The organism is Pseudoalteromonas sp. R3, assembly GCF_004014715.1.
GTDB lineage: Bacteria > Pseudomonadota > Gammaproteobacteria > Enterobacterales > Alteromonadaceae > Pseudoalteromonas.
This window is the reverse complement of record NZ_CP034835.1, coordinates 4,205,211-4,320,553: the sequence shown is the minus strand read 5'-3', so window position 1 is coordinate 4,320,553 and position 115,343 is coordinate 4,205,211. Positions and strand designations below refer to the sequence as shown.

At 48.6% G+C, this 115,343-nt stretch carries 99 protein-coding genes, 7 tRNA genes, 3 rRNA genes and 6 pseudogenes (2 of these 115 cut by a window edge); 72 read left to right on the top strand and 43 right to left on the bottom strand.

All coding sequences use genetic code 11. The features are described from left to right. The 3 genes from ELR70_RS24040 to ELR70_RS24030 all read left to right on the top strand — a co-directional run. Window positions 1-1,178, top strand: the 3' portion of a protein-coding gene (locus tag ELR70_RS24040) for a GntP family permease (protein WP_054016094.1). Its footprint begins 124 nt before the window's first position; only the last 1,178 of its 1,302 coding nucleotides appear in the window; the start codon falls outside the window, past its left edge; its stop codon occupies window positions 1,176-1,178. 333 nt (window positions 1,179-1,511) lie between these two features. Continuing rightward, window positions 1,512-3,599, top strand: a complete 2,088-nt coding sequence (gene fusA / locus ELR70_RS24035) for an elongation factor G (protein ID WP_054016093.1) — start codon at window positions 1,512-1,514, stop codon at window positions 3,597-3,599. 300 nt (window positions 3,600-3,899) lie between these two features. Then, window positions 3,900-4,325 (top strand): hypothetical protein, encoded by a 426-nt coding sequence (locus ELR70_RS24030; RefSeq protein WP_054016092.1) that lies wholly within the window; start codon window positions 3,900-3,902, stop codon window positions 4,323-4,325. 141 nt (window positions 4,326-4,466) lie between these two features. Here the strand turns inward: ELR70_RS24030 and ELR70_RS24025 are convergent, their stop codons facing one another. The 12 genes from ELR70_RS24025 to ELR70_RS23970 all read right to left on the bottom strand — a co-directional run bounded on the left by ELR70_RS24025 (window position 4,467) and on the right by ELR70_RS23970 (window position 17,014). After that, the gene (locus tag ELR70_RS24025) at window positions 4,467-7,193 is read right to left on the bottom strand and encodes an ExeM/NucH family extracellular endonuclease (RefSeq protein WP_054016091.1); all 2,727 of its coding nucleotides are present in this window, start codon (window positions 7,191-7,193) and stop codon (window positions 4,467-4,469) included. Between the two features lie 140 nt (window positions 7,194-7,333). Further along, window positions 7,334-8,344 (bottom strand): porphobilinogen synthase, encoded by a 1,011-nt coding sequence (gene hemB, locus ELR70_RS24020; RefSeq protein ID WP_054016090.1) that lies wholly within the window; start codon window positions 8,342-8,344, stop codon window positions 7,334-7,336. Window position 8,345: 1 nt separating this feature from the next. After that, a complete protein-coding gene (locus ELR70_RS24015) occupies window positions 8,346-10,187 on the bottom strand; it encodes a diguanylate cyclase (protein WP_054016089.1) in 1,842 nt (613 codons plus the stop codon). Continuing rightward, window positions 10,187-10,975 carry a TatD family hydrolase gene (locus ELR70_RS24010; RefSeq protein WP_054016088.1) on the bottom strand — a complete coding sequence of 263 codons (789 nt, stop codon included), beginning with the start codon at window positions 10,973-10,975 and terminating at the stop codon, window positions 10,187-10,189. Before ELR70_RS24010 ends, ELR70_RS24015 begins: the two co-directional genes overlap by 1 nt. Then, entirely contained in the window at window positions 10,976-11,425 is a 450-nt protein-coding gene (locus ELR70_RS24005) for a hypothetical protein (protein ID WP_128064743.1), read from the bottom strand. A 9-nt stretch (window positions 11,426-11,434) separates the two neighbouring features. Beyond that, on the bottom strand, window positions 11,435-12,181 hold the full coding sequence (tatC, locus tag ELR70_RS24000) for a twin-arginine translocase subunit TatC (RefSeq protein WP_054016086.1): 747 nt from the start codon (window positions 12,179-12,181) through the stop codon (window positions 11,435-11,437). A gap of 18 nt (window positions 12,182-12,199) precedes the next feature. Further along, window positions 12,200-12,532: a Sec-independent protein translocase protein TatB gene (gene tatB / locus ELR70_RS23995; RefSeq protein ID WP_054016085.1), complete on the bottom strand. Its 333-nt coding sequence runs from the start codon at window positions 12,530-12,532 to the stop codon at window positions 12,200-12,202. Window positions 12,533-12,538: 6 nt separating this feature from the next. Beyond that, the gene (gene tatA, locus ELR70_RS23990) at window positions 12,539-12,784 is read right to left on the bottom strand and encodes a Sec-independent protein translocase subunit TatA (protein ID WP_054016084.1); all 246 of its coding nucleotides are present in this window, start codon (window positions 12,782-12,784) and stop codon (window positions 12,539-12,541) included. A 60-nt stretch (window positions 12,785-12,844) separates the two neighbouring features. Then, complete coding sequence (gene ubiB, locus ELR70_RS23985; protein WP_054016083.1) at window positions 12,845-14,455, bottom strand: ubiquinone biosynthesis regulatory protein kinase UbiB; 1,611 nt, start codon at window positions 14,453-14,455, stop codon at window positions 12,845-12,847. A 13-nt stretch (window positions 14,456-14,468) separates the two neighbouring features. Next, a complete protein-coding gene (locus ELR70_RS23980) occupies window positions 14,469-15,083 on the bottom strand; it encodes an SCP2 sterol-binding domain-containing protein (RefSeq protein ID WP_054016082.1) in 615 nt (204 codons plus the stop codon). Between the two features lie 23 nt (window positions 15,084-15,106). Further along, the gene (gene ubiE / locus ELR70_RS23975) at window positions 15,107-15,862 is read right to left on the bottom strand and encodes a bifunctional demethylmenaquinone methyltransferase/2-methoxy-6-polyprenyl-1,4-benzoquinol methylase UbiE (protein ID WP_054016081.1); all 756 of its coding nucleotides are present in this window, start codon (window positions 15,860-15,862) and stop codon (window positions 15,107-15,109) included. 144 nt (window positions 15,863-16,006) lie between these two features. Continuing rightward, on the bottom strand, window positions 16,007-17,014 hold the full coding sequence (locus tag ELR70_RS23970; RefSeq protein ID WP_054016080.1) for a GGDEF domain-containing protein: 1,008 nt from the start codon (window positions 17,012-17,014) through the stop codon (window positions 16,007-16,009). Between the two features lie 321 nt (window positions 17,015-17,335). On the opposite strand from ELR70_RS23970, the gene ELR70_RS23965 reads away from it, so the two are divergent. Further along, on the top strand, window positions 17,336-19,099 hold the full coding sequence (locus tag ELR70_RS23965; protein ID WP_054016078.1) for a DUF885 domain-containing protein: 1,764 nt from the start codon (window positions 17,336-17,338) through the stop codon (window positions 19,097-19,099). 56 nt (window positions 19,100-19,155) lie between these two features. Here ELR70_RS23965 and mtnK read toward each other — a convergent pair. Continuing rightward, window positions 19,156-20,357 (bottom strand): annotated as a pseudogene (mtnK, locus tag ELR70_RS23960) (S-methyl-5-thioribose kinase). A 180-nt stretch (window positions 20,358-20,537) separates the two neighbouring features. Here mtnK and mtnA point away from each other — a divergent pair. Further along, window positions 20,538-21,559, top strand: a pseudogene (mtnA, locus tag ELR70_RS23955) (S-methyl-5-thioribose-1-phosphate isomerase). Window positions 21,560-21,583: 24 nt separating this feature from the next. Here mtnA and ELR70_RS23950 read toward each other — a convergent pair. The 3 genes from ELR70_RS23950 to ELR70_RS23940 are packed head-to-tail and all read right to left on the bottom strand — an operon-like array spanning window position 21,584 to window position 23,420. Continuing rightward, window positions 21,584-22,126, bottom strand: a complete 543-nt coding sequence (locus ELR70_RS23950; protein WP_054016076.1) for a cupin domain-containing protein — start codon at window positions 22,124-22,126, stop codon at window positions 21,584-21,586. Next, window positions 22,123-22,809 (bottom strand): acireductone synthase, encoded by a 687-nt coding sequence (gene mtnC / locus ELR70_RS23945; RefSeq protein ID WP_054016075.1) that lies wholly within the window; start codon window positions 22,807-22,809, stop codon window positions 22,123-22,125. The genes ELR70_RS23950 and mtnC overlap by 4 nt, the downstream gene beginning before the upstream one ends. Further along, complete coding sequence (locus ELR70_RS23940) at window positions 22,806-23,420, bottom strand: methylthioribulose 1-phosphate dehydratase (RefSeq protein WP_054016074.1); 615 nt, start codon at window positions 23,418-23,420, stop codon at window positions 22,806-22,808. The genes mtnC and ELR70_RS23940 overlap by 4 nt, the downstream gene beginning before the upstream one ends. Window positions 23,421-23,578: 158 nt before the next feature. On the opposite strand from ELR70_RS23940, the gene ELR70_RS23935 reads away from it, so the two are divergent. After that, window positions 23,579-24,673, top strand: coding sequence for a methionine aminotransferase (locus tag ELR70_RS23935; RefSeq protein WP_054016231.1), 1,095 nt, complete (start codon window positions 23,579-23,581; stop codon window positions 24,671-24,673). After that, window positions 24,661-25,446, top strand: a complete 786-nt coding sequence (locus ELR70_RS23930) for an amidohydrolase (protein ID WP_054016073.1) — start codon at window positions 24,661-24,663, stop codon at window positions 25,444-25,446. The genes ELR70_RS23935 and ELR70_RS23930 overlap by 13 nt, the downstream gene beginning before the upstream one ends. Before the next feature lie 67 nt (window positions 25,447-25,513). On the opposite strand, the gene ELR70_RS23925 is transcribed toward ELR70_RS23930, so the two are convergent. The 5 genes from ELR70_RS23925 to ELR70_RS23905 form a co-directional block, all read right to left on the bottom strand. Then, on the bottom strand, window positions 25,514-28,822 hold the full coding sequence (locus tag ELR70_RS23925; RefSeq protein WP_054016072.1) for a methyl-accepting chemotaxis protein: 3,309 nt from the start codon (window positions 28,820-28,822) through the stop codon (window positions 25,514-25,516). A gap of 275 nt (window positions 28,823-29,097) precedes the next feature. Then, the gene (locus ELR70_RS23920) at window positions 29,098-32,427 is read right to left on the bottom strand and encodes an amidohydrolase family protein (RefSeq protein WP_054016071.1); all 3,330 of its coding nucleotides are present in this window, start codon (window positions 32,425-32,427) and stop codon (window positions 29,098-29,100) included. Window positions 32,428-32,559: 132 nt separating this feature from the next. Further along, window positions 32,560-34,716 (bottom strand): ATP-binding protein, encoded by a 2,157-nt coding sequence (locus ELR70_RS23915; RefSeq protein WP_054016070.1) that lies wholly within the window; start codon window positions 34,714-34,716, stop codon window positions 32,560-32,562. A 119-nt stretch (window positions 34,717-34,835) separates the two neighbouring features. Beyond that, window positions 34,836-35,492 (bottom strand): response regulator transcription factor, encoded by a 657-nt coding sequence (locus ELR70_RS23910; protein ID WP_054016069.1) that lies wholly within the window; start codon window positions 35,490-35,492, stop codon window positions 34,836-34,838. A gap of 227 nt (window positions 35,493-35,719) precedes the next feature. Then, a complete protein-coding gene (locus tag ELR70_RS23905) occupies window positions 35,720-36,091 on the bottom strand; it encodes a histidine triad nucleotide-binding protein (RefSeq protein WP_054016068.1) in 372 nt (123 codons plus the stop codon). A 217-nt stretch (window positions 36,092-36,308) separates the two neighbouring features. Between ELR70_RS23905 and ELR70_RS23900 the strand changes: the two genes are divergently transcribed. After that, the gene (locus ELR70_RS23900; RefSeq protein ID WP_054016067.1) at window positions 36,309-36,962 is read left to right on the top strand and encodes a DUF2057 domain-containing protein; all 654 of its coding nucleotides are present in this window, start codon (window positions 36,309-36,311) and stop codon (window positions 36,960-36,962) included. Window positions 36,963-36,985: 23 nt separating this feature from the next. Here the strand turns inward: ELR70_RS23900 and ELR70_RS23895 are convergent, their stop codons facing one another. Further along, entirely contained in the window at window positions 36,986-38,833 is a 1,848-nt protein-coding gene (locus ELR70_RS23895) for a M1 family metallopeptidase (RefSeq protein ID WP_054016066.1), read from the bottom strand. A gap of 130 nt (window positions 38,834-38,963) precedes the next feature. On the opposite strand from ELR70_RS23895, the gene murB reads away from it, so the two are divergent. From murB to ELR70_RS23840, 11 genes and pseudogenes are all read left to right on the top strand, one after another. Continuing rightward, window positions 38,964-39,977 carry a UDP-N-acetylmuramate dehydrogenase gene (gene murB / locus ELR70_RS23890; RefSeq protein WP_054016230.1) on the top strand — a complete coding sequence of 338 codons (1,014 nt, stop codon included), beginning with the start codon at window positions 38,964-38,966 and terminating at the stop codon, window positions 39,975-39,977. Beyond that, window positions 39,970-40,965 carry a bifunctional biotin--[acetyl-CoA-carboxylase] ligase/biotin operon repressor BirA gene (birA, locus tag ELR70_RS23885; RefSeq protein WP_054016065.1) on the top strand — a complete coding sequence of 332 codons (996 nt, stop codon included), beginning with the start codon at window positions 39,970-39,972 and terminating at the stop codon, window positions 40,963-40,965. Before murB ends, birA begins: the two co-directional genes overlap by 8 nt. Then, entirely contained in the window at window positions 40,962-41,660 is a 699-nt protein-coding gene (locus ELR70_RS23880) for a type III pantothenate kinase (protein WP_054016064.1), read from the top strand. The genes birA and ELR70_RS23880 overlap by 4 nt, the downstream gene beginning before the upstream one ends. Window positions 41,661-41,788: 128 nt before the next feature. Further along, window positions 41,789-41,864, top strand: a tRNA-Thr gene (locus ELR70_RS23875). Between the two features lie 41 nt (window positions 41,865-41,905). Further along, window positions 41,906-41,990, top strand: a tRNA-Tyr gene (locus ELR70_RS23870). Window positions 41,991-42,034: 44 nt separating this feature from the next. Continuing rightward, window positions 42,035-42,109 (top strand) — tRNA-Gly (locus ELR70_RS23865). A gap of 12 nt (window positions 42,110-42,121) precedes the next feature. Further along, window positions 42,122-42,197: transfer RNA gene (locus tag ELR70_RS23860), tRNA-Thr, on the top strand. A gap of 142 nt (window positions 42,198-42,339) precedes the next feature. Next, window positions 42,340-43,524 carry an elongation factor Tu gene (tuf, locus tag ELR70_RS23855; RefSeq protein ID WP_054017727.1) on the top strand — a complete coding sequence of 395 codons (1,185 nt, stop codon included), beginning with the start codon at window positions 42,340-42,342 and terminating at the stop codon, window positions 43,522-43,524. A gap of 840 nt (window positions 43,525-44,364) precedes the next feature. After that, window positions 44,365-44,724 (top strand): hypothetical protein, encoded by a 360-nt coding sequence (locus ELR70_RS23850; RefSeq protein WP_054017726.1) that lies wholly within the window; start codon window positions 44,365-44,367, stop codon window positions 44,722-44,724. Window positions 44,725-44,738: 14 nt separating this feature from the next. Next, window positions 44,739-46,520, top strand: coding sequence for a DUF4105 domain-containing protein (locus tag ELR70_RS23845; protein WP_054017725.1), 1,782 nt, complete (start codon window positions 44,739-44,741; stop codon window positions 46,518-46,520). 82 nt (window positions 46,521-46,602) lie between these two features. Further along, window positions 46,603-47,405, top strand: a pseudogene (locus tag ELR70_RS23840) (VOC family protein). A 35-nt stretch (window positions 47,406-47,440) separates the two neighbouring features. Here ELR70_RS23840 and ELR70_RS23835 read toward each other — a convergent pair. Continuing rightward, entirely contained in the window at window positions 47,441-48,166 is a 726-nt protein-coding gene (locus tag ELR70_RS23835) for a transporter substrate-binding domain-containing protein (RefSeq protein WP_128064742.1), read from the bottom strand. Between the two features lie 125 nt (window positions 48,167-48,291). Between ELR70_RS23835 and ELR70_RS23830 the strand changes: the two genes are divergently transcribed. The 3 genes from ELR70_RS23830 to ELR70_RS23820 all read left to right on the top strand — a co-directional run bounded on the left by ELR70_RS23830 (window position 48,292) and on the right by ELR70_RS23820 (window position 51,743). Continuing rightward, complete coding sequence (locus ELR70_RS23830; protein WP_054017722.1) at window positions 48,292-48,957, top strand: SDR family oxidoreductase; 666 nt, start codon at window positions 48,292-48,294, stop codon at window positions 48,955-48,957. 69 nt (window positions 48,958-49,026) lie between these two features. Next, a complete protein-coding gene (locus tag ELR70_RS23825; RefSeq protein WP_054017721.1) occupies window positions 49,027-49,407 on the top strand; it encodes a hypothetical protein in 381 nt (126 codons plus the stop codon). Then, entirely contained in the window at window positions 49,407-51,743 is a 2,337-nt protein-coding gene (locus ELR70_RS23820) for a fatty acid cis/trans isomerase (protein WP_054017720.1), read from the top strand. Before ELR70_RS23825 ends, ELR70_RS23820 begins: the two co-directional genes overlap by 1 nt. A 33-nt stretch (window positions 51,744-51,776) precedes the next feature. Here ELR70_RS23820 and ELR70_RS23815 read toward each other — a convergent pair whose 3' ends face one another. Next, window positions 51,777-52,418: a peroxiredoxin-like family protein gene (locus ELR70_RS23815; RefSeq protein ID WP_054017719.1), complete on the bottom strand. Its 642-nt coding sequence runs from the start codon at window positions 52,416-52,418 to the stop codon at window positions 51,777-51,779. A 131-nt stretch (window positions 52,419-52,549) separates the two neighbouring features. On the opposite strand from ELR70_RS23815, the gene ELR70_RS23810 reads away from it, so the two are divergent. Then, complete coding sequence (locus ELR70_RS23810) at window positions 52,550-53,170, top strand: dUTP diphosphatase (protein WP_054017718.1); 621 nt, start codon at window positions 52,550-52,552, stop codon at window positions 53,168-53,170. Here the strand turns inward: ELR70_RS23810 and yrfG are convergent, their stop codons facing one another. Further along, window positions 53,171-53,827, bottom strand: coding sequence for a GMP/IMP nucleotidase (gene yrfG, locus ELR70_RS23805; RefSeq protein WP_054017717.1), 657 nt, complete (start codon window positions 53,825-53,827; stop codon window positions 53,171-53,173). A gap of 61 nt (window positions 53,828-53,888) precedes the next feature. On the opposite strand from yrfG, the gene nudE reads away from it, so the two are divergent. From nudE to ELR70_RS23770, 7 genes and pseudogenes are all read left to right on the top strand, one after another. Next, entirely contained in the window at window positions 53,889-54,452 is a 564-nt protein-coding gene (gene nudE / locus ELR70_RS23800; RefSeq protein ID WP_054017716.1) for an ADP compounds hydrolase NudE, read from the top strand. Then, window positions 54,452-54,865: pseudogene (locus tag ELR70_RS23795) on the top strand (inositol monophosphatase family protein); the annotation flags it as partial. The gene nudE and the pseudogene ELR70_RS23795, both read left to right, overlap by 1 nt. Window positions 54,866-54,932: 67 nt before the next feature. Further along, window positions 54,933-55,916, top strand: a complete 984-nt coding sequence (locus ELR70_RS23790) for an IS30 family transposase (protein WP_054016738.1) — start codon at window positions 54,933-54,935, stop codon at window positions 55,914-55,916. A gap of 15 nt (window positions 55,917-55,931) precedes the next feature. After that, window positions 55,932-56,303, top strand: a pseudogene (locus ELR70_RS23785) (inositol monophosphatase family protein); the annotation flags it as partial. Between the two features lie 227 nt (window positions 56,304-56,530). Then, window positions 56,531-56,607 (top strand) — tRNA-Met (locus tag ELR70_RS23780). Window positions 56,608-56,692: 85 nt separating this feature from the next. After that, window positions 56,693-56,769: transfer RNA gene (locus ELR70_RS23775), tRNA-Met, on the top strand. Between the two features lie 215 nt (window positions 56,770-56,984). Next, window positions 56,985-57,061, top strand: a tRNA-Met gene (locus ELR70_RS23770). Window positions 57,062-57,522: 461 nt separating this feature from the next. Here ELR70_RS23770 and ELR70_RS25785 read toward each other — a convergent pair. The 7 genes from ELR70_RS25785 to ELR70_RS23740 form a co-directional block, all read right to left on the bottom strand. Beyond that, window positions 57,523-57,651: a hypothetical protein gene (locus ELR70_RS25785; protein ID WP_268795184.1), complete on the bottom strand. Its 129-nt coding sequence runs from the start codon at window positions 57,649-57,651 to the stop codon at window positions 57,523-57,525. Window positions 57,652-57,945: 294 nt separating this feature from the next. Beyond that, window positions 57,946-59,130, bottom strand: coding sequence for a dipeptidase (locus ELR70_RS23765; RefSeq protein ID WP_054017643.1), 1,185 nt, complete (start codon window positions 59,128-59,130; stop codon window positions 57,946-57,948). 98 nt (window positions 59,131-59,228) lie between these two features. Then, window positions 59,229-59,474: a YheU family protein gene (locus ELR70_RS23760; RefSeq protein WP_054017642.1), complete on the bottom strand. Its 246-nt coding sequence runs from the start codon at window positions 59,472-59,474 to the stop codon at window positions 59,229-59,231. Between the two features lie 8 nt (window positions 59,475-59,482). Then, entirely contained in the window at window positions 59,483-60,472 is a 990-nt protein-coding gene (locus ELR70_RS23755; protein WP_054017645.1) for a hydrolase, read from the bottom strand. Window positions 60,473-60,980: 508 nt separating this feature from the next. Further along, complete coding sequence (locus tag ELR70_RS23750; RefSeq protein ID WP_010386996.1) at window positions 60,981-61,121, bottom strand: DUF3149 domain-containing protein; 141 nt, start codon at window positions 61,119-61,121, stop codon at window positions 60,981-60,983. A 118-nt stretch (window positions 61,122-61,239) separates the two neighbouring features. Further along, window positions 61,240-61,683, bottom strand: coding sequence for a TIGR02444 family protein (locus ELR70_RS23745; protein ID WP_054017641.1), 444 nt, complete (start codon window positions 61,681-61,683; stop codon window positions 61,240-61,242). Beyond that, window positions 61,677-63,599, bottom strand: a complete 1,923-nt coding sequence (locus ELR70_RS23740) for an ATP-binding cassette domain-containing protein (protein ID WP_054017640.1) — start codon at window positions 63,597-63,599, stop codon at window positions 61,677-61,679. Before ELR70_RS23740 ends, ELR70_RS23745 begins: the two co-directional genes overlap by 7 nt. A 160-nt stretch (window positions 63,600-63,759) precedes the next feature. Between ELR70_RS23740 and ELR70_RS23735 the strand changes: the two genes are divergently transcribed. Then, window positions 63,760-63,960 (top strand): YheV family putative zinc ribbon protein, encoded by a 201-nt coding sequence (locus tag ELR70_RS23735; RefSeq protein WP_010386993.1) that lies wholly within the window; start codon window positions 63,760-63,762, stop codon window positions 63,958-63,960. 28 nt (window positions 63,961-63,988) lie between these two features. Here the strand turns inward: ELR70_RS23735 and ELR70_RS23730 are convergent, their stop codons facing one another. After that, entirely contained in the window at window positions 63,989-64,201 is a 213-nt protein-coding gene (locus ELR70_RS23730) for a SlyX family protein (protein ID WP_054017639.1), read from the bottom strand. A 2-nt stretch (window positions 64,202-64,203) separates the two neighbouring features. Further along, a complete protein-coding gene (locus ELR70_RS23725; RefSeq protein ID WP_054017638.1) occupies window positions 64,204-65,196 on the bottom strand; it encodes a hypothetical protein in 993 nt (330 codons plus the stop codon). 269 nt (window positions 65,197-65,465) lie between these two features. Here ELR70_RS23725 and fkpA point away from each other — a divergent pair, with 269 nt between their 5' ends. Next, complete coding sequence (gene fkpA, locus ELR70_RS23720; protein WP_054017637.1) at window positions 65,466-66,236, top strand: FKBP-type peptidyl-prolyl cis-trans isomerase; 771 nt, start codon at window positions 65,466-65,468, stop codon at window positions 66,234-66,236. 98 nt (window positions 66,237-66,334) lie between these two features. Here the strand turns inward: fkpA and ELR70_RS23715 are convergent, their stop codons facing one another. Continuing rightward, complete coding sequence (locus ELR70_RS23715) at window positions 66,335-66,808, bottom strand: Rsd/AlgQ family anti-sigma factor (RefSeq protein WP_054017636.1); 474 nt, start codon at window positions 66,806-66,808, stop codon at window positions 66,335-66,337. A gap of 642 nt (window positions 66,809-67,450) precedes the next feature. Between ELR70_RS23715 and hemE the strand changes: the two genes are divergently transcribed. Beyond that, the gene (gene hemE / locus ELR70_RS23710; protein ID WP_046006930.1) at window positions 67,451-68,518 is read left to right on the top strand and encodes a uroporphyrinogen decarboxylase; all 1,068 of its coding nucleotides are present in this window, start codon (window positions 67,451-67,453) and stop codon (window positions 68,516-68,518) included. 239 nt (window positions 68,519-68,757) lie between these two features. On the opposite strand, the gene speE is transcribed toward hemE, so the two are convergent. Next, window positions 68,758-69,624, bottom strand: coding sequence for a polyamine aminopropyltransferase (gene speE / locus ELR70_RS23705; protein ID WP_054017635.1), 867 nt, complete (start codon window positions 69,622-69,624; stop codon window positions 68,758-68,760). Window positions 69,625-69,865: 241 nt separating this feature from the next. On the opposite strand from speE, the gene speA reads away from it, so the two are divergent. The 5 genes and pseudogenes from speA (at window position 69,866) to ELR70_RS23680 (ending at window position 75,899) form a co-directional block, all read left to right on the top strand. Further along, complete coding sequence (speA, locus tag ELR70_RS23700; protein WP_054017634.1) at window positions 69,866-71,746, top strand: biosynthetic arginine decarboxylase; 1,881 nt, start codon at window positions 69,866-69,868, stop codon at window positions 71,744-71,746. A 154-nt stretch (window positions 71,747-71,900) separates the two neighbouring features. After that, window positions 71,901-72,823 (top strand): annotated as a pseudogene (locus tag ELR70_RS23695) (acyltransferase). Window positions 72,824-72,848: 25 nt separating this feature from the next. Continuing rightward, entirely contained in the window at window positions 72,849-73,769 is a 921-nt protein-coding gene (locus ELR70_RS23690) for an acetyltransferase (RefSeq protein WP_054017632.1), read from the top strand. Beyond that, on the top strand, window positions 73,766-74,971 hold the full coding sequence (locus tag ELR70_RS23685) for a mechanosensitive ion channel family protein (protein ID WP_054017631.1): 1,206 nt from the start codon (window positions 73,766-73,768) through the stop codon (window positions 74,969-74,971). The genes ELR70_RS23690 and ELR70_RS23685 overlap by 4 nt, the downstream gene beginning before the upstream one ends. Window positions 74,972-75,080: 109 nt before the next feature. Further along, complete coding sequence (locus ELR70_RS23680) at window positions 75,081-75,899, top strand: transporter substrate-binding domain-containing protein (protein WP_054017630.1); 819 nt, start codon at window positions 75,081-75,083, stop codon at window positions 75,897-75,899. On the opposite strand, the gene ELR70_RS23675 is transcribed toward ELR70_RS23680, so the two are convergent. Next, a complete protein-coding gene (locus ELR70_RS23675; protein ID WP_054017629.1) occupies window positions 75,896-78,481 on the bottom strand; it encodes a serine hydrolase in 2,586 nt (861 codons plus the stop codon). The two genes, ELR70_RS23680 and ELR70_RS23675, sit on opposite strands and share 4 nt — an antisense overlap. A 194-nt stretch (window positions 78,482-78,675) precedes the next feature. Here ELR70_RS23675 and ELR70_RS23670 point away from each other — a divergent pair, with 194 nt between their 5' ends. After that, window positions 78,676-79,182 carry a DUF6653 family protein gene (locus tag ELR70_RS23670; RefSeq protein ID WP_054017628.1) on the top strand — a complete coding sequence of 169 codons (507 nt, stop codon included), beginning with the start codon at window positions 78,676-78,678 and terminating at the stop codon, window positions 79,180-79,182. Here ELR70_RS23670 and ELR70_RS23665 read toward each other — a convergent pair. Further along, the gene (locus ELR70_RS23665) at window positions 79,167-79,514 is read right to left on the bottom strand and encodes a rhodanese-like domain-containing protein (protein WP_054017627.1); all 348 of its coding nucleotides are present in this window, start codon (window positions 79,512-79,514) and stop codon (window positions 79,167-79,169) included. The genes ELR70_RS23670 and ELR70_RS23665 overlap by 16 nt on opposite strands. A 3-nt stretch (window positions 79,515-79,517) precedes the next feature. After that, window positions 79,518-79,706 (bottom strand): DUF2892 domain-containing protein, encoded by a 189-nt coding sequence (locus ELR70_RS23660; RefSeq protein ID WP_054017626.1) that lies wholly within the window; start codon window positions 79,704-79,706, stop codon window positions 79,518-79,520. A 116-nt stretch (window positions 79,707-79,822) separates the two neighbouring features. Between ELR70_RS23660 and ELR70_RS23655 the strand changes: the two genes are divergently transcribed. The 3 genes from ELR70_RS23655 to ELR70_RS23645 are packed head-to-tail and all read left to right on the top strand — an operon-like array spanning window position 79,823 to window position 84,547. Then, window positions 79,823-80,131, top strand: coding sequence for a metalloregulator ArsR/SmtB family transcription factor (locus ELR70_RS23655; RefSeq protein ID WP_054017625.1), 309 nt, complete (start codon window positions 79,823-79,825; stop codon window positions 80,129-80,131). Continuing rightward, the gene (locus ELR70_RS23650; protein WP_054017624.1) at window positions 80,128-83,454 is read left to right on the top strand and encodes an efflux RND transporter permease subunit; all 3,327 of its coding nucleotides are present in this window, start codon (window positions 80,128-80,130) and stop codon (window positions 83,452-83,454) included. Before ELR70_RS23655 ends, ELR70_RS23650 begins: the two co-directional genes overlap by 4 nt. After that, window positions 83,447-84,547, top strand: a complete 1,101-nt coding sequence (locus ELR70_RS23645) for an efflux RND transporter periplasmic adaptor subunit (RefSeq protein WP_054017623.1) — start codon at window positions 83,447-83,449, stop codon at window positions 84,545-84,547. The genes ELR70_RS23650 and ELR70_RS23645 overlap by 8 nt, the downstream gene beginning before the upstream one ends. On the opposite strand, the gene ELR70_RS23640 is transcribed toward ELR70_RS23645, so the two are convergent. Beyond that, window positions 84,510-85,187, bottom strand: coding sequence for a nitroreductase family protein (locus ELR70_RS23640; RefSeq protein WP_054017622.1), 678 nt, complete (start codon window positions 85,185-85,187; stop codon window positions 84,510-84,512). The genes ELR70_RS23645 and ELR70_RS23640 overlap by 38 nt on opposite strands. Before the next feature lie 252 nt (window positions 85,188-85,439). Here ELR70_RS23640 and ELR70_RS23635 point away from each other — a divergent pair, with 252 nt between their 5' ends. From ELR70_RS23635 to ELR70_RS23625, 3 genes are all read left to right on the top strand, one after another. Further along, window positions 85,440-86,102 (top strand): fumarylacetoacetate hydrolase family protein, encoded by a 663-nt coding sequence (locus ELR70_RS23635; RefSeq protein ID WP_054017621.1) that lies wholly within the window; start codon window positions 85,440-85,442, stop codon window positions 86,100-86,102. Window positions 86,103-86,190: 88 nt separating this feature from the next. Then, on the top strand, window positions 86,191-87,378 hold the full coding sequence (purT, locus tag ELR70_RS23630; protein WP_054017620.1) for a formate-dependent phosphoribosylglycinamide formyltransferase: 1,188 nt from the start codon (window positions 86,191-86,193) through the stop codon (window positions 87,376-87,378). Continuing rightward, window positions 87,375-88,262, top strand: coding sequence for an aldo/keto reductase (locus ELR70_RS23625; RefSeq protein ID WP_054017619.1), 888 nt, complete (start codon window positions 87,375-87,377; stop codon window positions 88,260-88,262). The genes purT and ELR70_RS23625 overlap by 4 nt, the downstream gene beginning before the upstream one ends. Window positions 88,263-88,280: 18 nt before the next feature. On the opposite strand, the gene ELR70_RS23620 is transcribed toward ELR70_RS23625, so the two are convergent. Next, window positions 88,281-88,967, bottom strand: a complete 687-nt coding sequence (locus tag ELR70_RS23620) for a TorF family putative porin (protein ID WP_082353396.1) — start codon at window positions 88,965-88,967, stop codon at window positions 88,281-88,283. Window positions 88,968-89,210: 243 nt separating this feature from the next. Then, on the bottom strand, window positions 89,211-90,377 hold the full coding sequence (locus ELR70_RS23615) for a hypothetical protein (RefSeq protein ID WP_054017618.1): 1,167 nt from the start codon (window positions 90,375-90,377) through the stop codon (window positions 89,211-89,213). 211 nt (window positions 90,378-90,588) lie between these two features. On the opposite strand from ELR70_RS23615, the gene ELR70_RS23610 reads away from it, so the two are divergent. From ELR70_RS23610 to rplQ, 19 genes are all read left to right on the top strand, one after another. Beyond that, a complete protein-coding gene (locus tag ELR70_RS23610; protein ID WP_054017617.1) occupies window positions 90,589-92,538 on the top strand; it encodes an AsmA family protein in 1,950 nt (649 codons plus the stop codon). Between the two features lie 177 nt (window positions 92,539-92,715). Next, window positions 92,716-93,549 carry a polysaccharide deacetylase family protein gene (locus ELR70_RS23605; RefSeq protein ID WP_054017616.1) on the top strand — a complete coding sequence of 278 codons (834 nt, stop codon included), beginning with the start codon at window positions 92,716-92,718 and terminating at the stop codon, window positions 93,547-93,549. A 309-nt stretch (window positions 93,550-93,858) separates the two neighbouring features. After that, window positions 93,859-94,227: a 50S ribosomal protein L14 gene (rplN, locus tag ELR70_RS23600; protein WP_010378257.1), complete on the top strand. Its 369-nt coding sequence runs from the start codon at window positions 93,859-93,861 to the stop codon at window positions 94,225-94,227. A 10-nt stretch (window positions 94,228-94,237) separates the two neighbouring features. Continuing rightward, on the top strand, window positions 94,238-94,552 hold the full coding sequence (rplX, locus tag ELR70_RS23595; protein ID WP_054017615.1) for a 50S ribosomal protein L24: 315 nt from the start codon (window positions 94,238-94,240) through the stop codon (window positions 94,550-94,552). A 15-nt stretch (window positions 94,553-94,567) separates the two neighbouring features. After that, on the top strand, window positions 94,568-95,107 hold the full coding sequence (gene rplE, locus ELR70_RS23590) for a 50S ribosomal protein L5 (RefSeq protein ID WP_010386945.1): 540 nt from the start codon (window positions 94,568-94,570) through the stop codon (window positions 95,105-95,107). A 10-nt stretch (window positions 95,108-95,117) separates the two neighbouring features. Further along, window positions 95,118-95,423: a 30S ribosomal protein S14 gene (rpsN, locus tag ELR70_RS23585; RefSeq protein ID WP_010386944.1), complete on the top strand. Its 306-nt coding sequence runs from the start codon at window positions 95,118-95,120 to the stop codon at window positions 95,421-95,423. Between the two features lie 20 nt (window positions 95,424-95,443). Then, window positions 95,444-95,836, top strand: a complete 393-nt coding sequence (rpsH, locus tag ELR70_RS23580) for a 30S ribosomal protein S8 (protein WP_046006906.1) — start codon at window positions 95,444-95,446, stop codon at window positions 95,834-95,836. Window positions 95,837-95,849: 13 nt separating this feature from the next. Next, complete coding sequence (gene rplF / locus ELR70_RS23575; protein WP_046006905.1) at window positions 95,850-96,380, top strand: 50S ribosomal protein L6; 531 nt, start codon at window positions 95,850-95,852, stop codon at window positions 96,378-96,380. Window positions 96,381-96,389: 9 nt separating this feature from the next. Next, the gene (gene rplR / locus ELR70_RS23570) at window positions 96,390-96,740 is read left to right on the top strand and encodes a 50S ribosomal protein L18 (protein ID WP_054017614.1); all 351 of its coding nucleotides are present in this window, start codon (window positions 96,390-96,392) and stop codon (window positions 96,738-96,740) included. Between the two features lie 9 nt (window positions 96,741-96,749). Then, window positions 96,750-97,256, top strand: coding sequence for a 30S ribosomal protein S5 (rpsE, locus tag ELR70_RS23565; RefSeq protein WP_054017613.1), 507 nt, complete (start codon window positions 96,750-96,752; stop codon window positions 97,254-97,256). A 6-nt stretch (window positions 97,257-97,262) separates the two neighbouring features. Then, entirely contained in the window at window positions 97,263-97,442 is a 180-nt protein-coding gene (gene rpmD, locus ELR70_RS23560; RefSeq protein WP_010378276.1) for a 50S ribosomal protein L30, read from the top strand. Between the two features lie 4 nt (window positions 97,443-97,446). Further along, window positions 97,447-97,881 (top strand): 50S ribosomal protein L15, encoded by a 435-nt coding sequence (gene rplO / locus ELR70_RS23555; protein WP_054017612.1) that lies wholly within the window; start codon window positions 97,447-97,449, stop codon window positions 97,879-97,881. An 11-nt stretch (window positions 97,882-97,892) separates the two neighbouring features. Then, window positions 97,893-99,221 carry a preprotein translocase subunit SecY gene (secY, locus tag ELR70_RS23550; RefSeq protein ID WP_046006901.1) on the top strand — a complete coding sequence of 443 codons (1,329 nt, stop codon included), beginning with the start codon at window positions 97,893-97,895 and terminating at the stop codon, window positions 99,219-99,221. 22 nt (window positions 99,222-99,243) lie between these two features. Further along, entirely contained in the window at window positions 99,244-99,357 is a 114-nt protein-coding gene (gene rpmJ, locus ELR70_RS23545; RefSeq protein WP_002959476.1) for a 50S ribosomal protein L36, read from the top strand. Window positions 99,358-99,486: 129 nt separating this feature from the next. Continuing rightward, complete coding sequence (gene rpsM, locus ELR70_RS23540; RefSeq protein ID WP_010386936.1) at window positions 99,487-99,843, top strand: 30S ribosomal protein S13; 357 nt, start codon at window positions 99,487-99,489, stop codon at window positions 99,841-99,843. Window positions 99,844-99,856: 13 nt separating this feature from the next. Next, a complete protein-coding gene (gene rpsK / locus ELR70_RS23535; RefSeq protein ID WP_010386935.1) occupies window positions 99,857-100,243 on the top strand; it encodes a 30S ribosomal protein S11 in 387 nt (128 codons plus the stop codon). 22 nt (window positions 100,244-100,265) lie between these two features. Next, window positions 100,266-100,886: a 30S ribosomal protein S4 gene (gene rpsD / locus ELR70_RS23530; RefSeq protein WP_046006900.1), complete on the top strand. Its 621-nt coding sequence runs from the start codon at window positions 100,266-100,268 to the stop codon at window positions 100,884-100,886. Window positions 100,887-100,910: 24 nt separating this feature from the next. Further along, window positions 100,911-101,897, top strand: a complete 987-nt coding sequence (gene rpoA / locus ELR70_RS23525) for a DNA-directed RNA polymerase subunit alpha (RefSeq protein ID WP_010386933.1) — start codon at window positions 100,911-100,913, stop codon at window positions 101,895-101,897. Between the two features lie 39 nt (window positions 101,898-101,936). After that, entirely contained in the window at window positions 101,937-102,338 is a 402-nt protein-coding gene (rplQ, locus tag ELR70_RS23520; RefSeq protein ID WP_010386932.1) for a 50S ribosomal protein L17, read from the top strand. Window positions 102,339-102,427: 89 nt separating this feature from the next. Here the strand turns inward: rplQ and ELR70_RS23515 are convergent, their stop codons facing one another. Continuing rightward, entirely contained in the window at window positions 102,428-103,030 is a 603-nt protein-coding gene (locus ELR70_RS23515) for an outer membrane beta-barrel protein (RefSeq protein WP_054017611.1), read from the bottom strand. A gap of 605 nt (window positions 103,031-103,635) precedes the next feature. Here ELR70_RS23515 and ELR70_RS23510 point away from each other — a divergent pair. From ELR70_RS23510 to leuD, 8 genes are all read left to right on the top strand, one after another. Further along, a 16S ribosomal RNA gene (locus ELR70_RS23510) occupies window positions 103,636-105,168 on the top strand. A 278-nt stretch (window positions 105,169-105,446) separates the two neighbouring features. After that, window positions 105,447-108,328 (top strand): 23S ribosomal RNA (locus ELR70_RS23505). A 182-nt stretch (window positions 108,329-108,510) separates the two neighbouring features. Further along, window positions 108,511-108,625 (top strand): 5S ribosomal RNA (gene rrf / locus ELR70_RS23500). Together the 16S, 23S and 5S rRNA genes form the textbook arrangement of a ribosomal RNA operon. Before the next feature lie 603 nt (window positions 108,626-109,228). Continuing rightward, window positions 109,229-110,258 (top strand): IS630 family transposase gene (locus ELR70_RS23495; protein ID WP_128064741.1). Its coding sequence is split into 2 segments (ribosomal slippage): window positions 109,229-109,678 and window positions 109,680-110,258, totalling 1,029 coding nucleotides; the frame shifts between segments, so codons are not numbered across the junction. A gap of 680 nt (window positions 110,259-110,938) precedes the next feature. After that, on the top strand, window positions 110,939-112,486 hold the full coding sequence (gene leuA, locus ELR70_RS23490; protein WP_054014971.1) for a 2-isopropylmalate synthase: 1,548 nt from the start codon (window positions 110,939-110,941) through the stop codon (window positions 112,484-112,486). Beyond that, window positions 112,483-113,559, top strand: a complete 1,077-nt coding sequence (leuB, locus tag ELR70_RS23485; protein WP_054014970.1) for a 3-isopropylmalate dehydrogenase — start codon at window positions 112,483-112,485, stop codon at window positions 113,557-113,559. Before leuA ends, leuB begins: the two co-directional genes overlap by 4 nt. Before the next feature lie 32 nt (window positions 113,560-113,591). Next, window positions 113,592-114,995: a 3-isopropylmalate dehydratase large subunit gene (gene leuC, locus ELR70_RS23480; protein ID WP_054014969.1), complete on the top strand. Its 1,404-nt coding sequence runs from the start codon at window positions 113,592-113,594 to the stop codon at window positions 114,993-114,995. Continuing rightward, window positions 114,992-115,343, top strand: partial view of a 3-isopropylmalate dehydratase small subunit gene (gene leuD / locus ELR70_RS23475; protein ID WP_054014968.1) — the 5' portion only. 248 nt of this gene lie beyond the right edge of the window; only the first 352 of its 600 coding nucleotides appear in the window; it begins with the start codon at window positions 114,992-114,994; the stop codon falls past the right edge of the window. Before leuC ends, leuD begins: the two co-directional genes overlap by 4 nt.

Here is a 115,343-nt window from a genome sequence, read left to right as displayed (position 1 = left end):
CCATTTTCAATGGCACCTCGGGACAACCCTTTGTGTCTCTTTATATGGCCGGATTTGCCGGATTTTTGCAAGCCTGGTTTTTGATGTTTCTGCTGGGCTCTTTGTTTGGCAAGTTCATGGAAGACACCGGGGCGGCTGATGCCATTGCCCATTACGTGATAGGCAAAATCGGGATGAAATACGCGGTACTTGCTGTGGTACTGGCGTGTGCGCTACTGACTTATGGGGGGGTCAGTGTGTTTATCGTGGCTTTTTCCGTTTATCCCATGGCTTTGAGTTTGTTTAAAGATGCAAATCTGCCCCGGCGCTTTATCCCGGCCGTACTGGCATTTGGTTCCGTGACCTTTACGATGACCTCAGCCGGTTCACCTGAAATCCAAAACTGGATCCCCATTAAGTACCTGGGTACATCGCCCTATGCAGCCTGGCAGGAGAGTCTGGTGGTAGCCATTTTTATGGCGGGATTAGGTTATATGCTGCTGAGCTGGATGATCCGTCGCGCTGTGGCGAATGGTGAGTGTTTTGTGGCCCGCCAGGATGATCCCGAGCAGGTTCAGAGGCGCTTGCCGCATCCAATCACGGGTTTATTGCCTTTACTGGTCGTACTTATATTGTCCTTTACCTTGCATGGTGCACTGCAACAAAACGCGCTGATCGTTGCTCTGCTGGGTGGGGTACTTACTATTTTAGCGATTAATTTTAAGCACTTTCGCAATTTATCTCAGGCGGTCAATCTGGGCACCACTGGCGCTTTGGTGGCAATCGGCAATACTGCTGCGGTAGTGGGTTTTGGTGCTGTTGCCAAAGGCACGCCGGCGTTTAATGAAGCCGTTGCTCTGATGACCAGCATTCCCGGCAATGGATTGCTGGGTGCTGCGATTGCGGTGAGTGTAATCGCGGCACTGACAGGATCGGCGTCGGGCGGGCAGGCTATTGCGTTGCCCTTAGTTGCGCCGCACTATCTAGACTTGGGCGTTGATGCAAATCAGCTGCATCGGGTGGTGGCTATCAGCTCTGGCGCGCTCGATACCTTGCCACACAATGGGTATGTTGTGACGACCGTTCGGGCAATTTGCGGGGAGAAGCATCAGGATGCGTACTGGCCATTAGCGGTACTGACGGTGCTGGTTCCATTATTAGGTGTGGGGCTTATTCTCGGGCTATTTATTTGGTTTTAAATGACTTGCAGGCAGGCGTTTTTGCCTGAACCGTATTGAGTCGTTTAGCCCCTTATTTGGGTAAGCAGAAGCAGAGTAAGCAGGTCATTTAAGTCATGAAAATGGCCGCTTATTTACGCCATTCGCGGGGCTTTTATTATCCACTAAAACAGGGGCAGCCTTTATCTGACGGTGTTTGGGAGCATACAAAAGCCCCATAAGCAAAATACATTCCACGATAAACCACTTTTTTCTCAAATTGATTGCATTTTAGACGACGTGAAGGATGATGTTCGCCTAAAGAGGTGATATACTCCCGCCGAATAATTTTTCTACTTTAAATAGAGTAAAACAATGGCAGATTTATCGAAATACAGAAACATTGGTATTTTCGCGCACGTTGATGCGGGTAAAACTACCACCACTGAGCGTATTCTAAAGCTTACTGGTAAAATCCACAAAACGGGTGAAGTACATGACGGTGAGTCTACTACTGACTTCATGGAGCAGGAAGCTGAGCGTGGTATTACAATCCAATCAGCAGCGGTAACTTGTGAGTGGAAAGGCCACCGTTTAAACGTTATCGATACTCCTGGACACGTTGACTTCACAGTTGAAGTATATCGTTCACTGAAAGTACTTGACGGTGGTATCGGTGTATTCTGTGGATCTGGCGGTGTTGAGCCTCAGTCAGAAACTAACTGGCGTTATGCGAACGAATCAGAAGTTGCACGTGTTATCTTCGTAAACAAGCTTGACCGTATGGGTGCAGACTTCTACCGCGTAGTAGGTCAGGTTGAAAATGTACTTGCTGCTAACCCACTTGTTATGACGCTGCCAATTGGTATCGAAGACGAGTTCTGTGGTGTTGTAGACGTACTTTCTAAGAAAGCATACGTATGGGATGACACTGGTCTTCCAGAAAATTACGAAGTGCAAGACGTTCCAGCAGACATGGTTGACAAAGTTGAAGAATACCATGAAATGCTGATCGAAACTGCGGTTGAGCAAGACGACGACCTGATGGAAGCGTACATGGAAGGTGAAATGCCTTCTGTAGAGCAGATCAAAGCATGTATCCGTAAAGGTACTCGTGAGCTGGCGTTCTTCCCAACTTATTGTGGTTCTGCGTTCAAGAACAAAGGTGTTCAGCTGGTACTAGACGCAGTTGTTGATTACCTGCCTGCACCAACAGAAGTTGATCCTCAGCCTCTGACTGATCCAGAAACAGGTGAGCCTACTGGTGAAGTAGCAACTGTAGATGCTGACGAGCCGCTTAAAGCGCTTGCGTTTAAGATCATGGATGACCGTTTCGGCGCCCTGACCTTTATCCGTATCTACTCTGGTCGAATGAAAAAAGGTGACACTGTACTTAACTCTGCAACTGGTAAAACAGAGCGTATCGGCCGTATGGTTGAGATGCAGGCAGATGACCGTAACGAGATTTCTGAAGCGCAAGCGGGTGACATCATCGCGGTTGTTGGTATGAAGAACGTTCAAACTGGTCACACACTGTGTGATCCTAAGAACGAATGTACACTTGAAGCGATGATCTTCCCTGATCCGGTAATCTCTATCGCGGTAGCACCTAAAGATAAAGGTGGTAACGAGAAGATGGGTATCGCAATTGGTAAGATGGTTGCAGAAGATCCGTCATTCCAGGTTGAAACTGATGAAGATTCAGGCGAAACCATCCTGAAAGGTATGGGTGAGCTTCACCTGGACATCAAAGTTGATATCCTTAAGCGTACTTACGGTGTAGACCTAATCGTTGGTCAGCCTCAGGTTGCTTACCGTGAAACTATCACACAGGAAATCGAAGACAGCTACACGCACAAGAAGCAGTCTGGTGGTTCTGGTCAGTTCGGTAAGATCGACTACCGCATCAAGCCTGGTGAGCCTAACTCTGGCTACACTTTCTCATCTTCAGTTGTTGGTGGTAACGTTCCTAAGGAATTCTGGCCAGCGGTTGAGAAAGGCTTCAAGATGATGATGGACGAAGGTGTTCTGGCTGGCTTCCCAGTACTAGACGTTGAAGTTGAGCTGTTCGACGGTGGTTTCCACGCAGTTGACTCATCAGCAATCGCGTTCGAAATCGCAGCGAAGGGCGCATTCCGTCAGTCAATCCCTAAAGCGGGTCCTCAACTTCTTGAGCCTGTGATGAAGGTTGACGTGTTCACACCAGAAGACAACGTAGGTGACGTAATCGGTGACCTTAACCGTCGTCGTGGTATGATCAAAGACCAAGAAGCTGGCGCAACTGGCGTACGTATCAAGGGTGAAGTACCACTATCTGAAATGTTCGGATACATTGGTCACCTGCGTACTATCACGTCTGGTCGTGGTCAGTTCTCAATGGAATTCTCTCACTATGCACCTTGCCCGGCAAACGTTGCTGACGCAGTAATTGCAGCTGAGAAAGAGAAAAAAGCAGCTAAGTAATTAGTGATTGTTTTTTGAAAAAAGGCCGCATCCGCGGCCTTTTTTATTGCCTGTTACGACAAGAACTGGCGTGTTGAGTCCATTGATTCCAACTTATCCTTTATTACTCATTGAAACACAGCGCCCCTTACTTAGTTAAAAGTATGAATAAAATCACACCGCTTAACTTGCACGTAAATTAGCCGTTAATTATTGCTAAAAACCACACAAATGGACTTGATTTAGGAACTCTGCGACTTTATCATTAGAACTCAGATTCTGTTGATTCTGCCTGTAATTGAGTAAAATTGGGAGGTACTCATGAGAACCATAGATTTGGATATCAGCTGGTTTGCCGTGTTAGCCACTTTGTGTGGTATTTCACTGTGTTATGGGATGATGATTTTGGTCGCCCTTAATGGGCTTGCGTCGTCATTGATGGTTTTAGCGCTATTAGTTGTTGCATTGGTCGTACTGATGACACTAACCAATAAGCGCTTTGTACATATCGATAAAGCAGGAATTTGTTATCGTACATGGATGAAAACACAGTATGTGCACGCAGATGAAATAGTATCACTCGAGCGACAAAAGTTGGGTCCGCTGCGTTGTTTCAAGGTTGTGCTGGGTAACAACCGAAAATTGGCATTTCCCTATTGGTCTATTGATGATGTTGAGCTGCAAAGGGCTGCTCGGCTATTATCTGTGTCCATATCGGGTACTTGCAACAATGAAGTAAAAGCTTGAACATACCAAATCACCACACAAGGTGATTAAGTGTATAAACTGAGAGCAAACAAAAAATGCGCCTTCTGGCGCATTTTTTCTATTTGTATAGTACAGACTTAATCTGATGATTAAGTCTGTCTACTTAGACGCATAGTCGTGTTACTTGGTGCGACGACGTAGCAGTGCCAGAGGCGCTGCAAACAGTGCCAGCCAGCCGAAGCTACCTGAATCATCATCGTCGTCGTTGTCATCGCCTCGTTTGACATCTCTGACATTGACAACCACTTCAACCTGCTCTGACAGGTTACCAGCACTGTCCTGTGCCTGAACCATGAATTCGATACGATTATCGTACTCGTAGTCTAGCTCACCTGCGACAAGCAGCTGTCCTGACGCGTTTACGGTGATGACATTGGTGCCAGTGACAATAAAGCGCTCTACAGGAGTAACTGCTGAGTCTGCATCAGAGAAGTCCAGCATGCCAATAACCGTTTGTAACGGGGTATTCTCATCGACAGTGAAGCGCTGACCTTCAGCAATGACCGGGCGAGGATCAACAGGTGGTTCGCCTGCAACGGTTTTCACTTCGATGATCACTGGGTCGTGATCTGATGCGCGGTAAGCGTGGTCGGCATACAGCTCTGCAATTTGTGCATCTGTACGGTATTCCGTGTTGTAATCCAGCATACGCGGCTCATCGGCATTGATGTGCCAATCTGTTGCATCGGTAACTTTGCTCAGTAACGATTGAGAAGCAACGGCATGATCCAGACTGCCCAGACGACCAGAGTAGTTGTAAGAATAGCCCAGAGTATTGCTATCCACATGCGTAATGACGTTGCTCAGGCCTTTGTCTTCGAACGCGCGCATTGGATCTTCCATTGCGTACGCATTCATGTCACCAACCAGGATTACATCGGCATCGTCGTTACCGGTAGGGTTGGTGGCAAGCCAGTCTGCAAAAGCATTGGCGCCTTCGGTACGGATAGCGTTCCAACAGCCCTGACCGTCGCCCTGATCTGCATTGTCACCTTCTGCACTACCACACCCTTTAGACTTAAGGTGTGCAACCGCAACCGTGAATTCTTCGTTGTTGTCTAACTTACGGAAGCTCTGTGCTGTTGGCGGACGGTTACTGTAGTCAAATGGTGCAGCAGTTGTGAAACTGGCTTTGCCCGCTTCTTCAACTGTGTCTGTACGATAGATAATACCAGTTGTAATGTCGTCTGAGCCAATCTGAGAGGCGTTAAAATCGACATAGGCATAGGTATACTCAGATTCAGCATTAATGGCCTTCACAAGGTCTGCTACTGCGCTGTGCTCACCGAAACCGTCGTTTTCCAGTTCCATCAGACCTATTACGTCTGCGTCCAGTGCCGTAATTGCAGATACCAGCTTCGCTTCCTGACGTACCAGTTCTTCAGCTGTGTCTGCACCGCGAGGGGTTGGGAAGCCACCACCTTGACCGTCACCATTGAAATAATTCAGTACATTGAAGCTGGCAATACGCAGATCGCCTTCGCCTTTGAGCTCAGGTGCTTCTGTACGCGCATTGGTGTTGTTGAAAGTAGGCGCTTTTGTTGGATTTAGGCGGTACTTGCCAAAACTATAGGCAATAACCCCTTCCAGATTAGTGACAGTGTCACCCAGGCGGATTGTTTTGTAGGCATCCAGACCCGTGCTTGGATAAGGGATCACTTCTGGATTCTGAACCGTAGAGCCGTCGTCCATCAGTAGGAATTTCTTAGTATTTTCAGCTTCTAATGCGTTGGCTGCATCGCCAGGCATTGCCACCTGTGTGCCCTGGTAAAGGCGTTCTGTTGCCAGGCCAACTTCACCGTAACGACCCAGGTTGTAAGTATCCGCAACGACCATGTCCTGAGACAGGCTAACCAGCATGCCTTCAACCGCTTCCAGGTCGCTTACTTCTTTCACAGGCAGAGTCAGCATCTGTGCCTGAACATCGGCGCTGCCACACACTTCAAGCTGAGTGACATTGCCTAATTGCGTTGCGTTGTAGAATTCCTGAACGGTACCTTGTACGCGAACCTGATCGCCTACTTTAACATCGACATCTTTGTAGTATACAAACAGACCTTCTGAGGTCATGCTGTCTTCGTCCATATCCGCGGCTAGTGACTGGACAAAGAAGCCTTTAAGTTGGTTATCTTCTTGAAGATCAGCAGTTACAACGGCTTCAATCGTCACAACTTGATCTTTTAGCGGGCTTTCATCTGTGTTGCCCTGAATTTCATTAATTTTTGTACTTGCGTCGCCACATACCAACGGCTCCGGCTTATCATCATCGCCGTCACCACCGCCAGTGTCGCCACTATGGCTACCCAGGCCACTGAAATCGTCTTTTTCGAACTGTACCCACTCGGCGCTAGGATCAAACTCGGCATCAAATGCTGTTCGGCCTGTTGTTACTTCGATATTGCGGCGCAGTGTCTTGTCTTGGGTTGCAACGCCGTTGTTTTCCCATTTGCTGCCCGGGTCAAAGCCAACCTGGCCAAAGCTGTCCACAACAGTATCGCCATTGCGCAGTACAATTGCATCGTCGCCATTGTACCAGCTGCCGCCGATAGTAAGCTGGGCAGCATTGAGCACAGTGTCGACGGCACTGCTGTTAGCAATCACATAGGTACCGCCAGCAGCGATTTCGCCGCTTAGCTCAATAGTGTTAGATGGATCGGTACCACCATTTGAATAATAACTCAGTGTGTAACCATCAAGAGAGATTGCGTTTTCTGAGGTATTGAAAAGCTCAACTGCTTTGTTGTTTGAGCTGCCTTCAATGTACTCTGACATGATGACCTGAGCCTGCACAGGGGCAGTTGCTGCGGCCACAAGGAGTGCCAGTGGAGTGAATTTTGTTTTTATCATGTTTTTTCCCGTGTGTAGTTTAAACCCAAATGGGTACATAAGCTTACGGGGGCTATGTTACACAAAAATGACACAATGTTAATCAAAAAAATGCAAAAAAGGAGCAGTTTATTGCTCCTTTTTAAATTATCAGTGATTATTTATTTATCATTCAACCAGATAGCGGCTTGCTTCGTAAAGTAGGTTAAAATGCCATCTGCGCCGGCACGTTTAAATGCGAGTAATGATTCCATAATGGTTGGTTTTTCTGCCAGCCAACCGTTGTCAATTGCAGCTTTATGCATAGCATATTCGCCACTTACCTGATAAGCAAAGGTGGGTACGCCGAACTCATCTTTAACACGACGTACTACATCCAGGTAGGGCATACCCGGCTTAACCATCACCATGTCAGCACCTTCTTGAAGATCGAGTGCAACTTCGCGCAGTGCTTCATCTGAGTTGGCCGGATCCATCTGATAGGTCTTCTTATCGGCCCCTTTAAGGTTCCCAGCAGAACCGACTGCATCACGGAACGGACCGTAATAGCTGGAGGCATACTTGGCGGAATAAGCCATAATACGCGTATGAATATGTCCGGCTTCTTCCAGAGCATCGCGAATGGCGCCAATGCGTCCATCCATCATGTCTGACGGAGCAACAATATCAGCACCTGCGTCGGCATGAGACAACGCCTGCTTGACCAGTATCTCCGTCGTGATGTCATTGATCACATAGCCTTCATCATCAATGATGCCATCCTGACCATGGGTGGTGAATGGGTCCAGTGCCACGTCGGTGATCACACCTAGCTCAGGACACTCACTTTTAAGTGCGCGCACTGTGCGTTGAGCCAGTCCTTCAGGGTTGTAGGCTTCTTCAGCGTGTAAGGATTTTTTATCGGCCGGGGTAACCGGAAATATTGCAATGGCAGGTACGCCTAACGCTACCAGCTCTTTTGCTTCTTCTACCAATAAATCAATCGACAGGCGCTCAATGCCTGGCATAGAAGGAATGGCTTCTTTGCGGTTCTTGCCTTCCAGAACGAATACCGGATAGATCAGATCATTTACCGTCAGAGTGTTTTCACACATCATACGGCGAGAAAAGTCGTTTTTGCGCATACGGCGCATACGCGTATAAGGAAAAAGATCCAGTCCTGACTGAGCCACGTTAAGTCTCCTGCTTAGGTTGGTAAATACAGATCCGATTGCGGCCTTGCTGTTTGGCCATATACAAGCCCTTGTCAGCCATATCGGTATATAGAGTGGGGTTACTGGTGTCCTGTGCGATGGCGCTGTAAACCCCCGCACTGGTGGTAAATTTAATATGGTGACCAGCCACTTTCAGTTCGTGTGCTTCAGTCGCCTGGCGGATTTGCTCTGCGAGCTCCAGGGCGCCGTCCTGTGAGGTATTAGGCAGCAGCATCACAAACTCTTCGCCACCATAGCGAAAGACTTCATCATGGGGCCTTTTCAGGTGCTTTTCTATCAGGCGTGCAAAGGCACAAATGGTGTGATCCCCTGCCAAATGACCGTAGTTGTCGTTTACTTTCTTGAAGAAGTCGATATCAAGGATGATCAGGCTGAGCGTGGTTTGCTCCCGCCGTGAGCGACGAACTTCCATCATCAGGCGTTTATCAAAATAGCGGCGGTTTTTCACTTTGGTCATGGGATCTTCCATGTTGAGCTTTTCAAGCTCATGGTTCTTTTCTTCGAGTTCCCGAAGTGTGACCTGTAGTTCAAAAGTTCGCTCGTCTATGCTGTTTTCCAGTTCCTGTTGTGCTTGCTCTTGCAGTTTTAGCTTTTCTTTGAGCAGAGCGTCTTCTGCCTGAGTGCGGGCCAGTTTATGTTGTTGGGTCTTAATATGCTTTTCGCGTTCGAGTATGAACTGGCGGGTCAGAACGAAGCTGAGGTAGAGACTCAGGATCAGATAGCAGACATAGGTGACAGGGCGGTCCAGTTGTGCGCCACCAAAGACACCCAACTCAAAGCCAAACTGGTAACTCAGCGTGACCAGCATGATGGTGTACATACATATGGCCGTTATTTTGGTTGTACGACGATAACGACTGCGTACTGTACAAATGATGTAGCCAAATACCAGAGTGAGAGCCAAACCATAAGCTGCAAAGGTGGCCACAGGCAGTGGTAGCAGTTGGCTGAGTAAAGTCAGTATCACGCCCAGCATCAGCAGCTGGGTAAGTTTACGGTCGTGCTTTGCCGGCAGCAGGTTGGGCAAGGCTTTGCTGCGCTGAATGGGGATCAGAGCCAGAGTTGAAAGCATTACCAGCAGGCTTTGTCCGTATTGCTGCAACCAGACATTGTCCCCGTAGAGGTAGCGATAGCTAAATCCATATAGGTGTACAATAAGCAGCCAGAACAGCCCAATAATTACAGTGCCATGTAAAAAGTAACGCCGGCGGGTAAAGCTATACAGAGTGAAGTTAATGGCAATCATGGCGAGAATAAACCCGGCTAAAATGCCGTACAGCAGATTAAACTTACTCTTATACTTCAAATATTCTATTGGATGCCAAAGGCTCAGAGGTGCATTCAGGGTGCCATGATGGGTGATCTGCAAGTACACCTGACTATGGCTGTGGGCCGGCAGCTCTAAAGGGATCAGTTGAGCTTCGTGCTTAATTGGACGCTGCAAGAGCGGGAGTGCATCTCCCAGTGCCAGGGTAAGGAAGGACGCTTCATCATGACGGATGTAAGCCGTGATCTTGTCCAGTAAGTTGTTATCTATACTCAGTAACAGAGGCACCTCTATGGAGCCTGGGTTATGCAAAGCAACTCGGATCCAGGCATGGGTATTGGCTGGCGGTTGTAAAGGCTGGTGTTTGCCTGCCTGCCACTGTGGTTGACTAAGCAGTAAAGCCTGAATATTTTCTGCCTGGCTGTAGGTGTATTGATATGATAGCGATTGGTGTTGCTTGAACTCAGCTGAAACCTCCAGTGCCTGGGTAGCACCTGATAGCAGCATCACGAGTAACACCAACCGCCACAGCATTAGTCAGCTATCTCTTTTGCTAAAAACAAGGTTCTGAAATTGTCACTCGTTTGCTGCGCCAGTTGCGCTACGGAGATGTTCTTGAGTGCGGCAACATGCTGTGCGATTTCAGGCAGGTACGCGGGTTCATTGCGACGTGATTTGGGTTTCGGCTTCAGTGTCCGGGGGAGTAAAAATGGCGCATCGGTTTCCAGCAAGATCCGATCTTCGGGGATGTAACGTACCAGCTCCCGTAAGGTTTCACCCCGGCGTTCGTCACATAACCAGCCAGTCAGGCCAATCATGAGACCATAATCCAGGTAATGACGCAGTGCGCGTTTGTCGCCGGTAAAGCAATGCAATACACCACGCAAAGAAAATTCATCCAGCATCGAGCTGAAAGTGTCAAAAGCGTCGCGTTCGTGCAGATAAACCGGCATATCAAGTGTTTGAGCCAGTTCCAGTTGTACCCCGCAGATTAGTTGCTGAACCGGACGAGGGGAGTAATCGCGGTTAAAGTCGAGCCCGCACTCGCCGATGGCGACAACTCTGTCCTGCGAGACCAGGTTGCGCAATTGCGCGATAAAATCATCTGGTACGCCTTTGGCGTCATGAGGGTGAACGCCTGCTGTGGCATACTGTCCATACTGCTTTGCCAGCGTATGACTGTGCTCACTACTTTGTAAATCGCAGCCAATCAACAGCATAGACTCTACACCCTGGCTGGCGGCCCGAGTCACAATTGCGTCACGCTCGGTATCAAACTGCGTACTGGTCAGGTTGACTCCGGCATCTATTAAAGTATGCATTTAGTCGATTCTTCTCACTTTAACTGTACGGTTTGAGCCCACTTTCTGCATAACAAAGGAGTTGAATGAACCACGGCGGATAATCACAGTATCTCCTTCTTTAGCAAAAAATGCCTGGGTACCAATTTGCTGCCAGCGTTGCTGGTTGTCCAGCGTAAAGCGGCGTTGCCCGTTCGGTGACTTGCTAACATCTGAGAGCGTGGCACGGATCTCCTGCTCACCTTCTTGTTTGTGTTCCAGCCCGAAGGTTGGTTTGCTTTTAGCCTCTGCATGGTGAGGTGCTGAGTGTGACCTGGAGGCAATGTCTGCGGCCAGTTTATCGTAGCAGGCCAGGCGCTGTTTATCTGCTTCGAGCTGGCTACATGCTTTCACTTTATGCAGTAAAGGACCCTTAGCTTGTACGGGAGAGACACTCAATACTGTGGATAGCACACAGGTTATTGCCAGCATGAGTTGGGATTATTCATGGCTTTGTTCCTCTGTTGCTGGCTTTTTACTATAGAGTCTTGCTAACAATAAACCGACCTCAAAAAGCAGTGCCATGGGGACCGCCAGCAGGGTTTGTGATAACACATCCGGTGGTGTTAAGAACATGGCAATCACAAAAACGCCAACAATGATGTACGGGCGCTTTTGTGCCAGGCTGTCGGTGGTTGTGACGCCACTCCAACATAGCAACATGATGGCCACCGGGATCTCAAACGCGACGCCAAACGCAAAAAACAGTTTCAGAATGAAGCCAAGATAACTGCTGATATCCGGGGAGAGAGTCATCATATCCGGGCCGACTGCGGTAAAAAAGCCGAGTATGATGGGCATTACAACGAAATAACAAAAGGCGATACCAGCGTAAAATAGCAAGATGCTGGACAACAAAATAGGCATCAACATACGCTTTTCATGCTGATACAGACCAGGTGCCAGAAACCCCCATATTTGATGCAGTATCATTGGGACCGCCAGAAACAGTGACACAAACAGAGTCAGCTTAAAAGGCGCAAAGAAAGGAGCTGTGACATCCGTCGCAATCATGGTGCTGTTAGCGGGCAAGCTTTCAACCAGCGGCGCCGCCACAAAAGCATAAATATCATTGGCGAAGTAAACCAAAGACACAAATATAATCAGGACACTGAGCAGCGCCTTGATCAGACGATTTCGAAGCTCAATAAGGTGGCCAATAAAGCCACTGTTTGTCATATCTGACATGCAAAAACTCGTAGACAGTTAGTTTGGAGAGGACGGATCTTTATCGTTTTTTGACGCATCCGGAGACTTGCTGTAGCTATGGCGCACCGATTCTGCCGCGCGTTGTAGCTCCTCCACCGATTGCTTCAGGCCCGGCGCTATGTTGTCCAGACCTTGTTCTTCGGCTTTTTTAAGGTTGCTATGCAACTCGTGTACACGCAATTCTTCGTTGACCTCTGCTTTTACAGAGTTGGCGACAGATTTGACGGTGTTGATCCAGCGACTGACTGTTCTGATTGCAACAGGTAAGCGTTCAGGCCCAAGCACTATCAGGCCAACGATCATCACTACAACGAGTTCCCACATCCCCATGTCAGATCACACCTTGTCTTTTTCTTTTTCGCTGGCTGTTTTAGCTTGTGCCGCTTGATCGGTTAGTTGCTCTTTATTTTCAGCTTTATCCGACTTTTTTTCTTCTTCGTCTTCTGCAACTGCGTTTTTAAAGCCCTTTACTGCATTGCCTAAATCACTGCCGATGCCACGTAGTTTTTTAGTGCCGAATAAAAGCACAATAATGGCCAGAATGATAAGCAATTGCCAAATACTGATACCACCAAAACCCATGTTTACTCCGTTTATTGTGTTATTGAATTAATAAAGATTATACGCCGAGTGTGTAAAATATCACCCTGTTTTACGCCAAGCTTTGATAAATATTGCGATTGCCAGTATTGAACAGACACTGCTGGCGAGCTGACGTTCGTCGATAAAGCACAAGCCGGCTACGATAGTGAGTGCGGCCGCAGCGATACCTAACAGTAGTGCGCGCGTGTCACTGCCGCGATTGGGCACAAGAGGTGTACTCTGGCGCTGGCTGCGTTTCAGGTTCTGATAAATAAGGTCCGGCAGCTCCGGCATCTTTTCTGCCCAAAACGGCAAGTTGGTGTAAAGCTTTTTTGCAACAGCCAGAGGACCGACCTGATCCTGCACCCACTTTTCTAAAAAAGGCTTGGCGGTTTTCCAAAGATCCAGCTGTGGGTAAAGCTGACGGCCCAGACCTTCGACGTACAGCAGGGTTTTTTGCAGCAACACCAGCTGTGGCTGGACTTCCATATTAAAGCGTCGCGCTGTATTGAACAGATTGACCAGCACATGACCAAATGAAATTTCGGCCAGAGGCTTATTAAAAATCGGCTCACATACTGTGCGAATGGCAAATTCAAATTCCTCAACACAGGTATCTGCGGGTACCCAGCCAGAATCGACATGTAATTGAGCTACCTGACGATAATCGCGGTTGAAAAACGCAATGAAGTTTTCTGCCAGATAACGTTTGTCTTCGCGGTTCAAAGTACCAACAATGCCACAGTCAATGCCAATATACTTCGGATTATGTGGGTCTTCCCGAGAGACAAAAATGTTGCCCGGGTGCATATCCGCATGGAAAAAGCTGTCACGGAAAACTTGGGTAAAGAATACTTCAACTCCCCGCTCTGCGAGTACCTTCATATTCGTGCCCTGTGCCAGCAGCGACTCAGTATCAGAAACTGGAATGCCGTAAATGCGCTCCATCACCAGCACATTACGTCTGGAGTAGTCGCTGTATACTTCTGGAATATACAAAGAGTCAGACCCTTCAAAGTTGCGGCGTAGCTGAATAGCATTGGCAGCCTCACGCATCAGATCCAATTCATCCAGCAGGGTTTTGCGATATTCTCTGACTACTTCCACGGGTCGCAACCGGCGCCCTGCGCTGATCAGGCTGGCCAGCAAGCGGGCAAAACGTTCCATCAGGGACAAGTCTGCCAGAATTTGTTTTTCAATATTTGGCCGGATCACTTTGACCACCACTTCTCGTAGTTCATCATCAATCAAGAGTTTGGCGCAATGAACCTGTGCAATGGAGGCTGACGCCAGTGGTGTTTGCTCAAACTCCACAAAGCAATCGCTAATCGTATCCAGCCCTAGTGCTTTTTCTATCAGGGCTTGTGCCTGGTCGCCGGGAAATGGGGCAACTTTGTCCTGCAACAGAGCAAGCTCTTCGGCAATATCTGGCGGCAGCAGATCGCGACGTGTGGATAGCATCTGGCCAAATTTGATCCATACCGGGCCCAAAGTTTGTAGTGCCAGCCTCAGTCGTGCGCCGACGGGTTTGTCGCGATGCTGGTTAGGCAGCCAGAACAGACTGCGTCTGATTGCCCGGGCATACCAAGGTTGTTTTTGCCTTGGCAGTAAGTCATCAAGGCCATAATTGAGAAACGTTTTACCGATTTGATACAGACGAGCGATGGACAAATCCAGCTCCTTATTATTCGCTTAAAGCGTTAATGCGTTGTTCCAGTGCCGCGAGCTGTTGCGTCAACTGTCGTGTATGGGTTTTGAACTGACGAACTTCAAGTGGATGAACGGCCACTTTTAGCTCATCCTGACACAATTGCGTAAAGGTTCGTTGCAGTATTTTCAGATGGCCAGCCCCTTTTTCGGTGGCCGCCTTACAGCGTTCGACAAGCAGTTGCGCCGGCGCATCACCAAGGTGAGCGGAGAGATGTTCAGCCCAGTCTATCTGTAATCCTGAAAAGGCTTTGCTATAGCTTTGTGCCAGTTGCAGATCGCCATCCAGATCCAGTTTTTCCTCACGGATCAGGCGTGTAAGCTGACTTGGATCGGAAATTTCAGCTAAGGTCGATAAGGTTGTGGTGATGTGGCAGTTAGCCTGATCCTGATAATGACCATAAACGAAGCAACGTGGTTTACCTTGTTGTTCACCCACATAATGTAGCGCACAACACAGCTCCAGATCCGTTAAGGTAATGGCCAGAGTTTTGTGCTGTGCAGAGGAAAGCTGAACGGCCAGAGACGGCTCTTTGTCCAGCAGTTTTTCCAATGCGCTTTCGGCAACGGCTGTGAGCAGCGTGATCCACATACAGTTTCCTCTGTTCCCCGGAGTTAGAATTTAAAGCCTCGGTGAAGTGCCACGATACCGCCTGTGAGGTTTTGATAGCTTGCCTGTTCAAAGCCGGCTTCTTCCATCATTGACTTAAGCGTTTCCTGATCCGGATGCATACGGATAGATTCAGCCAGGTAGCGATAGCTCTCACTGTCATTGGCAACCAGTTTACCCATGGTGGGCAGAATGTTGAATGAATAGAAGTCGTAGAGCTTGGACAGCGCTTCGTTGTCTGTTTTTGAAAACTCGAGAACAAGCAGCCTGCCTCCGGGCTTTAATACGCGGTACATAGAGCGCAGCGCCTTGTCTTTGTCGGTGACGTTACGCAGTCCAAAGGCAATGGTGATCACATCCAGGCTATTGTCCGGGAAAGGCAGGGCTTCGGCATTCATTTGCACATATTCGATATTGCCTACCCGACCGAGGTCACGTAGTTTGTCTCGTCCAACGCGTAACATTGAGTCGTTGATATCGCCCAGGATCACCTGACCTGATTCACCGACCAATTCACTGAACTTGGCTGTCAGATCTCCGGTGCCACCGGCCAGGTCCAGAACTCGATGGCCCTGTCGAACACCTGAACACGCTATGGTCTGGCGCTTCCATAAGCGATGGATCCCAAATGACATCAGGTCATTCATCACATCATACTTTGCAGCCACGGAATGGAAAACATCAGCCACCATGGAGGCTTTTTCCTGCGTTGCTACTGTTTTATAGCCAAAGTGTGTGGTGTCGCGATTTGCTTCTTTCATGTGCGTTGTTTGTGCCGGATCTGGGTGTCAATAGTGTACTTGATCGCACTCAGTGAGCGCAATCGGTGTCAGCAATTTAACCAGATTAATCAATAGCCCCCGGCGTGGGCACCCGGTTATGAATCAATGGGCGAGAGACCGCCACTAATTGGGCGCAGAAATATAATAATGTTGACCCAGAGACTGGGCTTTTTTGGCTGCAAAAGCGGCGCGCTGTGCGAGGGTGTTGAAGTCATGGTCTGGTTGATGTTGCGCAATCCCGATAGCCAAATCGATATCCGGAAACGACACGTCGCCTTTGGCACTGACAAACTTCAGTCTGGTCACGCCACGACGTATTTTTTCTGCGACCACCACCGCGGTGTCGGCTTCACAGTCAGCCAGTACTATGGTGAATTCTTGTTTACCCGTTCTGCCTGGCAGGCCACTTTGCAGTACGTACTTCTGGATGCGCTTTGCTACACGTTGTAGCACTGTCTCTCCAACTAGTTCACCAAAGTCCTGGCTGAAGGCATCCAGATTCTCGATTAGCACTGAAATGGCACAGATTGATTTATCCTGAGTCAGCCAAAGTTGTGTTTTATGACCCAGATAATGGCGTTTATAAAGGCCGGTTTGCGGGTCTAGAATGCGCTGTTTGCGCAGTTTCAATAGCTGCTGTTGCTGCTTTTCGTGGATTTCACGTGCTCTTCGCAACGCATTTTTAAATTGCTGGTGTTGTTTTAGCAGCAGCTCGGTGTGCCCGCCAAAATCCTTCAGGGCAGCCCGTGTTTTGACGACATTGTGTTCATCCAGATTATGAATGCAGTGATTGATTTGTTTGGCAAAGCCGATGAGGCTTTGCTGGGACTGTTGTGCTGAGTCATTGAGCTGATCGATCATACCACCAACTTGCTGGATTAAATTGGCCTCAGTCTGGTGCTCTTTTTGCAGGTACTCGTAATAGAGCTGTTCTACGTAAATACTGTCGATGGCGACTCGATTGCGGATGTCCCGGTCCAGTCGTTCAGTCAGGTCACGATTGGTCTGGCTGATATAGACATACCCTATGTGGTAATTCAACGGCGTAGGAGGCAGATGATTCTGTTCCAGAAACTGACAAACTTTAGTCATTTTTTCTTGTGCTATTGCCATGGAATCATGGAACATCATTTTACTTACCACAATAATCAGTTGCTGTTGTACGACTCGCCGAAGCGTTTGAAATGGCCCCTCTGGGGTGCCAGCTCCGCTGCGGCTACATTAATCGCTCTCCCGAGTTTTGCAAAGCAAAAATCAGTGTTCAGTGACAAATTTATTGCTTTTCCTCGGGGGCTGATGAATTAGTAAGCACTTTTTCCTTTGTCTTGGAAGCCTTGCATTATTGATACATGGCAGGTGCCTTTCGGCGACTGGTCGCTTTAAGTTGCAAGCCTTTCACTGGCGTGTTTAGGTGTTGCGTAAATTTCACATTATTGTTAAAGGATCACTCGCGTGAATGCTTCACTGAAAACCACTCTATCTCGCACTGTGTGTGCTGTGACTTTGGCACTGGGACTGACGGGATGTGAGCTGACTCAGGTCAGTGCTGACCAGCAATTTACCAGTCTGGCTGAGCAAGTTATGACGTTTCGTAACGACAATCAAGCCTCAATTAAGACTCAGTTACCCGACTTAAGTGCGGCAGCTTTGGCGACTAAAAATGCTGAACGTGAACGCTTTCTTCAGCAATTAGACGCACTGAACACGGGAAATTTAAGTGAAGAAAACCGTATCAATCTGACGATTTTGCGTGCCCAGATCCAGGATCAGGTCGATCGCTACCGTTTCAACGCACATTACATGCCGCTCAAGTCTGAAAGTGGATTTCACAGCAGCCTGCCCTGGTTATTTAATGATGTGGACTTAAGTAAGCCTTCGGGATACGAGGTGTACTTAAACAAGCTTGCTGAGGTGCCGCGTTACTTCCAGCAAAATATTGACTGGATGCGCAAGGGACTGGCTGTGGGGCTGACTCAGCCCAAAGCGGTACTAGCCGGGTATGAATCGTCCATCGAAGCGTTTATTGTCGATGATGTTACACAATCGCAGTTTTTCAGACCTTTTGCTGTCAATCAGCATAACCTGCCTGAACAGGAGTTTGCCGAGATCCAGACACAGGCAAAAATGGTCTTGTCACAGCAGGTTATTCCTGCATATCGTGAGTATTTAAAGTTTTTTGTCGAAGAGTATCGACCGGGTGCTCGGGATGATATCGGTATTTCCAGTACACCCAATGGTGTCGAGTTTTATCGTAATCGCACAGCGCACTTCACTACCACGCAAATGACACCTAAAGAGATCCACGAACTGGGACTGAAAGAGGTTGCCAGGATTAAAGGTGAAATGATGCAAATCATCAGGCAAACCGAATTTGAAGGAAGCTTTGCCGAATTTGTAAAGTTTTTGAGAACTGACCCCCAATTCTATGCCAACAGTGCCGAAGAGCTGCTTAAAGAAGCTGCGTACATTGCGAAACAAATGGACGCTCAGCTACCTAAACTTTTCCATACGCTGCCACGTCGCCCTTATGGAGTGGCCCCGGTACCGGATGCGATCGCACCTAAGTACACCACTGGCCGCTATCTGGGCGCGGACAAGGACACAGATGCAGGTTATTACTGGGTGAATACTTATGCTCTGGATAAACGCCCCTTGTATGTACTAGAAGCGCTGACTTTGCACGAAGCTGTGCCTGGGCACCACTTGCAAATTTCACTGAATCAGGAGTTGGACTATTTACCTGATTACCGTCGCGATTCATATATTTCAGCATTTGGTGAGGGCTGGGGGCTGTACGCGGAGTACCTGGGTTTGGAAGCGGGTTTCTACCAGGATCCGTATAGTAACTTTGGGCGTCTGACTTATGAAATGTGGCGGGCGGCACGTTTGGTTGTGGATACGGGCATGCATATGTATGGCTGGAGCCGCGAACGGGCAATGAATTTTATGCGCGATAATACGGCGTTGTCACTGCATAATGTTAAAACTGAAACCGATCGTTATATTTCATGGCCGGGGCAGGCTCTGTCATACAAGGTTGGAGAGTTAACGATTAAACGCCTACGTGCGAAAGCCGAGACGACATTAGGTGATGCCTTCGATATTCGTGAGTTCCACCATCAGATCTTGCGTCATGGTTCAGTACCATTAAGCGTGCTGGAATCGCAGATCGATAATTATATTGCATCGGCGCAACAAGCGGATCAAACCCGCTAAACCACAAGCAGATCAATCCGAAAGTGTGGGTTGATCTGCCTTACCTCGGTCCTGAATTACTGTAATACACTGATGATCAGCTGGTAGCAGGCATCTTTGTTGTGACAGCTACGAGCGTGCAGGATCAGCTGTTCACCCACTTCCAGAGCCAGGCGCTGGGCGCGAAGACGAGCCTTAACATCCTGAATTTCATCCAGATCGCTGACATGGGCCAGACCTATGGTACGTCGGATCATTTCGCAGCCACAGTAGCCAATGGCATCCTGAAAGACGTCATTTAAAAAATGTTCAGCATATCCAGGTACCAGTAAAGTGCTGTCTTTGCCCTGTTGTGCGCACAAACTGAGCCACTGCTGCTCAAATTCACTCAGACAAATATCGATAGTGCGCAATAAATAAGTATGAATATCACGGCGCTTTGATGGCTCATTGATGCGACCATGCTGGGCGCAGAAGTTCAACAGTAAATTGCCGATGAAAGACCCCAGATCGAACCCTATGGGACCGAAGAAAGCAAATTCCGGGTCGATGAGTTTGGTTGTTGTGTCATCAACAAACAGGCTGCCACTGTGGGCGTCACCATGTAATAGTGCCTGAGGTGAAGACAAAAATCGGGTTTTGAGTTGCGCAATTGCCAGTTTGAGCGCTTTATTGCGATGAAGTTTGCTGACCTCAGGGCTTAGCGCGTCGGGATAGTGGTTACGCTCAGAGTCCTGGTAAGGATCATCAAAAAACAACTCCTCTGTAATGGCGCAAAGTTCCGGATTAGTAAAAGTCTGAACCAGGGATTTTTTTTCGACTGCGCTGAGGTAGAAGTCGCTGTGATAAAAGCTGGTTGTGGCCAGGTATCGGGCAACATCCCGCCCCAGATTTGCAAAAGTGCGTCCGGCATTGAGCTCACCACGCAGTATGCGCAGGTGGCCTAAATCTTCAAGTATAGTGACCGCCTGCACACTGTCATGATGTATCACTTGTACGGTGTGTGTCGGGCAGACCTTACCATGGCGGAGTAATGCGTTGGCTTCAATACGTGCTCTGTCCAGCGTTAACGGCCAGCTTTCACCAACACAACGGGCGTATGGGAGTGCCTGCTTAAGGATCACACTGTGATTGTGCTGATCCGTGACCCTAAACACCAGGTTTAAGTTGCCATCGCCAAACTCATAGCAACTTAGCTGTGCGTCTGGCGGGAAGATCCCCCCAGGTTGTTGATGTATTCAATGGCCATTTCATTGTCAAACGCCTGATAAGCACTCATCCGGATCATCCACATAGAATAAAAATAGATCAGCATTCTATACCTATAAACGTTTAGAAGTCTATACATCTTTAGATCTTGATGTAGAATAGTGCAGGCCATTTCATTATGGGATCACGCGCAGCGAGCAGATCTGGTTGATGATTGGCATTACTCAGGAGCAAGCCGGAGGAAGCAAGGTTGAAAGAGTTAATCGCACGCAGTCTTAAATATCAAAATGGCAAGGTTCAAGTGCTGGACCAGTATCTGCTGCCACACCAGGAAACATGGCATCACTGCGAAAATGTGGAGCAGATGAAGTCGCTGATCTTAGCGCTTAAAGTTCGCGGGGCACCTTTGATTGGCCTGGCGGCCAGCTTGCTGGTGGCTTATCTGGCAGAGCAGGGCAGCAGCAAAGCGCAATTGAACGACGCCATTGATGAATTGACCGCTACGCGTCCGACCGCAGTGAACCTGATGCATTGTATGGCCAGACTGCGTGAAGCGCTGCAACAGCCTGATTATGCGCAGGCCGTGGTTGCTGAGGCGGAGCGTCTGTTTGAGGAAGACTGCGCCTTGTGTGAGCGGATGGCCACATTCGGAGCTGAGCTGGTTGAATCCGGAGACAATATTCTTACTCACTGTAACACCGGGGCCCTGGCTACCGCAGGTGTCGGTACGGCACTAGGTGTTATCCATCATGCTGCCAGGCAGCACTCGAATATTCATATCTGGGTTGATGAAACCCGGCCTTTGTTGCAGGGGGGCGTCTGACGGCCTATGAGTTGGCTCAGTGGCAGATCCCCTATACGCTGATCTGCGACAATATGGCAGCCAGCCTGATGGCAGCGGGCAAAGTCGATAAGATTTTCGTCGGCGCAGATCGCATTGCCGTTAACGGCGATTTTGCTAATAAGGTGGGGACTTATAACCTGGCTGTACTGGCGCATTTTCATCAGATCCCCTTCTATGTTGTCGCACCAGTGACGACGCTGGACAGCAGCTGTGCATCCGGGCAGGACATTCCTATTGAACAGCGTGCAAAGACAGAAGTCACCGGAGTGAGTGGCAGTTTTGGCAGCTGCCAGTGGGCACCGGAGCAGGCAAAAGTATACAACCCTGCCTTTGACGTCACGCCTGCTGCGTTAATCACGGCCTGGGTACTCGATACTGGGGTATTTTACCCGCAACAGGTTGCAGCTGGAGTATTGGGCACGGTATGAGAAAACCCGTGCCATAAAGGCGTTTTAATCCAGTAACGGAAAGCGCTCTGCAATTGGGCTGTCGGTACTTTGTGCCACCCAGCCCTGTTCATTGTTGAATAGCCGGATCGCCGTAAACTCAGGATCGCTGCCCATATCAAACCAGTGAGGTGTATTGGCAGGGACTGAGATCAGGTCGCCCTGCTGACACAGCACCTGGTAAACCCGTTCGCCAATATGCAGGCAGAATAGCCCCTGTCCCTGCACAAAGAAGCGGACTTCATCCTCGCTATGCGTATGTTCAAAGAGAAACTTTTGACGCAGTGAGGCTGCGTCTGGGTGACCTTTGGGTAAGGAGATCACATCTACCGTTTGATATCCATCTTGTGCTATTAGTCGAGCGATATCGGCCTGATAAGCCTCAAGAATATCGTCATGAGAGGCGGCCTGAGTAACATCATAAGCGGCCTGCCATTGTTCAAAGCGTACGCCTACTTCACTAAGCCGGGCAGCTATCTGGTCGTGTGCATCACTCTGGAACTCAAATTTATTCGGGTACTGATCGTGGAAAACGCTCAACTGGCTCATAACGACTCCTGTGCGTGATAGTGGCTGAAATCTTCGATATATTTGTGTTGTTGTGCGCGTGGCTGTGCATCGCGCCACAGCTGCAACGTTTGCATACCGGCTGCTTTGGCGGCATCCAGTTCGGCCACCACATCACTCAGAAAGAGGATTTCGTGCGCCGCAAAAGACATCTGACTGACAATGGTTTGATAGGCTTCGGGCTGTTGTTTGGCGCCCACCCGGGTATCAAAATAGCCACTGAACATAGGTCGCATATCGCCATAGTCTGAATGCGCAAACAGCAGTTGTTGAGCTTGCACTGAACCGGATGAATACACATAGAGGGCTTTTCCTGCGTCATGCTCAGCGCACAAAAACTCGTAGGCATCCGGATATATATGGCCGGTAAAGTCGCCGTTATGATAACCATGCTGCCAGATCATGCCCTGTAATTGCTTCAGCGGGGTGATTTTTTTATCTTCGGCGATCCAGTTAAGTAGCGCCTGAATAACCTGCTCCAGCGAAGCGTGTGGCTCGCCCAGCTCAGCGCGTACGGCATCCAGTTGTGCACTGACTTCGGGTTGTTGCGCATGCTGAGTGACGAAATCTGCCAGATTGTTCGCGGCATAGGGAAACAAGATCTCTTTAACGAAAGAGATACGCGTAATGGTGCCTTCAATGTCGATCAGAATTGCTTTAATCATCCGTTTTTTTCCAGTTGTCGGCGCGTCAGTTCGCAGTTAAACAAAAATTCCAGCGCCTCGATATGGCGGCGGGTTTCGGTGATATCGGCACCCATGGCATACAACCCATGCCCGCGGATCAGCACGCCGTGTTGGATAGGCGTATGGCAATGATAATCGGCCACCCTGGTTGCCAGAGCGGGAATATCCTGATCGTTATCGAATACCGGAATGGCCAGAGTTTCCAGGTGGCTGGTAAAGCCATGCAGGGCTTTTTGCATTTCATACCCTGTGATGTCCAGGCTGTGCCCTGTTGTCAGGCGTGACAACACCGTGGCGGCAACTGAGTGGGTATGCAAGATACAGTGCGTGCGAGGGCTGAGTGCATATAGCGCAAGGTGCAGCTCGGTTTCGGCCGAGGGGTTACCAGTGCCGGTTGTCTGTGTACCCTCGGTGTCGAATTCCAGAAAATGTTCAGGTTGTAATGCGCCCTTGTCATGACCACTGGCCGTGACAACAAAGCCTTGCTCTGTTCTAATGGAGAAATTGCCTCCGGTTGCCGGTACCCAGCCCTGTTCGCTGAGCCAGCGTCCGGCTTCTATCAGGGCATGTTTTGCTTGTGCTGATTGCATACGCTTACCTCTCACGAGTAATATCGTGGATAATTTTAGACGGCTATACTTCTATTTGCAGCAATGATAGCATCGCTTGGGCCGTTACACCACACGCAAACGAGGACTTGGCCGTGGAAAGTAAATTACCTCATGTAGGCACCAGTATTTTTTCAAAAATGACCGCGCTGGCCAATCAGCATGGTGCACTCAATTTGTCTCAGGGTTTTCCTGAATTTGATGCGCCTGAGCGGCTCAAACTCAGACTGGCCCAATATGCTCAGGCTAGTATGAATCAGTATGCGCCTTCGCCTGGTATGCCGGCTTTACAACAGCAAATTGCTGCATTGGTTGAGCGCAAATACGGGGCCAAGGTCCAGGCTGCAGCTCAGGTGACCGTGACCGCTGGCGCCACAGAGGCACTGTTTGTGGCCATTCAGACGCTGGTGCGTCCGGGTGATGAAGTGATAGTGTTCGACCCAGCGTATGATTCTTATCATCCTGCCATTGAGCTGGCAGGCGGTACCAGTGTGCATATCGCGCTACGCTCCCCCGATTATCTGATTGACTGGCAACAGGTTGCAGCCGCTGTGACGACAAAAACGCGCGCGATTATTATCAATACACCGCATAACCCAAGTGCAAAAACGCTCAAGGCTGCGGACATAACAGCGCTAAAGGCGCTGCTGAATGAGCATGACCTGTATCTGATCAGCGATGAAGTGTATGAGCACATTACCTTTGATGCTCAGCCGCATATGAGTGCGCTGCGAGACCCTGACCTTGCAACCAGAGCTATGGTAGTGGCCAGCTTTGGAAAGACCTTTCATTGCACCGGCTGGAAGCTGGGATATTGTATTGCACCTGAGACGCTCAGTGATGAGTTTCGTAAGATCCATCAGTATGTCACCTTCTCTTGTTTTACCCCGGCACAGCTGGCGCTGGCTGATATGCTCAAAGAGGAACCGGAGCATGTCGATGCATTGTCTGATTTCTATCAGCATAAGCGCGATCTGCTGGTTGAGGCACTTCAGCCGGGACGATTTACCATTTTGCCCAGCGAAGGCAGCTACTTCTTGTTACTGGACTACAGCGCCATTTCGACACTGGATGATGTACGCTTTTGTGAATACCTGGTGGAGGAAGTCGGCGTTGCGGCGATCCCCCTCAGTGTATTCTACGCAGGCGGCAGTACCGATAAGGTGATCCGTCTGTGTTTTGCCAAAGAAGACAGTACCTTACAGGAGGCTGCGAAGCGTTTATGTCAACTTTAACCGTGGCGCTGGTGCAGCAGTCGATTGACTGGCTGGCACCTCAGAATAATTTTTCTCAGCTGGAAACTCAGCTGCAAGCTCAACAGGCTCAGTTGCACGGCTGTGATCTGATCATTTTGCCTGAAACCTTCGCAACGGGCTTTGCGTTGGCCGAACCTTGTGCAGAACCACCCCAGGAGGGGACAGCCCTGGCTTTTTTACAACAACAAGCGCAGCGCTGGCAGGCTGTTGTGGCGGGCAGCGTGCTGGTGATGCATGGTGACAAGAAAGCCAATCGTTTTTACTGGTGCTGGCCGGATGGCACTGTGCGCCACTATGATAAACGTCACTTGTTTTGCCTTGGCAAAGAAGGGGATTATGTCATTGCCGGAGAGGAGCGCGTGGTATTCGAGGTAAATGGCTTCAGGATCTTGCCGCAGGTGTGTTATGACCTGCGTTTCCCTGTATTTCAGCGTAATCGCAATGACTATGATGTGATGATCAATGTGGCCAACTGGCCTGCTGCACGACGTCGTATCTGGGACACGTTATTGCAAGCCAGAGCGATTGAAAATCAGTGTTATGTGCTGGGTTGTAACCGGGTTGGTGAGGATGGGTATGGCACAGCACATAATGGCGGGACAGCTGCATATGATTATACCGGCGCCTTATTGGCGGGTGTAGCGGATGATAAAGCCGATGTGCTGGTGGTCAGCCTGGACAAAACGTCGCTGGAGTCCTTTAAGCTGGGCTTTCCTGCGCACCTGGATGCGGACTCATTTTCCCTGCAATAAGAAACCAGGCACAGCGCGGTGAAGCCTAAACCGCGCTGCACATAAACTGGCTTACTTCATAGCGAGTTTAAGAGGCGTTATAGCTGTGGATCAGCAGCTCCTGTTCAGGTGACGCCAGAGCGTTCTGTTGACGCGCATTAACTTCAAAGTAACCAAGTAATTCACGCATCGCATTGGCCTGCTCCGACATTTGTCGTGCTGCCGCCATCGTCTCTTCCGTGATAGCTGAGTTTTCCTGAATTAAGTCCGTCAGGCGTTGTACCACGATATCCACTTCTTTGATTGACTGCTGCTGTGTGGTAGTCGACAGGTTGATTTTCACTATATTTTGGCTCACATCGGCAACGGCTTCGACTATTTGATCCAGCTTCTCGCCTGAATGATTAGCCAGCTGGGTGCCTTGTTCCACTTTCTCGTTACTGTTGGCAATGATCTCTTTGATTTGCTTGGCAGAAGCGGCACTGCGGCCCGCCAGCTCACGCACTTCGTTTGCAACCACTGCAAAACCCCGGCCATTTTCACCTGCCCGCGCTGCTTCTACGGCGGCATTGAGCGCCAGCAAGTTGGTCTGAAAAGCCAGCGCATCGATCACCGACACAATTTCATTAATGTCTTTGCTGGCCCGGTTCACCTCGCCGATCGCTGTTACTGTATCCTGTGACAGAGAGCCGCCTTCTTTGGCTATGGTTTCCGCATTACTTGCCAGTTCCACTGCTGTGCCCGATTGCTTGGCCACTAGAGTCAGTTCTTCAAGCATATGACTGGTACTGGCACTGGCTTCTTCCAGGTTAGCAGCCTGCTCTTCGGTACGCTGGCTGATCTCCGTGTTACTGGCAGCAATTTCGCCGGCACTCTGGGTCACCTGACCCGCCGCATATTGGATCCCTTCTATCACTTCAGTCAGCTTAGCGATGGTGGCATTAACATCACGTTGCAGTGTTTCAAATACGCCCTCATAGTGGCCATTGATCTGTTCATTCAGCTGTCCTTTGGCCAGCGCACCTAACACCCGGGTAACTTCATTGATGGCGTCAGATACTGTGGTTGTGGAGGCGTTAACGTCTTCTTTTAGCTGCAATAGTTGGCCCTGCAAATCGGACTCAATCTGAACGGTAAAGTCTCCCTGACTCATCGCCGACATGACGCTGGCCAGCTCTTCTATGACACGGCTGAGATTATTCACCGAATGGTTAATATCGCCTTTGAGTGTGTCCAGCTGACCACACATAGGTGAGTTGATAGTGCGGTCGAAGCGACCGTGGCTGATTGCCATCATGACCGATGAAATTTCGCTGATGGCCTCATCGACGCTGCATACCGAGACATTAATGTGTTCTTTTAACTCCCCAAGCTGCCCCTGGGCTGGTGTTGATACGGTTTGTTTGAAATCCCCCTCGCTGACGGCAGCCATAGTGTGACCGATGTCTTCTATAATGGCGGCGAGATTTTCCACGCTGGAGTTAGTGTCGTCTTTGAGCTCCTCAAGCTGGCCGCGTAGCGGTAACTCAAGACGTTGACTAAAGTCGCCCTGACGTAGTGCACTCATCATAGCGGCGAGCCCATCAACGGCCCCGGCAACACTGCTTACAGAGTTATTCACGCTCATTTTTAGTTGTTGCAGGCTGCCTTGCGCTTCTACCTGCACTTGCCCACGGAAGTGGCCTTGCTCCATCTCTGACATCACGCTAACAATTTCCGTCATGGTCGCATTGATGGAATGCATAGAAGTGTTGATATGTTGTTTGAGCGTTGCCAGGTCGCCACTCATGTCAGACTGGATCTGCTTGTCAAACTGGCCTTCTGACATTGCATGGATCACTTGCCCCACATCACTCAATGCCGTTTGCAGGCTTTGCGCACAGTCATTCGTGGCACGCTTCAGGGTATCCAGCTCCCCTTTACACGGCGCACTGATCCTGTCGTCAAATCGGCCTGCGGCCATGCGGTTCATTACTCGGTTTGTCTCTGAAATAGACAGCTGTAAAGCGTCCAGCAGGGAGTTAAATGCCTGGCCACAGCGACCAATTTCATCCAAAGTATTTATCTCAGTGCGTAAAGCGAAGTCTCCCTCTTGCTCCACTTTGCGAATGGTATTTACCAGCGCGTGAACCGGGCGAGTCAGAGTACGAGCGAACCAGAAAGCGGCAAGAATAATCATAATAATACAGACCGCAAGCACCATAAGTAGCTGGGTACGCAAAGTATTGATCGGTGCGAAGGCTTCGGCTTCATCGATTTCTGCCAGCAGAGCCCAACGTACGTTAAACACATCAACTGAGGTATAAGCCGACAATACAGGGTTGCCATTATAGTCGAGTACGACTTTCTGTCCTTGTTGTCCCTGCATGGCTAATTTGAATGCTTCGGTATTCACAGTGCCTTTTTCCGGATGGCGAAATGAGGCAGTTACTGAGTGATGAACCGGATCCAGATAAGAGTCTGAGCGCATCAGGCCTTCCGGACCAACCAAATAGGTTTCTCCGCTTTCTCCCAGCCCCTGACGTTCCGTCATTATGATATTCAGGGCGTCAATCGAGAGTTGGAAGATTAATGTGGCTGATACCTGACCATCAAAGACCAAGGGGGCTGCGACAAAACTCGCGGGAGCATTGTAAGAAGGCAAATACTGCTCATAATCAACAAACGCCATGTCACCTTCCTGACTTAATTCGCGGGCAGCGAGAAACGCTTTGGCAATATTGCTCTTTGAGTAAGGGCCGTAGAGCAGTGAGGTGGCAAAGTCGCTCTCTTTATAGACCGAATAGATAACATTGCCATTCAGGTTATCGACAATAAAAATATCATAAAACTCATAAACGTCGGCAATTTTAGTGAAAAACTCATGGTATTGCCTGTGCACTTGATCGTATGTGTCGTCAACAGGACTACTGAGCAGATTAAACTTTTCCCCCAGAGGATGCGGGTTCTCGGCCAGGTAACGGGTTTGCAAAGTGATCCCCTGAGGGGACAAGTCGTCTAGTAATATTGCCGGTGGTGCGGCTTGCTCATTGAGTGACTTAAAGCGTGGCGCAAATTGCTCGCGATAAAAGCGCGTCAGGCTGGCGGGTGTCGCAACGGCATCATCGACTTCGCCATAGGCCTGGATGAAGTCCCTGGCAGCTTGCTTGACATAGGGGTTTACCGCCAGCGATACCAGTTTATCCTGCACGCCATTGAAATGACGCTCAATGGCGCTTTCTTTGATTTCACCGACCGCCCCCAATTGAGCATAGACCTGTCGGGTCATGGCATCGGATGACTGCATCAGGGCCATAGTGATGATGATGGCGGTTGGGATCAGGGCGACCAAGAGAAAGGCCGAGATCAATTTTTGTGTCAGGTTAAGTGACTTAAATAAGTGGCTGAGATCAGACATGCTCCCTGCTCCTTGTATTAGCTGATATACCCGTGAGGCTGTGCTGTTGGCGCCTGTACACGCGGCCTCGCTGCGCCGCCATCATAGCATGAGCCTGACGACAGAGTATCCTATTCAGTGACACAGTTTAGAACAGTTCTCGACAATATCCAGCGTGCGGAGCGGGACAAGTTGAGGCATGTAAAGCGTTGTTGGCAGAAGATAAATGCGCAGATGGAGAGATAGGCGAAAAAAAAGCAGCCTTTCGGCTGCTTTAGCAATGAAATGATCTGGTTTTAATGTTTCCAGTGATATTTATGTGCTTTTTCTTCCATATATACTTCCGTTGCCGGATGCATTGGCGTTTTACTGCCGTTTTCGAAGAACAGCGGCTGACGCTTCACATTATAGTTACCCGTTTCGTTCATTGTCGCAGCATCATAGATACGACCATTCAGAACGGTATAAGCAACTTTTTCTGATTCGCGGATGTCGTTCAGTACGTCACCATCGATGATCACTAAGTCGGCCAGTTTGCCTTTTTCAATGGTACCAATGTCGTGGTCCATAGCCAGATATTTGGCACCATCGATGGTACCACTACGCAGCGCTTCCCATGGCGTAAAGCCACCTTGCGCCATTGACCACAGCTCCCAGTGTGCACCCAGGCCTTCGCGCTGACCGTGTGCACCAATGTGTACCGTTACGCCCTTATCACGCAGTTGTTTCGCGGATTTTGCTGCATTGATATGGTTGTAGTGGTGTTCTGGGGCCTTTTCACGGCGCACTGAACGCGGATTAAGAATGTAGTCTGGAACAAAGCTGGCCAGACGTTCGTTCTTCCATACATCTGTGGTGTCATAGAAGTAATCTTCTCCCTTGATACCACCGTAGGCCACATTAAACGTTGGTGTGAAACCGGCTTTGGTCTGGCTCCACATTTGCGTGACGTCGGAATAGATGTTCGGGATCGGCAGGGCATGCTCAAGACCGGTATGGCCGTCGATGATCATATTCATGTTCTGCTGGAACTTAGAACCGCCTTCCGGTACCACCATAATTTCCATTTGCTTGGCAGCTTCGAGCACTTGCTGACGCGTATCGCGACGCGGGTGGTTATAACTCTTCACTGTGATAGCACCCGCATCTTTGAGACGCTTGACGTGGAATTGCGCATCTTCCAGGTTGCTGATAGGGGTTTTATAACCCGGTGCATTACCTGCGTAAAGAATGCGACCTACGGAGTAAATACGCGGTGCGACGGTCAAACCGGCACGCTGTAATTCAGCCATAGAGAAAACTTCGTTCGAGTCATTGGATGGATCATGAATCGTGGTAACACCAAAACTGACGTTGGATAGCTGATTCCAGTTTTGTTCCGGTTGCAGGTTATGGCTGCCGTAGCTGCCGTGGGCGTGTGCATCTACCAGACCTGGGATCACAGTTTGGCCAGTGATATCGATCACTTTGGCTTTACTTGGGATCTCAATATCGGCACGAGTGCCCACCGCAATAATGCGGTTTTCTTCAATCAGTACCACCCCATCTTCGATGATTTCTTGCTGCTCGTCTGCGTTACGCATAGTCACAACTTTACCACCAACCAGGGCCAATATACCTTCTGGCTTGTCGGCCTTTTTCTCAAAGCTCAGATCAATGCCTTGCGCCGTCAGTTCTGCCGGCTCGGCTGCTGCGCCTTTTAAGAACGCAAAGGTATCTGTGAGCTTACGCTGATACAAAGTAGGACCAAAAGCCCAGGTTAACGCACTGCTGTCTGCTTTCCAGTTCAGGAAGTCACCAGAATATTTTGATACTTGTTGTACCGGGAACGACTTAGTCCCTTTATTAATAGACAGGGTTTTACCTGTGCTGGTAAATGGTGCCACAAAGGTATTGAAGTTTTCGATGAAGGCAACATAGTGACCATCAGGAGAAACGCGGTAGTCAAAAATGTAGTCGCCTTTGAAGTGTGAACGCTCTTTTTCACCACTGAGGTCAACAGATTTCAGTTCACGGTGTGTACCATCGCTCATGACGCTGAAATAGATACGATCTTTTTCTGCGCCGAAGTGTGGGTTGTCACCATGTTTGATGATGCGCTTGGCTTCGCCACCTTTGGCACTGGTCAGGTATATACCCGGTTCCATCGACCAGTCACCGCTGAGCAGGTAGCCCCCAGTCACTTTGCGATACAAGACATGTTTACCATCTGGTGAAAAGCTCGGGTTGATATAGTGACCTGGATCTTGGGTGATCACTCGGCCTGTGCCGCCACTGGCTGACACTATGCGTACAGCACCTAAGTCCTGATCATCCCAGCTGGTGTATACGATGTATTTGCCATCACGTGAGAAGCTTGGGTAGAACTCAAAGTGGTCGTTTTGCTTTGTTACACGGCGTACTTTACCTGAAGCGATGTCTTTGGTGTACAAATGACCCAATGCCTGAAACAGCGCCGTTTTACCATCCGGAGAAATCTGTGACCAGCGCGCCAGCTTGACTTTGAAAGCATCCGGTGCCACGTCGACAGCAAATTTAAGCGCAGGTGTGATTTCTTTCTCAGCAACAACACGAGTTGGGATCACTTTGGCTTGTTTACTGGCAATGTCGACTTTATGGAATACGCCGCCCGCCCAGAAAACTAAGGCTTTGCCATCCGGTGTATAGGCAAATGCCGGGGTGTTACCTTGTGCACCATTGGCTTCTTGCAAGTCACGGTCCAGGCCGGCAAAGATCTCAGTTTCGATACCTGATTTCAGATCTTTAATATACAAGGCGCTTTGCATGACCTTGCCATTTTCAATACGCTTAACGAACGCCAATGATTTACCGTCCGGGCTCGGTGTTGGACGAATTGCGCCGCCGGAGCCACGGATCACGGTTTCTTCTTCACCGGTGGCCAGATCCCATGAGCGGATCTCGAACACGGACCCCAGAGCATTTTTGTTGTATTCCCAGGTGACACCAGGTGTGGCATCGACTGAGTAATACAGTTTCTTGCCATCGGTTGAGAAAGCGGGTTCAGCGATGTTTTTCTGCGACTTAGCACCATGTAAACGATCTCTTACCACCACACCTTTACCACCTGAGATATGGTACATGCGGATTGAACCACCCGGAATCGTACGACCCGTTACCTGACCTTGCTTAACCGCGATGTACTGACCATCTGGTGACCAAGCGGGGTTATGTAGTAGGTTATGAGACTCATCAGAGACTTTGCGCATGTTGTCGCCGTTGACGTCCATCACCCACAGGTTCTCTGCCCCTTCACGGTCCGAGATAAAGGCGATTTTTGTGCCATCGGGAGAGAATTTTGGCTGGAAGTTCCAGGCTCTGTCACTGGTGATCGCTGTGGCTTTACCACCGCTCATTGGCATTACATAAATGTCACCCAACATGTCAAAAATAATTGATTTACCATCCGGGCTGACATCCAGGTTACTCCAGGTAGTCTCGTTGGTGTCTATGGTGATGGTTTGCTTGTCACCCGGAGGAGTCAGTACGTTCCACTCTTTAGTACTGGCTTGTTCAGCTTTATCTGTGGTTGCCGCCACTGAGGGCGTGCTGAGGCCGATCATGGCCGCACCGATGGCAATGGCCAGCGGTGATTTAAGTAGTGTCATAATGAAATTTCCTTCAGATTTCTTGTTATTTGGGTAGCACAGCACCCTGTGTCAGCTAGAATGACTAACTTTTCCCATAAAGTCGACATTCTGGCGATAAAAGTAATGCTTTGCGCGTTTGCATGAAGCTACTTAGTTGAGCGTGTGATGACGCACATACTGCAGGTAGGCTTCCAGGCTTTGCTGCCATAACACCATGGCATCCGATAGCTCTTCATCGCAGCGTTTCTTATCCAAAAGCCTGCGCTCGATTTTTTTGAGCATTAAGCCATAGCGATTAAAGCCAAGCTGGAGCGCGGTGCTGGCCTGGCGATGTAATAGTTTAATACACTGCTGATCATCTTCATCCAACAGTTGCTGGATGTGACGCAGTTTAGTCCGGGCAGATAAAACAAATTCGTTATAGATGGATGAGACTTCATCTTCGCTGAAGCCGCTGAGTGAGCCTACCGCGCTTTCATCATAGAGGGTATCGCTTAGTTCGACGCTGATATCTGGCTTCTGCGCTTTTTGCGAATTACTGATGGCCTGGCGCAGCTTATCTTGTTTGATCGGTTTACCCACTACATCACGGATCCCCAGAGCCAGATACTCTTTGATTTCTTCCGGGCTGAGGCTGGCAGTAAAGGCCAAAAATGGCGTGCGTCGATTCTTATGTTCAATATTTTTAAGCCGTTTAAGTACCTCCTGACCGGTTAAATCAGGCAAGTTCATATCCAACAGGACAACGTCAAAGGCATGTTCGGTAAGCTGTTCAATGGCACTTTCACCATCGTTGGCCAGTTTTATCCTATGTTCGTCACTGGCCATAAATTCAATAGCAATCTTTCGATTTAAATCCAAGTCTTCGACCAGTAAAATGTCCAGGCCGGTGGCATAGTCGACATTGTGATGGCGCTTTTCGACCAGGCTGAGTTCTCCGACCGTCAGGGTTAAATCAAAGCTAAAAGAGCTGCCTTTATCCAACTCGCTGAGAATTTCCAGTTGGCTGCCCATTTTATCCAGCAGACGTGCAGTGATGGCCAGTCCAAGCCCGGTGCCTCCTTTTGTTTTGCCGGCACTGCTTTGTACATAGGGCTCGGTGAGTTTCTCGATGTCTTCTTCTTCAATGCCGGGGCCGGTATCTATCACACTGAAACGCACTCTGTGAGCCATATTGCCTTCTTTGATCATTTCAACACAGACCTTTACTTCACCCTGATCGGTAAACTTGATGGCGTTACCCACCAGGTTTAACAGGATCTGGCGAAGTTTTTGCTGATCACAGTAGTAGCAAACTTGTTCTGGCATATCGTATACCAGTGTAAACGTCAGCCCGCGCTGCTCTGCCATAGGTGTCATCAGCAGGCACAGGTTGTTGAGCCAGCTTTTAAATTCAATGTCTTCGGCGGCCAATACTTCGTCGCTTTGCTCCAGGCTGGCGTAATCAAGCACTTTATCGATAAGGAGGTTAAGAGATTCCGCTGAATTAATAATGGCTTCGCAGTATGCCTTGCTGGCCTGGTCCCCAATGCGATTGAGTACCAGCTGAGCGCTACCGAGTATGCCATTGAGTGGGGTGCGGATCTCATGACTGACCGTGGACAGGAATAAACCTCGGATCTCCAGGTCTTGCTGTGCTTTTTCGGTCAGGCGGTTAAGATTATGTTCGCGTCGTTCATTACACAAAATAGCCATACCGGTGGCATAAAAGATGGGTGCCAGTACGCCATTAAAAAAGAGGGTAATGGTAAACCAGGGGCTGTCGAACAAGTTACCATGGTGAATATCCCCCATGAGCAAGGTACGGCCGGTAAAGACACAAAGGATAAAGCTCAACACAATGAGATAAACAATGCTGCCGTTAGGGTATAACGGATGGGCATAGCGGACAAAGTAGTATAGCAACAGTAGTGCCTCAGCGATGTGCTGGAGGTCGGAGATCAGAATACGTTGCCTGAGACCCGGCGCTATGGCGCTGAAATAGACCAGAGCACAGAATAAAACGCCGGTGACGATTAGGTAAAATTGAAAAGCTTTATCGCGAACACCCAGAAACTGGCTGATCGCCCAGCAATGGAGTATGGATGCGGCAAACAAGAGGCCGTTAGCTATGCCTATCGTCTGCCACTGCTGAAAGTGGCTGTGCAGTGCAAAGCCGATGATACCGGCAAACAACACCATCGGATAAAAAATGTAGACCAGTGTGCCCGGGGTGTCTTTATTCGCACGCCATGTCAGATAGTTAAGAAGGGTCATCATGGCAGTCATGACGACGCTGGTAACATATAGAGTTTTAGGATCCAGCATGGTGCGCTCTAGCAATAAATGAACTTTGCTAGCATAAAAGGAAGAATAGGATCAGTAAAGCGATGCTAAGAGGTAAAATGTGCCGAGTTAGCCACGGCACATTCATAATGAGACGTAAACTAGCGGATTTCGTCTGGGATATTTTGTTGCGCCCAGGACAATAATTCAATCCTGTTACGGCATTTGGTTTTTCTGAATGCACTGTACAGGTGGGTTTTTACTGTGTGTGGGCTGATGTTCAGATCTTCCGCAATTTCTTTGTTCTTTGACCCTTTACTCATTAAGGTAATGATGGCCTTTTCACGCTTGGTGAGTTTAACCGGCTCAATATCACCTTCAGTCAGCTTGTGTAGTGCGTCTTTATTAAACTGCAGCATGCGGTTCAGTGCATTACACATAATCTCACGACGATACCAGAGCTGATCTTCCATCAGCAGGCGGATCCCTTTCATCAGTACATCCGCATTATCCGTGGTATAGAAGACGCCGCGGATACCACTGAGCAAAGCACGATTGGCCAGTTCAGGGTTTTCATCAAGATTAAACAACACAATGTCGCAGCTGACTTTTAGGTTTACAAGCTGCTCTTTTAACTTGCCCCAGGCATCATTGACAGCCGTTTCAATGAAGAGTAAACGAGTGTTCTCTGGTACTTCTGAAATATCGGTCCCAGTGATTACGTCCAACCCCTGAGTTTTCAGCAATGGTTGTAATACATTGACGCCTATGGTGTTAATAGGTTCTTTGTCTAGCAATAAAAATGCAGTACTGCTCATGTGGAAAACACTCTCATTCTGTCTGATTACGCAATGCTATCACGGGACTCAGACCTTTTGTATTAGAAATATCATCAATAAATAGATTGTTCTGCTATATATTGTGGCATTTCTGATCTTGTTGTCGGATTAAAGCCTTATAAAAAACAATAAGGCTTTGATATTTATGTTCTTATTTTTATATTTGCTAATATGTTAGTAAATTACATTCATTAACAAAGAATAATTTAGGCTACTACTTTTTTCTTATCTTGGTATGGGGGCCAGCCCATTTCTTTTCCTGCAAGTACATGTAAATGAATGTGGTAAACTGTTTGACCGCCATCATTGTTGCAGTTCATAACCGCACGATAGCCATCGTCTGCAAAGCCATGCTCTTTAGCAAGTTTAGCTGCTACCAAATACAAATGCCCAACCAGGTGTGCATTTTCTTCATTAATGTCATTCATGGTGGCGATCGGTGTTTTTGGGATCACCAGAACATGAAAGGGGGCTTGCGGATTGATGTCCTTAAACGCCAGGGCCAACTCATCTTCATACAGGATATCGGCGGGAATTTCCCGGTTAATTATCTTGGTAAAAATTGTTTCTTGGCTCATTATTTTTCCTTGTATACGAAAGTTTAGCTGATCAGCATAGCGTGCAAAGAGTAAGATACAAGCGAAAAGTGTTGTTCAGAGTTTAGTCACTCGACAAGCGGATACCAATCTCCGGTGAATGAGTGTTTTAGTCCGAACAGGACGCTCAATTACTCTGTGGCTATTTTAGGTTCACAGCTAAGTGTCAGCCACATTAACAACAAAATAAAGAGGAATTATGAAGAAAATACGCATTTTTTACTTTCTGTGCGTCAGCCTGTTGTGTGGGCATGTTATGGCGGCGCAGTTGCATTTTCCGGAAGAACTCTTGCCGCTACAGGTGGGGCAGCAAGAAATAGAGCATTCATTTTTTAACAAAGTGCGAGATCTGTCGCTGGCAGCAGGCAGACACCAGCTGCGTGTTAAATATACGGATCTATACGAGGTCGGGTATGACGATCATGAAGTGATAGAGTCAAAACCGTTCTGGGTTATCGTTGAGGTGACTGAACAGGGGGATTATCACGTTGAGTTTGAACGGGCCGATACACTTAAAGCTGCTAAGCAGTTTGCCAGGCAACCACAGCTGTGGCTGAAGGCGCCAGACGGGATACGCACACCAGTCAAGACGCTGACTCAACAACTGCGGATCCGCACTGTACCGCAGGCGGCTGAAAAGCTGAAAACGCCTGTGTTGAAGCCAGGCTATGAAGACTCTTTACCTGTCGAGCCGCCTGTGGCGCCTCAAGCTAGTAAACCTGCTTTGTCTGACGCTTTGCCTGCAGCACCTCAGGCTGGCAAACCTGACGCAGCGGCGATGCTGGAGTTCTGGTGGCAACAGGCGAGTCCGGCTCAGCGCGCAGCGTTTTTAGAAAAAGTACAGCCTCAATGAGGCTGTACTATTAAGGGTATCAATTAGTTAGCAAAGATGGCATCTATGGTGCCTTGTGCTAACGGGTGATAGCCCGGGCGTGCTTTTTGATAGACTTCATAGGCCCAGTCGCGTTTGCCGTTGGCAACCAGTGACTTGTACAAGCGGACAATGAGCTTACGACGGCCAATCCCGGTCAGGTGCTTATCAAGCGCAGGGTAAATAGCGTCATAGCCATTGCCAACTGCCAGCATAAACCAGGCGAAGGCCAGCTCGGCATTGGTTGAGTTGGTCAGACCAAACGCCTGGTCCAGGGCTGCCATTTTGTCCTGTGCCAGGTCGCGCGGCAGGTTATTGATAAAATGCAGCCACTCGTGCACCGTCCAGCTGGCGGTGGGAATGGCACTAAGCGTGCTGTTGCCAGCTAACCAGGCCTTTGTCGCGGCATCGACTTTATCAAATGCATCTGACGTAGGATTAGGCGCATCAGCCGGTAATCCCGGTTGGTGGATCCACTCATTGACCTTATCCATGCTGACAATGCCAGGATGTTTGTTGATGAGGTGTTTTTCTATATATTGAACAAACTCGGCGGTGGTCAGCGATTTAAACGCGTAGGCGTCAAAGTAGCCTTTCACAAAAGCATCAAACACTTTACGGCCAAATTTTTCTTCCAGGTATATCAGGAACAGCTGACCTTTAGTGTAAGGAACTGTGCTGAATGCATCGTCCGGATCGCGACCATTGAGGCGCAGGTTCAGGCGCGTATCTGGTGCGGGCAACTCCTCAACGACGGTGCGTAGTCTGGCGGAATCCAATGCTTGCTCCATGACTGCGCGCTCACGACCAAACACCTCTTCCATAATGCGGTTTTCAACATAAGAGGTAAAACCTTCGTTCAGCCACAGGTCTTCCCAGGTGGCATTGGTGACCAAGTTGCCCGACCAGGAATGCGCCAGCTCGTGGGCGATCAGGTTAACCAGGCTTTTGTCACCCGCAACAACGGTAGGTGTAATAAAGGATAAGCGTGGGTTTTCCATGCCACCAAACGGGAAGCTCGGCGGCAGCATCAGTAAGTCGTAGCGTCCCCAGGCATATTCGCCGTACATGGCGTTGGTTTTATCTATCATCGCCTGGGTGTCATTAAACTCTGCAACAGAGGCATCTAATATCTGTGGCTCGGCAAAGATGGCGGTTTGGTGCGACATCTCTTTATATTCGAGGTTACCGGCACCGATGGCGATAAGATATGGCGGGATGGCCTGCGGCATATCAAACCAATAGTCACCGTCTTTGATTAACGCACCGCTGTTATCCGCACTCATGACAGCGCGCACATCTTTAGGTGTGTTGACTCGTGCTGAATAGGTCACACGCATTGCAGGCGTATCCTGGACGGGGATCCAGCTGCGGGCATGGATAGCCTGAGACTGGCTGTACATAAAAGGATGTGACTTACTGGCGGTTTGCTCTGGCGTCAGCCATTGCAGACCGGATGCCTGTGGCAAGCTGTTGTAATAGATACGGGCTTTTTTCGCTTGTTGCTTAAAGCGGATAGTCAGTTTGGCGCCTTTCACATCATCGCGTTTAGCAAGGGTGAAAGAGGCAGGATACCATTTGCCGTTGCTGCCCTGGTACATCACCTTGTCTATTTCAAGGTCACGGGTATCCAGCACCAGGGTTCTGGCTTGTTTGTTTTGCCATGCCAGCGTGTGTTCCACAAAACCTTCCAGCTGTTTGTCTGCAAAGTCGACATCCAGATCCAGGTGAAGGTGTGTGCTGATCACGTCGTTGAGGTTGGCATAGGTGTGTTCGTCCACCGCCTGAGCACTCAGGGCGGTGTGTGACAGGCCTGCTAAGGCAAGACCAAAGGTTAGGGCAGAAAGTTTCATTATTATCCTTGCTCATGATGTGAGTAGAGCCGTTGTTATACCACTTAAGTGCCAAAATGACACCTTGATGCGCCAGAGCCAAGGATAGGCTACACTAGCGGCAATTTTGCATTTGTTACAGGGTTCGGGTGTGCAGTCATTGCAGTCATTACACACATTCTCGCTACCGGCGTCATGCAGCTCCTTGCTGCGTATAACGGATCCGGCGCAGCTTTACGACCACGATTTTAGTACGCCATTTTATATTTTAGGTGAGGGCAGTAACAGTGTTTTCCTGGACGATTATGCGGGCACAGTGATCCAAATGGCCAATCGTGGTGTGGCAATCGAAGAGCAAGCCAGTCACTACATTGTGCGTGCTGCAGCCGGTGAATCCTGGCATGCACTGGTGATGCATCTGCTGGCACAAGGGATTGGCGGGCTTGAGAACTTAGTCTTGATCCCGGGCACCTTGGGGGCGGCACCGATCCAGAATATCGGCGCTTATGGTGTGGAACTGGCCGATGTGTTGTATCAGGTGCAGGGCTTTGATATTGCCAGTCGAACCATGCAAATCCTGGATAAATCGGCCTGCGAGCTTGGCTATCGCGACTCTGTGTTTAAACATGCTCTGAAAGACCGCTTTATTATTACTGAAGTGACACTGCATTTACCCAAGCAGTGGCAACCTGTACTGAGCTATGGCCCGTTAAAAACACTCTGCCATGAGACGGTGACCCCTCAGGCGGTTGCTGAACAAGTCATGGCAACCCGGCGCAGTAAATTGCCTGACCCTCAGGTGCTGGCAAACGCCGGGAGCTTTTTTAAAAATCCGGTGGTCGACAAAGCGCAAGCCGATGCCTTAGCCAGTCGTTATCCCGATATGCCCAGTTACCCGGTCGATGCACAGCATTGCAAACTGGCCGCTGGCTGGCTCATTGAGCGCGCCGGGCTCAAAGGCTATCAACAGGGTGGGATCAGGGTGTATGAGCGTCAGGCCTTGGTGCTGGTCAATGAAGGCCACAGCAGAGGTGAGGACCTTAAAGCGATGATCAGTCATATTCAGCACACCATACTTACCAAGTTTGACATTGTGCTGGAGCATGAGGTCAGACTGATAGGCCCGCAGGGGGAAATTACAATACAGGAAGCGCACTATGGTTAAAGCACCCGATGGCAACAAGCTGGCCATTTTACATGCCCTGAAGTGCGGCGAATTTGTTTCCGGGCAGGCACTGGGCGAACAGCTGGGGATCAGCCGGGCGGCGGTGTCTAAGCATATTAAGTCTCTGCAACAGATGGGCATTGATATCTTCAAGGTGACGGGCAAAGGCTATCGACTCAATAACAGCCTGCCTTTATTAGCAGAGGCGGAGATCCGTCAGAGCTGGACGCAGCTCAGCGATACGCCGTGTCAGATAGAAGTACATTCTATTATTGATTCGACCAATAGCGAGCTGATGCGTCGTATTCAGGCTCACCAGTCTATTCCCAAGGGGCAAGTGCTGGTTGCAGAAATGCAGCAGGCCGGGCGAGGCCGGCGTGGCCGTCAGTGGCAGTCACCATTTGGTGCCAACTTATATTACAGCTGTTACTGGCAGCTGGATGAGGGTATGCAGGCTGCCATGGGGTTGTCGATTGCCGTCGGGTTGGCGGTACATGATGCACTCAACGCCTTGTTTGATTTGGATGTGCAATTGAAGTGGCCAAACGATGTCTATCTGAATGAACAAAAGCTGGCGGGCATCTTGGTTGAACTGGACGGTCAGGTTGAAGGCCCCTGCCATCTGGTAATTGGTATAGGGCTGAATGTGGCGATGCCAGACAGCGCTGCCGGGAAAATCGATCAGGCTTGGACCGATCTCAGTCAGCACGTTAACACAGTGAACAAAAATCAGCTGGTGGCCGTGCTGACTTTGTGTCTGCAAAAGCGCTTGGAGATTTATCAGCGCCATGGGTTGAGTGTGATGACAGAGCAATGGAATGCCCTGAATGTGCATCGTCAACAAGTCGTGACGCTGACTACAGGACAAAAACAATGGCGGGGCATTTGTGAAGGCATAGACTCGCAAGGTGGTTTGGTGCTGCGTCAGGATGGTGAGCTTAAAACCTATTACGGCGGCGAAATCTCTGTGCGTAAGGAGGTATTATGAAGCTGCTGGTAGATGTAGGCAACACGGCACTGAAGACGGCGACGTTGGCAGGAGGCGTCATCTCCTTAGTGGCTGAAGCAGACATTCCCTGGTCAGAGATAGAAGAAGTACTGATTGCACAGGTGGGCAAGGGGGAGCTGGTCGCACCGCTCATTGAGCGTGCGCAGCAATTGGCTATTCCACATTATCATGCCAAGACCAGTGCAATATTGGGCGGGTTAACTTGCGCTTATCCGCAATTTGAGAACTTAGGAGTCGATCGCTGGCTGACGGTGGTGGCCTGTTATCATCTTTATCCGCAACAAAGCTGTGTGATACTCGATTGTGGCACTGCCAGCAAAATAGATGTGCTGAATAAAGACGGGCACCATTTGGGCGGCTGGATCTTGCCCGGCCTGGATATGATGATCAGCAGTCTGGTCAGCAACACTCAGAAAGTTTTCAGTGATGACACCAGTTTGTTTTTGCCTGAGCTGGGTACCAATACTCCCAATGCGGTCAAAAATGGTGCCCTGGTCGCAACCCTGGGGGCACTGGAATACTATTTGAGCCAATCTGACGACAACCCTGTGATTGTTTGTGCTGGGGGATATGGCGAATTAATGCAACAACATTTAATGCGCCCCTGTGTGTACAACGATATTTTAGTGCTGCAAGGCCTGATGTACTGGCGTAAATATCAGCAGTTTGCATAATAATTTGCCTGCAATACAGGTTTTTGCTGTAAATGTGACCATTTAAACAATTATCTGTGATTTTTTTTGATTTGGGTGTTGCATAGTCCCGGTCATTCCTCTAATATCTCGCCCCGTACTAAAGCAGTGCCGACTTAGCTCAGTTGGTAGAGCAACTGACTTGTAATCAGTAGGTCATCCGTTCGACTCGGATAGTCGGCACCAGTTTTTAAACAGCAACGCTTTAGACAAGAATTTTTTGACGTGGAGGGGTTCCCGAGCGGCCAAAGGGATCAGACTGTAAATCTGACGGCACTGCCTTCGCTGGTTCGAATCCAGCCCCCTCCACCACTTTATTCTTGACGGTTAGAGGTAGTTAAGAACAGGTTCCTAAAGCGGGCATCGTATAATGGCTATTACCTCAGCCTTCCAAGCTGATGATGCGGGTTCGATTCCCGCTGCCCGCTCCAGTTTTCTGGTGTGCTGATATAGCTCAGTTGGTAGAGCGCACCCTTGGTAAGGGTGAGGTCGGCAGTTCAAATCTGCCTATCAGCACCAGTCTTCGGATCTTCCTAAATACTTCCTTTGATTTGTCATAAAAACATTTATAATTGTACTTAATAATTTTAGTCTGCCGCCGTTGTGGCGTGTGGATTATTTTTATATGTAATCTAGATACACAAAACTTATAGGTTCCGTCATGGCAAAAGAAAAGTTTGAACGTTCGAAACCGCACGTTAACGTTGGTACTATCGGCCACGTTGACCACGGTAAAACTACCCTAACTGCAGCAATCACTAACGTACTTGCAAAAGTATACGGTGGTGAAGCGAAAGACTTCGCATCAATCGATAACGCTCCAGAAGAGCGTGAGCGTGGTATCACAATCTCAACTTCACACGTTGAGTATGACACTCCAACTCGCCACTACGCGCACGTTGACTGTCCTGGACACGCTGACTACGTTAAAAACATGATCACTGGTGCTGCTCAGATGGACGGCGCGATCCTGGTAGTTGCTGCAACTGACGGTCCTATGCCTCAAACACGTGAGCACATCCTACTTTCTCGTCAGGTTGGTGTACCTTACATCATCGTATTCATGAACAAATGTGACATGGTTGACGACGAAGAGCTACTAGAGCTAGTAGAGATGGAAGTTCGTGAACTTCTTTCTGAGTACGACTTCCCAGGTGATGACCTGCCTCTAATCCAGGGTTCTGCTCTTAAAGCGCTTGAAGGCGAGAAAGAGTGGGAAGACAAGATCGTTGAGCTTGCAGAAGCACTAGATTCTTACATCCCAGAGCCAGAGCGTGACATCGATAAGCCGTTCATCATGCCTATCGAAGACGTATTCTCAATCCAGGGTCGTGGTACAGTTGTAACTGGCCGTGTTGAAGCTGGTATCATCAACGTGAACGACGAAGTTGAAATCGTAGGTATCAAAGAAACTACGAAGACAACTTGTACAGGTGTTGAAATGTTCCGTAAGCTGCTTGACGAAGGTCGTGCAGGTGAGAACATCGGTGCCCTTCTACGTGGTACTAAGCGTGATGAAGTTGAGCGTGGTCAAGTTCTTGCTAAGCCTGGTTCAATCACTCCGCACACTAAGTTCACTTCAGAAGTATACGTACTGTCTAAAGATGAAGGTGGTCGTCACACTCCATTCTTCAAAGGCTACCGTCCACAGTTCTACTTCCGTACAACTGACGTAACTGGTAACGTTGAGCTGCCAGAAGGCGTTGAAATGGTAATGCCTGGTGACAACATCAAGATGACTGTTGAGCTGATCTGCCCAATCGCGATGGACGAAGGTCTACGTTTCGCGATCCGTGAAGGTGGCCGTACAGTTGGTGCTGGTGTTGTAGCTACAATCGTAGAATAATCTACAGATTGCAGTAACACTGTGAAAAAGGTCGCTCAGGCGGCCTTTTTTAATGCCTGAAATATGGCGATGGAAAATGCGGTGTGGAAGTACATCCATGTAGCGACGCCCATCGCGCATCCGTGCGCTCACCTCCTCGTGCTGCGAAGCGGTGCTTCGTTCACTCGTCGCCCTTGCGCAAAGGAAATGTCAGTGCAAGCACTGTGTCATTACCCTTTGCACGATAGGTGGCTCTCTCTACAAGGTAATGTTGGTGCTTGTAGCTACAATCGTAGAATAATTTCTAGATTGCAGTAACACTGTGAAAAAGGTCGCTCAGGCGGCCTTTTTTAATGCCTGAAATATGAGAATGGATAATTTAGTGTGGAAATACATCCATGTAGCCACGCCCATCGGGCATCCTTACGCTCTTCGAGCCAGCGTAGCTGTTCAAAAGTATTCTGGGTATTTTTGTCGTTCATTCGTCGCCCTTGCGCGAAGTAAATGCCAGTGCAAGCACTGTGTTATTATATAGTTAATGGTGGTAGATAATTACACTGCAAGTAATGGAGAAGAGAGTAGATAAATACTAATAATCAGTTAGGTGTTATTCATGTATAGCCGCAAAGTTATTCGAATAATGTTGTTGATTCTAATTTTTTGAGTATTTTTATTCTCAGCGATTACAAGTAAATTGAGCGTGTAACGGATATGAACATAAAATATATTCGCACCGATTTGCTTTGATTGATAGCTGTTCAAAAATTTAGTTTTCCTGAATGTATAGTGAACATTTTGATTGACAGTTTTGTGCCTATGTATATAATTTGGGAGGTTTTTTTAATATAAAGATAAATGGAAATGAAATACTCAATTATCCCTGCTGCTGCACTAGTTATGTTGTCTGGCTGTGCAAGTATTATGACTTCTGATGTACAAACTATTCAGGTAACTACCAACACTGGTAAAGTTGTTGAAGTGAGTGCTGATGGCAATCAATCTAGTACACCTGGTAGCATTCAGGTACTGAGAGACGGTCAGGACAAAGTGATCAGAACAACCGCAGCGGGCTGTGCAGCGGAAACACCAGTTAAGAAAGAAGTAACCCCTGTCTTTTTCGGTAATGTCATTATTGGTGGTCTGTTTGGCTCAACCACCGATGCATCTACTGGTAAAATGTGGGACTATGCGGATAGCGTAGAAATCCAGTGTGATAACTAAGCTGTAGCATAAGTATGAAACAAATAATAAGCTGTTTTATAACAGCTTTTTTTTTATTCTCTGCCCCGGCTGTTGCGAATACCACGGAGGCACTGGAGCATCTTGCCAATTCAAAACAGTGGCATCTGCTACTACATCTTGACAGTAATGGTGTGCCTCAGATAACAGACCCACATTTCATCCTATCCTCTCAATCTGACCACTTTTCAGCAAAAGCAGAATTAAATAAAACGTTGCTACTGATGGATGAGGACATCAATAGGGCCTACTGTCTGTTTCCTGCACGTGTGACTTTGATATCGCAAACCACCGGACGTATGCTCCCTGCTGATGCATTACAACATTGCCCAGAGTTAAAGCAATTTCTGGATTATGTTCCTTTCGACTCATTGACCCTGGTCTTTGCTTCAGAAGTCGTGACGTCTGCATCTAGTATGATGGGGCATATTTTTTTCAAAGCTGAGGGTAAAAACTACAAAGGAACGGATGTTGCTCACTCTTTGGCTTATTTCACAGAAATTACCACGTTCAATCCATTTAAACTGCTGGTTGAGAGTACTTATACTGGTATGCCCGGTTTCTTCTCAGTGCGCCCTTTTGCAAAAGATTTGATTAAGTACCGCGATATTGAACAGCGCAGTTTGTGGCAGTATAAACTTAAAGCAGAAGCTGAAAAACTATCTCTACTCCAATTGCATTTGTGGGAGCTTAAGGGCAAAGAGCTAGTGTATTATTTCCAGTCGTACAATTGCGCCACCATGACACTTGAACTGCTGGCACTGCTGAACAATGATATCCTTGCTGAAAAAGGCGGCATTGTGTCACCGCTCGATGTCGTCAAAGCGGCTAAAAAGCACCAACAAGTGGATACAATTAATGTCGATGCATCCGACTTATGGCTTGTGCATGCCATTTCCGATGAGTTACCTGCTCCTAACCTTGCCAGGTTGGATAGGTTGCTGGAAAAAAATCCAGCGGGAATGGCCCAAATGCCACTCTCCCCCCTTGAAAAAGAGTATCTGACGAAGTCGTTTAAGTACATTTCTGGACCTGAACTTACAGGGACTGCTTATGAACAGCTTCTTGAAGAAGTCGAACAACACCGGCTGAATCTCATGCATCATAAGATGCCGACTAAAGCGCCTCAAGATTCATCTTTCGATCTGCGTTATGCCAGACAAAGAAACGGTCATGATGTAGTGAAATTAGGTTGGTTGCCGGCAGGCCACTTTTTACAGAGTGATACCCGTCAGTACTTGTCTGAATCCGAGTTGCAAATGGGTTATACCGTACTGGCTTATGATGTTGATGCGCAAAGCTTTAGTCTGGACGAGTTAACGTTGTACAAAGCGCGTTCGCTGGCAGCCTCTTTGCCGGCCTTTTCACAATTATCATCGGAAGTTTACTTTGGTTATCGGCCGCATAAAACACACCAGCTAGAAGAAGAGTCGTTGCTTGAACTCTCAGGTCTTGCCGGCAAATCGTATCGGTTACATCGGGATGTATTGGGTTACTGGATGTTGGGTGGTGGTTTAACATCGGATGTGCGCCATACACGAGGTTATATCAAAGCCACAGCAGGATTGACTGCTGATGTATTGATTGACAGTAAGTTTACGATGGAGCTCGGTACAACCAGTGGTGCCGTTTCCCGGGCAAGTCGCAGTAACTATCTAAATACTTCCTTTAGCTGGTTTAAGACACAGGACAGCATGATCAACTTGTCTTATAAGCTAGAGCGCAGTAATGCGTTCGAAAACCATGAGGTGGGTATTCAGTTCGTTCAGCACTACTAATCGTGAGATGACTTTATTGTTGCTCTATTGTGTATCCAGTGCTTCACTTAACCGGTGACTAGTTTTTTTAATGGATATACCTATGGCATTAATTTCCCATAACAGGATTGGCGTCTTCTGCTGGGCTGAATTGTGTTCGAGCAACTGGCAGGAGGCAAAAGCTTTTTATACACAGCTGTTCGACTGGGGCTTTGATGACCAGCCAATTGGTGAAGGCGCGTATTACACCATGCTGCAAAAGCACGATGATGATATTGCTGCTATGTATCAGATGATGCCGCAACAAAAAGAAGCGGGTGCGCAAAGTCAGTGGCTTAGTTATATTGCGGTGGACAACGTGGATGAAATGGCTGAACGAGCCGTTGCACTTGGTGCAGAGATCATTGCGGGTCCCCATGATGTGCCTTCTGCTGGCAGGATGGTGATGCTGCAGGAGCCTGCCGAAGGGGCGCACTTCGCGCTTTGGCAAGCCATGGAGCATATTGGTTGTAAACGTGAACTGGAAGCCAATGTGCCCTATTGGCATGAGTTAGCAACACGTAATTGTCAAAAAAGCAGGGCGTTTTACAGCGCATTGTTAGGGTGGCAGGCGCAAGATAAACCTATGGAAGGGATGGACTATGTGTTGTTTAGCGCGCGCGATACGGTGGTTGCAGGCATGTTGCAGATGACCGAGGAATGGGGAGAAGAAATCCCTGCGCACTGGATGACCTACTTTGCTGTGCTGGACTGCGACGCCATGGCTGAGAAGGCCCGAGCGCTGGGTGGGCAAGTGTGTGTACCACCAACAGATATCCCCAGGTTGGCCGCTTTGCAGTGATCACGGATCCTCAGGGAGCGGTTTTTTCTATTATTCAGTCTGTTATGCATGATATTGAGCCCTAACTAGCAGTGGCCCGAGCACCTCTGGTATTCGGGCATTAGTCCAGTGAGATAAGTTGCCCCTGGCAGTGAGCAAAGGCATTTTGCAGTCGCGAGACGTAGCGTTTGAGCTGTCCGCTTTTTCTGATGGCTGTAATATGAGCACTGAGTTTTGCTACCAAAGCATGGTGTTTTTTGTGAACGTAGTGGTACACAGTAAAGGTACTCTTATCGGCGACTTTACTATACAGAGTCGACAAGCCAGACTCACACAATGAACCCAGGGCATACTTATTGGTAACCAGGATGCGATTGACGCGACCACGGCTCAGAGCCTGATAGGCAGAAATATTGTTTTGCACAGGATTGCAGTTGAGCTGGTGTTGCTCGCAATACCATGCGGTAATTAAGTTGCCGGAGATAATCGCCAAGTCGGTTTCAGCAGACAATTCACAGAACTTTGGCGCCGTGCATAGTAGCATGAGTCTGAGTTCACTTAGCGGTGCAGGCACAGCAATTAAATTCGAATAACGCGCACCAACTAATCCAACACGCCCGGCTTCTGCATCCAGTTTTCCATCGTTCACCAGCTGCAAGCCTCGTTCACTGGGCAGAAATTCAAACTCGGGGCGAATACCCACGGGGGCATATATCGCTGTGAACATTGCGGTAATTTGTTGTTGCCCCAGGCTGTATGACAGGGCCTCACTGACATTAATACGATAGGCGCTTGCTTGTGCCAAAGGCAGCCACAGCAGAGTAAGCATGAGCAGGTAGTTTGGCAAGAGTGTACTCCTTTAAATGGCATTCTTTAAAAGTAGCAGAACCTGATATGGCTGAAAGTATCCGTTGTAATCTATAGAATAGTCATCATACCAATGTGTGCAGATACCCAAATGAGGAGGAAGGTATGTCAAAACATGTGGTGATCACTGGGGCTAATCGCGGGATTGGCCTGGAATTATGCCGACACTACTTAGCTGTCGGCGATCGGGTCACGGCGGTAGTACGCCGTAGCTCCGAAGTATTACAGTCTTTAGATGTTACCGTTATTGACGGTATTGATGTTAGCGTGCCGGAAGATATCGAGACTTTATCGGCTGCGCTTGCTGGTCAGAGGATAGATATTCTGATTAATAATGCAGGTATTTTCCGTAATGAATCACTTGCCCAAATGGATTTTGCAGCGCTGGAGCAGCAACTTATGGTCAATGCCGTTGCACCGGTTCGGGTAACGCATGCGTTGCAGGGCAATCTGCTTGAAGGAAGTAAAGTGGCAATGATCACCAGTCGTATGGGCTCTATTGAAGACAATGGTTCGGGGGCTTATATTGGCTACCGTATGTCTAAGGCGGCCTTAAATGCGGCTGGTGTAAGCCTGGCACATGAGCTAAAACCCCGAGGAGTTGCGGTGGCGTTGCTCCACCCCGGGTTTGTGCAAACTGAAATGGTCAACTATGCCGGTGATATCTCGCCTTTGGAAGCGGCGCAACGCCTGGTTAAGCGCATTGATGAGCTGACGCTCGAGACCAGTGGGGGATTCTGGCACTCAAATGGTGATCGCCTGCCCTGGTAAGCGGGACATCTTTGATTAGCAAGTTGTGCTAAACTTGCCGCAGGTATTTGCATAAATGAGCTAACTTTCATGGAACTTCAAGAAAACACCCCACTAAACCTGCCTTTATTTAGACTGGACGATAATCTGGCCGAGCGAGATATGGAGCAACCAGACTTGACATTAGAAGTCATTCTGGATGCTAACCTTTTGGCGAATTTGTGCCAGAACCCAGCGCCTGAGCAAAGTGTCAGTATTCCACTTGAGAGTTATCAGATCAGCAATATTGAGCAACAAGTGGCTGAGGTTTTAAGCCATGGGCATCAAGCGCAGCTGCTACTCAACCATGGTCCGGTGCTGAGTGCCGTATTAAGTTGCGAAAGTCAGGCGATGTTTGTCTCTCCGCCCATGGAAATGATGCCCACGTTCGACCTGGGGCTGGATGATGAAGATGACGAAGAGGGCGCATAATGCGTAGTTCCGGCTGGATATTGGTTGGCATAGTCACCTTATTAAGTGGTTGCGTGGCATTGGGTGTCAACCACTACGACGACCTGTTTGGACCTCAGCAAACACAGCAGCGCATGCAACCCCAATCAGCGCAACAGGGCGCCACTTATCTGAGCGACATAAAACCGATACTGGATACGAGGTGTGTGGTTTGCCATGGTTGCTACGATGCCCCCTGCCAGCTCAAGCTGAGTTCACCTGAGGGTATTGATCGGGGAGTAAGTAAAACTCGTGTATACGATGGCACTCGTCTGCTGGCCGAGTCACCAACCCGTTTGCTGTTTGATGCGCAAACCACGGCCCAGTGGCGCGACAAGGGCTTTACGCCCATTCTTAATGAACGTGTGCAAACAGAGTATGCCAACCTCAACGGCAGTGTGTTGTACAACAGTTTATTGCTCAAACAGACTCAGCCATTTGCCCAGCAAGGGCTATTGCCGGATCACTACGATTTTTCATTGGACAGGGCACAAACCTGCCCGACCATGGACGAGTACCCTGAGTATGCTCAGGAGCAACCCCACGCAGGCATGCCTTATGGCTTGCCTGCGCTGACCAACAGTGAATTTGCCCAGCTTTCAGAGTGGATCAAGCAAGGCTCACCTATGAGTCAGATTGCGCCACCCAGTGACGCAGAGCAGGAGAACGTTGCGAAGTGGGAAAGCTTCTTAAATCAGGATGACAATAAAACCCGTCTTGCTGCCCGTTATATTTACGAACACTGGTATCTGGCACACATCTACTTTAATCGTCTGGATGCGCCTTCGTTTTTTACTCTGGTGCGTTCAAAGACGCCCCCAGGGGAACCCATTGAGCTGATTGCAACGGTCAGGCCATTCGATGACCCTAAAGTCTCACGGGTCTACTACAGGTTGATGCAGGTGCGCAGCTCCATTTTATCTAAAACTCATATGCCACTGGCACTGAATGACGATAAACTAGCCCGCTTACAGGCTCAGTTTATCCATAGTGAATATGAGGTAGCAAAGTTACCAGGTTATGCGCCTAAGCTGGCTGCCAATCCCTTTAAGGTATTTGCGGCAATCCCCGTCAAGTCACGTTATCAGTTTATGCTCGATGAGGCTGAGCTGATCGTTAAAGGCTTCATTAAGGGCCCGGTGTGTCGCGGCCAGATAGCGCTGAACGTGATCAATGACCATTTCTGGGTCGCCTTTGTCGACCCCGAGAAAAATGCCTCGCCGGCCGTAGAGCAGTTATTGACCCGACATGACGACGACCTTATCTTGCCTGCTGCTGAGCAAAGTAATGTGCTGCCTTTATCAAGCTGGGCGAAATATGCCAAGCGTCAGCATGACTATCTTGAAGCTAAAACGGCTTTAGCCAACCAGGTGTTTGCAGATGGCAAGCGACTCAATATGAATCTGATCTGGCAAGGTGATGGGTACAATCAGAATGCAGCCCTGACTATTTTCCGCCATTTTGACAGTGCCACAGTGGTAAAAGGGTTTATCGGTCAGGCACCTAAAACCACCTGGGTGCTGGATTATGCTCTGTTTGAGCGGATCCATTATCTGCTGGTTGCAGGGTTCGATGTATATGGCAACATCGGCCATCAGCTGGTGACCCGGCTATATATGGACTTTTTACGCCTTGAGGGAGAGCAAAATTTTCTTAATTTGTTACCACTAAGTCATCGTCAGCGCATTAAGCAGCACTGGTATCGCAAGTCGCATCTGAGTCTCAGTGAATTTATCAATCGCAAGTCCTTACTGGGCGCTCCGTCTGGGATCCGCTACCAAAGCGACGATCCGCAGGCCGAGCTGTATGACATGTTAAAAGCACACCTGAAACCAGTGTTGAATGAAGCGTATGACTACACGACAGTGCCAACTGCGCTTCAGCCACTCAATGAATTGCCAGTGGAGGCGATCAACCTGTTGCCGCAGGTGTCATTTATTCTGGCTGTCGATGACAAAGGTGTGCATCAGCCCTATACGTTGATCCACCACAATGCGCACTTTAATATTTCGAGCTTGTTGAATGAAGAAGGGCAGCGTGCCTATCAGGAAGATACCGCGACCTTAGTCCCTGGGTTTATCGGTGACTACCCGGAGGCTATCTGGCACCTTCCTAATCAGGCGCATATTGACGCCTTCGTGCAGCAGCTTAGTGATGTGCGCACCGAATCAGATTACCGAACGCTGAAAGCGACCTTCGGGATCCGCAGAACTCATCCGCAGTTTTGGCAATACAGCGATTTACTGCATCGTATTGCCCGCGAAACCCGAGGTGTAGAATACGGGTTGTTTGACTATAACCGACTGGAAAACAGGTAATCAACGGCGGGCCTGGCTCGGGCCCGCTGGATATTATTTTAGATTATTGGCGGCACGGACTGCGGCCAGCAGCACACTTTCTTCCAAACGTACTTTGTAATTGGGGTTGGCGTACTGGAACTGTACCAGGCCTGCCTTATCAATCACAAACACAGCGGGTACAGGCAATGCCACTCTGTTTTTGCCATCCAGATCCACAAACTGAACACCCATGCGGTCACGATAGGCCTTAGCCGTTTTGTCATCCAGGAAATAAGCCAGTCCCAGGGCCTGAGTTAACGCCAGTTGATCGTCAGAGAGCAATCGATAGTTGGGAGAGCTGATATTAGTTTTGCTGAGAGCCTGTGGGCTGTCTGGTGAAACCGCCACTATCTGCGCGCCCAGTTCAACAATCTGTTTTTCAATTTTCTGCAATCCAGCCAGCTGACGTGAGCAGTAGGGGCACCAGCCACCGCGATAAACCACCAATACCGTAGTCTTGTCTTGATACAGTTTTCCTAAATCCACAGCTTTGGCGTTGTTGTCCTGCAGGGTTAAAGTCGGAGCCATTATCCCAGGCAATAAAGGAGCGACCTGCTCTGGGTGCTCACTGATATTCGTCGCTTCAGCGGCAGAGGCTGAGAAAGACAGAAACTGGGTAACGGAAAGCGTTATCGCAACAAGTATAGAGCGCATATAAAACCTCAAAAATATGTTTATGACCTCTAATAGAACGGCACAGCACGAAAAAGCTTTCATCATGGTATTTGCGCCACTGTGTGGGTATCATAGCGCTTTGACTGAATAGTGAGAGTGAGAGCGCAAATATGTCTGCAAATAGTGCGAAGCTGGTTGTAATGCTGGAAATGCAAAACGCTATGAATACCAAAGTGCATGAGCAATGGTTCAGCCAGGGGTTTGAATGGTACCGCGCCATCTGGGTTGAGTGTGCAGAAATGCTGGATCACTACGGCTGGAAATGGTGGAAAAAACAGACGCCGGATACCGAGCAAGTGATCCTGGAGCTGGTTGATATCTTTCACTTTGGCTTATCTTTGCGCATTGATGGCGAGACATCCTATGAGGCATTGGCGTCACAGCTGGATAACGAACTCGCGCAACCTTTGTATGCCGAAGACTTTAAGGCGACGCTGGAAGTGCTCGCTGCCTCGGCAGTGGCCGATAAAACTTTCAATGCGGCAGCCTTTGCTGGTTGTATGCAGCAAATTGGCATGACTGTAGATGATCTATATCGTGGTTACGTGGGTAAAAATACCTTGAACTTCTTCCGTCAGGATCATGGTTATAAAGATGGCAGCTATATCAAACAATGGCACGGCAAAGAAGACAATGAGCACCTGGTCGAAGTGGTGAAAAGCCTGGATACTGAACATCCAGACTTTGCAAAGCTTGTTTATCAGGGCTTGCAAGCACGCTACCCTGGTTGATCAGCTGATAGGCAGTAACGTGCGGTAGTCGCAAATGGCTGGATAATCAGTGATCTCTTTATTAGGTTGCTGACTATCCGGATTCGCGATGGCCAGCAGGTGTCCAATGCCATACTCTTTTGCGGCAGCTAATACCGCCAGGCTGTCATCGACAAATAAGGTACGACTTTTATCAAACCCCAGATCCGCCTGAACCTGTTGCCATAGTTGCTGGCTTTCCTTGCTGACACCGTAGCTATGCGTCGAAACGAGCTTATCCAGATACTGATCAAACTGCGTTCGTTCGATTTTTAGGCTCAAACTGTCGGGATGTGCATTGGTTAATAAAATCAGCTCCTTTCCCGCATCTTTCATCGCTTGCAAAAATTCAGGCACGTCTTCGCGGATAGAAATCAAATGTTGGATCTCGCGTTTAAGCTCCATGATCGGTAACTGCAGCTGTTGCTGCCAGTAATCCAGGCAATACCATTCAATTTGCCCCATAACGGCTTCGTAGCGCGCAAGGATATCGGCACGGGCTTGTTCCAGTGTCAGGCCTTGTTTGACTGCATGGGCTTTAGGGATCACGTCGAGCCAAAAGTGATTATCAAAATGCAGGTCGAGCAAGGTGCCGTCCATATCCAGCAACACAGTATCGATCTTTGACCAATTTAGCATAGGCATTTACCTGTAAAGGCTTTATGATGAAGTTAATCGCCATGATAGCAAAATAATCTCTATGTCACAGAAAAAGCACCCAATTCCCCCTGAGATATTAGCCTCTGAGGTTGTCGCAAAAAGTAAGCTCTTTACAGTTGAATCCCTGTCGCTGTCATTTTCCAATGGTGAGCGCCGTGAGTATGAGCGTGTTCGTGGCGGCGGCCGTGGGGCTGTGATGATAGTGCCCATATCGGCTGAAAATGAGCTACTATTAGTAAGAGAATATTGCGCGGGGACGCATGATTATCAGCTAGGTTTTCCAAAAGGGCTGATTGATCCGGGTGAGACCCCGATTGAAGCGGGAAACCGTGAGTTAAAAGAAGAAGTTGGCTTTGGCGCTCGGCAGTTTTGTGATTTAAAAACCTTATCACTTGCACCCAGCTATTTTAACGCCAGAATGCACATTTTGGTGGCGCAGGATTTATATCCGGAGCAACTGGCCGGTGATGAACCTGAACCGCTGGTGGTAGTGAAATGGCCCCTGGCACAGTGGCAAGCGTTACTGAGTCAGCCCGACTTTACCGAAGCCCGTAGTGTCGCCGCGCTGTTATTACTACAACAGTACCTGACAACGGAGGCTTAATGCAGTCATATTTAGAGCCCTGTATCACCCTGGCTGAACAGGCCGGGCAGGCGATTATGGCCATCTATCAGCAAGACGACATAGGTGCACGGGAAAAGTCTGATCATACACCGGTGACCGCCGCGGATCTGGCTGCCAATGAAGTGCTGACTGCGGGGCTGCAAGCGCTGGCCCCGGATGTGCCGATTATGTCCGAAGAAACCCCCATTCCACCGCTTGAAAGCCGTCAACACTGGCAGCGTTATTGGCTGCTGGACCCGATGGATGGCACTGGGGAGTTCATTCTGGAAAGTGGCGACTTTGCGGTAAATATTGCCCTGGTTGAAAACAACCAGCCAGTACTTGGTGTGATCCACTGGCCGGCGAAGGGCGTGACCTATTTTGCTACCCATAGGGGAGGGGCATTCAAGCGCACGGAAGGCTATGTTCTAAATTGAAGTGCACCACTATAGTTCAAGTTAGCTATTTTGGAGGTGCAAAATGGGTCAAAAATACTGTCATTTGAGTCATCAAGAGCGGAAGCTTATTTTTAATTGGTCTCACTATCAGGATAAAACGATACGTGAAATTGCACGTTTACTAAATCGCTCTCATTCCACTATTAGTAGAGAGCTCAAAAGGAATATCTATGACTATTACGTGCCAACATACTATCCAAATCCAGCTCATGATATGTACAAGGCCAGGATGAGTAAGCGTGCTCAACGTGAAAAGCTGAAGACTTCTGAGACACGGCTGTATGTGTTAGATAAGCTCAGGAAAGGCTGGTCCCCTCAGATTATATCAGGACGTCTCAAGCTTACTAATGAAGCTCCCTATGTGTGCCATGAATCAATCTATCAGTTCGTTTACAGTTCGCCTCCTGAACTCATAGCGTGCTTGGCTAGAAAACACAAAAAGCGCAGAAAAAAGTATCCATCACGTCGATATAGCAAAAAATGCTCAATGAAAACAAGCATCCTGGAACGGCCCACATTTATAAATGAGCGCTCCCAATTAGGCCACTGGGAGAGCGATTCCGTAGTATCTAAGCACAAGAAATCGGCACTGAATGTCATCATAGAAAGAGCAACACGGCTAGTGCATATAACCAAGCTAAGCTCCAAGAGTGCATTAGTAACAAGCAATGCAATAATAAAACGCCTAAGTTCACACCCCGCAGGATTTGTTCAATCGATTACTTATGATAATGGGTCTGAAAATGCTCAGCACATAAAGGTAAACGGGACATTGCAGTGTGATTCTTACTTTTGCCAGCCCTACCATAGTTGGGAAAAAGGAGCTGTTGAGCAGATAAATAGCCTAATTCGAAGGTATCTGCCCAAAGGTACTGATTTCTCAACTGTAACCAACAAACAGATTCAAGAAATAGAGCATAATTTAAACTCAAGGCCCAGGAGGTGCCTTGATTACAAAACTCCATTTGAAATCTATAATGAAAAAGTTGGTGCACTTCCAAGTTGAACCTGCCAAGGGCGTGATGAAGCTATCTCGGTAGCACCTAAGGGGACACTTACTCTGGCTGTCAGTCGCAGACAAAAAATTGAAGCGGTGAGCCAGTATCTCAATAGCCATTTTGATACTGTGGCCCTGGGCTCCTGTTCACTCAAGGCGTGCATTGTGGCGGAAGGAAAGGCTGATTGCTTTTTGCGTGTCGGACCAACCGGGGAGTGGGATACTGGGGCATCTCAGGTCATTGTTGAAGAAGCGGGGGGCTGCATTACCGATGCTGAATTTAATCCGTTGACCTACAATCAAAGAGAAAGCACAGAAAATCCCGACTTTATTGTGATGGGTCACCCAGACTGGCAATTTCAGAAGCTGATTAACCCACACCAGAGAGAACAGTAGCCTGACCGTCAATTTGGTCGCTGAGATAATAAATGTCATATAAGGGCGTTAAAATAACATGGTTTGACTGCTTTTTGAGCGGTTGACGCCCTTTTCTTGATTAATACCTTGCATTATTAAATCAATTCTATATTATAGCGACCTCTTAAAGAGTTAGGGCAAATTAAGCCTCATTAAATGCTTTTTAGGTACTTCGCTCAACAGAAGTAAAATGTTGAATATACAGGCGCGGGATGGAGCAGCCTGGTAGCTCGTCGGGCTCATAACCCGAAGGTCGTCGGTTCAAATCCGGCTCCCGCAACCACTTTCTGAGTGGTAACGCCGAAGGTCGTCGGTTCAAATCTGACTACCAACTTCTTTCAGTAGAAGTAAAACACTGAAAATACAGGCGCGGGATGGAGCAGCCTGGTAGCTCGTCGGGCTCATAACCCGAAGGTCGTCGGTTCAAATCCGGCTCCCGCAACCACTTTCTGAGTGGTAACGCCGAAGGTCGTCGGTTCGCTCTTCATAAATTAAGGGCTTCCGCAACCACTTTCAGAGTGGTAACGCCGAAGGTCGTCGGTTCGCTCTTCATAAATCAAGGGCTTCCGCAACCACTTTCCGAGTGGTAACGTCGAAGGTCGTCGGTTCAAATCTGACTACCAACTTCTTTCAGTAGAAGTAAAACACTGAAAATACAGGCGCGGGATGGAGCAGCCTGGTAGCTCGTCGGGCTCATAACCCGAAGGTCGTCGGTTCAAATCCGGCTCCCGCAACCACTTCCTTATGTGGTAACGCCGAAGGTCGTCGGTTCGCTCTTCATAAATTAAGGGCTCCCGCAACCACTTCCTTATGTGGTAACGCCGAAGGTCGTCGGTTCGCTCTTCATAAATTAAGGGCTCCCGCAACCACTTTCTGAGTGGTAACGCCGAAGGTCATCGGTTCACTCTCCATAAATAAAGGGCTTCCGAAACTCACTTCCTTATGTGGTAACGTCGAATATCGTCGTTTTACTCTTCACGAATCAGTTTTCAAAGACCTGTCTTCATTAATCCAGCTTTGTAACATTCAGCATAATTTTATGTCTAATCTGTGGTGGGTTGGGCAGTTAATGTCTTTCCATGCCCTCGGCTTGGTATAAGTTCGGTGTGGTGAGTATTTAAATGCGTGTGTTTACACACACGCGTCAGGACCTGTGACCTGCATTAACACAGACAGCTGTAATCTGTTCTGTTGCAGCTCATAAGATCCGAGTGGTTACATCCACCAGATGGACAGTCCACAGTATCACGGCAAGTACCTCCAGGGTATAGCGTTCTGCAGGTAAGCGTGTTGTTATAATCGCCGCCAGCCACATTCGGTGTTGCATTACGATTAAGATCCTGAGATGCGTTCAGTTTTTTCAAGCTTTTCTTGTGTAGTGATAGTTTCATTTTCATTTCCCTAAACAACTAAATTATTATTTGATTTTCATTGGCTAGAGTTAATAAATTCCTTTCTAGCGAGTTGAAGTTAGCACTTTAATTGCACAGTTGTAAACAGCTGTTTTGTGGTTGTTGTTATTTTGTATAAAATTGAGGGCGCGTATCGTAGAGTCTGAACTGAGAGAGTTTAATTCGGGAAGCTGCCGGGCAGCCTCCGAAATAGGAAAGTAGAGACAGTATTAAAACTGTTTGGCGTATTCTTCAGCCTGACGCCAGACACGCAGGGTGTTACCGCCCAGGATTTTCTTGATCTGTCCTTCGGTGTAGTTACGATCTAGCAGCCCCTGAACCAGGTTCGGATATGTCGAAACGTCTTTTAGTCCGATAGGTAATGAATCACCAACACCGTCATAGTCCGAGCCAATGCCTACATGGTCGATACCGATCAGCTTAACCACATGGTCAATGTGATCCAATACTTGCTCTAGGGTGGCGAAAGGAAACGGGTTTTTCGCCCGATAAGCCGCTCTGAAATCGGTTTTACTCTTGCCCTGACTGGTGGCCTGTGCTTCTGCCTCATTACGTTGGTCGTACCAAGCGCGTGAGCTGTTGGTCACAAAGCTGGAACCAAAATTGATCTGAATAACACCACCGTTCTTTTTCAGCGCTTTCAGCATTTTGTCATCCATATTACGTTCAAAACCAGGGGTGTATTTACGCAATGAAGAGTGCGAGGCGATCACGGGCACTTTAGACAACTCCATCACCTGATAGAAAGCAGCATCTGAAATATGTGACACATCGATTAGCATGCCAATCTTGTTCATTTCCACTACCAGCTCTTTGCCAAATGGGCTCAGGCCTTTCCATTTACGACGAATGTCATAAGACGAGTCAGAAATATGGTTACTTTGCGAGTGGGCCAGGGTGATATAGCGCACACCCCGGTCGAAGAAATGCTTCAGGTTTGCCATGTCACCTTCAATCGGTGAGCCGTTCTCCATGCCCATCGCGACAGAGATCTTCTTTTCGCGGAAATGGCGATAGATGTCCTTGGTGTTGTAGGCCATCGCGAATTTATCCGGCGCACGTTGTGCCAACGCTTCCATCCCGTCGATCAGCTGGTTTGCCAGCTGGTAACTCTTGCCTTTACCTTCAAACTCAAGATTAGCGGGGATATAAATCGACATAAACGGCGCATTCAGGCCGCCTTGCACAGCGCGAGGGTAGTCGAAGTCGCCGCTTTTGGTAGCTTTAGTTACATCTTCCCAGTGCTCCAGAATACGATAGGGCACGTCGATGTGAGTATCGATCAGAATATTTTGCTTAGCGATGTGTTTGGCGCGTTCAGACGCCTGAATATCGTTAGCATAAGCGTTCGACAGGCTTAAAGCCAGTGCGCAGAGTGTAGCGGGTAACTTCATGGATTGACCTTATTATTCTTTGTAGTGTGTGTCGATTGTAGCAAGTTGGCGCTTATCTACAATTCATTCTGTCGGTCAGCCAGGCTGGCTGACCGCATTTATTCGTAGTCGTATTCCTGTGTCTGCATGGCCTGGAACTGAGCTTTTGAGACAATATTCACCGACTCGTGTAGCTCTGAATAAACCAGTAAGGCTTCACCCGATTTGAGTTGAGCGTGAACCTGTTCGACCTTGCGTTCTGTACTGATTTCACTATCACCATAGTCGGTGCCTTCACGCAGCACATAATGTTCAATCAGGTTGCTCAGTGTGGTTGGGTCCAGTTGTTGGTATGGAATGATCATAGTTTCTTTTAAACCCGATGAGTTAGTAATGAATGCAAATAGGCCGGTACAATCTGTTCAAGCCAGAAAATCGGCTTGAAAGGATTACGGCCTGCAATAAAGCCGACATGACCACCACGCTGAGAGACTGCCAGGGTAACCTGATCACTGATCTGATCCTGTGTGGGCACCGCACGGCTCGACAGCATGGGATCATCTTGCGCATGGATCAGCAAAGTTGGTGTGGCTATCTGTTTTAGATAGGGTTGAGCACTGGCCTTGGCATAGTAATCTTCAGCACCTTTAAAACCGTGTAATGGCGCCGTGATCCGCTCATCAAATTGCCACAGATCGCGGATCTGTTTTATCTCATCCCGGCCGATCTGTAAGGCGTGCTCTATCTGATCAAACTTACGGGCGAACGAGCGCTTCATGCGATCCAGCAAGTATTTTTGATACAGCTTAAAACAGCTTTTGCGGATCACCTGACAGGAAGAGGACAAATGGTAGGGCGCAGAGATCACGGCGGCACCATCCAGTAGACTGTTATTACCTTGCTCTCCCAGGTATTTGGCCAGCACATTACCGCCAAGCGAAAATCCCACCGCATATAAAGGACGTTCTGCAAAACGTTGCTTCAAAGTACGGAGCAGGAAGTCGAGGTCGCCCGTTTCACCGCTGTGATAGGCTCTGGGCTGACGATTCACCTCTCGTGAACAGTTGCGGAAGTGCATCAGGACGGCGTCCAGTCCCGTTGCGTTCAGAGCACGTAGCAAGCCCTTTGCGTAGAAACTATTGATGTTGCCTTCCAGCCCATGCAGGACTACAACCAAGGGGGCTTGTTGATCCCCTTTATTGGCCCAGGCCAGTTCTAAAAAGTCATCATCGGGTGTTTCTAGGTGCTCATAACGCACATCGACTTTCAGGGTTGGTCTGAACATGCGGGGCAAAATAGTTTGCAGGTGACGGTTGCGCATCCACCAGGCGGGTTGAAAGGTTAACTCTGACGGCTTTAACATGTGGTTCGTATTTCCTGTAAATACCTCTGCAACGGCGAAGCTCAAACTCATACCCAGAGTGGCATCGTGTTTTGTTCCTGTGTTGTCCGCGACATTGGCGAGACTGGTATGATGAGCCTGAAATGGGATCAGTGTATCAAACTGGGGGAAATAACCCAAAAAATGTTCGGGTAATACCAATTTGCTTAATTAAGTGTTCTATTTTGGGGCGAGAAAATATGGTCGATAACACCGCTCCCGCGTCCTGCTACCGCTGAGGCACCTACATCCATATAGGCGAGGCGAAAATTTTGCTATTTAGTTGTTCTAAATGAGAAATTTTTAACGCCGTTAGCGTCATATTTGCTCCGTCAAATTGAACAGGTATTAAGTGAAATTGGTATAATAAAAAGCACCCGACCAGCAGGGCTGATAAGGTGCTTTGTGCGTCGTGCTTAATTCTAGAACGGGAACTAATTGCTTAACGTTTTAACAACATGTTTCGAATAACATAAAAGAGTGTCGACTGTTACTCAGGTACTTCTGCTTCTTGTACTTTCTTGATGAAGTAGTAGACGTAGAAACAACACAGTACGATTACCACGCCCAAGATGCCGAAAGAGAGAAATAACACTGGGTCAGTAAAAAAGTCTCTGAAGAATACGTTCATGTCTGTGCCTCCTGATTTGTCGATGAGGTAATCTTAGTCGAGCACTCTCAAGGCAGATATGATCAAGATCAAGTTTCACCAGTGCCCATGCGGGACTTGGTAAATTGCTTGATCCCGATCATGTTTTTGCGGGGATACAGGCTTGTTGAGCGGGTGTCAGGTAGTGATTTAGATTGTCCGGTGACGGGTTAGGCTGTAGAGGATGTTGATTGAGGTAGTCGATAAGCAGAGACTGTTGCAGCTTCTCCTGGGCCAGCTCCGCTTTGAGCATGTGCTGACGCAGTTCAGCATAAGCCTGGTAGTGCTTATGCTGTTGCTTCAGTGTGGCGCGTACTTTACGTTGGGGGTGCAAAACGCAGCGGTCAAATGCTTCGCACTCCGTGCACAGTTCTGCAAACTGCTCAGCTGTGAGCGTGATACCGAGTTCGTCGAGATACATCAGCAACAAAATCAGGTTCACATTTTTGTGTTCAGCCTCTTGCAGCGTGAGTAGTGCACCCTGCATACCTGCACGGGCATACTGGGTGCAGGCAAAGGTCCAGAAATCTTCGGCATCTAGCATATTTCGCCACTTTGCTCGAAGTGAGCCTGTTTCTCTTCCAGCTCTTCAAGCGCCAGTAACAGGGCTTCCTCGGTGTCATTCAGCTGAGGTGTCAGCTTAGCCTGTTGAGCCAGCAGCTCACTGAGTCTGCCTTTATTTTGCTCAGAGTACAGGTCGTTGTCGGCCAGTGCTGTTTCCACCTCACCTAGCGCAGCGCTGAGCTTATCCAGCTCTTTTTCGAGCTTATCTATCGATTTCTTCAGCGGTTGAACGGCCTTGCGGAACTCGGCTTCCAGGCGTTTCTGCTCTTTACGGTTCACACTGGAGTGGGCTTTGTCTTCACTGCTGTCTTTGCGCACCGCTTCTTTATTGGCGTTTAGTAGCCATTGATAGTAGGCATCCAGGTCATAGCCAAATGCACTCACCTCGCCCTGATCAACCAGGTAATACTCGTCTGCGGTATGTTTAAGCATGTGGCGGTCGTGCGAGACGGTGACCATTGCACCCTCAAAGCCTTGCAGTGCCATCACCAGTGCATGGCGCATTTCCAGGTCCAGGTGGTTGGTTGGTTCATCCAGCAGTAACAGGTTAGGCTTTTGGTAAACCAGCATGGCCAGCACCAAGCGCGCTTTTTCACCACCTGAAAATGGCTTGACCGGTTCCAGCGCTTTGTCACCGTTAAATGCAAACCCGCCCAGGAAGTCACGCAGTGATTGTTCACTGGCTTGCGGGTCGAGACGTTGCAGGTGCGTCACAGCACTGGCACTAAGATCCAGCGATTCCAGCTGGTGCTGGGCGAAATAACCAATCTTTAGCCCCTGATGCTGAAACACTTCCCCTGCCTGCGGTGACAGCTCACCTGCGAGCAGTTTAATCAGTGTTGATTTACCTGCACCGTTACGGCCCAGCAGTGCAATACGGCTGCCCGGCACCAGGTTGAGTTTGATTTTGTGTAAGATAGTCACATCGCCATATCCGGCCTGAGCCTGATCCAGTGTCATCAGTGGATTAGGCATGTTGTCCGGATTACTGAACTCAAAACTGAACGGAGAGTCGGCATGAGCCGGTGCCAGTTTTTCCATGCGCTCCAGCGCCTTAACCCGGCTTTGTGCCTGTTTGGCTTTACTGGCTTTGGCCTTAAAGCGGGTAATAAACTGCTCCAGGTGGGCAATGGTGGCTTGTTGTTTTTCGTATAACGCCCGTTGCTGCGCCATGCGCTCTGCTTTTTGGCGCTCAAACTGAGAGTAGTGGCCTTTGTACACATTGAGCTGCTGCTGGTCGACATGCCAGATCTGATCGACTACAGCATCGAGAAATTCGCGGTCGTGTGAGATCAGCACTAGAGTGCCCTGATAGGCTTTTAAAAAACGTTCCAGCCAGTATACAGCATCGAGATCTAGGTGGTTGGTTGGCTCATCCAGCAGTAACAGGTCGGCATCTCTGATCAGTGCCTGTGCAAGATTCAGACGCATTCTCCAGCCACCTGAAAAGGCGCTCACGGCATCGCTGAGCTGTGCATTGCTAAATCCTAAGCCATGCAATAGCTCTCCTGCTTTGGCTTCAATACCATAGCCGCCAACCACTTCTATTTGCTGATGCAGACGGGCTTGTTCGGCGCCATCGCCGGAAGCTTCCGCACTGTGCAGCGCACTACGCAGGGCATAATATTCCGAATGACCCTGCAGCACGTATTCCAGAGCGCTGACAGCCAATGCTGGCGTTTCCTGTTTTACGGATGCAATGGACCAGTCTTTCGGAATTTGCAACTCGCCTGCATCGAGGTGCAATTCTGATTTGAGCAAAGCAAATAGGGAGGACTTGCCACAGCCATTGGCCCCGACCAAACCCACTTTGTGCTGCGGGAATAAGGTGGCACTGGCATTTTTCAGCAGTGTTTTACCACCGCGCATAAGTTCAATAGTCGAAAGCTGGATCATACCGTTACATCACTGTTTGATTATGCACGCATCATAGCACGGATCCCCGAAGACACTCCAAGCGTATCAACAGTGAGTAATATAGGATAAAATACACCAAAAGGGCGAACTGCCCATACTGTGAGTTGTAAACTGAACCACAAACCTGAGGTAACTAAAGGTGAGAAAGAAAAAGCGCTTTATTGCAGGAGCATCCTGTCCTGAGTGTCATGAAGCTGACGTCATGATGTTGTACAAAGAGCATGACGTGGAAAAGGTTGAATGTGTGAAGTGTGGTCATATCATGACGCAACCGAAAGAGGCTGTTCAGGCTTCAACGCGTCAGTTTGAACAGGTTATTGGTGTGTTCAGACCTGAATAATCGGAGCCAGAACGACTCCGTAACATTATCAATAGTGTGGCGGAGGCGGCTCCTGATGCTGTGGCATCATACCTGAGTCTTTACCTTCTTTAATCTTTTCTGCCAGTAATTCAATCTGGCGCTGCATTTTGGCAAGGCGTACCTGATGCGCACTCAGTTCATTGTTTAAAGTCTCTATGGTATCGTCCTGAAACGCCACTTTGGCTTCCAGCTCATTAACGCGATTTTCGAGTTCTGTCATGGTTACTCTCTTGCAAATTGTTCTAACAGGCCGCTGGAGCTTTCTGTCAGCAGGGTTGCATCGTCACCTGTAAATGCGACATCAAAGACAACTGCTGACTTGGGGCGGCTCCCCTGTCGTGGTTTTACGCGCCAGGTAGCGAGTTTTTCACCGTCTTCAACCTGCCACAGGGTGAGTTGTCGGTTTGGTGAGCCTGTTGCAATTAACCGTCCATCCTGATTAAAACGTACGGCGCTGAATATCTTTTGCCGCGCAATATACTGCAATTGCGCTTTGATTTCACCTGAAGTGAGCTGCCAGATACTGGCCTTTTTCATACTGTCTGCGGTAAATGCATAGCGCCCTTCGGGGTCCAGCGCGACCTTAGTGACCCGGCTGGGGTGGTTAAAGCGGTGGATCACCTGTCCAGTACGGGTGTCCCAAAAGTAGGCGCTGTAATCGTTGGCGCCGCTTAAGGCGAAGTGGCCATTGGGCGACAACGCTATACTATTTATTTTTTCTTGATGACCAAGGAACTCTATGCGTCTGCCGCTATCTAAGTCGAGATGCACGACGACGTTGTCGCTGCGTCCGTAGAGGATATAGCGACCTTCGTTGCTGATTGCGATGTCTCTGATGGTACCTTGTTCTATCTGGTAATAACCAATATTCTGCCCGTCAGACAAGCGCCAGATGGCAAAGCGATCATTGGCTGCGGTGACGGCGCTGGAATTATCGTGGGCAATGGCCAGTGAGTGAACCAGTTCATCGGCCTGTTGAGACTGGGACCACTGATATTTCAGGCCATGTGTGGTGTTGTCCCATAAAACCACCCCGTGTTCGATGGATGACACTAAACTGTAACGCCCGTCGTGTGAAATAGCGGCGGCGAATGCGCCTCGGGTGGCATGCTCGACGGTTAATAGGGCGTCAGAGCTGTCCCCTGAGCAGCCAGATAGTGATGAAGTGATGAGTAAAAAGGCATATTTTGCATTGTGCCGTAAAATTTTGGGCATAAATTCGGTATTTCCTCTTAACTCCATGATTTGCACCGAGTAGACTAGTGGGTAATTTGCAGAGGCCGCTCAACTGATATTAGCCTATCGGTACATGAATGTCGCCGATCACGAAATGAATTTTCAGTCAAATTAGAGAAATTTGGCTTTATGCGCTTCGGATGTTAATGTGGCATCCACCCTTTTTAAGATTAATATAATTTTAACAAAGACACCCAACCAGGATAGTGATAGTCGCACTCTGAGCCTGGGTTTGTCGGAGAGAAAACATGAAACACACAATTAAGTTATCTTTAGTGGCTGCCGCAGTTTTGGCACTGACCGCTTGTAATCAAAAAGCAGAAGAAAAAACGGCCAAAGTTGAAGAAGTGAAGCTGGAAACTGAAGTTCAGCAACAGGCTTATGGTATTGGTGCATCGGTTGGTAACTTCCTGCAAAAAGACATGGCAGACAAAAAAGAGCTGGGTATTGAGTTAGACCAGGCTCTGATCATGCGTGGTTTCAAAGATGCGCTGGATGGCAATGCAAAACTGGACGAAGCGAAAATTCGTGAAGTGCTGACTGCATTGGATTCATCGGTACGTGAAAAGCAAACTGCAAAAGCACAAGCAGATGCTGAGAAGAACAAAGTGGAAGGCGCTGAGTACCTGGCCGCAAATGCTAAGAAAGACGGTGTGACAGTAACCGAATCAGGTCTTCAATATGAAGTACTGAGCGAAGGTGAAGGTAAAAAGCCAGTCGCCACTGACATCGTTAAAGTACACTACAAAGGCACTTTGCTGGACGGTTCTGAATTTGACAGCTCTTACTCACGCAACCAGCCTGCAACTTTCCCTCTGAACCAGGTTATCGCTGGCTGGACTGAAGGTCTGCAGCTAATGGCAGTTGGTTCTAAGTATAAGTTCACTATCCCTTCAGAGCTGGGCTACGGTGAACGTAACCTGGGCAAAATCCCTGCTAACTCAACACTGGTATTCGAAGTAGAGCTACTTGAAATCCAGGAAGAGAAAGACCACGGTCACGCACACGACTCTGAGTAATATGTTGTATCAGCCTTGTCGATTGAGGGGGCTGAGAAAACAGACAATAAAAAAGGACCTGAGCGGTCCTTTTTTATTGGGTCTTCAGTCAACGTATATCAGTCTTCACTGTGGTTGGCATAGAGGTTATCAATCAACTCATCTTCGAGTGCAAACCGTAATTCCAGTGCTTCTCCCAGTTCTGAGAGATCCTTATCAAAATCTGACATCAGATTATCTGATTGCATTTCTGCGTACTTGTCGTTGAAGTCCAGTGCCAGGTCGGTTGTATCTGTGATCCGGGGATACAGAGACTGCGCCAGTTTCAGGCTTTGCGGGCCTTTTTCTTTACAGGCTGCAACCAGGTTATCATAAATTTCAAAGTGCCCGGCTGACAGGTAATCCATCAGGATCTGACAAAAAGTCTGGATCTGTAGCTGGTCAGGCAGGGCATGGTCATCCTGTTCGAAAGGTGACAGTCCTGCAACTTTACAATACAGCAGCAAAAGCTCCTGTCGCTCAGCTAACCAGTTGTCGATAACGCTATGGCTACCTCCCCACCTTTGTTGGGCTTGTTCTAAGCGTGACAGCATAGTTATCTCCTTAGCGGGTCATTATCTGCCCGTGGCTTGCCAAAAATATCGGCACAGATTGACCTAAAAAGGGGTCAAAACTTGATAGTAAAAACCGAAACCCGGTTATGCCGAAATTGTTTATCTGACCTCTATAAAAAGGAAAACTGATGAAAAGGTCAACCTCTTTTTTTACCAAGTGAAGAATTTACAGGAAGTGTTTCTGATGTAGGTTCGGTAATAACTCTTGTTTACAGGTCAAACAGTTAAGTCTTGGCAGGAATGACTGACAATATGTTTAAAAAAGTTAAACAAAAAAGCCGCCCCAGGTGGTATTCCTGAGCGGCTATCAATGCAGTTTAGCAATAGAGCTTTATTATTATTGGTTTTAAAGGTGTTTTTATTCTTCTTAGCGCAGCAAATTTATAGCAAGCTTTTACCCTTGTTGCAAACAGTTTAATCGAGTGTTTTAAGCTTGGTTTGTAATCTGTTGAAGTAAAAGGGTTTTAATTTTGTCGTTGTTGAGCAAAAATCAGTCCCTCTCTCTTGGTTCTGTTAATCCAGATCATACTGACGGGAATTTGCATGCTGTTTCAATAGTGACGTATTCAAGTTAATGATACAATCTGAGCAATTTTTACAGCATTGGAATGAAATTACGCTATGAGCGAGTTGAAAAATGATCGTTACCTGCGCGCGTTGATGAAGCAACCCGTAGATGTTACGCCCGTTTGGATGATGCGTCAGGCTGGCCGCTATCTTCCTGAGTATCGAGCGACCCGTGCGCAAGCCGGAGACTTTATGAGTCTGTGTAAAAACGCAGAACTGGCCTGTGAAGTGACCCTTCAGCCGTTGCGTCGTTACCCGCTTGATGCGGCGATCTTATTCAGCGACATCCTGACCATCCCGGATGCGATGGGACTGGGCCTGTATTTTGAAACCGGTGAAGGCCCTAAATTTGAGCGCCCAATCAGCTCGCTGAGCGATGTACAAAAGCTCCCTAAGCTGGATCCAACTGATGAACTGGGCTATGTGATGAATGCCGTGAGCACCATCCGTCGTGAACTTAAAGGCGAAGTGCCGTTAATCGGATTCTCAGGCTCGCCGTGGACACTGGCGACATATATGATTGAGGGCGGCAGCAGCAAGACCTTTGGCAAGATCAAGAAAATGGCGTTTGCCGAGCCTAAGACCTTGCACCTGCTACTCGATAAAGTCGCGGATTCCGTCATTGACTACCTGAATGCACAGGTCAAAGCTGGTGCTCAGTCTCTGATGATCTTTGACTCATGGGGTGGCGTGCTGAGCCCACGTGACTACAAAGAATTCTCGTTACAATACATGCATAAGATCGTAGATGGTCTGATCCGTGAAAACGATGGTCGTAAAGTACCGGTCACCTTGTTCACCAAAAATGGCGGCCAGTGGATTGAAGCCATTGCGGCAACGGGTTGTGATGCAGTTGGTCTGGACTGGACAATCGACATCGCCGATGCCAGACGCCGCGTGGGTGACAAAGTCGCATTGCAAGGCAATATGGACCCGTCTATGTTGCATGGTACACCAGAGCGTATTCGTGAAGAAGTACAGCATATCCTGTCTGGCTATGGTCAGGGATCAGGACATGTGTTCAATCTGGGTCATGGTATTACTCCAGATGTGGACCCTGAGAATGCAGGCGTGTTTATTAACGCCGTACATGAATTCAGCCGTCAGTACCATCAGGAATAACTGACAGGCAAAAAACAAATAACCCGGCATCTGCCGGGTTTTTTATACCAATTTGCTTAATTAAGTGTTCTATTTTGAGGCGAGAAAATAGGCTCGATAACAAGGCGAAAATTTTGCTATTTAGTTGTTCTAAATGAGAAATTTTTAACGCCGTTAGCGTCCTATTTGCTCCTTCAAATTGAACAAGTATTAAGTGAAATTGGTATTATGTCTGGACAAACGCTGCCAGTGAGCAGGTATTAATCTTTGCTTTCAAAAGCACGGCGCATAAACCCAGGGGTTGCCAGCGCACCTTTGTGTACTCCGGTGTTGTAGTACTCGGTGTCAAAGCCAGCTTGTTCGGCATCCTGTTCGCGGAAGCCGTTAAACATCTCGCCTTTACGTGCCAGCGTTGCTGACCACAGACCACTTGGGTAGATAGGTTGCGGGAATGGCAGCGTTTGCAGATCAACAAAACCGACATCCAGCATGGCCTGGCGCATTTCTTTCAGTAACGTCATGTGCATCAGTGGTGATTCGCTTTGCTGAACCAAAATACCGCCCGGACGCAGTGCTTTCAGGCAGCTGGTGTAAAATGCATGGTTAAACAGGCCCTCGCCAGGTCCGACCGGATCGGTACCATCGACAATAACCACATCAACTGATTCAGGCGCTGCGTTGTGCATATATTTGATGCCGTCATCAAACATCACAGTAGCACGTGGGTCTTCGTTAGAGGCGCACAGCTCAGGGAAATACTTTAACGACATTTGCGTAACGACCTCATCAATGTCGATTTGGGTTACGGTTTCTACGTCCGGGTGCTTGAGTACTTCACGCAATGTTCCGCAGTCACCACCGCCGATGATCACCACATTCTTTGGAGCAGGATGAGAAAATAAAGCCGGGTGGCTCATCATTTCATGGTAGAAAAAGTTTTCCCGGGTGCTGACCATGGTACAGCCGTCAATGATCATCAGATTACCAAAATCTGTAGTCTCATACATTTCAACATTCTGAAATGGCGACTGGATCTCGTCCAGTTTACGGTTGACGCGCAATGAGAACGCGCTGCCATCACGGTCGCTGATCTCAGTAAACCAGCGGTTTGCTTCTAAATTTGACATTGTTGCCTTCATGCAGATGTAATTTTCAGAGATTTTGCCAGCGCTTTCGCCTCAGCTCAATCTATTTTAGCGCATAAACGACGACTCGGTTAGGAACAGGGTCCGGTGAAAAAGTTTCTCCGCCCTGGAAGCGCTCCAAAATAGCGGATTTGTTTTGTTGCTTAGTCTGGCAAAAGATTGTCACATCTTGGCCTTAAGTATTAAAATATGCAGTCTGTAAAGCTAGTTAATAGAGATTGCCATGACCTGGGGTTTGCAAACCGCACGTGCTACTTATAACGTCACTCACTGGAGTGAAGGATATTTTGACATCAATGAGCAGGGGGAGCTAGTTGCCTATCCCGATGGCGATCGCGCAAAACCGGCTATTTCTCTGGTTGAGTTAACCGATCGCTTCAAGGAGCAAGGCCTGACGTTACCTGTACTGGTACGATTTACCGATATTCTTAATAGCCGCGTTGAAACCATGACACAGGCTTTTTCACAGGCCACTGCTGCCAAGTCTTATCAGGGGCAATATACCTGCGTTTATCCTATCAAGGTGAATCAGCAGCGCTCCGTAGTCAGTAAGCTGCTGGCACATCCGAGTGGTCTGGTTGGTCTTGAAGCGGGATCTAAGCCCGAGCTGATGGCGATTCTGGGGATTGCCAAAGATCCCATCACCATTGTCTGCAACGGCTACAAAGACAGCGAGTTTTTGCGTCTGGCAATGATAGGTCAGGCGATGGGCCACAAAGTGCAAATCGTGATTGAAAAACTCTCTGAGCTGGATACTTTGCTCAAGGAGATCTCGATTCTGGGCATTGAACCGGCCATTGGTATTCGTATTCGCCTCAATTCCATTGGTAAAGGAAAGTGGCAGAACACAGGCGGAGAAAAAGGCAAGTTTGGTCTGACGGCCAGTCAGGTACTCAGCGCGGTAGACAAGCTCAAAGCGCAAGGCAAACTGCACTTAATGCAACTGGTGCACTTTCATATTGGCTCCCAGATAGCCAATATCCGCGATATTCAGCGCGCACTGCGTGAGTGTGCCCGCCATTATGCCGAGCTGTCTCAGCTGGGGGTGCCATTAAAAACAGTCGATGTGGGTGGTGGTCTGGGTGTGGATTATGAAGGTTCCGGGTCTCGCAGTGCCTGCTCAATGAACTACACCGTGGCTGAATATGCCCGTAATGTAGTGGGGGCTTTTGCTGAAGTGGCGGAGCAGCACGGGCTGCGTCATCCGGATATCATTACCGAATCCGGCCGGGCACTGACGGCACACCATGCGGTGCTAATCACCGACGTAATTGACGTGGAAAAAGCGCCTTATCAGGCCAACCCCAGTGCGCCAACGCAATCAGCACACCATATACAGCAGGAGCTGTGGTTATCACTACAAAGATTGACTCCCAGGCTTGCGATAGAAACATACCATGATGCCATGCACCTGTTTGGTGATGGTCATGATCAATATGTTCATGGTTTGATAGGCATGCAGCAGTGGGCGCAAATTGAGCAGCTGTACTTCACTATTTTACAAAGAGTTAAAGAGTGCCTGAATATCCATTCACGCTCTCACCGTGAAGTATTAGACGAGCTGAACGAAAAGCTGGCTGATAAGCTATTTGTGAACTTCTCGCTGTTTCAGTCCTTACCCGATGTCTGGGGGATCCAACAGTTATTTCCTGTGATGCCTATTGCAGCGTTGGATCAACCACTCACACAACGTGCGGTCATCCAGGATATAACCTGTGACTCAGACGGTCAGATCCGTGAATATGTGGAAGGGGCTGGGATCGAATCTAGCTTGCCTATCCCACCGTATCAGCCTGGTGAGCAGTACCATATCGCGATGTTTATGGTGGGAGCGTATCAGGAAATCCTCGGCGATTTGCATAACTTGTTTGGCGATACCGATTCGGTTCATGTTGAGCTCACTCAGACGGGCTACGAGTTGAGTAATGCCATCAAAGGCGACAGTGTGGAAGATGTGCTGAGATTTGTACACTATGACAAAAGCGCACTGGCAGAGAATTTTACCACGCAAATCTCTGCACTGACGGTTGATGAGGCAACTAAAGCCGATTATTTGGCGCAGCTGCATGCTGGGCTCAGTGGCTATACCTATTTTGAAGACTAAGTTCCCGTCCATTCGTAAGTAAGTACCGGCTGCCCCACGAACCTTGGCAGCCGAGGCCCCGGTATGATGTAATAGGGCCAGCTTGTTTTTCTAAATATATGGTCTGAGTGTGCGATTACTCACACCATCGTCAGTCGTAGTAAAGGAACATTGCATGTCGTTAATCCGTCAGGTGCTGGGGTTACTGTTATACGCTATTAATACATTGGTCTGGTTTATTCCTATTTTTTATTGGGGGTGATCAAACTCTTACCAATCGCGCCTTTGCAAAAAGTCGCCAGCCGCATTGCCAAAGGGTGTGCCAGTTTGTGGGTTGCAGGTAATAATCTCAACCAATCGGTTGTTTCGCCATTTCAACTCAATGTGTCGATGCCTGAGAGCGTGAGAGCGAAAGACTGGTATCTGGTAATTGCCAACCATCAGAGCTGGGTAGATATATTGATCTTGCAGCGGGTATTGCACCGTAAAATCCCCTTTCTGAACTTTTTTCTGAAAAAAGAATTGCTTTACGTGCCTGTACTTGGACTTGCCTGGTGGGCGCTTGATTTTCCGTTTATGAAACGGACCAGTAAAAGTCAGCTGAAGAAAAACCCTAAGTTGCGTGGTAAAGACGTTGAAACCACGCGTAAGGCATGCGAAAAGTTTAAAACCATGCCGGTGAGTATCGTCAACTTTGTCGAAGGGACACGTTTTACTGAGCAAAAGCATCAGCGCCAGAGTAGCCCGTTTAACCACCTGCTCAAACCAAAAGCAGGCGGTATTGCATTTGTGATGCAGGCAATGGGCGAGCAGATCAATCAGGTGGTGAATGTGACCTTACATTACCCCGGAGGTATTCCCAGTTTTATGGACTTTGTAGCTGGGCGCGTTGATGAGGTTAGCGTGCAGATTGAGCTGATGCCTGTCAGTCAGGACTTGATTGGTGACTATAGCAATGATAATGAATTCCGAGTGCGTTTCCAAAGCGAACTGAACCGTCTGTGGGCGCAAAAAGATCAGCAGCTAGAGGCATTGGCGGCGAATCACAGCCGTGCTGAAGTGTCTGCCAAGCAGCATGAAAAGTCGCAGCAGTCCTGAGCGTTGTTCAGGTGAAGGAGGTGGTATGTTGAAAAGGTTTTTACCAGCCTGGGTAGCCGGAATGCTGGCTACTATGATACTGCTGGCCAACACCCTATTGTGGGGAGTTGTCGTATTTGCATTGGGATTGATAAAGTGTATTTTACCGCTGCGCAGTGTGTCAGACTTGTTGCACTGGGCATATAAAGGCTGGTGTCGGGGCAATCGTCTGGGGCTTCAGCTTGGTTGTGCCGAAATTGTACTGGACTTGCCTGAGCAAATGAGTGAACAAGCCTGGTATATGCTGGTGGCCAATCATATCAGCTGGTTAGACATTGTGGTGCTCAGCGCACTTGACCGACTACCTGCTCCTAAGTTTTTCCTAAAAGACGAACTCAAGTATGTGCCGCTGATCGGCACCGGAGCGTGGGCGCTTGGAATGCCTTTTATGAAGCGTGCAAGCAAGGCGCAAATCGCCAAAAACCCTAAGCTTAAAGGGATGGATGTAGAGCGCACGCGGCACAGTTGCCGGCACTTTCGACAGCACCCAACGACGGTGATTAACTTTGTCGAAGGAACCCGCTTTACCGCTCAAAAACATCAGCGTCAGGGGGGAGAGTTTCACTATTTGCTCAAGCCCAGAGCGGGTGGAGTGGCGTTCGCGTTAGAAGTATTAGCACAGCAACTCGATGGTATGCTTGACGCTACGGTGATTTATCAGAGCCCGGATCAGCATATTTGTCGTAGCTTTATGTGTGGCAAATTGCAGCGCATTGACGTGCGTATCCGATTATTATCGATGGCTGGTATACCGCAGGGCAACTACCAAACAGACAAGCAATACCGGGTGGTATTTCAGGCTTACCTGAATCAGCTGTGGCTCGACAAAGATGCACTGCTGATGGCTTACTGGGAGCAAGAGCAGGGACAAGGCGACATGTGTGTTGATGAGGTAAAGCAAGCATGAAGGTAACACACCTCAGTGAAGTGCTGGCTCCCTGGGTTGGCTCAACCTCTTATTCAGGTTTGCTGATATTGGGTACCAATGTGCTTGCACTGGTGATCTTACTGTTGGTGTTTTGGTTGATCCGCCAGTGGCTACTGCCGCGTATTCAGCACTTTTTAAGTGAGTACTCAACGTCTAAAATCGGTTTTCTTGCCCCTTATCTGAGTAAATTCAGCGGACGTTTCTCGCTGGTGATGTGTACGCTGATGTTTATTGCGTTCAAAGAAGCGCTGTTTATTGCGCCGGTGTGGTTATTTAAAGTGCTGGGCGTGGTCTCTCAGGTTTTGCTGGTGATCAGCATAGGCTTCTTGCTGAGCAGTTTGGTTAACATAGTGAACGCAATTTATAACCAGCAGCCGTTCGCTAAAAGTGTTCCGATTCAGAGCTTAGTGCAGGTCAGCAAACTGTTGATCTTTATTGTTTGTGCTATTTTGGTGATCAGCCTCGCGATAGATAAATCGCCAACGTATATTTTGTCTGGGTTTGGTGCCATCGCTGCCGTTACCTTATTAGTGTTCAAGGATACCATCCTTGGGCTAGTGGCCAGTATTCAGATTGCGGCTAACCGCCTGCTGGCGACCGGAGACTGGATCCAGGTTGATGCATTTGGTGCCGATGGTGAGGTGATCGAAGTGGGTCTCAATACCGTGCGTGTGCGCAACTGGGATAATACAGTAACCACTATTCCTACCTATAAGATCATTTCTGACTCATTTAAAAACTGGCGGGCCATGCAGGAGTCCAATGGACGTCGGATAAAGCGCGCGATCTATATTGACTTTGACTCCATCCACTTACTGAGTCCGGATGAGCTGAGCGCGCTGAGCCAAGAGTTGCCTGAGGTGGCAGAGATTGTGCAGCATAGTACTGAGCAGCGCTGGAGTAATGTGTCTTTGTTTCGCCGCTATGCCGAAGCTTATCTGAAAACGCATCCACAAGTGAATCCGGAATGTTTGTGTATGGTACGAGAGTTGGCCCCCACGCAGTATGGTTTGCCTGTAGAGTTATACTGCTTTAGCCTGGATAAGCGCTGGGTGCCATATGAGCATTTGCAAGCTGACTTACTTGATCATGTACTAACGATGATGCCCTATTTTTCGTTACGACCCTACCAGGTTATTTCAAGTCATCAAAACGAAATAAATCACAAAAAACCAGAGTAAGCGTCGAAACCTTGTGTTATCTTAACGATTCAGATTTTATCTTTTTATGACATATTTGTGACATGGAAACGAGTTAGGTTGCTGAGTTGCCCAAGAGGTAGGTAGTGCAATGAAGTGTTTTTTAGCAATCATGCTGGTATTGAGCTTGTATTCAACAAAACAGGCCTTTGCAGACCATGAACAAATTCTGGTAGCGGTTGATCACGCACCACCTTACAGCGCGTTAGATGAAAAGGGGAATGCGAAGGGTCTGATCCTCGATATCCTCAATTATATCAAACACCACAGTGATGAAGACATTACAGTCAAGGCTGTTCCCTGTCCGTTTTCCCGCTGTATTCGCATGCTGGCACAGGGGGAAGTTGATGTTATGGGCGGTCTGGTCAGAACGCCGGCCCGTGAGATCCAGATGTCGTTTGTGACACCGCCTTATATGGCGTTGTCTTCTTCCTATGTATTTTATGGGCATCAGCACAGCCAGGTACAAGTTGAGCGCTACGAAGATCTGATTGGTAAACGGATTGCGATAATGCGCGGCGCTGCTTTCTTCCCACGTTTTGATAAAGACACACGGCTTGATAAAGTCGAAGTACCGTCTGAACGGATAGCTATTGACTTGGTGCTTAAAGGGCGGGTTGATCTGGTGATCGCCGTTGAAGATACTGCCGATTTGGCAATGAATGTTCTGGCGCAGCCAGCCCATCAGTTGAGAAAGATGGCATATCGTCATACTCAGGTGATTTATGGTCATATGGCAATGAGCCGTGAATTTGCACAAAGCCATGTTGGTCGAGAATTCAGTAATCACATGCGTCAGATGGCGGAAAACAAAATCCTTGATAAGCTGGTCGCACCGTATCAGTTACCTGCTATCCCGCCTCAACTGTTATCTGAGGAGACGGGGCGCATGCAAATTAATACATTCTAAGGTGTGGGGCTGGTGCGCGCGGCGAAGCTGTTGCTAAATTGCAGAACCAGTTGCTCTATATCGTCGTAAGCTTGTGCGCTGGCTTCGTTGCCTGAATCTCCATTGGTGAGTAATACAAAACCACTTTGGTGACGTAAATCACCATAGATCTGAGTAAGCACGCCCGGATCATCGCCACTATGATAGATTTTATCGCCATCGATTCCCCAGAAATACCCTCGCTCAACCGTGATACTTGGGACAGGTGTTTGCGGGCTGAGCATAGCGTTAACCGCGTTGGCAGACAGGCTCTGTTGGCCATTGAATTGACCTTGTTGCATCGCAGCTATCAGAAAGTTCCCCAGGTCATGCGCAGTAGAGATCGCGCTCCCTTCACTGTAGGTGATATTGCCATAAGCAGGTAAAGGGACCAACTGTTGACTTTCCGGGTGGTGAATATAGCGCTGCACCACATCATCGCCAGGAGCTGCAATAGCCCATTCACTGCGTGCCATAGCCAGCGGCGTAAAGACAAAATGCTGGGTTAATTCAGGCAGTGTTTTGCCACTGGCAAGTTCAGTGACATAGCCGGCCAGGGCAGAGCCTATGTTCGTGTAGATAGCGGCTTGATTGTTCGTCAAATCAAAGCGACTGACAAAGTTTTGCGTATGGTAGTTGCTGCCTGATTGTGTCAGATAGGCTGAGAAAAACCTTTCAAGATCAATGTCAACTGGCTCAGCACAAACGGGGTTTTGACTGACTCGATTATATAAGCTGCCTCCGTCCTCACGAATATAATAGTTGCAACGATATACCTCCTCAAAGTCCATGATACCACTGGTGTGGGTGATCAGCTGACGTAAGGTGATGGCCTGAGTTAGAGGGATCGGAAAATCGACAGAGAAATTCAGATAATGCGCAATGGGTATGTCGAGGTCCACTTGCTGCTGTTCAACGGCATGCGCCAGGGTGGCACCCATTAGCGTTTTACTGACAGAACCCAGATAAAAACGGCTGTGTGCATCGACCGCAGTGCCCTGAGTATCCGCCTGACCAAACCCTTTTTGGTAGACCGACTGACCACGATGAATAATATTGACGGCGACCGCCGGAATATTCCCCTGTTGCTGCAATGTGGCTATCTGACGTTCAAACTCATTGACGGATAAGGGGGCTGTAGTGACTTTACCGAGTAAATTCAGTGCATGGTCGTAGCTTTCAAAACGGCCACTTTCCAGCGCATGCATGGAGAAGGCAGGGACGGAAATATCCGGCTGGATCCCCCTTTGTTCATATAATGTGCCCTGAGCATCTCGGTAAACTTCATTGGAAAGTGAGATTTCCCACCCATTGGGTAAAGTGAAAAAGCGCATATCCGACAACGCCCCAGAGGTTTCCTCCCCGAGTAAAGTGACGTGTGGCAGGTGCATCATGGCCATCGCAAAGACTTCCCCGGCGCTGATTGTCAACTGACTGGTGAGCAAATAAACGGGTTGAGTATAGGCTTTGTTGTGTGCATTCAGGGACTGACTGAGTAATACGCCCTGGCCTGCGCGGTTGAGAGCTTGTTTGTTAAATGCCAAACGGTTAGAGGAGTTGAACCGAGAGGCAATAGCCAGGGCAATGGCATCGTCGCCACCTATGTTGTTGCGAATGTCGAGGAGCAGTCCATCGGTATCGGCCAGCTCGGTCATAATACTATCGATTAGCACTGTGGCAGCGTCGAGATGCTCAGCCTCATCAGCATCCGAGTCATTGCTGTATTGTGACAGGTTGTTGATCACCAGTATGCCAACATTGTCCTTGGTTCTGCCCCAGAGCAAGGTTTTTTCCTGCCGCTCTGCAGGAAAACTGCCTATGCTGTCAGCGAGCAGGTATTGCTGGCTGACGCTCAATGAGTCCAGAACCAGCTCAGAGAAGACCTGTTCGTCACTGAGCTGCATGTCATAGCGAAGATAATAGCTGGCGGTACCGCGGGCTGCGCGCAAAATAGGGGCGTCCTTCATCACAAAATACGGATGTCCCGGCGTTCTGGCAACTGAGACATGGCCATCGGCAAGGGGCTTAATCATTTGCGTCAGCACGTCAAACAAGGCGTCATCAGACATCTCGTCCTGAATTTGAGGACGATAATGGGCGTATTGTGCCTGCCAGTCCATATTGCGCAGGGCGAAGAAGGCATAATAATCGTTAAATGCGTGCCAGAAGTACTCAAAAACTTGTACCGGACTGGCATCCGCGCTGACGGATAGCGGTGACTGGCAAGTCTCAGGGAGCGATGTCTGACGATCATAGATATGCGGGTAGACTTCACCTGCATAGGTCAGTTGTAGTTGCTCTTTGCTGCGTAACCGTGCCTGGGCTACCTCAAACTCATCACTGAGTGGCAGTGCATGCTGTGCTACTTTGATGCAAGCATAGGTATTAAACTCATAGTGGCTTAGGCTCTGTGCCGTGATATCGAGCGCTTCGCCGTAGGCGGTTTTTTGCCAGACTCCCGGGTGCTTTTGTACTGTGCCACGGTGATCTTTGGCGTCGCCGCAGCCACTGAGCAGCGCAGCGATAAGCAACCCTGTGGTGAGAAGAGAAAAGCCCTTTAACATGATTGTCTCCTTAACTGAATAACCCAAATGCGTTGTTATGGTGCGCTCAGTGTAAGGTCAGGAGGGAACTTGCGCTGTTAGTGAGTTGCGCCAAAAGGTCAGAAAATGTACTCGGTCGTTGACATTTTTAAACAGAGGGTAACGCCGACTCTGGCTACACTGGCTGGTAAGTAAACTGATCTTATGAGGTTGATATGATGCAACGAACTGCCGCCAAGTATTTCGCTATGAGCGAAGAAGTATGGGCACGCCACACCAACCCCTGGAGTGTCTGGAGTCGCTATTCCTGTTTGCCTTTGATGATTGCCTGTCTGTGGTGGCGTGACTGGCTTGGCGTTGCTTTTTGGCCTGTACTTGTGGTGCTGCTGCTCTGGGTCTGGCTGAACCCCAGATGCTTCAGTAAACCCAGAGATACGCACAACTGGGCATCGCAAGCTGTATTGGGTGAGCAGATCCTTATCTATCAGCTCGAGCGAGTGCCTTTAGTTCATTATCAGGTGATCAAAGTGATTATGGTGCTGCTGACCTTGTGCACACTGGTCTGTGCCGTAGGCTTGTGGTTTCATGAAGCCATCAGCACCTGTGTTGGGGCTTTGGGTGTGATCCTGAGCAAAACCTGGTTTCTTGACCGCATGGTCTGGCTTTATCAAAGTGTCACCCGCTCAGACGCTGATATAGCCGCCCGTCAGGAAAAAACCTGACATACTTCATTGGCTTTGCAAGTGATCACACTGACATTCTGGTACCCAATGCGGGTGAGCTGTTCGGCGGCAAACACAGCCCGGCCGCCAGCAGCACAGTGCAGATACAGCGGCTTGCTGGGATCTTTCTCCAGCGCAGGTAATTGGAATTCCAGCACGCCTCGGGGAATATTCAGCGCACCTGATGCGGCTTTTTCCTGATGTTCCTGAGGTTCTCGCACGTCAATCAGCAGGCCCTGATTGGCCGCCATTTCTGCTTTGGCCTGCTCGGCTGTGATACAGCGCTGGTTGGGCCGAACGGTTTTTAGTATGTCCTGCGGGGATGTCAGCATAGATTAATTCTCCATTCCAAGTTTCTTAAGCAATGTCATCATAGGGCACCAGCCAGTAAAGGCGGATTGGATCAGGTTCAATGCAATAAACACACTAAACCACACCCAGCGTGGGTCCATAAACCAGGTCAGTAAAAACGACAGGATCAGCATACTGCCGGCGATCAGTCTGATAGTGGCCTCGAGTCTCATATTCTTTACCTCCTGCATTCAAGTATATTGTAAGATTTAATATTAGCAAGATCTAATATTAGTAACTTCTAATGTTTTGTTTTATACTTCCACCCAGACTCATTGTGGGAGGAAGTATGGATCTACACGCTATGGCCGACAGCGCTGCACAGGCTGAGGCTTTACTTAAAATGCTCGCCAATCGGAATCGCCTGATGATTTTATGCAGTTTGCAAAGTACAGAGCTCAGTGTGGGTGAGTTAAATGCCCAGGTCCCGCTGGCTCAGTCCGCCTTATCTCAGCATCTGGCTGCAATGAGAAAAGCCGGCGTCGTTGCATCGCGACGGGAAGGGGCGACCGTCTATTATCGGATTGCGGATGACAAAGTTCTTGCGCTTCTGGCACAGCTTTATCAGCTGTTTTGCGCGGATAAGGACCTCCCATGAGCACAGTGACCAGCTTGACGGAGCGTATACTAAATCAGAGTTTGTCTGGCCGTTTGCCAGCCCTGCTATTCTTCTTTGCCATAGTGCTGGGTGCTCTGGCGCTGCAATTTATGCCGCGGGAGGAAGAGCCTCAGATTGTCGTGCCCATGCTCGATATTCACGTGGCGGCACCTAACATTGCGGCACCGGAAGTTGTGCGCCTGGTGACGACGCCGTTGGAGAAGCTGCTATTACAAATCCCAGGAGTAGAGCATGTCTATTCCACCACTAATAGTGGCAATACGGTGGTGACATTACGATTTCATGTCGGAGAAAGCCGAGAGCAGGCTATCCTGAATACCTACACAAAACTCTATGCCAATGAGCATCAGATGGCTGGCGTAGTGAGTGACTGGCAGATCCGGCCGGTTGAGGTGGACGATGTACCGATTGTGATGTTGGGCTTGTACAGTGAAAACCCCGAACAATACGATGATTATGACTTAACCCGTTTTGCTCAGGAAATATCAACGCAGTTGCAGCAGCTCCCTGATACCAGCGAAGTTAAAGTGATTGCAGGGCGGCAACGGACGTTAAACGTATGGCTGGATGCAACCGCTCTGGCGGCGCACCAGAGTACGCCTTTGGATGTATTACAGGCCATTCAGAGCAGCAATCAGCTACAGCAGGTAGGGAAGCGTGTTGCAGGAAATAAGCAGATTGTTCTGGAAGCTGGCGATGTATTACGCACCTCTGATGCCTTACGCGAATTAGTGATCACTGTGGTGAACGGACGCGCTGTTAAACTGAAAGATGTAGCCCGCATTGAGGATGGCCCGGGTGAGCCAGAGCATTATCAGTGGCTTGCGCTCAATGACGAACAGCAGTCATTACCTCTGGTCACCATTAGTGTGGCAAAGCAAAAGGGCAGTAATGCGGTAGCAGTAGCAGAACAGGTTCACCAACTGATGCGCCGTTTACAGACCCAGTTGCTGCCGCCTGAGGTAGCGGTCAAGGTACTACGCGACTACGGACAGACAGCGGATGAGAAGGTGAATGACCTGATGGCTAGTCTGGTCTTTGCGGTGCTGACCGTGGTGATCTTTGTCGGCGTTTTTCTCGGCTGGCGACCCGCAATTGTGGTAGGTCTGGCGATCCCAGTGTGTTATGGGATCACCCTGGCACTGGACTGGTCGTTTGGTTATACCATTAATCGGGTGACGCTGTTTGCGTTGATCCTCTCACTGGGCCTGCTGGTGGATGACCCCATTACAGGCATCGACAACATTAGCCGCCTTTTGCTGCCTGGTAAGTCTCGAAAGCAGCAAATAGTGACGGCAATGACGGAGATCCGGACAGCCTTATTAATGTCGACGCTGACTATCATGATGGCATTTCTGCCACTGGCCTATATTACCGGCATGATGGGGCCGTATATGGCACCGATGGCGTTTAACGTGCCAGTGAGTGTCATGATATCAACGGTTGTGGCGTTTTTTATCACACCCTGGCTTGCCAGTCGCTTGCTGACGACTAAGTCATCGGCTGTGCCGAGCCAGGACAATCATTGGTATGCGGCCTTACTTACACCACTGTTACGTTCGCCGCGCAGAGCTAAAGGGATGTTATGGGCAGTACTGGCGTTATTTGTCCTGAGTGCCAGCCTGCCGGTGTTTCGGGCTGTCCCCCTTAAACTATTACCTTATGACAATAAAAACGAAGTGCAGGTGCTGATCGACTTACCAGAGGGCAGTAGTCTGGAAGCCACTGCGCGCCTGACACGTGCGGTGCAGCAACGAGTTTGGCAGATCAATGAAGTCAGTGCTGTTGCTGCCTATGTGGGCCAGCCTTCGAGTATGGATTTCAATGGTATGGTACGCGGATATTATCGTCGCCATAGTGACAATCTGGCAGAGCTGAGGGTGTTATTGCTGGACAAAAGCGAGCGAGTGCATCAGTCCCATGCTGTGGTACTGAGGCTGCGTGGCGCATTGGCAGAGTTTAATCGTGATGGCACGGTGGTGAAAGTGGTTGAGGTGCCGCCGGGTCCGCCTGTGATGAGCACCCTGACAGCAGAAGTGTATGCTGAACCTTTTGTCTCAGCAGATACGCACCGTGAAGCGGCGCTGCAATTGATGACACGTTTGCGCCAGGAAGCACATGTTGTGGAAGTTGATACATCTTTATCGGCACCCGCCACGCTGCAACGCTTTGTCGCTGATAAGCAAAAAGCTGCAATGTCCGGTGTGAGTAGCGTTGAAATTAATCAAACGCTGACACTGATCAGCCAGGGCATGCAGGCTGGACTATTGTATCAGCCGCGTGAGGCGCAACCTGTACCTATCAACTTGCAGCTGGCCTATGCGGACCGTCAACGCTGGTCCGCCTTACTCGCGACCCAAATTCGAGGCTCCGGTGATGTGACCCAGGAGCAACAGGGCTTTGGCCTGAGTCGTGCGGCTCGGCCCATGGTGGCTTTGTCAGAGGTAGGGGAAGTTCATACTCTGGCGGTTGAACCCGCGATTTACCGAAAAGACCTGGCACCGGTGATTTATGTTTTTGCTGAGTTGAACGGCCGTACACCTGCGGAGGTGATTGCCGATGTGGTGGCCGATGAGCAGCAAGTTAGTATGCCCATAAAGAGTGACACGCAGGCAATTCCCTGGCAGCAAAGAACATTTCTCAGTAGTGGCGGCGCACAGCCATGGCAGCTGCCAGAGGGGACAAGTTATCGCTTCAGTGGGGAGGGAGAATGGCGGATCACCGTGCGAGTTTTCCGTGATATGGGGATTGCCTTTGCTTTTGCGCTCGCGGCTATCTTTGTGATCCTCCGTTGGCAGACCGCTTCTAATGCAGTGGCACTGATCATTATGTCAGCTATCCCATTGACCATGATAGGGATTATGCCGGGCTTCTGGGCACTGAATCAGTTTGGAGAACGTACTATCGCAGGAGCACCAGATCCTGTGCTGTTCACAGCTACCGCTATGATTGGCATGATAGCACTGGCCGGCATTGTGGTTAGAAACTCTCTGATCCTGGTGGAATTTATCACTCAGGCAAGACAAGCCGGCATGCCACTTCAGGCGGCGCTGATCCGCGCAGGTAGTGTGCGCATGCGACCGGTATTGCTGACCGCGGGAACGACCTTATTGGGGAACCTGGTGATTATTCTGGATCCGGTATTCAGTGGTCTGGCACTGGCAATTATGTTTGGCATCGTCGCATCGACCTTATTCTCTTTATTGGTTGTGCCTGTCGTTTATTATTTGGTGTTCAGAACATCGGATGATGCAGCGGCCCCGACCTCGATTTCTGACAGTTTGGAGACTACTCATGTTTAAGATTCGCCTGTTGCGCCCGATTGCGGCCATACTGCTATTGTTACTCGCAGTAGCCTGGATGGCCGGACTGTTTAATCGCGCGACACCACCGGGAGAAAAGCGGCTGACACCTGCGCCTCAGTTAACTACCCATGTCGTTGAGCAGCGGCTGGTTCACGATGTTGAGGAAATCCCGGGCAGTGTGATCGCAAAACACAATACGGTTGTTGCAAGCCGCGTACTGGCGCAGCTCAAAAGTTTGACAGTGCGCTCCGGAGACACAATCCAGGCGGGACAATTGATTGCAACTCTTGATGATGCAGATCTGCGTGCGCAGCTACGAGCGGTCAAGGCGCAGCAGCAGGCCAACTTGGCACAATTGACGCAAGCACGAAAACAGCTGGCGCGTGCGCAGGCTTTGCAGCTCAAAGGTTTGGTTGCGCATAATCAGGTCGATGAGTGGCAAACTCAGGTCAATGAGCTGACAGCCAGAGAGTCGGTTCTGCAGCAGCAGTATAGAGGTGCAGAAGTGGCATTGAGTTATACCCAGGTCAAAGCGCCTATTTCGGGTACGCTGGTGGCACGTTTGCAAGAACCTGGTGCCATGCTCAATCCTGGGTCACCGTTAGTCTCAATCTATAACCCGGCACAACTGCAGGTTGAAGTGTCGGTCAGGGAGCGCTTGCTCACGGAGCTGACAGTGGGCGCTCGTCACCAAATCAGTATTCCGGCTGCAGAGGCAACCCAGTACGCCACCATCAGTGAGCTGGTGCCTGTAGCTGATAGTGGGGCGAGAAGTTTTACGGTTAAGCTGGATATGCAGTGGATGCAGGGAGTGATCCCAGGAATGTATGCAATGCTGAAGCTTCCAGTCGCCCCTCGCCCAGCTGTGCTGATCCCCAAATCTTTAGTCCAACAGTATGGGCAGCTTAGCAAAGTGGAGGTGTTGCATAACGGGCAGGTTCAGAGCCGGTTTATTCGTCTGGGCAATGAATATGGCGATGAGGTTGAAGTGGTCAGTGGTTTGCTCGCCGGTGAGCACCTGGTAATGGGGTCACCGACGGCATTACCTGTGGCTACAGAAAAGTCGCAATCTCCTCAAGCGGCTTTTTAACCAGGGCATGCTCCGGAACAGTGGCATCTTCAGCAGGATAACCAGCAATTAACAGCATATATGGACGCTCATTTTCCTTATCCCGTTGGCAGATTTCGGTCAGAAAGCTCATGGGTTTAGGGGTGTGGGTCAGTGTCGCCAGGCCTGCATGGTGTAAGGCCTGAATAAGAAAACCGGTGGCAATGCCAACGGATTCGTGCACATAGTAGTTAGTATTTTTATCTTCCGTGTGGATACCGCCTTTTTTCTGGCTGAAGATAGCGATCAACCAGGGAGCATGTTCCAGATAAGGTTTGTCTGCATCGGTACCCAGCGGTTTTAACGCATCGAGCCACTCTTCACCTGCACGACCTTCATAAAATGCCTGCTCCTGTTGTTCTGCAGCGGCTCGGATCTGCTGCTTTACGTCCTGGCTGTGGATAGCAACAAAATGCCATGGCTGGTGGTTAGCACCACTGGGCGCAGAGCCTGCGGTTTTTATGCAGGCTTCAATAATTGCTTTGGGTACTGGACGGTCGCTAAAGCTGCGGATGGTATGACGACGTTTGGCTTCATCCAGAAATGCAGTGGCGCGGTTGAGCATCTCTTCCTGTGGATATTCAATAAAGTCGTTGAGGGGCACGTTCGCATGTTGTTTCATGATTTACCTTTATCTTTTTTGTTTATAATTTGTTATATCGTGACTGCGTTTTCCTTGCAACAGACCGACATTCAGTGTGCAGGCACAATGTAAAGCTAGCGATGGTCTGACGGCAATTTTACTTTACCTTTGCAGGCTAGAGTAAAAATGTGCAGGTTATTCCTATTGGTTATATTGAACATTAGCGACAAGCACTCTGCTACTGCACTGGGATCCGCTAAAATAGCCGCTCAATTCTGAATGGAGGTCACTATGTATAAGCATGTATGGGAATCGGGTGAGTCGATTGCATTACCAGTTGGTAAAGCGGTGTGTGTGGGTCGTAACTATGTTGCACACGCCAAAGAACTCAATAACCCGATACCGGATAGCCCATTACTTTTTATCAAACCCGCGACGGCGTTCTGCCACTTTCAATCACCACTGAGGCTTAATAGCACACTGGGTGAGCATCACTACGAAGCTGAGTTGGTACTTCTGGTAGGTAGTCGGATAGACCACAATACAAGTGCACCATTAGAGCACATCAGTGGTATCGCCACGGGGCTGGATCTGACGTTAAGGGATTTACAGTCTGAGTTGAAGCAACAGGGACATCCCTGGGAATGTGCGAAAGCGTATGATAACAGCTGTAGCCTTACACCATTCAGGCCGGTTGATGGATTGAGTGAGAGCAGCGTGTTGCATTATGCATTTTGGCAAAATGGCCAGTTAAAGCAGCGCGGAGACAGCAGCCTGATGATTTTTAACCTGCATACCCTGTTAAAGGCATGTGCCCGATATTTTACCTTGTTACCAGGTGACATCGTTATGACTGGCACACCCAAAGGGGTAGGAGCTTTACAATCCAAAGATGAGCTGACTTTGAGCCTGCTCGACGGTCCTGCTTATACTGCGATTGTGGATATTAGCTAAGCGGTTCGTTTATCTGGTTTGCAATGCTGCCAGTGCAAAGTGTGCTACTGTTTGTACCAATCTGTTGAACGTTATTAAGGATCAAGTCATGAAAGTAAAACCTCTTGGGACACCATTTAGTGCGACGTCATGCAAAGTCTTATTGTGTGGTGGTGGCGAGCTGGGTAAAGAAGTGGTGATTGAGTTTAAACGACTTGGCGCTGAGGTGGTGGTACTGGATCGTTATGACCATGCGCCAGCGATGCAAGTTGCTGATCGCAGCTACACTCTGTCGATGCTCGATGGTGACAAGCTGGCAGCTGTCATTGAGCAAGAGCAGCCGGACTATATTGTCCCCGAGATTGAAGCCATTGCAACCGACACCTTAGTGGCGCTGGAGCAACAGGGCTTTACCGTTGTGCCCTCAGCGAAAGCCACGCAGTTGACCATGAACCGTGAGGGGATCCGCCGGCTGGCCGCGGAAGAACTGGGTTTGGCAACGTCGCCCTACCGGTTTGTTGATACACAACAGGAGTTTATCAGTGCGGTCGCTGAGATAGGCATGCCTTGTGTGATCAAACCTATTATGAGTTCGTCTGGTAAAGGCCAAAGCGTGGTGCGCAGTGAGGCTGATCTTGAGGCTGCATGGGAGTATGCGCAGCAGGGGGGACGTGCAGGTCAGGGCAGAGTGATAGTTGAAGGCTTTGTCGACTTCGATTATGAAATTACCCTGTTGACCATCCGCCATATCAATGGCACCAGCTTTTGTGAGCCCATTGGACATGTGCAACAGGATGGTGACTATCAGCAAAGCTGGCAACCACAAGCGATGTCGGAGTTAGCTTTGGCGCGTGCCAAAGTAATGGCTGAACAGGTTACTGAGGCGCTGGGTGGACGAGGCCTGTTCGGGGTTGAACTCTTTATCAAAGATGACGAGGTGTATTTCAGTGAAGTCTCTCCACGTCCTCATGACACCGGCATGGTGACCCTGATCTCTCAGGATTTGAGTGAATTTGCCCTGCATGTTCGGGCCATTTTGGGCTTGCCTGTTCCCAATATTCAGTGTCACGGCCCGTCGGCATCCAGTGTTATACTGGTCGACGGTACGTCACAGCAACTGAGTTTTACTCAGGTCGCCGAGGCCCTTAGTGAAGCGAATACCGACTTACGGTTGTTTGGTAAACCGGAAGTGGCGGGTCGGCGCCGAATGGGGGTTGCACTGGCGCGTGATCAAAGCTGTGAACTGGCCACAGAAAAAGCGAAAAGAGTGAGTTCAACCATAGGCACAATTTTATGACAAACAAGGTAATGGGCGATTTGGTCGCCGGATTCTGGCGTCTACTGGACTGGCAGTACAGCCCGGCCCAGACTCTGGATTTTGTGAAGCAGCTTACAGAGTTGGGGGTGCGAGATACCGATCATGCCGATATTTACGGCCAGTACGAATGTGAGGCGGCCTTTGGTCGTGCTCTGGCGTTGCAGCCATCGGTTCGCGAGCAGATCAGCATTATCACTAAATGTGGCATTCGCCCGGCTCTGGCGAGTAAGGGGCTTGCGGGTAAAGCCAACCACTACGACTCCAGTAAAGCGCATATCATTGCCTCAGCGCAGCAGTCTTTACAGCACTTTGGCACAGATCGGATCGATACACTGCTGATCCACCGTCCTGATTACCTGATGAATGCTGACGAAGTTGCTGAGGCGTTTAACACACTCAAGCAAAATGGTGATGTACTGCACTTTGGGGTGTCTAACTTCACTCCTTCTCAGCTGAATCTGCTGCAGTCTCGTCTTGATTTTAAGCTCGTGACTAACCAGGTCGAGTTTTCGCCCTATGAGATGAAGGCGCTGGATGACGGCACCTTAGATCAGTGTCAGCAGTTGGGTATTCCTCCTATGCTTTGGTCGCCATTGGCCGGGGGACGCCTATTTGCATCACAAGATGACAAGGCGGTGCGTTTGCGGGCTTGTCTCAGTGAAGTGGCTGAAGAAGTGGGTGTCAGTGGCATCGATGCGGTGATTTATGCCTGGTTGTTAATGCACCCAAGTAAGCCGTCCGTGGTATTGGGCACAGGTAACATTGAGCGGGTACGTACGGCCGTGGCGGCACGTACGCTGACTTTATCCCGTGAGCAATGGTATCGTATCTGGCAGGCATCGACTGGTCATAGTGTGCCTTAGGCCAGTGAGGAGCTGGACTCAGAGCGTAAAATCCAGTGCATAACTTACATAAGCCTTGATGTCATCATCGGCATCAAGGTCCGTTTTCACTAACCCCAGCGTGAGCCCTCCGGTGCTTAAACTGACGCCATAATCCATATAGCTATCATCCTCACCCGTCCATTCCATGACGGTATCACCACTGGAGCGTCCAATATGCAGGCCCAGTTCAGATTCTGTGAATACCGAAAATGCTGCGTTCAGTTCCAGATATAACATGTCTTCTTCTGCGGTGGAATCATCCTGGGCGGTAGTCAGGTGGCTCAGTTTGAAGGTGATAAATTCCCAGCCCAGAGAGGCGTAGAGTTCACCAAAGTCGATATTTCCTGCTGCGTCCGGATAGGCATAGTGAATATAGCCCACGTCATAGCTCACTTGATTGAACTCGCCACTGAATCCCGCATAGAGATCTAACTCGTAGCTGGTGCTGGCGGCATCACCAAAATCCACGTTGGATGCCCAGGTGCCCAGGTAAAAGCCTGTGCCGCTGTCATAATCCAGCCCACCTGAAATGGCGGCACCATCATCCGATTGGGTAATGCCGCGCCAGAAATAGTTGGAGCTGGCAGCCACGTTGGCGCTGACAGAGCCGGCACTATCCGCGGATGCATGCGCATGGGTAAGTAGCAGTGAAATTGCACAGAAAAGTGAGTATTTATTATTCATGTAGAGTCCTCAGGAGCACAAGTAGTTGTCGTGCGGGAGGTTGCAATGGCTAAGCCAGTATTGAATAAATTATGCTTTATTGGTTTTATATTTTTGATTTTTATAAATATAGTTTTAGCTTGGAGTGGGTTTTTGTAGACCTGAGCGGGGCTGAGTATGCACGCAGCTGGTGCAGATATGTTCTATGTTGCACAATAATCAGGCAGCAGGAACGCTGCCCGAATATCTGAGCGAATGGTGCAATTATCCGAAAATGGCACGCATCAGTGAAATGGTTTCATCGACACTACGGCCTTTTTCTACTTCAGCAATAATGGAGTCGCGTTTGGCTCGGATATGTTCCGGAATGCTGTCGTCACTTAATGCGCGATCAACCAGGGTTTCTGCTGACTCTTTGGAGCGACGAGCAGTTTTGGTTCCACCACTGCTTGTTGTCCGTTTGGGCTTGTTCAGTAGTTTGTAATAGTTTGAGCTCTGCGGCGTATCTTTGTCTACATAATAGAACAGGCATGGCAGTAAAGCCTTGATGGCAAGCAGACGGGCTTCAGAGTCGTCTGCAGCAGTACCTGTTGTAAACCAGGGCATTTTATTGATGGTAACAACCACGTCCTGCCAGTAGCGTTCGAAATCTCGGTTGGTCAGTTTCGCAACCCCCAATGCTTGACACAGGGCGTCGAGCTTACTGTTGACCAGTGGTGTGAACACATCCGGGCGACGCATAGCCAACAGGCGAGTCGCGGGTGCCAGAGTCGGTTTTTCATCGCTGTGACTAAATGCCATCAGGTAAGCCACTACAAACTCCTGATAATGCTGCGCTGTTACTTCGCCTTCCAGTGGGATATGGGCTAGTGCAGTATCAAACTCACCGGGTAAGTCGGCGAGTAACTGATGGAACCCTTTGGCACTTTTTGTTGAGGCAAACCACTCGACATCAAACTGATACACACTGGTATCCAGGCTGGCGGCATGCTTACCACTGAACGCCAGGCGATCTTCGCTGATCATGTCTTGTAATGGAGTCGCACGCAGTGGGGCCAGGTAGTCAATCAGCTTAAGTTGCTCGTCCAATGCCAACTCTGTCTCACGTTGACGAATGAATTCACAGATCACAGGCCAGGGCGCAATACGTAAGGTTTTTAGCTGCAAAAAGCTGATGGCACTGATCAGCATATCCTGAAGCTTCTTCACGATAGGCAATTGATGGTCGTCAAGCAGATCAAAATTAATACGGTTCTTTGCCACATCCAACAGCTCATAGCACCATCCCAGAAAGTCTTCCGGATGATTTTCGACCTTTACGGCCATCAGGTTGAGACTGATTTCGGTCGCCTGTTTCAGGATGTTCTGGTAAATCTGACTTTCTTGTTCGCCCAAAGCCATGTTCGACGGTGAAATGAGCAGCTTCTTCATGTCGCAGCGGTTCTCCAACTAGAGGGTTAAATACAGACTATTCAGTTTAGCGAAAGGTCGGTAAAACTGACAAGGGCGTGGATCATACCGTGATCTCCCGCAAGTGCAATGCGAGATAGTCCAGATTGAAAAATCTTCCCGGGTTAAGGTGAATTTATCGACCAAATCGCTATCATAGAATGAGTCATTGAATATTTTTAAAGGAAGAGATATGAAACGCGTGCTCAAACTGATAGGCGCTTTGGTGTTATTGCTGTTGGTTGCCTTAGTTGTCGCTCCGATGCTAATCCCGACTTCCACGATAATTGCGCAGTTAGAGCAGCAGGTCGAAGCGAATACCGGCCGTAAGCTGGCAATTGCAGGTGACAGCGAGCTCAGTGTTTTTCCGCGGCTGAACATTACTCTAAATGATGTGCGTTTTGACAATATGCCTGGTGGCAGTCAGCCCCACATGCTGACGATGGAGCAGCTGGCCGTGCACATTCCTTGGGTTTCGCTGCTTTCAGGAGAGTTTAAGTTGGAGCAGTTCGTGATCCGCAATCCGAAAATTCTACTGGAGAAAAATGCCGCAGGCCAGGCCAACTGGGTACTGGCTCTGGGTAAGGGCACTACTTCGGCTCAGCCAGCAGAACCAACACCGACATCATCAGGTCCAGTGGCATTACCAACAGGGTTTGATGTCGCTCTTGGTGAAGTCGCTATTTATGGTGGCGAGCTGATTTACGCCGATGAAACATCAGGTGCGCGTCATACGCTTTCCGAATTGGCACTCACTATAACTTTACCCTCTCTTTATAAGGCGCTGGAATTGGATGGGAAAGTCACCTTTCAGGGAGAAACATTTGCTCTTAACATGACGGTTGATACGCCAGCTAAGGCTATAGAAAGCAAAGACTTTAGTTTTGCACAGGCGCTGGAATCGCGCCTGGTAAATATGACCTTTGATGGTCTGATTGCGCAGCAGGGCCAAGTTTTTAGCGGTGCATTGAAGCTGTCTGGTGATTCAGTAAAAGACATTGCGCAATGGCAAAAGGTTGACTTAAAAGCCAAACCAGAGGCTTTTAATCAGTTCGAAGTGGCAGGAGAAATGCGTTTTGCCAATGATGTATTCTCATTACAGTCATTAAAAGCCAAACTGGACAAGCTCGATATTCAGGGGCGTAGTGAGATTAAGCTCGGCGAACGTCTGGGTGTGACGGCCGATGTTGACCTGGGTATGCTGGATCTCAATCCTTATTTGCCAGAGCCGGTTGAGGCACCCAAGCAGCCAGACAGCGCACCGGGTGAGCCTCAACCTATTGTCTGGGACGACAGCGAAATGGATTTGTCGGCACTGAATATGCTGGACGCCAAGGTGGTGATCCGCTCCAGTGGCTTGCGTGCAAGAGAAATTAAGCTAGGTACTAACCAGTTTTCTGTTGCACTGAATAAGGGAAAAGCAAAACTGTCTATGGATAAGTTTGCAGCTTATGAAGGCAGTGGTAAAGGGGTGGTTCATGTCAACGCTGCGACTAAGCCGTATCAAATCACTACCAACTTTGCCCTTAATAATATCAATGCCGAACCGCTTCTGACTGATGCAATTGGTTTTGACAAGGTGCTGGGTAAAGGGAGCCTGAATTGGGACCTGGAAACCCGGGGGATGAGCCAGAAACAGTTTGTCTCGGCGCTGGCCGGGGAGCTGGCGTTTGAGTTTAAAGACGGGGGCATTAAAGGCGCCAACCTGGCCGAAATGGTACGTAAAGGCAAAGAGATGCTTAAAGGGAACTTTTCTTCTGTCTCTGAGGGCATCAATGCTGACTTTGATCCAAACCAGAAAACGGACTTCTCAGCACTGACTGGCAGCTTTCAGTTTCTTAACGGCGTGGGCCGCAACCGTGACCTGAATTTGGCAAGCCCTTTGATCCGCATTACCGGTGAAGGGGAAGTTGACTTACCAAAAACCTTTGTGAACTATCGGGTTGTTACCGGCATTGTTGATACCATTGAAGGTCAGCAGAGCCAGGACGACAGCACCGGCTTTAAAGTGCCAGTCAGAATTAAGGGCCCATTCCATAAGGTGGAAACTAAGCTGGACCTGAGTGGCGCGGCTAAAGACAAAGCCAAAGACGCGGTAAAAGACAAGCTTAAAGACAAGTTGAAAGGCTTTTTTGGCGGCTAATAAATAGCAAGAGTTCTCATACCGGGCTTAGGTGCCCGGTATGTTATACAACAAATTCATCACGTTAATCCCTCCATAAGCTTTCTTCAGAAAACCTTAAGTCTTTTAATCTAATCAGGTTTGTCAGAATACAATTCTGACTGAAATATAAACTATATCTTTCTTGTGGAGGGATGTATGACAAGTATGATACGACCATTGATTCTCTTAAGCTGCATGCTTTGTCTGACCGTGGTTCAGGCCGCCACTCAGGCGGTCACAGACCAGCAACAGGCTGATATATTTAGCTACCCAAATGGAGCGCGGTATGCTGTGAGTCTGACATTTGATGACGCCAGAGCAAGTCAACTAGATGTGGGAGTACCGATTCTAGACAAGTATGGCGTGAAGGCCACCTTTTATGTGATGCCCGGTCCGATGCAAGAGCGCCTTAACGGTTGGCGTAAAGTTGTGGCTACGGGCCATGAACTCGGCAATCATACTCGCTCTCATTTGTGTACAGGCAACTTTGCCTGGCTGAGAGCACAGGATAAAGGGCTGGAGCAGGTGGACCTTGCCTGGCTGGAACAGGACATTCTTAAAACCAACCAGTTTTTGAAAGCCCAGCTCAGTGTAGAGCCAAAAAGTTTTGCCTATCCCTGTGGCAATACCTTTGTTGGTCGCGGCGCTCAGGTGAAAAGCTATGTGCCTCTGATTGCCAAACACTTTAGCTCCGGGCGCACCTGGCTCGATGAAACGGCTAACGATCCGATCTACACTGATTTTGCACAACTGACAGGAATACGCATGGATGGTATGCGCTTTGAGGAGTTGAAAACGATGATAGAAACACTGCGCGAAGACAACAAATGGATCATCCTGGCAGGCCACGAAGTAGGTGAAAACGGACTTTATAGTGTGGATAGCAAGGTGCTGTCACAATTAATTCATTACCTTCAAGCACCAGAAAATGGTTATTGGGTCGACACAGTTGATAAAGTGGGGACTTACATAAAAATGCACCGTAATTAACCTCGTTTGAGTGTTTTTTGTGCGCTGATAGTGGGTTATAGTCGATGCTCTTTCATTCCATCTGCATAATTAGTTTGACTGCATGACTTGTGAACGGATGGTTTGTCCCCATATCCCTGTTTTACAGCAAGTTCGGCACAGCGGTATAGTCAAATTAATTAAAAATTGAACTATCTTTGGCGCTGCTTTGCTGTTACAATTGCCCGCCCTTGAAACACGACACGTTCGTAATTCGAGTGGAAATTAATCTAAATGCTTAGGTTTTAAACAAAATCTAAGCGAGTTGTAATTACACCGGAGCTCATCAAGATGATCCAAATGCAAACTCAGCTGGACGTTGCTGATAACAGCGGCGCTCGCAAAGTGCAGTGTATTAAAGTCTTAGGTGGTTCGCACCGTCGCTACGCAGCGGTTGGCGACATCATTAAAGTTTCTGTTAAAGAAGCGATTCCTCGCGGTAAAGTGAAGAAAGGTGATGTTAAAAACGCAGTAGTTGTGCGCACCAAAAAAGGCGTTCGTCGTCCAGACGGTTCTTTGATCCGTTTCGACAGTAATGCTGCTGTTATCCTTAACGATAACCTACAGCCGATCGGAACTCGTATCTTCGGCCCTGTGACTCGTGAACTACGTACTGAGAAGTTCATGAAGATCGTTTCACTAGCACCAGAAGTACTATAAGGAGTCGATCATGGCAGCAAAAATCCGTCGTGATGACGAAGTAATCGTACTAGCCGGTAAAGACAAAGGTAAGCGCGGTAAAGTGCTTTCAGTTGTAACTGATACTGGTCGAGTATTTGTCGAAGGCATCAATATCATCAAAAAGCACCAGAAGCCTGTACCACAACTACAGCAAGCTGGCGGCATTGTTGAGAAAGAAGCGTCTATCGACGTATCTAATGTCGCGATCTTCAATGCCGAAACTGGCAAAGCTGATCGTGTAGGTTTTAGATTTGAAGACGGTAAAAAAGTCCGTTTCTTCAAGTCTACTGGTAAAACTATCTAATAGTTGGAGTAGACGATGGCGAAACTGCATGAAGTGTACAAAGACAAAGTAGTAAAAGAACTTTTTGAAAAGTTCGGTTACAGCTCTGTCATGCAAGTCCCTCAGATCGAAAAGATCACACTAAACATGGGTGTGGGCGAAGCCCTAGCTGACAAGAAAATTCTAGAGAATGCAGTAGCTGACCTAGAAGCTATCTCTGGTCAGAAGCCTCTGGTTACTAAAGCACGCAAATCTGTTGCTGGCTTTAAGATCCGTGAAGGTTACCCAATTGGCTGTAAAGTAACCCTACGCGGCGAGCGTATGTGGGATTTCCTAGAGCGTCTAGTCTCTATCGCGATGCCACGTATTCGTGACTTCCGCGGCGTTAGCGCAAAGTCTTTTGACGGTCGCGGTAACTATTCTATGGGCGTACGTGAGCAAATCATCTTCCCAGAAATCGATTATGATAAAGTCGACCGTGTTCGCGGTATGGACATCACAATCACTACTTCTGCGAAAACAGATGATGAAGGCCGTGCGTTGTTAGAAGCGTTCAACTTCCCATTCAAAAAGTAAGGGTAGGGTTATGGCAAAGAATTCAATGAAAGCACGTGACGTAAAACGTGCTAAATTAGTTGCTCAGTATGCTGAAAAGCGTGCTGCGTTAAAAGCTATCATCAGCGATGTTAACGCATCTGATGATGAGCGTTGGGATGCAGTGTTAAAGCTACAGTCTTTACCACGCGATTCTAGCCCTTCACGTCAACGTAATCGTTGTAACATCACGGGCCGCCCACATGGTTACCTTCGCAAGTTCGGCATGAGCCGTATTAAAGTACGCGAAGCTGCTATGCGCGGTGAAATTCCTGGCCTTAAAAAGGCTAGTTGGTAATAGAATCACGGGAGTAAGACATGAGCTTGCAAGATCCAATTGCGGATTTGTTTACACGCATCCGTAACGGTCAGACTGCGAAGAAGGTATCTGTAACTATGCCAACTTCAAAGCTGAAAGTAGCTATTGCTAAGGTACTAAAAGACGAAGGTTACATCGGTGACTTCGCAGTATCTGGTGACGTTAAAGCAGAATTGACTATCGAACTTAAGTACTTCGAAGGCAAAGCTGTTATCGAAAACATCCAGCGTGTTAGCCGCCCTGGTCTACGTATCTATAAGAAACGTGACGAATTACCTAAGGTAATGGGTGGTCTAGGTATCGCTATCGTATCAACTTCTAAAGGCCTGATGACAGACCGCGCTGCGCGTAACGCTGGTGTTGGTGGTGAAATCATTGGCTTTGTAGCTTAATCGGAGGGGAACTATGTCTCGTATAGCGAAGGCTCCTATTACTGTTCCTGCCGGTGTTGAAGTTACAGTTAACGGCCAGGACATCAAAGTTAAAGGCAAAAACGGTGAATTAACGCGCACTATCAATGCTGCGGTTGAAGTTTCACTTAACGACAACGTTATCACTACAGCTCCACGTGAAGTTGCTAATGCTTGGGCTCAAGCAGGTACTGCACGTGCGTTGATCAACAACATGATCATCGGTGCTAACGAAGGTTTTGAGAAGAAACTACAACTAGTAGGTGTTGGTTACCGTGCGGCAGTTAAGGGTAAAGTATTAGACTTAACTCTTGGCTTCTCTCACCCTGTGAACTTCGAGATCCCTGAGGGAATCACTATCGAAGCTCCAAGCCAAACTGAAATTGTTGTTAAGGGCGCAGACAAGCAGCTGGTTGGTCAAACTGCTGCTAACATTCGTTCATACCGTGAACCAGAGCCTTATAAAGGTAAAGGTGTACGTTATGCTGACGAATACGTGCGTCGTAAAGAGGCTAAGAAGAAGTAAGGTAAGACGATGGATAAGAAAACAGCTCGTCTACGTCGTGCTAAGCGCACTCGTAGAAATATTATCGAACAGGGCACAACTCGCCTTGTTATCCACCGCACGCCACGTCACATTTACGCTCAAGTAATTAACGTTGAGGGTAATGTACTGGCTGCTGCTTCTACTGTTGAAAAAGCAATTGCTGAAACAGTTAAAGGCACAGGCAACATCGAAGCGGCTCAAGCAGTTGGTAAAGCAATCGCTGAGCGCGTAGCTGACAAAGGCGTTGAAAAAATCGCTTTTGATCGCAGTGGCTTTAAATATCACGGCCGTGTGAAGGCGCTTGCTGATGCAGCGCGTGAAGCCGGTCTGCAATTCTAGGAGTAGACAATGGCTAACGTAGAAGCAAAAGCACAACAGCCTGAATTGGCTGAAAAGCTAATCGCGGTAAACCGTGTGTCTAAAGTAGTTAAAGGTGGTCGTATCTTTAGCTTCACAGCACTGACTGTAGTTGGTGACGGCGCAGGTAAAGTAGGTTTCGGTTACGGTAAAGCACGTGAAGTTCCAGCTGCTATTCAAAAAGCAATGGAAAAAGCACGCCGTAACATGATCTCAGTAGACCTTAACGGTCATACTTTGCAGCACCCTATCAAGGGTCGCCATGCTGGTTCTAAAGTATACATGCAGCCTGCATCAGAAGGTACAGGTATCATCGCCGGTGGTGCGATGCGTGCAGTACTAGAAGTTGCTGGTGTACAGAACGTACTTTCAAAAGCATACGGTTCTACTAACCCGATCAACATCGTTCGTGCAACAGTTGCTGCTCTAGAGAACATGAATTCTCCAGAAAGCATTGCTGCTAAACGTGGTCTTAGCGTTGACGAAATTTTGGGGTAAGACACCATGGCAAACACAGTAAAAGTAACTCAAGTACGTAGCTCAATCGGTCGTTTACCGAAGCATAAAGCTACATTACGTGGCCTTGGTTTACGTCGTATCAACCACACTGTTGAGCTAGAAGATACGCCAGCAGTTCGCGGTATGATCAACCAAGTTTCTTACATGGTTAAGGTAGAGGGTTAATTCGATGCATTTGAATACACTTTCACCTGCTGCTGGTGCAAAGACAGCTGGTAAGCGTGTTGGCCGTGGTATCGGTTCTGGTCTTGGTAAGACTGGTGGTCGTGGTCACAAAGGTCAAAAATCACGCTCAGGCGGTAAAGTACGCGTTGGTTTCGAAGGCGGTCAAATGCCTATGCAACGTCGTCTGCCTAAGTTCGGTTTCACTTCTCGCAAATCTCTAGTATCTGCTGAAGTTAACCTATACGAAATCGCTAAAGTTGAAGGCGATGTGGTAGACGTAAACGCGTTACAAGCAGCTGGTATCGTTAAAAAGAACATCCAGTTCGTAAAAGTTGTTAAATCTGGCGAAGTTTCACGCGCAGTTACCGTTAAAGGCATTAAAGTGTCTAAAGGTGCTCGCGAAGCTATCGAAGCTGCCGGAGGCAAGGTAGAAGACTAAGGAAGTACACTATGGCTAAACCAGGTCAAGATATGCAAAGCGCACAGAGTGGGCTAGCGGAACTGAAGCGCCGACTACTGTTTGTATTGGGTGCTATCATTATTTACCGTTTAGGTTCGTTCGTGCCGATCCCTGGGATTGATGCCGCCGTACTTGCCGAATTCTTCGAGCAACAAAAGGGCACCATTGTTGAAATGTTCAACATGTTCAGCGGTGGTGCGCTTGAGCGTGCCTCGGTACTCGCGCTGGGTATTATGCCCTATATCTCAGCTTCAATTATTATGCAGCTATTAACGCACATACATCCTGCGATGATAGAGCTTAAGAAAGAAGGTGAGCAAGGTCGTAAGAAGATCAGTCAGTACACGCGTTATGGTACGCTTGTGCTTGCTACATTCCAGTCTATCGGTATTGCCACTAACCTCCCCAACATGATGGATGGGTTAGTAGTAAATCCTGGTTTCGGTTTCTACTTCACCGCTGTGGTGAGTTTAGTAACCGGTACTATGTTCCTGATGTGGCTGGGCGAACAAATCACAGAGCGCGGTATTGGTAACGGTATCTCTGTTCTGATTTTTGTTGGTATTGTAGCTAACCTGCCGTCTGCAATCGGTTCGACAGCAGAAATGGCGCGTCAAGGTGATCTGAACGTATTAGCTTTGGTTGTGATTGCGGTAATCGTATTCGCTGTAACTTATTTGGTAGTGTTCTTTGAGCGTGGTCAACGTCGCATCGTTGTTAACTACGCAAAACGTCAGCAAGGCCGTCAGGTTTTCGCAGCGCAGAGCACGCATTTACCATTGAAAGTAAATATGGCGGGTGTTATTCCACCAATCTTTGCTAGCAGCATCATTTTGTTCCCTGGTACAATTGCAAGCTGGTTCGGTCAAGGTGAAGGTCCGGTTGCTGACTTCTTACAAGCCGTCTCTGCAGTGTTGACTCCTGGTCAGCCTCTGTATGCGATGGTACTTGCAGCAGCGATTATCTTCTTCTGCTTCTTCTACACTGCGTTGGTATTTAACCCGCGTGAGACAGCAGACAACCTGAAGAAATCTGGCGCATTTATTCCAGGCATTCGCCCAGGTGAGCAGACATCTAAATACATTGATAAAGTAATGACACGCCTGACTTTGGCCGGTGCGTTGTATATTACCTTTATCTGTCTGGTGCCCGAGTTTATGACCATGGCGTGGCAAACGCCGTTCTACTTCGGCGGTACATCAATCTTGATTATCGTTGTGGTTATCATGGACTTTATGGCACAAGTACAGACCCATCTGATGTCTCATCAGTATGATTCTGTGCTGAAAAAAGCGAACCTTAAAGGCTACGGCCGCTAAGGTCTGTTTACGGAGTTGAGTAATGAAAGTACGTGCTTCCGTTAAGAAAATCTGCCGTAACTGTAAAGTTATCAAACGTGCCGGTGTGGTACGCGTGATCTGCAGTGAGCCTAAGCACAAGCAAAGGCAAGGCTAAGAAATCTAGTCGTGCAGGCTAAGTAGTTTACTTAGCCTGTTTCATTGGTAAAACCTGAATGTCGGTTGGGTATCCTATACGGGCTTTCCAGCAAGATGATAATCAGGTTTATTTATAGGAGATATGTTAGTGGCCCGTATCGCAGGCATTAACGTTCCTGATCATAAGCATGCTGTTATCGGTTTAACAAGCATCTATGGTGTAGGTAAAACTCGCGCTAAGGCTATCTTAGCTGCGACTGGTATCGCTGAAACTACTAAAATCGGCGATTTAAACGACGAAACTCTTGACATCCTTCGTGAAGAAGTTGGCAAGTACACTGTTGAAGGTGATCTTCGTCGTGAAGTTACACTAAACATCAAGCGTCTTATGGACCTTGGTTGTTTCCGTGGCTTACGTCACCGTCGTTCGCTTCCACTACGTGGTCAGCGTACTAAGACTAACGCGCGTACTCGTAAGGGTCCTCGCAAGCCTATCAAGAAATAAGGTGGGGTAAGTTATGGCAAAAGCACCAATTCGTCGTAAAAAGGTCAAAAAGCAGGTTGTTGACGGCATGGCTCACGTTCATGCATCTTTCAACAACACTATTGTGACCATCACTGACCGTCAAGGCAATGCTCTTTCTTGGGCGACTGCAGGTGGTTCAGGTTTCCGTGGTTCTCGTAAGTCTACTCCATTCGCTGCACAGGTTGCTGCGGAGCGTGCAGGTACTGCTGCTCAAGAGTACGGTCTTAAGAACCTAGAAGTATTCATCAAAGGTCCAGGTCCAGGCCGTGAGTCTGCTGTTCGTGCATTGAATGCTGCTGGTTTCCGTATCACAAACATCACTGACGTGACGCCAATCCCACATAATGGTTGTCGTCCACCGAAGAAACGTCGCGTATAATTAATAGGTTAGGAGAAAGAACATGGCAAGATATTTGGGCCCTAAGCTCAAGCTGAGTCGTCGTGAAGGTACTGACCTGTTCCTTAAAAGCGGCGTAAGAGCTATTGACTCTAAGTGTAAACTAGAAACAGCACCTGGTCAGCACGGCGCACGTAAAGGTCGTCTATCTGATTACGGTCTACAGCTACGTGAAAAGCAAAAAGTTCGTCGTATCTACGGTGTACTTGAAAAGCAATTCCGTAACTACTACAAAGAAGCTGCTCGCCTTAAAGGCAACACAGGTGAAAACCTGCTTCAGCTTCTAGAGCAACGTCTGGACAATGTTGTATATCGCATGGGTTTTGCAAGCACACGTGCTGAAGCGCGTCAGCTAGTAAGCCACAAAGCGATTATGGTTAATGGTCGTGTTGTTAATATCCCTTCTTTCGTAGTTACTCCAGAAGACGTGGTAGTAATTCGCGAGAAGTCTAAAAAGCAAGCGCGTATCATCGCTGCTCTAGAGTTGGCTGAGCAACGCGAAAAGCCAACTTGGATTGAAGTTGACGGTTCAAAAATGGAAGGTACTTTCAAGCGCCTACCAGAGCGTTCTGATCTGTCTGCGGACATTAACGAACAACTAATCGTCGAACTTTACTCGAAGTAAAGTTAAGAGTTAAGAGAGGATAAAATGCAGGGTTCTGTAACCGAATTCCTAAAACCAAGATTAGTCGATATCGACGCTGTAAGCTCAACGCGTTCTAAAGTAGTTTTAGAGCCTCTAGAGCGTGGTTTCGGCCACACACTAGGCAATGCTCTACGTCGTATACTTCTTTCATCTATGCCTGGTTGTGCTGTGACAGAAGTTGAAATTGACGGTGTGTTGCACGAGTACAGCGCGAAAGAAGGCGTACAAGAAGACATCATTGAAATTCTGTTGAACCTGAAAGGTCTGGCAGTATCTCTAGAAGGTAAAGATGAAGTTTTCCTTACCCTGACTAAGTCTGGTGTAGGCCCTGTGACTGCGGCTGATATCCAGCACGACGGAGACGTGACTATTGCCAACCCTGAGCATGTGATCTGTCACCTTACGGCTGACAATAGTGAGATCAGCATGCGCATTCGCGTTGAGCGTGGTCGCGGTTATGTACCGGCGTCTAGTCGTTTATCCTCTGATGACGATGAGCGTCCAATCGGCCGTTTGCTGCTTGATGCATCATTCAGCCCGGTTGAGCGTATTGCGTACTCGGTTGAGTCAGCTCGTGTAGAGCAACGCACAGACTTAGACAAACTAATCATCGATATGGAAACGAACGGCACTTTGGATCCTGAAGAAGCGATCCGTCGTGCATCTACTATTCTTGCTGAGCAACTGGAAGCATTCGTAGACTTACGTGATGTTTCTGAGCCGGAAGAAAAAGAAGAGAAGCCAGAGTTCGATCCTATTCTGCTTCGTCCAGTCGATGACTTAGAGCTAACTGTACGTTCTGCGAACTGTCTGAAAGCCGAGCAAATTCAATATATCGGTGACTTAGTACAGCGTACTGAAGTTGAGCTTCTGAAAACACCAAACCTTGGTAAGAAGTCTCTGACTGAAATTAAAGACGTGCTAGCTTCACGTGGTCTTTCTCTGGGCATGCGCCTGGAAAACTGGCCACCTGCAAGTCTGGCTGAGTAATCTAAGTTACTATATTAGTTTAGTTAGAAGGATAGGGTCATGCGCCATCGTAAGAGTGGTCGTCAATTAAACCGTAACAGCAGCCATCGCAAAGCGATGTTCAGCAACATGGCTGGTTCTTTGGTGAAGCACGAAATCATCAAAACAACTTTGCCTAAAGCGAAAGAGTTGCGCCGTGTAATTGAGCCTTTAATCACACTGGCTAAGACTGACAGCGTAGCAAACCGTCGTTTAGCGTTTGCTCGCACGCGTGATAAAGAAGTAGTTGGTAAATTGTTCTCTGAGATCGGTCCTCGTTTTGCGGATCGTCCAGGTGGTTACACTCGTATTCTGAAGTGTGGCTTCCGTGCAGGTGACAACGCGCCAATGGCTTACATTGAACTACTAGATCGCCCAGTTGCGACTGAAGAAGTTCAAGAAGACGCGCAGTCTGCAGAGTAAGTCTTACTAGTTAAGACACAGAAAAGCCGGGCATTGCCCGGCTTTTCTACGTTTGGTGAAAAGATTATCACCGTTGCGATAGCACCGTCTTAGAAGTTCCAGTGCAATAAAATACCAAAGTGATCCGCATCTACTTTATTTGCACTTGCCAGTTCATCATTTACAGAATAACTGCCGATCTTTGATACTTCATACTCGACCATGCTGTATCTTAACTCGAGGCTGGCATTCCAGTCTTCGAATGTGTACATGCCTGACACAATGAATTTACCTGCACTATCGAACTCGATATCATTGCCAAAATCATTGTCCAGCTCAACAGACGTATCCAGCCCAGCACCAAGACCAAGTTTCACCTGCTCGCTTACTTTGTAATAAGGGATGGCTTCCCAGGTGAAGCGGCTAAATGTAAGATCGCCGTTTTCTGCATCGGCAGAGTCCATGTGCACTGCTGCATTCAGGCGAATATCAAAGTCTTCGTTAAGTGCGTAGTTAAGTCCACCACCCAGAATGACGCCAGTTCCAGCCTTCACACTGTTGTCACTGTCGTCTTCATAGATTAATGTGCCTAATGTGTCCCCACCTGTGGTATACCCAACGGTTGCAGAAAAGGATAATGGATTGTTGGCTTCTTCTGATGCAAAAGCGGTTGTAGAGAGTGCAGCTAATACAGCTAAACTGAACTTTTTCATGATTTTCCTATTTTAATTACATAAATCCTGCGGGAATTCTGTATAAAAAGATGTGTTTTGTACAGAAATTGAGGAAAACTCTAGAAGTAAAGGTGAATAAATGAGCTTTTCGTTGTGTTTTTGTCCGAACGCACCGTTTTTCTCACTTTTCTTCAAAAAAGGGGTTGCGCTGGGTTTCGATTTCCCTATAATGCGCATCCACCGACACGGGGCACAACGCTGAAAAGCAACAAGCCAAGTGAAGGGAAAGCCAAACGGAAAGCTTAATTAAGAAAAATTAAATTTTCTAGTTGACTTTAAAAGTGAAGCGGTTAATATGGCGCTCCACTTCGCAGCAAGGCTGCGGTAACTAACTAAGGTTAGTTACACCGGGTAACCGGATTATGTTCTTTAAAAATATGAAGCAATCATCTGTGTGGGCACTCGTACAGATTGAGTTCTAACAGCAGATTCTAGTTCGCTAGATGACGCAAACAAATTTAGAGTCTCAATTGAGCTGAGTGACCAACGGAATAAACATAGTTTATTCAGCACAGTCAATTCGATACCGAAAGGTATCAAAATCAGAATTCAATGAGCACGAAACTTTGGTTTCAAAAAACTTTTAATTGAAGAGTTTGATCATGGCTCAGATTGAACGCTGGCGGCAGGCCTAACACATGCAAGTCGAGCGGTAACATTTCTAGCTTGCTAGAAGATGACGAGCGGCGGACGGGTGAGTAATGCTTGGGAACATGCCTTTAGGTGGGGGACAACCATTGGAAACGATGGCTAATACCGCATAATGTCTACGGACCAAAGGGGGCTTCGGCTCTCGCCTTTAGATTGGCCCAAGTGGGATTAGCTAGTTGGTGAGGTAACGGCTCACCAAGGCGACGATCCCTAGCTGGTTTGAGAGGATGATCAGCCACACTGGAACTGAGACACGGTCCAGACTCCTACGGGAGGCAGCAGTGGGGAATATTGCACAATGGGCGCAAGCCTGATGCAGCCATGCCGCGTGTGTGAAGAAGGCCTTCGGGTTGTAAAGCACTTTCAGTCAGGAGGAAAGGTTAGTAGTTAATACCTGCTAGCTGTGACGTTACTGACAGAAGAAGCACCGGCTAACTCCGTGCCAGCAGCCGCGGTAATACGGAGGGTGCGAGCGTTAATCGGAATTACTGGGCGTAAAGCGTACGCAGGCGGTTGATTAAGCGAGATGTGAAAGCCCCGGGCTTAACCTGGGAACTGCATTTCGAACTGGTCAACTAGAGTGTGATAGAGGGTGGTAGAATTTCAGGTGTAGCGGTGAAATGCGTAGAGATCTGAAGGAATACCGATGGCGAAGGCAGCCACCTGGGTCAACACTGACGCTCATGTACGAAAGCGTGGGGAGCAAACAGGATTAGATACCCTGGTAGTCCACGCCGTAAACGATGTCTACTAGGAGCTGGGGTCTTCGGACAACTTTTCCAAAGCTAACGCATTAAGTAGACCGCCTGGGGAGTACGGCCGCAAGGTTAAAACTCAAATGAATTGACGGGGGCCCGCACAAGCGGTGGAGCATGTGGTTTAATTCGATGCAACGCGAAGAACCTTACCTACACTTGACATACAGAGAACTTACCAGAGATGGTTTGGTGCCTTCGGGAACTCTGATACAGGTGCTGCATGGCTGTCGTCAGCTCGTGTTGTGAGATGTTGGGTTAAGTCCCGCAACGAGCGCAACCCTTATCCTTAGTTGCCAGCGATTCGGTCGGGAACTCTAAGGAGACTGCCGGTGATAAACCGGAGGAAGGTGGGGACGACGTCAAGTCATCATGGCCCTTACGTGTAGGGCTACACACGTGCTACAATGGCATATACAGAGTGCTGCGAACTAGCGATAGTAAGCGAATCACTTAAAGTATGTCGTAGTCCGGATTGGAGTCTGCAACTCGACTCCATGAAGTCGGAATCGCTAGTAATCGCGGATCAGAATGCCGCGGTGAATACGTTCCCGGGCCTTGTACACACCGCCCGTCACACCATGGGAGTGGGTTGCTCCAGAAGTGGATAGCTTAACCTTCGGGAGGGCGTTCACCACGGAGTGATTCATGACTGGGGTGAAGTCGTAACAAGGTAGCCCTAGGGGAACCTGGGGCTGGATCACCTCCTTATCGACTTAGAACTGATTTGTTCGAAGTGTCCACACAGATGATTGTTGCTTGGTAAGCTTGCTTACTGAGTAATATTGCTCTTTAAAAATTTGGAAAGCTGATATTAAATTCTCGGAATGACAATGAAAATTGTTGTTCTATAGAGTTTTCGAAAGAAAAATGCCGATTAATCATTCTTTGATTAATTAGCGTCTACTTTAGTATTACTTAACTTCTGGCGAAGTTAAAACTGTCTTTGACACATACACCTCAAAGTAATAAACCACTTCGGGTTGTATGGTTAAGTGACTAAGCGTACACGGTGGATGCCTTGGCAGTTGGAGGCGATGAAGGACGTACTAACTTGCGATAAGCCTAGTCAAGCCAGTAAGAGGCGCTTGAGACTAGGATTTCCGAATGGGGAAACCCGGCCCTTTGGGTCATCGTTAACTGAATACATAGGTTAACGAGGCGAACGCGGAGAACTGAAACATCTAAGTACCCGTAGGAAAAGAAATCAACCGAGATTCCGAAAGTAGCGGCGAGCGAAATCGGATTAGCCCTTAAGCTTTAATGTAGTTAGTGGAACATTCTGGAAAGTATGACGATACAGGGTGACAGTCCCGTACACGACAACTTATTTAAAGTGAAATCGAGTAGGTCGGAGCACGTGAAACTTTGACTGAATATGGGGGGACCATCCTCCAAGGCTAAATACTCCCAACTGACCGATAGTGAACCAGTACCGTGAGGGAAAGGCGAAAAGAACCCCTGTGAGGGGAGTGAAATAGAACCTGAAACCGTGTACGTACAAGCAGTAGGAGCATACTTGTTATGTGACTGCGTACCTTTTGTATAATGGGTCAGCGACTTATATTCTGTAGCAAGGTTAACCATTTAGGGGAGCCGTAGCGAAAGCGAGTCTTAACTGGGCGCTTAAGTTGCAGGGTATAGACCCGAAACCCGGTGATCTAGCCATGGGCAGGTTGAAGGTCAGGTAACACTGACTGGAGGACCGAACCCACTAACGTTGAAAAGTTAGGGGATGACCTGTGGCTAGGAGTGAAAGGCTAATCAAACCGGGAGATAGCTGGTTCTCCCCGAAATCTATTTAGGTAGAGCCTCGGACGAATACTTACGGGGGTAGAGCACTGTTAAGGCTAGGGGGTCATCCCGACTTACCAACCCTTTGCAAACTCCGAATACCGTAAAGTACTATCCGGGAGACACACGGTGGGTGCTAACGTCCATCGTGGAGAGGGAAACAACCCAGACCGTCAGCTAAGGTCCCAAAGTGTATGTTAAGTGGGAAACGATGTGGGAAGGCTAAAACAGCTAGGAGGTTGGCTTAGAAGCAGCCATCCTTTAAAGAAAGCGTAATAGCTCACTAGTCGAGTCGGCCTGCGCGGAAGATGTAACGGGGCTAAACATACCACCGAAGCTACGGCTGCGAACTTAGTTCGCGGGGTAGGGGAGCGTTCTGTAAGTGGCTGAAGGTGTGCCGGGAGGCATGCTGGACATATCAGAAGTGCGAATGCTGACATGAGTAACGATAATGCGGGTGAAAAACCCGCACGCCGGAAGACCAAGGGTTCCTATCCCATGTTAATCAGGGTAGGGTGAGTCGACCCCTAAGGCGAGGCTGAAGAGCGTAGTCGATGGGAAACGGGTTAATATTCCCGTACTTGGTATAAATGCGATGGGGGGACGGAGCAGGCTAGGCAAGCATGGCGTTGGTTGTCCATGTGAAAGGCTGTAGGCTGGTGACTTAGGAAAATCCGGGTCGCTAAGGCTGAGAGTCGAGACGAGCCACTACGGTGGTGAAGTTGTTGATGCCCTACTTCCAGGAAAAGCCTCTAAGCTTCAGTTTATATCGAATCGTACCCTAAACCGACACAGGTGGTCAGGTAGAGAATACTAAGGCGCTTGAGAGAACTCGGGTGAAGGAACTAGGCAAAATTGTACCGTAACTTCGGGAGAAGGTACGCTCTTGTTTGTGAAGGACTTGCTCCGTAAGCAGACGAGAGCCGCAGTGACCAGGTGGCTGGGACTGTTTATTAAAAACACAGCACTGTGCAAAATCGTAAGATGACGTATACGGTGTGACACCTGCCCGGTGCCGGAAGGTTAATTGATGGGGTTAGCTTAGGCGAAGCTCTTGATCGAAGCCCCGGTAAACGGCGGCCGTAACTATAACGGTCCTAAGGTAGCGAAATTCCTTGTCGGGTAAGTTCCGACCTGCACGAATGGTGTAACCATGGCCACGCTGTCTCCACCCGAGACTCAGTGAAATTGAAATCGCAGTGAAGATGCTGTGTACCCGCGGCTAGACGGAAAGACCCCGTGAACCTTTACTACAGCTTGGCACTGAACATTGACCCTACATGTGTAGGATAGGTGGGAGGCTTTGAAGCGCGCACGCTAGTGCACGTGGAGCCGACCTTGAAATACCACCCTTGTAGTGTTGATGTTCTAACTTAGGCCCCTAATCGGGGTTGAGGACAGTGCCTGGTGGGTAGTTTGACTGGGGCGGTCTCCTCCCAAAGAGTAACGGAGGAGCACGAAGGTTGGCTAAGTACGGTCGGACATCGTACGGTTAGTGTAATGGTAGAAGCCAGCTTAACTGCGAGACAGACACGTCGAGCAGGTACGAAAGTAGGTCATAGTGATCCGGTGGTTCTGAATGGAAGGGCCATCGCTCAACGGATAAAAGGTACTCCGGGGATAACAGGCTGATACCGCCCAAGAGTTCATATCGACGGCGGTGTTTGGCACCTCGATGTCGGCTCATCACATCCTGGGGCTGAAGTCGGTCCCAAGGGTATGGCTGTTCGCCATTTAAAGTGGTACGCGAGCTGGGTTTAGAACGTCGTGAGACAGTTCGGTCCCTATCTGCCGTGGGCGTTTGAGAATTGAGAGGGGCTGCTCCTAGTACGAGAGGACCGGAGTGGACGAACCGCTGGTGTTCGGGTTGTCATGCCAATGGCATTGCCCGGTAGCTACGTTCGGAATCGATAACCGCTGAAAGCATCTAAGCGGGAAGCGAGCCTCGAGATGAGTTCTCACTTTAACTTAGAGTTAACTAAAGGGCCGTTGAAGACTACAACGTTGATAGGCGAGATGTGGAAGTGGTGTGAGCCATTGAGCTAACTCGTACTAATTACCCGTGAGGCTTAACCATACAACGCCAAAGTGGTTTTGTTTGTTAGAAGTTAAGAAATAAAGTAGACGAAAGAATTTAATACGCTTTCCGAATTTAAGCACTGTGAATAGATGAGCTCTAATGAGAAATCAGTTCACCTTGCGCAAATGAAATGCTCGCACACAGCGCGATGTCATTAACCATTTGCACGAAAGAATTTGCTTGGTAACCATAGCGTTTTGGAACCACCTGACTCCATGCCGAACTCAGTAGTGAAACGAAATAGCGCCGATGATAGTGTGGGGTTTCCCATGTGAAAGTAGGACATTGCCAAGCTCCTAATAAAAGAAACCCGTTGCAGCAATGCAGCGGGTTTTTTGCTATGTGTGATTAAGAAAGTGCTGATGAGCTGTAGCTGTAGATAGAATAGCATCGCCTATTCATCCATGAAGCTGGGTCCCATCGCGCATCTCGATAATTGCTCCTGCATTATTCTACTTCCCCACATCCATGTGGGTCCTTGCGCTCATCTCAATGAGCTGCGAAGCGTTGCTTCGGTCTCATTTCGTCCATGTGAAAGTAGGACATCGCCAGGGCCTTATAAGTAGGTCGATGAAAGACATTCATCCATGAATATCATCGACATTAGTACTTCCATGTACGTCAAACCCGTTGCAGCAATGCAGCGGGTTTTTTGCTATGTGTGATTAAGAAAGTGCTGATGAGCTGAAGCTGTAGATAGAATAGCATCGCCTATTCATCCATGAAGCTGGGTTGGATGGTGGAATAGGTCTGCGTTCTCTAAAATGGCTTATTTCACCTTGCGCAAAGTAAATGCACTCACGTTGCTCGCTGTCATTGTACTTTGCACTTAATACCAATTTGATTAAATTTATGATCTAATATCAAAATCCAATTTTCATCATTGTGATAGTGATTTTGCAGCCCTCTGAATTTATTAAGCTCTCCAAACAGACTAAAGACCCAAGAAAGAAAGTGCGTATACTCGCACTGGCTCATTTCTTTGAAGGTAAATCTCGCTATCAGATTGCTGAATACCTGAAGGTCAGTCGTACTAGCGTGAACAAATGGGTCAAAGACTATCTCGATTATGGATTAGAGGGCCTGGAAGACCTGCCTCGCTCGGGCCGTCCTTGCAAACTGGGTGGTGCACAACTGAAGCAGCTTAAAGCATATGTACTCGACTCTATAGACCGCACGGAAGGTGGTCGGCTAACACTAGAAGATATTCAGCAGTATATATCTGAGTCTTTTCACATAGAATACGAGTTATCAGCCGTTCACAGATTGTTGAAAAGACAAAACTTCTCATGGATCAGCAGCCGGTCAATACACCCTAAAGGAAACCAGGCTCACCAAGAAGCTTTTAAAAAACTTCGAGCTGGAAACGATCCTTCACACCCCGGGACACCTGCTTCCTGAACGCATTGATGTGTGGTTTCAGGACGAAGCACGATTTGGTCAGCAAACTTCAACAACAAAAGTTTGGGCTGAAAAAAGCTCACGTCCAAGAGTTGTAAAGCAGCAACAATTCGAATATGCCTATCTATTTGGTGCAGTGTGTCCAACAACTGGTGAAACAGAAGCACTCATCTCACCTATAGTGAATAAAGAAGTCATGTATTCTCACCTGGAGCAAATATCACAAAGGACTCAACCAGGAAGAATGGCTGTGGTCGTCATGGATCGCGCAGCCTGGCACTTCAAAGATGGTTTGGTAAAAGGCCTGGAGAATGTAGTGATCATTAGGCTGCCACCTTATTCTCCAGAGTTAAACCCCATAGAACAAGTGTGGAGTTGGCTCAGACAACATAAGTTATCAAACAGAACCTTTGCAAACTACGATGGCATTCTGGATCAGGTCAGCGAAGCATGGAATGCGTTTATCTCATGTGCTGACAGGGTGAAATCATTGTGCTTTAGGGACTGGATAAATCTGACCAGTTAATTAGTCAAAATGGTATTAGGCTTTTTTGCTATGTGCGTTTTAGCTCAAAGATTTTTTAGTTGATAACGCCGACATTTCTCCATTCAAACAGGTCTACACTACCGTCACCGCGCACTGGATGCGGGATCTACCAAAAGGCCACATCAAGTGCATGACATTGGCTCCTTACCAAACACACTTACGAGTCGGGCCTGGTTCAACCTCAGAACAACGACAAAGCAAGAGCGGAGTCGGATGTAGCATGAGTTGCTGTTCGAACAAGCCGCAGGCACTGCAAACTCAGTGCTTTTACGGAGATTAACAAAATAATTGCCCCTATTTTCAATAAATTTAAATCACCCTAGTTTCAGACTCTCATGCGTTCAATTTCTAATGACCTTAGACTTTGGGTATTAAAGTGCCTTTATTGTTATTTAATGGGAATTAAAGTTTCTTTATGTTGTGCTATAAATCGACTTTTGTGAAATAAATATGCTTGATCTGAAGTTTTTGACCATGTTAAAACATAGGCAATTCATCAACAGGACCAATGCCCATATGCAAATTATTACGTTGTCACTATTGCTTAACCTCTTACTGCTTAGCTGTAAGAGCGGGGCGTAGTTGCGCGTAAGGGCAGCAATACGATAAACCCCGCACATTGTGCGGGGTTTTTTTATGCTTAAACGAGGACATCAGGTATGCAAGACAAGGTTTGGATATTCGATACAACATTAAGAGACGGAGAGCAGGCACTTAAAGCCAGTCTGACCGAAGAGGATAAAATTCTACTCGCGCATACCATTAGTCGTTTAAATGTTGATGTGATGGAAGTTGGTTTCCCGGTTTCAAGTCCGGCGGACTTTCGTGCGGTACAGCGCATTGCCAAGGAAATAAGCGGACCAAGCATTTGCGGCTTGGCACGTGCTGTGAGTAAAGACATTGAGGCCTGTGGTGAGGCACTGAGACCGGCTGAGAAAAGCCGTATTCATACTTTTATTGCCACAAGTCCATTGCACCTGGAACATAAACTCAGAATGTCCCTGGATGATGCAACGGAGATGGCGGTTAAATCGATTAAGCTGGCGCGTAACTACACCGATGATGTTGAGTTCTCTTGTGAAGATGCAAGCCGCACTCCGTTTGATGATTTGTGTCGCGTTGTTGAGCGGGCCATCGATGCAGGCGCCAGCACTATAAATCTGCCTGATACAGTGGGCTATGTAACACCTGATGAATATGCAGCAATGATCCACCATATCCGCAACAATGTTCCAAATATCGATAAAGCGCGTCTTAGTGTGCATTGTCATAACGATTTAGGATTGGCTGTCGCAAACTCCATCGCAGCAGTGCAGGCTGGTGCAAGACAAATCGAATGTACTATCAATGGTATTGGTGAGCGTGCAGGTAACTGTTCACTGGAAGAAGCAGCCATGATCCTGAAAATGCGAGAAGATCATTTACAAGTAGGGTGTGATATTCGCAGCGAAGAAATATATCGGGCATCACGTCAGGTCGCCAAGATCTGCAATATGCCGGTGCAGCCAAATAAAGCCATCGTGGGAGAAAACGCCTTTGCTCACAGCTCTGGCATCCACCAGGACGGGGTATTAAAGGCGCAAAATACCTATGAAATTATGTCTCCGGAAACCGTTGGCGTGCCAAATAACCAGTTGAATATGACTTCACGCTCCGGTCGCCATGTTATTGAGCATCGTCTGAGCGAGCTGGGCTATCAAAAATCTGATTACGACATGGACTCACTCTATGAGAGCTTTTTGGCATTGGCTGATCAGAAGGGCACAGTATATGACTATGACCTTGAAGCAATGATCCACTTTAATCAAATTACTGACAAAGACAGTTTTTACCAGCTGCAGTTTGTGAATGCGTCGTCGAATTCTCAGTCTATTGCTAGTGCAACCGTTGGGATTGCAATGGGCGAGCAACTAAAACAGGAAGCAGCCACGGGTAATGGCCCGGTAGAGGCTGCATTTCTGGCGCTTGAGAGGATCACCGGTAAAGCTGTTGATATTGTTGAGTATAACCTGGATGCCACCGGCCAGGGGGCAAGCTCATTAGGACAGGTCGATATGATAGCCAAATATGATGGTCGTCAGTATCACGGTACCGGGTTGGCTGCGGATGTTGTAGAAGCCTCAGTACACGCCATGATCCACGTTTATAACTTAATTCACAGAGCCGCCAAGGTCTCGAGTTTGAAACAACAAAGGAAAGCAGGATGAGTCAATCAAATTATCAGATAGCCGTATTAGCCGGTGATGGCATTGGACCTGAGGTCATGGCTGCCGCTGAGCTGGTGCTCGATAAAGTCAGTGAGGTATTCGGTATTGGCTTACAGCGTCAACACCATGCTATCGGTGGTGCAGCCATTGATGAATATGGCGTCGCGTTGCCCCCAGCAACACTGGCTGCGTGTGAAGCATCAGATGCGATTTTGTTTGGTTCAGTCGGCGGGCCTAAGTGGGAACATTTACCGCCTCAGGAGCAGCCTGAGCGCGCTTCTTTGTTACCGCTGAGAAAACACTTCGGGCTGTTTTGTAATCTGCGTCCGGCTCAGTTATTACCGGCACTGAGTGCAGCTTCTCCGTTACGTGCTGACATTAGTCAGCAGGGCTTTGATATTTTGTGTGTTCGCGAGCTAACCGGCGGTATCTATTTTGGTGAGAAGGGTCGCGAAGGGACGGGGCCTGATGAAGCCGCTTTTGATACTCAGCGTTACAGTCGCTATGAAATTGAACGCATTGCCCGTTTTGCGTTTGAAGCTGCCAGACTGCGCAGTAATCGGGTTACCTCTGTTGATAAAGCCAATGTCCTGGCGTCGAGCGTGTTATGGCGCGAAGTCGTGTGTGAGGTAAGCAAAGATTATCCGGATGTGGAACTGGAGCACATCTATATTGATAACGCTGCAATGCAGCTGGTAAAACAGCCCGGACAGTTTGATGTGCTGCTGTGTGACAACTTGTTTGGTGACATCTTGTCGGATGAATGCGCCATGATCACGGGCTCTATGGGGTTGCTACCGTCAGCGAGCCTGAATCAATCGGGTTTTGGTCTGTATGAACCGGCAGGCGGATCTGCCCCCGATATCGCAGGTAAAGGCATTGCCAATCCAATCGCACAGATCCTCAGTGCCGCGCTGATGTTGCGTTATTCATTGGCACAGGATGAGGCGGCAAGGCGCATTGAAAAGGCGGTGGCGGAAGCTGTGGCGGCCGGCGTGGGCACACCGGATATTTACCCAGCTGCTGGTTACACCACCCTGGACGTAGCCCATGCAATTGTCGAGCGAATTTAACCTGATCTCAGATTAACAACAGGATGTAGCAAGTGGCACACACATTATACGACAAAATCTGGCAGGCGCATGTGGTCGCCAGTATTAACGAGCAAACCGATTTACTGTATATCGACAGGCACCTGGTGCATGAAGTCACCTCACCTCAGGCGTTTGCTGGCCTGCGTGAAAAGAACCGTACAGTGCGCTGTCCGCATAAAACCTTTGCGACCATGGATCACAATGTGTCGACCAAAAGCCGCTCTATCGATGCAGCAAGTGAGGTCAGCAAGAATCAGCTTCAGGCACTGGCACAGAACTGTCAGGAATTCGGCATTGAACTTTATGATCTGAACTCTGTGAATCAGGGCATTGTGCATGTGATGGGGCCTGAACAGGGGATCACATTGCCAGGCACAACCATAGTTTGTGGCGACAGCCACACCTCGACGCACGGGGCTTTTGGGGCGCTGGCTCATGGCATCGGTACCTCTGAAGTGGAGCATGTACTGGCCACTCAGACACTTCAGCAGAAGAAAGCCAGATCACTGAAAATAGAGATCACTGGCACGCTGCGACCCACAGTCACGGCGAAGGATCTGATCATGGCCGTGATCGGTAAACTTGGCACGGCCGGTGGCACCGGTTTTGTGGCGGAGTTTTGTGGCACGGCCATTGAGGCTTTATCGATGGAAGCGCGCATGACATTGTGTAACATGAGCATTGAGATGGGCGCGAAGGCTGGACTGATCGCCCCGGATCAGACCACTTACGATTATCTCAAAGGCCGTCCTTTCGCACCGCAGGGAAAAGACTTTGAACAGGCTGTGGCCTATTGGCAAACCTTGCATTCCGATCCTGATGCTGTCTTCGACAGCGAAGTGATCATCAGCGCCGACGAGATCCAGCCGCAGGTAACCTGGGGTACCAGCCCCGAGCAAGTGATCGGGATTGATGAAGTTATTCCGGATCCGGAAACTGAGCCGGATCTAATCAAGGCCGAAGCCATGCGCAGTGCGCTGCGTTACATGGGCCTGCGTGCGGGTCAGAAATTGACCGATGCGAAGGTAGATACGGTGTTTATAGGCTCGTGTACTAATAGCCGTATTGAAGACTTGCGTGCCGCCGCTCAGGTTGTGGCGGGTAAACAGGTTGCCAGTGGCGTTGAAGCTTTGATTGTACCTGGTTCTGGTCTGGTCAAGCAGCAGGCCGAACAAGAGGGCCTTGCGGATATTTTTATGGCGGCAGGCTTTGAGTGGCGTGAACCGGGTTGCTCTATGTGCCTGGCGATGAATGATGATCGCCTGGGGATGGGTAAACGCTGTGCATCAACCTCAAACCGAAACTTTGAAGGACGCCAGGGGCGCGGTGGCAGAACTCATTTAGTGAGCCCTGCGATGGCAGCAGCCGCGGCAATTGCGGGTCACTTTACCGATATTCAAGGAGAGCAGGCATGAGCGTATTTCACCGCGGACTACTGGCACCGCTGGATAAAAACAATGTCGACACGGATCAGATCATTCCGAAGCAATTTTTAACCTCAACCAGCAGAGAAGGGTTTGATAAGGCACTCTTTTACGACTGGCGCTACACAGAACAGGGCGAGCCGGATCCGGACTTTATTCTTAATGCGCCGCAATATCAGGGTGCCAGCGTGTTGCTGACACGGGATAACTTTGGCTGTGGTTCTTCTCGGGAACACGCGCCGTGGGCGTTGAAACAGTATGGCTTTACCGTGATTTTGGCACAGAGTTTTGCCGATATCTTTTTCAATAACTGCGGTAATAATCAGATGCTTTGTATTA

Excerpts from the sequence above, each read along its gene's own strand:
- rpmD (WP_010378276.1), top strand. The coding sequence starts at position 97,263 with ATGGCAAACACAGTAAAAGTAACTCAAGTACGTAGCTCAATCGGTCGT.
- rpmJ (WP_002959476.1), top strand. The coding sequence starts at position 99,244 with ATGAAAGTACGTGCTTCCGTTAAGAAAATCTGCCGTAACTGTAAAGTT.
- ELR70_RS23925 (WP_054016072.1), bottom strand. The coding sequence starts at position 28,822 with ATGTCTGATCTCAGCCACTTATTTAAGTCACTTAACCTGACACAAAAA.
- speE (WP_054017635.1), bottom strand. The coding sequence starts at position 69,624 with ATGTCAAATTTAGAAGCAAACCGCTGGTTTACTGAGATCAGCGACCGT.
- tatB (WP_054016085.1), bottom strand. The coding sequence starts at position 12,532 with ATGGGGATGTGGGAACTCGTTGTAGTGATGATCGTTGGCCTGATAGTG.
- ELR70_RS23690 (WP_054017632.1), top strand. The coding sequence starts at position 72,849 with ATGTTGAAAAGGTTTTTACCAGCCTGGGTAGCCGGAATGCTGGCTACT.
- yrfG (WP_054017717.1), bottom strand. The coding sequence starts at position 53,827 with ATGCTAAATTGGTCAAAGATCGATACTGTGTTGCTGGATATGGACGGC.
- ELR70_RS23515 (WP_054017611.1), bottom strand. The coding sequence starts at position 103,030 with ATGAAAAAGTTCAGTTTAGCTGTATTAGCTGCACTCTCTACAACCGCT.
- ELR70_RS23790 (WP_054016738.1), top strand. The coding sequence starts at position 54,933 with ATGGGTCAAAAATACTGTCATTTGAGTCATCAAGAGCGGAAGCTTATT.
- ELR70_RS23740 (WP_054017640.1), bottom strand. The coding sequence starts at position 63,599 with ATGATCCAGCTTTCGACTATTGAACTTATGCGCGGTGGTAAAACACTG.
- ELR70_RS23830 (WP_054017722.1), top strand. The coding sequence starts at position 48,292 with ATGTCAAAACATGTGGTGATCACTGGGGCTAATCGCGGGATTGGCCTG.
- leuA (WP_054014971.1), top strand. The coding sequence starts at position 110,939 with ATGCAAGACAAGGTTTGGATATTCGATACAACATTAAGAGACGGAGAG.
- ELR70_RS23850 (WP_054017726.1), top strand. The coding sequence starts at position 44,365 with ATGAAATACTCAATTATCCCTGCTGCTGCACTAGTTATGTTGTCTGGC.
- rplN (WP_010378257.1), top strand. The coding sequence starts at position 93,859 with ATGATCCAAATGCAAACTCAGCTGGACGTTGCTGATAACAGCGGCGCT.
- rpsN (WP_010386944.1), top strand. The coding sequence starts at position 95,118 with ATGGCAAAGAATTCAATGAAAGCACGTGACGTAAAACGTGCTAAATTA.
- rpsD (WP_046006900.1), top strand. The coding sequence starts at position 100,266 with ATGGCAAGATATTTGGGCCCTAAGCTCAAGCTGAGTCGTCGTGAAGGT.
- secY (WP_046006901.1), top strand. The coding sequence starts at position 97,893 with ATGGCTAAACCAGGTCAAGATATGCAAAGCGCACAGAGTGGGCTAGCG.
- nudE (WP_054017716.1), top strand. The coding sequence starts at position 53,889 with ATGTCACAGAAAAAGCACCCAATTCCCCCTGAGATATTAGCCTCTGAG.
- ELR70_RS23895 (WP_054016066.1), bottom strand. The coding sequence starts at position 38,833 with ATGAAACTTTCTGCCCTAACCTTTGGTCTTGCCTTAGCAGGCCTGTCA.
- rpsE (WP_054017613.1), top strand. The coding sequence starts at position 96,750 with ATGGCTAACGTAGAAGCAAAAGCACAACAGCCTGAATTGGCTGAAAAG.
- ELR70_RS24010 (WP_054016088.1), bottom strand. The coding sequence starts at position 10,975 with ATGCATACTTTAATAGATGCCGGAGTCAACCTGACCAGTACGCAGTTT.
- tuf (WP_054017727.1), top strand. The coding sequence starts at position 42,340 with ATGGCAAAAGAAAAGTTTGAACGTTCGAAACCGCACGTTAACGTTGGT.
- ELR70_RS23645 (WP_054017623.1), top strand. The coding sequence starts at position 83,447 with ATGTTTAAGATTCGCCTGTTGCGCCCGATTGCGGCCATACTGCTATTG.
- ELR70_RS23910 (WP_054016069.1), bottom strand. The coding sequence starts at position 35,492 with ATGAGCAGTACTGCATTTTTATTGCTAGACAAAGAACCTATTAACACC.
- ELR70_RS23670 (WP_054017628.1), top strand. The coding sequence starts at position 78,676 with ATGATGCAACGAACTGCCGCCAAGTATTTCGCTATGAGCGAAGAAGTA.
- ELR70_RS23825 (WP_054017721.1), top strand. The coding sequence starts at position 49,027 with ATGGAACTTCAAGAAAACACCCCACTAAACCTGCCTTTATTTAGACTG.
- ELR70_RS23765 (WP_054017643.1), bottom strand. The coding sequence starts at position 59,130 with ATGAAGTTACCCGCTACACTCTGCGCACTGGCTTTAAGCCTGTCGAAC.
- tatC (WP_054016086.1), bottom strand. The coding sequence starts at position 12,181 with ATGTCAGATATGACAAACAGTGGCTTTATTGGCCACCTTATTGAGCTT.
- ELR70_RS23715 (WP_054017636.1), bottom strand. The coding sequence starts at position 66,808 with ATGCTGTCACGCTTAGAACAAGCCCAACAAAGGTGGGGAGGTAGCCAT.
- ELR70_RS23660 (WP_054017626.1), bottom strand. The coding sequence starts at position 79,706 with ATGAGACTCGAGGCCACTATCAGACTGATCGCCGGCAGTATGCTGATC.
- fusA (WP_054016093.1), top strand. The coding sequence starts at position 1,512 with ATGGCAGATTTATCGAAATACAGAAACATTGGTATTTTCGCGCACGTT.
- birA (WP_054016065.1), top strand. The coding sequence starts at position 39,970 with ATGGTTAAAGCACCCGATGGCAACAAGCTGGCCATTTTACATGCCCTG.
- ELR70_RS23930 (WP_054016073.1), top strand. The coding sequence starts at position 24,661 with ATGTCAACTTTAACCGTGGCGCTGGTGCAGCAGTCGATTGACTGGCTG.
- ELR70_RS23640 (WP_054017622.1), bottom strand. The coding sequence starts at position 85,187 with ATGAAACAACATGCGAACGTGCCCCTCAACGACTTTATTGAATATCCA.
- ELR70_RS23970 (WP_054016080.1), bottom strand. The coding sequence starts at position 17,014 with ATGATGTTCCATGATTCCATGGCAATAGCACAAGAAAAAATGACTAAA.
- leuB (WP_054014970.1), top strand. The coding sequence starts at position 112,483 with ATGAGTCAATCAAATTATCAGATAGCCGTATTAGCCGGTGATGGCATT.
- ELR70_RS23820 (WP_054017720.1), top strand. The coding sequence starts at position 49,407 with ATGCGTAGTTCCGGCTGGATATTGGTTGGCATAGTCACCTTATTAAGT.
- ELR70_RS23760 (WP_054017642.1), bottom strand. The coding sequence starts at position 59,474 with ATGATCATTCCATACCAACAACTGGACCCAACCACACTGAGCAACCTG.
- ELR70_RS25785 (WP_268795184.1), bottom strand. The coding sequence starts at position 57,651 with ATGCAACACCGAATGTGGCTGGCGGCGATTATAACAACACGCTTACCT.
- ELR70_RS23655 (WP_054017625.1), top strand. The coding sequence starts at position 79,823 with ATGGATCTACACGCTATGGCCGACAGCGCTGCACAGGCTGAGGCTTTA.
- ubiE (WP_054016081.1), bottom strand. The coding sequence starts at position 15,862 with ATGAAAGAAGCAAATCGCGACACCACACACTTTGGCTATAAAACAGTA.
- ELR70_RS23755 (WP_054017645.1), bottom strand. The coding sequence starts at position 60,472 with ATGTTAAAGCCGTCAGAGTTAACCTTTCAACCCGCCTGGTGGATGCGC.
- ELR70_RS23650 (WP_054017624.1), top strand. The coding sequence starts at position 80,128 with ATGAGCACAGTGACCAGCTTGACGGAGCGTATACTAAATCAGAGTTTG.
- ELR70_RS23625 (WP_054017619.1), top strand. The coding sequence starts at position 87,375 with ATGACAAACAAGGTAATGGGCGATTTGGTCGCCGGATTCTGGCGTCTA.
- tatA (WP_054016084.1), bottom strand. The coding sequence starts at position 12,784 with ATGGGTTTTGGTGGTATCAGTATTTGGCAATTGCTTATCATTCTGGCC.
- rplO (WP_054017612.1), top strand. The coding sequence starts at position 97,447 with ATGCATTTGAATACACTTTCACCTGCTGCTGGTGCAAAGACAGCTGGT.
- ELR70_RS23815 (WP_054017719.1), bottom strand. The coding sequence starts at position 52,418 with ATGCGCTCTATACTTGTTGCGATAACGCTTTCCGTTACCCAGTTTCTG.
- ELR70_RS23915 (WP_054016070.1), bottom strand. The coding sequence starts at position 34,716 with ATGCTGGATCCTAAAACTCTATATGTTACCAGCGTCGTCATGACTGCC.
- mtnC (WP_054016075.1), bottom strand. The coding sequence starts at position 22,809 with ATGATTAAAGCAATTCTGATCGACATTGAAGGCACCATTACGCGTATC.
- ELR70_RS23845 (WP_054017725.1), top strand. The coding sequence starts at position 44,739 with ATGAAACAAATAATAAGCTGTTTTATAACAGCTTTTTTTTTATTCTCT.
- ELR70_RS23730 (WP_054017639.1), bottom strand. The coding sequence starts at position 64,201 with ATGACAGAACTCGAAAATCGCGTTAATGAGCTGGAAGCCAAAGTGGCG.
- ELR70_RS23950 (WP_054016076.1), bottom strand. The coding sequence starts at position 22,126 with ATGAGCCAGTTGAGCGTTTTCCACGATCAGTACCCGAATAAATTTGAG.
- rplR (WP_054017614.1), top strand. The coding sequence starts at position 96,390 with ATGGATAAGAAAACAGCTCGTCTACGTCGTGCTAAGCGCACTCGTAGA.
- ELR70_RS24025 (WP_054016091.1), bottom strand. The coding sequence starts at position 7,193 with ATGATAAAAACAAAATTCACTCCACTGGCACTCCTTGTGGCCGCAGCA.
- ELR70_RS23980 (WP_054016082.1), bottom strand. The coding sequence starts at position 15,083 with ATGTGGATCACGCTGCTCACAGCCGTTGCCGAAAGCGCATTGGAAAAA.
- ELR70_RS23880 (WP_054016064.1), top strand. The coding sequence starts at position 40,962 with ATGAAGCTGCTGGTAGATGTAGGCAACACGGCACTGAAGACGGCGACG.
- ELR70_RS23610 (WP_054017617.1), top strand. The coding sequence starts at position 90,589 with ATGAAACGCGTGCTCAAACTGATAGGCGCTTTGGTGTTATTGCTGTTG.
- ELR70_RS23745 (WP_054017641.1), bottom strand. The coding sequence starts at position 61,683 with ATGCTAGATGCCGAAGATTTCTGGACCTTTGCCTGCACCCAGTATGCC.
- ELR70_RS23635 (WP_054017621.1), top strand. The coding sequence starts at position 85,440 with ATGTATAAGCATGTATGGGAATCGGGTGAGTCGATTGCATTACCAGTT.
- ELR70_RS23605 (WP_054017616.1), top strand. The coding sequence starts at position 92,716 with ATGACAAGTATGATACGACCATTGATTCTCTTAAGCTGCATGCTTTGT.
- ELR70_RS23905 (WP_054016068.1), bottom strand. The coding sequence starts at position 36,091 with ATGAGCCAAGAAACAATTTTTACCAAGATAATTAACCGGGAAATTCCC.
- ELR70_RS23680 (WP_054017630.1), top strand. The coding sequence starts at position 75,081 with ATGAAGTGTTTTTTAGCAATCATGCTGGTATTGAGCTTGTATTCAACA.
- ELR70_RS23750 (WP_010386996.1), bottom strand. The coding sequence starts at position 61,121 with ATGAACGTATTCTTCAGAGACTTTTTTACTGACCCAGTGTTATTTCTC.
- ELR70_RS23920 (WP_054016071.1), bottom strand. The coding sequence starts at position 32,427 with ATGACACTACTTAAATCACCGCTGGCCATTGCCATCGGTGCGGCCATG.
- ELR70_RS24005 (WP_128064743.1), bottom strand. The coding sequence starts at position 11,425 with ATGCTGGCAATAACCTGTGTGCTATCCACAGTATTGAGTGTCTCTCCC.
- speA (WP_054017634.1), top strand. The coding sequence starts at position 69,866 with ATGACCTGGGGTTTGCAAACCGCACGTGCTACTTATAACGTCACTCAC.
- ELR70_RS24030 (WP_054016092.1), top strand. The coding sequence starts at position 3,900 with ATGAGAACCATAGATTTGGATATCAGCTGGTTTGCCGTGTTAGCCACT.
- ELR70_RS23935 (WP_054016231.1), top strand. The coding sequence starts at position 23,579 with ATGACCGCGCTGGCCAATCAGCATGGTGCACTCAATTTGTCTCAGGGT.
- rpsK (WP_010386935.1), top strand. The coding sequence starts at position 99,857 with ATGGCAAAAGCACCAATTCGTCGTAAAAAGGTCAAAAAGCAGGTTGTT.
- hemE (WP_046006930.1), top strand. The coding sequence starts at position 67,451 with ATGAGCGAGTTGAAAAATGATCGTTACCTGCGCGCGTTGATGAAGCAA.
- purT (WP_054017620.1), top strand. The coding sequence starts at position 86,191 with ATGAAAGTAAAACCTCTTGGGACACCATTTAGTGCGACGTCATGCAAA.
- ELR70_RS23940 (WP_054016074.1), bottom strand. The coding sequence starts at position 23,420 with ATGCAATCAGCACAAGCAAAACATGCCCTGATAGAAGCCGGACGCTGG.
- rpsH (WP_046006906.1), top strand. The coding sequence starts at position 95,444 with ATGAGCTTGCAAGATCCAATTGCGGATTTGTTTACACGCATCCGTAAC.
- ELR70_RS23615 (WP_054017618.1), bottom strand. The coding sequence starts at position 90,377 with ATGAAGAAGCTGCTCATTTCACCGTCGAACATGGCTTTGGGCGAACAA.
- ELR70_RS23725 (WP_054017638.1), bottom strand. The coding sequence starts at position 65,196 with ATGCCCAAAATTTTACGGCACAATGCAAAATATGCCTTTTTACTCATC.
- rplF (WP_046006905.1), top strand. The coding sequence starts at position 95,850 with ATGTCTCGTATAGCGAAGGCTCCTATTACTGTTCCTGCCGGTGTTGAA.
- ELR70_RS24015 (WP_054016089.1), bottom strand. The coding sequence starts at position 10,187 with ATGCTGTGGCGGTTGGTGTTACTCGTGATGCTGCTATCAGGTGCTACC.
- fkpA (WP_054017637.1), top strand. The coding sequence starts at position 65,466 with ATGAAACACACAATTAAGTTATCTTTAGTGGCTGCCGCAGTTTTGGCA.
- rplE (WP_010386945.1), top strand. The coding sequence starts at position 94,568 with ATGGCGAAACTGCATGAAGTGTACAAAGACAAAGTAGTAAAAGAACTT.
- rpoA (WP_010386933.1), top strand. The coding sequence starts at position 100,911 with ATGCAGGGTTCTGTAACCGAATTCCTAAAACCAAGATTAGTCGATATC.
- ELR70_RS23900 (WP_054016067.1), top strand. The coding sequence starts at position 36,309 with ATGAAGAAAATACGCATTTTTTACTTTCTGTGCGTCAGCCTGTTGTGT.
- rplQ (WP_010386932.1), top strand. The coding sequence starts at position 101,937 with ATGCGCCATCGTAAGAGTGGTCGTCAATTAAACCGTAACAGCAGCCAT.
- ELR70_RS23675 (WP_054017629.1), bottom strand. The coding sequence starts at position 78,481 with ATGTTAAAGGGCTTTTCTCTTCTCACCACAGGGTTGCTTATCGCTGCG.
- ELR70_RS23810 (WP_054017718.1), top strand. The coding sequence starts at position 52,550 with ATGTCTGCAAATAGTGCGAAGCTGGTTGTAATGCTGGAAATGCAAAAC.
- ELR70_RS23665 (WP_054017627.1), bottom strand. The coding sequence starts at position 79,514 with ATGCTGACATCCCCGCAGGACATACTAAAAACCGTTCGGCCCAACCAG.
- rplX (WP_054017615.1), top strand. The coding sequence starts at position 94,238 with ATGGCAGCAAAAATCCGTCGTGATGACGAAGTAATCGTACTAGCCGGT.
- ELR70_RS23620 (WP_082353396.1), bottom strand. The coding sequence starts at position 88,967 with ATGAATAATAAATACTCACTTTTCTGTGCAATTTCACTGCTACTTACC.
- ELR70_RS23685 (WP_054017631.1), top strand. The coding sequence starts at position 73,766 with ATGAAGGTAACACACCTCAGTGAAGTGCTGGCTCCCTGGGTTGGCTCA.